112 protein-coding genes, 2 tRNA genes and 2 pseudogenes are annotated in these 107,924 nt (G+C 67.8%); 58 read left to right on the top strand and 58 right to left on the bottom strand.

Features of this window, described 5'->3' with window-relative positions; all coding sequences use genetic code 11:
- Nucleotides 1-48: 48 nt before the first annotated feature.
- Nucleotides 49-1,254: a L,D-transpeptidase gene (locus tag D0C15_RS17850; RefSeq protein WP_116046724.1), complete on the bottom strand. Its 1,206-nt coding sequence runs from the start codon at nucleotides 1,252-1,254 to the stop codon at nucleotides 49-51.
- A gap of 200 nt (nucleotides 1,255-1,454) precedes the next feature.
- Between D0C15_RS17850 and D0C15_RS17845 the strand changes: the two genes are divergently transcribed.
- Nucleotides 1,455-1,527, top strand: a tRNA-Lys gene (locus D0C15_RS17845).
- A gap of 80 nt (nucleotides 1,528-1,607) precedes the next feature.
- On the opposite strand, the gene D0C15_RS17840 is transcribed toward D0C15_RS17845, so the two are convergent.
- On the bottom strand, nucleotides 1,608-1,844 hold the full coding sequence (locus tag D0C15_RS17840) for a hypothetical protein (protein WP_116046722.1): 237 nt from the start codon (nucleotides 1,842-1,844) through the stop codon (nucleotides 1,608-1,610).
- 262 nt (nucleotides 1,845-2,106) lie between these two features.
- Nucleotides 2,107-2,955, bottom strand: a pseudogene (gene ku, locus D0C15_RS17835) (non-homologous end joining protein Ku); the annotation flags it as partial.
- A 357-nt stretch (nucleotides 2,956-3,312) separates the two neighbouring features.
- Between ku and D0C15_RS17830 the strand changes: the two are divergent.
- A complete protein-coding gene (locus D0C15_RS17830) occupies nucleotides 3,313-5,154 on the top strand; it encodes an AMP-dependent synthetase/ligase (protein WP_116046716.1) in 1,842 nt (613 codons plus the stop codon).
- 55 nt (nucleotides 5,155-5,209) lie between these two features.
- Here the strand turns inward: D0C15_RS17830 and D0C15_RS17825 are convergent, their stop codons facing one another.
- The gene (locus D0C15_RS17825; protein ID WP_116046714.1) at nucleotides 5,210-6,097 is read right to left on the bottom strand and encodes an SDR family NAD(P)-dependent oxidoreductase; all 888 of its coding nucleotides are present in this window, start codon (nucleotides 6,095-6,097) and stop codon (nucleotides 5,210-5,212) included.
- Nucleotides 6,098-6,631: 534 nt separating this feature from the next.
- Here D0C15_RS17825 and D0C15_RS17820 point away from each other — a divergent pair.
- From D0C15_RS17820 to D0C15_RS17800, 5 genes are all read left to right on the top strand, one after another.
- Nucleotides 6,632-7,819 (top strand): MFS transporter, encoded by a 1,188-nt coding sequence (locus tag D0C15_RS17820; RefSeq protein WP_116046786.1) that lies wholly within the window; start codon nucleotides 6,632-6,634, stop codon nucleotides 7,817-7,819.
- A 558-nt stretch (nucleotides 7,820-8,377) separates the two neighbouring features.
- A complete protein-coding gene (locus D0C15_RS17815) occupies nucleotides 8,378-9,793 on the top strand; it encodes a GGDEF domain-containing protein (RefSeq protein WP_245975919.1) in 1,416 nt (471 codons plus the stop codon).
- A 163-nt stretch (nucleotides 9,794-9,956) separates the two neighbouring features.
- Nucleotides 9,957-12,158, top strand: a complete 2,202-nt coding sequence (locus D0C15_RS17810) for a phospholipase (protein WP_245975918.1) — start codon at nucleotides 9,957-9,959, stop codon at nucleotides 12,156-12,158.
- Between the two features lie 132 nt (nucleotides 12,159-12,290).
- Nucleotides 12,291-14,078, top strand: coding sequence for an LCP family glycopolymer transferase (locus D0C15_RS17805; protein WP_116046712.1), 1,788 nt, complete (start codon nucleotides 12,291-12,293; stop codon nucleotides 14,076-14,078).
- Between the two features lie 208 nt (nucleotides 14,079-14,286).
- Nucleotides 14,287-14,769, top strand: coding sequence for a helix-turn-helix domain-containing protein (locus D0C15_RS17800; protein ID WP_116046710.1), 483 nt, complete (start codon nucleotides 14,287-14,289; stop codon nucleotides 14,767-14,769).
- A 121-nt stretch (nucleotides 14,770-14,890) separates the two neighbouring features.
- Here D0C15_RS17800 and D0C15_RS17795 read toward each other — a convergent pair whose 3' ends face one another.
- Nucleotides 14,891-16,417, bottom strand: coding sequence for a flavin-containing monooxygenase (locus tag D0C15_RS17795; protein ID WP_116046708.1), 1,527 nt, complete (start codon nucleotides 16,415-16,417; stop codon nucleotides 14,891-14,893).
- Nucleotides 16,418-16,549: 132 nt separating this feature from the next.
- Between D0C15_RS17795 and D0C15_RS17790 the strand changes: the two genes are divergently transcribed.
- Both D0C15_RS17790 and D0C15_RS17785 read left to right on the top strand, forming a co-directional pair.
- Nucleotides 16,550-17,131 (top strand): TetR/AcrR family transcriptional regulator, encoded by a 582-nt coding sequence (locus tag D0C15_RS17790; RefSeq protein WP_116046705.1) that lies wholly within the window; start codon nucleotides 16,550-16,552, stop codon nucleotides 17,129-17,131.
- Nucleotides 17,132-17,323: 192 nt separating this feature from the next.
- Entirely contained in the window at nucleotides 17,324-17,818 is a 495-nt protein-coding gene (locus tag D0C15_RS17785; protein ID WP_116046777.1) for a hypothetical protein, read from the top strand.
- Between the two features lie 18 nt (nucleotides 17,819-17,836).
- On the opposite strand, the gene D0C15_RS17780 is transcribed toward D0C15_RS17785, so the two are convergent.
- Nucleotides 17,837-18,058 carry a DUF3618 domain-containing protein gene (locus tag D0C15_RS17780; RefSeq protein WP_116046703.1) on the bottom strand — a complete coding sequence of 74 codons (222 nt, stop codon included), beginning with the start codon at nucleotides 18,056-18,058 and terminating at the stop codon, nucleotides 17,837-17,839.
- A gap of 137 nt (nucleotides 18,059-18,195) precedes the next feature.
- On the opposite strand from D0C15_RS17780, the gene D0C15_RS17775 reads away from it, so the two are divergent.
- The 7 genes from D0C15_RS17775 to D0C15_RS17750 all read left to right on the top strand — a co-directional run bounded on the left by D0C15_RS17775 (nucleotide 18,196) and on the right by D0C15_RS17750 (nucleotide 22,382).
- Nucleotides 18,196-18,269 (top strand) — tRNA-Leu (locus D0C15_RS17775).
- A gap of 130 nt (nucleotides 18,270-18,399) precedes the next feature.
- Nucleotides 18,400-19,026 (top strand): TetR/AcrR family transcriptional regulator, encoded by a 627-nt coding sequence (locus D0C15_RS17770; RefSeq protein WP_211323242.1) that lies wholly within the window; start codon nucleotides 18,400-18,402, stop codon nucleotides 19,024-19,026.
- 89 nt (nucleotides 19,027-19,115) lie between these two features.
- Entirely contained in the window at nucleotides 19,116-19,259 is a 144-nt protein-coding gene (locus D0C15_RS34160; protein WP_162830116.1) for a hypothetical protein, read from the top strand.
- An 8-nt stretch (nucleotides 19,260-19,267) separates the two neighbouring features.
- A complete protein-coding gene (locus D0C15_RS17765) occupies nucleotides 19,268-20,863 on the top strand; it encodes an FAD-binding oxidoreductase (RefSeq protein WP_116046773.1) in 1,596 nt (531 codons plus the stop codon).
- A gap of 88 nt (nucleotides 20,864-20,951) precedes the next feature.
- Nucleotides 20,952-21,323, top strand: coding sequence for an ArsR/SmtB family transcription factor (locus D0C15_RS17760; RefSeq protein WP_116046701.1), 372 nt, complete (start codon nucleotides 20,952-20,954; stop codon nucleotides 21,321-21,323).
- Nucleotides 21,320-21,808 carry an SRPBCC family protein gene (locus D0C15_RS17755; RefSeq protein ID WP_116046698.1) on the top strand — a complete coding sequence of 163 codons (489 nt, stop codon included), beginning with the start codon at nucleotides 21,320-21,322 and terminating at the stop codon, nucleotides 21,806-21,808. Before D0C15_RS17760 ends, D0C15_RS17755 begins: the two co-directional genes overlap by 4 nt.
- A 10-nt stretch (nucleotides 21,809-21,818) precedes the next feature.
- Nucleotides 21,819-22,382, top strand: a complete 564-nt coding sequence (locus D0C15_RS17750; protein WP_116046770.1) for a maleylpyruvate isomerase family mycothiol-dependent enzyme — start codon at nucleotides 21,819-21,821, stop codon at nucleotides 22,380-22,382.
- A gap of 96 nt (nucleotides 22,383-22,478) precedes the next feature.
- Here D0C15_RS17750 and D0C15_RS17745 read toward each other — a convergent pair whose 3' ends face one another.
- Nucleotides 22,479-23,078 (bottom strand): dihydrofolate reductase family protein, encoded by a 600-nt coding sequence (locus tag D0C15_RS17745; protein ID WP_116046695.1) that lies wholly within the window; start codon nucleotides 23,076-23,078, stop codon nucleotides 22,479-22,481.
- Nucleotides 23,075-23,914: a metalloregulator ArsR/SmtB family transcription factor gene (locus tag D0C15_RS17740; protein ID WP_116046693.1), complete on the bottom strand. Its 840-nt coding sequence runs from the start codon at nucleotides 23,912-23,914 to the stop codon at nucleotides 23,075-23,077. Before D0C15_RS17740 ends, D0C15_RS17745 begins: the two co-directional genes overlap by 4 nt.
- Nucleotides 23,915-24,130: 216 nt before the next feature.
- Between D0C15_RS17740 and D0C15_RS17735 the strand changes: the two genes are divergently transcribed.
- Both D0C15_RS17735 and D0C15_RS17730 read left to right on the top strand, forming a co-directional pair.
- The gene (locus D0C15_RS17735) at nucleotides 24,131-25,408 is read left to right on the top strand and encodes a choice-of-anchor B family protein (protein ID WP_116046691.1); all 1,278 of its coding nucleotides are present in this window, start codon (nucleotides 24,131-24,133) and stop codon (nucleotides 25,406-25,408) included.
- A gap of 388 nt (nucleotides 25,409-25,796) precedes the next feature.
- Nucleotides 25,797-26,108: a hypothetical protein gene (locus D0C15_RS17730; RefSeq protein WP_245975917.1), complete on the top strand. Its 312-nt coding sequence runs from the start codon at nucleotides 25,797-25,799 to the stop codon at nucleotides 26,106-26,108.
- A gap of 10 nt (nucleotides 26,109-26,118) precedes the next feature.
- On the opposite strand, the gene D0C15_RS17725 is transcribed toward D0C15_RS17730, so the two are convergent.
- Nucleotides 26,119-26,598: a pyridoxamine 5'-phosphate oxidase family protein gene (locus tag D0C15_RS17725; protein WP_245975915.1), complete on the bottom strand. Its 480-nt coding sequence runs from the start codon at nucleotides 26,596-26,598 to the stop codon at nucleotides 26,119-26,121.
- A gap of 155 nt (nucleotides 26,599-26,753) precedes the next feature.
- Between D0C15_RS17725 and D0C15_RS17720 the strand changes: the two genes are divergently transcribed.
- The 3 genes from D0C15_RS17720 (at nucleotide 26,754) to bcp (ending at nucleotide 28,298) form a co-directional block, all read left to right on the top strand.
- Nucleotides 26,754-26,936 (top strand): hypothetical protein, encoded by a 183-nt coding sequence (locus tag D0C15_RS17720; protein WP_116046689.1) that lies wholly within the window; start codon nucleotides 26,754-26,756, stop codon nucleotides 26,934-26,936.
- A gap of 215 nt (nucleotides 26,937-27,151) precedes the next feature.
- Nucleotides 27,152-27,691, top strand: coding sequence for a hypothetical protein (locus tag D0C15_RS17715; RefSeq protein WP_116046687.1), 540 nt, complete (start codon nucleotides 27,152-27,154; stop codon nucleotides 27,689-27,691).
- 127 nt (nucleotides 27,692-27,818) lie between these two features.
- Nucleotides 27,819-28,298 (top strand): thioredoxin-dependent thiol peroxidase, encoded by a 480-nt coding sequence (gene bcp, locus D0C15_RS17710; protein WP_116046684.1) that lies wholly within the window; start codon nucleotides 27,819-27,821, stop codon nucleotides 28,296-28,298.
- A gap of 90 nt (nucleotides 28,299-28,388) precedes the next feature.
- Here the strand turns inward: bcp and rdgB are convergent, their stop codons facing one another.
- The gene (gene rdgB / locus D0C15_RS17705) at nucleotides 28,389-28,991 is read right to left on the bottom strand and encodes an RdgB/HAM1 family non-canonical purine NTP pyrophosphatase (RefSeq protein WP_116046681.1); all 603 of its coding nucleotides are present in this window, start codon (nucleotides 28,989-28,991) and stop codon (nucleotides 28,389-28,391) included.
- Nucleotides 28,988-29,773 carry a ribonuclease PH gene (gene rph / locus D0C15_RS17700; protein ID WP_116046678.1) on the bottom strand — a complete coding sequence of 262 codons (786 nt, stop codon included), beginning with the start codon at nucleotides 29,771-29,773 and terminating at the stop codon, nucleotides 28,988-28,990. The genes rdgB and rph overlap by 4 nt, the downstream gene beginning before the upstream one ends.
- Nucleotides 29,774-29,890: 117 nt before the next feature.
- On the opposite strand from rph, the gene D0C15_RS17695 reads away from it, so the two are divergent.
- Nucleotides 29,891-30,727, top strand: a complete 837-nt coding sequence (locus D0C15_RS17695; RefSeq protein WP_245975914.1) for a hypothetical protein — start codon at nucleotides 29,891-29,893, stop codon at nucleotides 30,725-30,727.
- 101 nt (nucleotides 30,728-30,828) lie between these two features.
- Nucleotides 30,829-31,809: pseudogene (locus D0C15_RS17690) on the top strand (lysylphosphatidylglycerol synthase transmembrane domain-containing protein); the annotation flags it as partial.
- 30 nt (nucleotides 31,810-31,839) lie between these two features.
- On the opposite strand, the gene D0C15_RS17685 reads toward D0C15_RS17690, so the two are convergent.
- The 10 genes from D0C15_RS17685 to clpS all read right to left on the bottom strand — a co-directional run bounded on the left by D0C15_RS17685 (nucleotide 31,840) and on the right by clpS (nucleotide 38,730).
- Nucleotides 31,840-32,607, bottom strand: coding sequence for an MBL fold metallo-hydrolase (locus D0C15_RS17685; RefSeq protein ID WP_162830115.1), 768 nt, complete (start codon nucleotides 32,605-32,607; stop codon nucleotides 31,840-31,842).
- 114 nt (nucleotides 32,608-32,721) lie between these two features.
- Nucleotides 32,722-33,204 carry a ribonuclease HI gene (gene rnhA, locus D0C15_RS17680; protein ID WP_211323241.1) on the bottom strand — a complete coding sequence of 161 codons (483 nt, stop codon included), beginning with the start codon at nucleotides 33,202-33,204 and terminating at the stop codon, nucleotides 32,722-32,724.
- A 10-nt stretch (nucleotides 33,205-33,214) separates the two neighbouring features.
- Nucleotides 33,215-34,033, bottom strand: a complete 819-nt coding sequence (gene murI / locus D0C15_RS17675; protein ID WP_116046670.1) for a glutamate racemase — start codon at nucleotides 34,031-34,033, stop codon at nucleotides 33,215-33,217.
- Nucleotides 34,030-34,680 carry a rhomboid family intramembrane serine protease gene (locus D0C15_RS17670; protein WP_116046760.1) on the bottom strand — a complete coding sequence of 217 codons (651 nt, stop codon included), beginning with the start codon at nucleotides 34,678-34,680 and terminating at the stop codon, nucleotides 34,030-34,032. The genes murI and D0C15_RS17670 overlap by 4 nt, the downstream gene beginning before the upstream one ends.
- A 63-nt stretch (nucleotides 34,681-34,743) precedes the next feature.
- Nucleotides 34,744-35,694 (bottom strand): PLP-dependent cysteine synthase family protein, encoded by a 951-nt coding sequence (locus tag D0C15_RS17665; protein ID WP_116046667.1) that lies wholly within the window; start codon nucleotides 35,692-35,694, stop codon nucleotides 34,744-34,746.
- Nucleotides 35,695-35,696: 2 nt separating this feature from the next.
- Nucleotides 35,697-35,975: a MoaD/ThiS family protein gene (locus tag D0C15_RS17660; RefSeq protein ID WP_116046665.1), complete on the bottom strand. Its 279-nt coding sequence runs from the start codon at nucleotides 35,973-35,975 to the stop codon at nucleotides 35,697-35,699.
- A 77-nt stretch (nucleotides 35,976-36,052) separates the two neighbouring features.
- The gene (locus D0C15_RS17655) at nucleotides 36,053-36,511 is read right to left on the bottom strand and encodes a M67 family metallopeptidase (protein ID WP_116046662.1); all 459 of its coding nucleotides are present in this window, start codon (nucleotides 36,509-36,511) and stop codon (nucleotides 36,053-36,055) included.
- A gap of 210 nt (nucleotides 36,512-36,721) precedes the next feature.
- Nucleotides 36,722-37,735, bottom strand: coding sequence for a P1 family peptidase (locus D0C15_RS17650; protein WP_211323240.1), 1,014 nt, complete (start codon nucleotides 37,733-37,735; stop codon nucleotides 36,722-36,724).
- A 4-nt stretch (nucleotides 37,736-37,739) separates the two neighbouring features.
- On the bottom strand, nucleotides 37,740-38,297 hold the full coding sequence (locus D0C15_RS17645) for a DUF2017 domain-containing protein (RefSeq protein ID WP_116046660.1): 558 nt from the start codon (nucleotides 38,295-38,297) through the stop codon (nucleotides 37,740-37,742).
- Between the two features lie 148 nt (nucleotides 38,298-38,445).
- Nucleotides 38,446-38,730, bottom strand: coding sequence for an ATP-dependent Clp protease adapter ClpS (gene clpS / locus D0C15_RS17640; RefSeq protein WP_116046658.1), 285 nt, complete (start codon nucleotides 38,728-38,730; stop codon nucleotides 38,446-38,448).
- A 72-nt stretch (nucleotides 38,731-38,802) separates the two neighbouring features.
- On the opposite strand from clpS, the gene D0C15_RS17635 reads away from it, so the two are divergent.
- A complete protein-coding gene (locus D0C15_RS17635; RefSeq protein ID WP_116046656.1) occupies nucleotides 38,803-40,116 on the top strand; it encodes a nicotinate phosphoribosyltransferase in 1,314 nt (437 codons plus the stop codon).
- A gap of 14 nt (nucleotides 40,117-40,130) precedes the next feature.
- Nucleotides 40,131-40,703 (top strand): isochorismatase family protein, encoded by a 573-nt coding sequence (locus D0C15_RS17630; protein ID WP_116046654.1) that lies wholly within the window; start codon nucleotides 40,131-40,133, stop codon nucleotides 40,701-40,703.
- Nucleotides 40,704-40,841: 138 nt separating this feature from the next.
- Here D0C15_RS17630 and D0C15_RS17625 read toward each other — a convergent pair whose 3' ends face one another.
- A complete protein-coding gene (locus D0C15_RS17625) occupies nucleotides 40,842-41,507 on the bottom strand; it encodes a hypothetical protein (RefSeq protein ID WP_116046651.1) in 666 nt (221 codons plus the stop codon).
- 194 nt (nucleotides 41,508-41,701) lie between these two features.
- Here D0C15_RS17625 and D0C15_RS17620 point away from each other — a divergent pair, with 194 nt between their 5' ends.
- The 3 genes from D0C15_RS17620 (at nucleotide 41,702) to D0C15_RS17610 (ending at nucleotide 44,993) form a co-directional block, all read left to right on the top strand.
- Complete coding sequence (locus D0C15_RS17620) at nucleotides 41,702-42,292, top strand: biotin transporter BioY (protein WP_116046648.1); 591 nt, start codon at nucleotides 41,702-41,704, stop codon at nucleotides 42,290-42,292.
- A 56-nt stretch (nucleotides 42,293-42,348) separates the two neighbouring features.
- Nucleotides 42,349-44,433 carry an ATP-dependent DNA helicase gene (locus tag D0C15_RS17615; RefSeq protein ID WP_116046645.1) on the top strand — a complete coding sequence of 695 codons (2,085 nt, stop codon included), beginning with the start codon at nucleotides 42,349-42,351 and terminating at the stop codon, nucleotides 44,431-44,433.
- A 221-nt stretch (nucleotides 44,434-44,654) separates the two neighbouring features.
- Nucleotides 44,655-44,993, top strand: a complete 339-nt coding sequence (locus tag D0C15_RS17610; RefSeq protein ID WP_116046643.1) for a hypothetical protein — start codon at nucleotides 44,655-44,657, stop codon at nucleotides 44,991-44,993.
- A 127-nt stretch (nucleotides 44,994-45,120) separates the two neighbouring features.
- Here the strand turns inward: D0C15_RS17610 and D0C15_RS17605 are convergent, their stop codons facing one another.
- The 4 genes from D0C15_RS17605 to D0C15_RS17590 all read right to left on the bottom strand — a co-directional run bounded on the left by D0C15_RS17605 (nucleotide 45,121) and on the right by D0C15_RS17590 (nucleotide 50,085).
- Nucleotides 45,121-45,876: a peptidyl-tRNA hydrolase gene (locus D0C15_RS17605; RefSeq protein WP_211323239.1), complete on the bottom strand. Its 756-nt coding sequence runs from the start codon at nucleotides 45,874-45,876 to the stop codon at nucleotides 45,121-45,123.
- Complete coding sequence (gene serB / locus D0C15_RS17600; RefSeq protein WP_116046641.1) at nucleotides 45,873-47,102, bottom strand: phosphoserine phosphatase SerB; 1,230 nt, start codon at nucleotides 47,100-47,102, stop codon at nucleotides 45,873-45,875. The genes D0C15_RS17605 and serB overlap by 4 nt, the downstream gene beginning before the upstream one ends.
- A complete protein-coding gene (gene ctaD, locus D0C15_RS17595; protein WP_116046638.1) occupies nucleotides 47,099-48,898 on the bottom strand; it encodes an aa3-type cytochrome oxidase subunit I in 1,800 nt (599 codons plus the stop codon). Before ctaD ends, serB begins: the two co-directional genes overlap by 4 nt.
- A gap of 368 nt (nucleotides 48,899-49,266) precedes the next feature.
- Entirely contained in the window at nucleotides 49,267-50,085 is an 819-nt protein-coding gene (locus D0C15_RS17590; RefSeq protein ID WP_116046636.1) for an SDR family NAD(P)-dependent oxidoreductase, read from the bottom strand.
- 70 nt (nucleotides 50,086-50,155) lie between these two features.
- On the opposite strand from D0C15_RS17590, the gene D0C15_RS17585 reads away from it, so the two are divergent.
- The 3 genes from D0C15_RS17585 to D0C15_RS17575 all read left to right on the top strand — a co-directional run bounded on the left by D0C15_RS17585 (nucleotide 50,156) and on the right by D0C15_RS17575 (nucleotide 52,053).
- Nucleotides 50,156-50,851, top strand: a complete 696-nt coding sequence (locus tag D0C15_RS17585) for a TetR/AcrR family transcriptional regulator (RefSeq protein WP_162830114.1) — start codon at nucleotides 50,156-50,158, stop codon at nucleotides 50,849-50,851.
- 84 nt (nucleotides 50,852-50,935) lie between these two features.
- A complete protein-coding gene (locus D0C15_RS17580) occupies nucleotides 50,936-51,535 on the top strand; it encodes a TetR/AcrR family transcriptional regulator (protein ID WP_116046633.1) in 600 nt (199 codons plus the stop codon).
- Nucleotides 51,536-51,567: 32 nt separating this feature from the next.
- Nucleotides 51,568-52,053, top strand: a complete 486-nt coding sequence (locus D0C15_RS17575; RefSeq protein WP_211323238.1) for a GNAT family N-acetyltransferase — start codon at nucleotides 51,568-51,570, stop codon at nucleotides 52,051-52,053.
- 6 nt (nucleotides 52,054-52,059) lie between these two features.
- On the opposite strand, the gene D0C15_RS17570 is transcribed toward D0C15_RS17575, so the two are convergent.
- Nucleotides 52,060-52,563: a metallophosphoesterase family protein gene (locus tag D0C15_RS17570; protein WP_116046630.1), complete on the bottom strand. Its 504-nt coding sequence runs from the start codon at nucleotides 52,561-52,563 to the stop codon at nucleotides 52,060-52,062.
- 214 nt (nucleotides 52,564-52,777) lie between these two features.
- On the opposite strand from D0C15_RS17570, the gene D0C15_RS17565 reads away from it, so the two are divergent.
- Nucleotides 52,778-54,607 (top strand): VanW family protein, encoded by a 1,830-nt coding sequence (locus tag D0C15_RS17565; RefSeq protein ID WP_116046627.1) that lies wholly within the window; start codon nucleotides 52,778-52,780, stop codon nucleotides 54,605-54,607.
- 107 nt (nucleotides 54,608-54,714) lie between these two features.
- Entirely contained in the window at nucleotides 54,715-54,903 is a 189-nt protein-coding gene (locus D0C15_RS17560) for a DUF5302 domain-containing protein (protein WP_116046625.1), read from the top strand.
- 115 nt (nucleotides 54,904-55,018) lie between these two features.
- Here D0C15_RS17560 and D0C15_RS17555 read toward each other — a convergent pair whose 3' ends face one another.
- The 3 genes from D0C15_RS17555 to D0C15_RS17545 all read right to left on the bottom strand — a co-directional run bounded on the left by D0C15_RS17555 (nucleotide 55,019) and on the right by D0C15_RS17545 (nucleotide 57,659).
- Complete coding sequence (locus D0C15_RS17555; RefSeq protein ID WP_342768581.1) at nucleotides 55,019-55,732, bottom strand: hypothetical protein; 714 nt, start codon at nucleotides 55,730-55,732, stop codon at nucleotides 55,019-55,021.
- 516 nt (nucleotides 55,733-56,248) lie between these two features.
- Nucleotides 56,249-57,325 carry a Glu/Leu/Phe/Val family dehydrogenase gene (locus D0C15_RS17550; RefSeq protein WP_116046622.1) on the bottom strand — a complete coding sequence of 359 codons (1,077 nt, stop codon included), beginning with the start codon at nucleotides 57,323-57,325 and terminating at the stop codon, nucleotides 56,249-56,251.
- A 142-nt stretch (nucleotides 57,326-57,467) separates the two neighbouring features.
- Nucleotides 57,468-57,659: a hypothetical protein gene (locus tag D0C15_RS17545; RefSeq protein WP_116046619.1), complete on the bottom strand. Its 192-nt coding sequence runs from the start codon at nucleotides 57,657-57,659 to the stop codon at nucleotides 57,468-57,470.
- A 97-nt stretch (nucleotides 57,660-57,756) separates the two neighbouring features.
- Here D0C15_RS17545 and D0C15_RS17540 point away from each other — a divergent pair, with 97 nt between their 5' ends.
- On the top strand, nucleotides 57,757-58,737 hold the full coding sequence (locus tag D0C15_RS17540) for a LysR family transcriptional regulator (RefSeq protein ID WP_162830113.1): 981 nt from the start codon (nucleotides 57,757-57,759) through the stop codon (nucleotides 58,735-58,737).
- A 139-nt stretch (nucleotides 58,738-58,876) separates the two neighbouring features.
- Nucleotides 58,877-59,155 (top strand): hypothetical protein, encoded by a 279-nt coding sequence (locus tag D0C15_RS17535; RefSeq protein WP_245975913.1) that lies wholly within the window; start codon nucleotides 58,877-58,879, stop codon nucleotides 59,153-59,155.
- An 82-nt stretch (nucleotides 59,156-59,237) separates the two neighbouring features.
- Here the strand turns inward: D0C15_RS17535 and D0C15_RS17530 are convergent, their stop codons facing one another.
- Genes D0C15_RS17530 through D0C15_RS17520 form a run of 3 tightly spaced genes read right to left on the bottom strand, consistent with a single transcriptional unit; the run spans nucleotide 59,238 to nucleotide 62,034 of the window.
- Nucleotides 59,238-60,440 carry a kynureninase/PvdN C-terminal domain-containing protein gene (locus D0C15_RS17530; protein WP_245975912.1) on the bottom strand — a complete coding sequence of 401 codons (1,203 nt, stop codon included), beginning with the start codon at nucleotides 60,438-60,440 and terminating at the stop codon, nucleotides 59,238-59,240.
- Complete coding sequence (locus tag D0C15_RS17525) at nucleotides 60,437-61,219, bottom strand: tryptophan 2,3-dioxygenase (RefSeq protein WP_116046615.1); 783 nt, start codon at nucleotides 61,217-61,219, stop codon at nucleotides 60,437-60,439. Before D0C15_RS17525 ends, D0C15_RS17530 begins: the two co-directional genes overlap by 4 nt.
- Nucleotides 61,216-62,034 carry a PaaX family transcriptional regulator gene (locus tag D0C15_RS17520; RefSeq protein ID WP_116046740.1) on the bottom strand — a complete coding sequence of 273 codons (819 nt, stop codon included), beginning with the start codon at nucleotides 62,032-62,034 and terminating at the stop codon, nucleotides 61,216-61,218. The genes D0C15_RS17525 and D0C15_RS17520 overlap by 4 nt, the downstream gene beginning before the upstream one ends.
- A gap of 138 nt (nucleotides 62,035-62,172) precedes the next feature.
- Between D0C15_RS17520 and D0C15_RS17515 the strand changes: the two genes are divergently transcribed.
- Genes D0C15_RS17515 through D0C15_RS17480 form a run of 8 tightly spaced genes read left to right on the top strand, consistent with a single transcriptional unit; the run spans nucleotide 62,173 to nucleotide 70,402 of the window.
- Entirely contained in the window at nucleotides 62,173-62,973 is an 801-nt protein-coding gene (locus D0C15_RS17515; protein ID WP_116046613.1) for an LLM class flavin-dependent oxidoreductase, read from the top strand.
- Complete coding sequence (locus tag D0C15_RS17510) at nucleotides 62,970-65,060, top strand: oxidoreductase (RefSeq protein ID WP_116046611.1); 2,091 nt, start codon at nucleotides 62,970-62,972, stop codon at nucleotides 65,058-65,060. The genes D0C15_RS17515 and D0C15_RS17510 overlap by 4 nt, the downstream gene beginning before the upstream one ends.
- Complete coding sequence (locus D0C15_RS17505) at nucleotides 65,057-65,827, top strand: creatininase family protein (protein WP_116046608.1); 771 nt, start codon at nucleotides 65,057-65,059, stop codon at nucleotides 65,825-65,827. Before D0C15_RS17510 ends, D0C15_RS17505 begins: the two co-directional genes overlap by 4 nt.
- Nucleotides 65,824-67,359, top strand: a complete 1,536-nt coding sequence (locus tag D0C15_RS17500; protein ID WP_116046606.1) for a benzoate-CoA ligase family protein — start codon at nucleotides 65,824-65,826, stop codon at nucleotides 67,357-67,359. Before D0C15_RS17505 ends, D0C15_RS17500 begins: the two co-directional genes overlap by 4 nt.
- Nucleotides 67,356-68,051: an SDR family NAD(P)-dependent oxidoreductase gene (locus D0C15_RS17495; RefSeq protein ID WP_116046604.1), complete on the top strand. Its 696-nt coding sequence runs from the start codon at nucleotides 67,356-67,358 to the stop codon at nucleotides 68,049-68,051. The genes D0C15_RS17500 and D0C15_RS17495 overlap by 4 nt, the downstream gene beginning before the upstream one ends.
- Nucleotides 68,052-68,076: 25 nt before the next feature.
- Nucleotides 68,077-68,904: an enoyl-CoA hydratase family protein gene (locus D0C15_RS17490; protein ID WP_116046602.1), complete on the top strand. Its 828-nt coding sequence runs from the start codon at nucleotides 68,077-68,079 to the stop codon at nucleotides 68,902-68,904.
- On the top strand, nucleotides 68,889-69,299 hold the full coding sequence (locus D0C15_RS17485; protein WP_116046600.1) for a RidA family protein: 411 nt from the start codon (nucleotides 68,889-68,891) through the stop codon (nucleotides 69,297-69,299). Before D0C15_RS17490 ends, D0C15_RS17485 begins: the two co-directional genes overlap by 16 nt.
- Complete coding sequence (locus D0C15_RS17480; RefSeq protein ID WP_116046597.1) at nucleotides 69,296-70,402, top strand: acyl-CoA dehydrogenase family protein; 1,107 nt, start codon at nucleotides 69,296-69,298, stop codon at nucleotides 70,400-70,402. The genes D0C15_RS17485 and D0C15_RS17480 overlap by 4 nt, the downstream gene beginning before the upstream one ends.
- Here D0C15_RS17480 and D0C15_RS17475 read toward each other — a convergent pair.
- The 3 genes from D0C15_RS17475 to D0C15_RS17465 all read right to left on the bottom strand — a co-directional run bounded on the left by D0C15_RS17475 (nucleotide 70,371) and on the right by D0C15_RS17465 (nucleotide 72,948).
- Nucleotides 70,371-71,381, bottom strand: a complete 1,011-nt coding sequence (locus D0C15_RS17475; protein WP_116046738.1) for a lysophospholipid acyltransferase family protein — start codon at nucleotides 71,379-71,381, stop codon at nucleotides 70,371-70,373. The two genes, D0C15_RS17480 and D0C15_RS17475, sit on opposite strands and share 32 nt — an antisense overlap.
- Before the next feature lie 50 nt (nucleotides 71,382-71,431).
- Complete coding sequence (locus tag D0C15_RS17470; RefSeq protein WP_116046594.1) at nucleotides 71,432-72,214, bottom strand: GNAT family N-acetyltransferase; 783 nt, start codon at nucleotides 72,212-72,214, stop codon at nucleotides 71,432-71,434.
- Between the two features lie 122 nt (nucleotides 72,215-72,336).
- Nucleotides 72,337-72,948, bottom strand: coding sequence for a TetR/AcrR family transcriptional regulator (locus D0C15_RS17465; protein WP_116046592.1), 612 nt, complete (start codon nucleotides 72,946-72,948; stop codon nucleotides 72,337-72,339).
- Nucleotides 72,949-73,005: 57 nt separating this feature from the next.
- On the opposite strand from D0C15_RS17465, the gene D0C15_RS17460 reads away from it, so the two are divergent.
- Nucleotides 73,006-73,416, top strand: coding sequence for a hypothetical protein (locus D0C15_RS17460; protein WP_116046589.1), 411 nt, complete (start codon nucleotides 73,006-73,008; stop codon nucleotides 73,414-73,416).
- Nucleotides 73,417-73,428: 12 nt separating this feature from the next.
- Nucleotides 73,429-74,664, top strand: coding sequence for a cytochrome P450 (locus D0C15_RS17455; protein ID WP_116046587.1), 1,236 nt, complete (start codon nucleotides 73,429-73,431; stop codon nucleotides 74,662-74,664).
- Nucleotides 74,665-74,716: 52 nt separating this feature from the next.
- Here the strand turns inward: D0C15_RS17455 and D0C15_RS17450 are convergent, their stop codons facing one another.
- The 5 genes from D0C15_RS17450 to D0C15_RS17430 form a co-directional block, all read right to left on the bottom strand.
- Entirely contained in the window at nucleotides 74,717-77,881 is a 3,165-nt protein-coding gene (locus D0C15_RS17450) for a M36 family metallopeptidase (protein ID WP_116046585.1), read from the bottom strand.
- A gap of 167 nt (nucleotides 77,882-78,048) precedes the next feature.
- Nucleotides 78,049-78,894, bottom strand: a complete 846-nt coding sequence (locus D0C15_RS17445; protein ID WP_116046583.1) for a hypothetical protein — start codon at nucleotides 78,892-78,894, stop codon at nucleotides 78,049-78,051.
- Nucleotides 78,891-79,469 carry an RNA polymerase sigma factor ShbA gene (gene shbA / locus D0C15_RS17440; RefSeq protein ID WP_116046581.1) on the bottom strand — a complete coding sequence of 193 codons (579 nt, stop codon included), beginning with the start codon at nucleotides 79,467-79,469 and terminating at the stop codon, nucleotides 78,891-78,893. Before shbA ends, D0C15_RS17445 begins: the two co-directional genes overlap by 4 nt.
- Before the next feature lie 109 nt (nucleotides 79,470-79,578).
- Nucleotides 79,579-80,538: an electron transfer flavoprotein subunit alpha/FixB family protein gene (locus tag D0C15_RS17435; protein WP_116046578.1), complete on the bottom strand. Its 960-nt coding sequence runs from the start codon at nucleotides 80,536-80,538 to the stop codon at nucleotides 79,579-79,581.
- Between the two features lie 30 nt (nucleotides 80,539-80,568).
- Nucleotides 80,569-81,354 (bottom strand): electron transfer flavoprotein subunit beta/FixA family protein, encoded by a 786-nt coding sequence (locus D0C15_RS17430; RefSeq protein ID WP_116046576.1) that lies wholly within the window; start codon nucleotides 81,352-81,354, stop codon nucleotides 80,569-80,571.
- A 264-nt stretch (nucleotides 81,355-81,618) separates the two neighbouring features.
- Between D0C15_RS17430 and D0C15_RS17425 the strand changes: the two genes are divergently transcribed.
- The 4 genes from D0C15_RS17425 (at nucleotide 81,619) to D0C15_RS17410 (ending at nucleotide 85,041) form a co-directional block, all read left to right on the top strand.
- A complete protein-coding gene (locus D0C15_RS17425; protein WP_116046573.1) occupies nucleotides 81,619-82,455 on the top strand; it encodes a DegV family protein in 837 nt (278 codons plus the stop codon).
- A 75-nt stretch (nucleotides 82,456-82,530) separates the two neighbouring features.
- On the top strand, nucleotides 82,531-82,719 hold the full coding sequence (locus tag D0C15_RS17420) for a hypothetical protein (RefSeq protein WP_116046571.1): 189 nt from the start codon (nucleotides 82,531-82,533) through the stop codon (nucleotides 82,717-82,719).
- Between the two features lie 49 nt (nucleotides 82,720-82,768).
- Complete coding sequence (locus D0C15_RS17415; protein ID WP_116046568.1) at nucleotides 82,769-83,554, top strand: class I SAM-dependent methyltransferase; 786 nt, start codon at nucleotides 82,769-82,771, stop codon at nucleotides 83,552-83,554.
- Nucleotides 83,551-85,041 (top strand): 1,4-alpha-glucan branching protein domain-containing protein, encoded by a 1,491-nt coding sequence (locus D0C15_RS17410; protein ID WP_116046565.1) that lies wholly within the window; start codon nucleotides 83,551-83,553, stop codon nucleotides 85,039-85,041. Before D0C15_RS17415 ends, D0C15_RS17410 begins: the two co-directional genes overlap by 4 nt.
- A gap of 147 nt (nucleotides 85,042-85,188) precedes the next feature.
- Here D0C15_RS17410 and D0C15_RS17405 read toward each other — a convergent pair whose 3' ends face one another.
- Genes D0C15_RS17405 through D0C15_RS17395 form a run of 3 tightly spaced genes read right to left on the bottom strand, consistent with a single transcriptional unit; the run spans nucleotide 85,189 to nucleotide 86,481 of the window.
- On the bottom strand, nucleotides 85,189-85,392 hold the full coding sequence (locus tag D0C15_RS17405) for a cytochrome c-type biogenesis protein (protein ID WP_116046563.1): 204 nt from the start codon (nucleotides 85,390-85,392) through the stop codon (nucleotides 85,189-85,191).
- A gap of 32 nt (nucleotides 85,393-85,424) precedes the next feature.
- A complete protein-coding gene (locus tag D0C15_RS17400; protein WP_116046560.1) occupies nucleotides 85,425-85,622 on the bottom strand; it encodes a DUF397 domain-containing protein in 198 nt (65 codons plus the stop codon).
- Nucleotides 85,555-86,481 carry a helix-turn-helix domain-containing protein gene (locus D0C15_RS17395; protein WP_116046557.1) on the bottom strand — a complete coding sequence of 309 codons (927 nt, stop codon included), beginning with the start codon at nucleotides 86,479-86,481 and terminating at the stop codon, nucleotides 85,555-85,557. The genes D0C15_RS17400 and D0C15_RS17395 overlap by 68 nt, the downstream gene beginning before the upstream one ends.
- A gap of 319 nt (nucleotides 86,482-86,800) precedes the next feature.
- Here D0C15_RS17395 and D0C15_RS17390 point away from each other — a divergent pair, with 319 nt between their 5' ends.
- Nucleotides 86,801-88,054, top strand: coding sequence for a glycosyltransferase family 4 protein (locus D0C15_RS17390; protein WP_116046555.1), 1,254 nt, complete (start codon nucleotides 86,801-86,803; stop codon nucleotides 88,052-88,054).
- 7 nt (nucleotides 88,055-88,061) lie between these two features.
- Here the strand turns inward: D0C15_RS17390 and D0C15_RS34155 are convergent, their stop codons facing one another.
- The 3 genes from D0C15_RS34155 to aceA form a co-directional block, all read right to left on the bottom strand.
- On the bottom strand, nucleotides 88,062-88,208 hold the full coding sequence (locus D0C15_RS34155) for a hypothetical protein (RefSeq protein ID WP_162830112.1): 147 nt from the start codon (nucleotides 88,206-88,208) through the stop codon (nucleotides 88,062-88,064).
- A 471-nt stretch (nucleotides 88,209-88,679) separates the two neighbouring features.
- Nucleotides 88,680-90,320: a malate synthase A gene (aceB, locus tag D0C15_RS17385; RefSeq protein ID WP_116046553.1), complete on the bottom strand. Its 1,641-nt coding sequence runs from the start codon at nucleotides 90,318-90,320 to the stop codon at nucleotides 88,680-88,682.
- Between the two features lie 117 nt (nucleotides 90,321-90,437).
- Entirely contained in the window at nucleotides 90,438-91,730 is a 1,293-nt protein-coding gene (gene aceA, locus D0C15_RS17380; protein WP_116046550.1) for an isocitrate lyase, read from the bottom strand.
- Nucleotides 91,731-91,944: 214 nt separating this feature from the next.
- Between aceA and D0C15_RS17375 the strand changes: the two genes are divergently transcribed.
- A complete protein-coding gene (locus tag D0C15_RS17375; protein WP_116046548.1) occupies nucleotides 91,945-93,372 on the top strand; it encodes a short-chain fatty acyl-CoA regulator family protein in 1,428 nt (475 codons plus the stop codon).
- 210 nt (nucleotides 93,373-93,582) lie between these two features.
- Here the strand turns inward: D0C15_RS17375 and D0C15_RS17370 are convergent, their stop codons facing one another.
- Nucleotides 93,583-94,875 (bottom strand): M14 family zinc carboxypeptidase, encoded by a 1,293-nt coding sequence (locus D0C15_RS17370; RefSeq protein WP_116046736.1) that lies wholly within the window; start codon nucleotides 94,873-94,875, stop codon nucleotides 93,583-93,585.
- Nucleotides 94,876-95,060: 185 nt separating this feature from the next.
- Nucleotides 95,061-95,819 carry an acyltransferase gene (locus tag D0C15_RS17365; RefSeq protein WP_116046545.1) on the bottom strand — a complete coding sequence of 253 codons (759 nt, stop codon included), beginning with the start codon at nucleotides 95,817-95,819 and terminating at the stop codon, nucleotides 95,061-95,063.
- 50 nt (nucleotides 95,820-95,869) lie between these two features.
- Here D0C15_RS17365 and D0C15_RS17360 point away from each other — a divergent pair, with 50 nt between their 5' ends.
- Together D0C15_RS17360 and D0C15_RS17355 are read left to right on the top strand one after the other, a co-directional pair.
- Nucleotides 95,870-96,859, top strand: coding sequence for a nucleoside hydrolase (locus D0C15_RS17360; RefSeq protein ID WP_116046543.1), 990 nt, complete (start codon nucleotides 95,870-95,872; stop codon nucleotides 96,857-96,859).
- 33 nt (nucleotides 96,860-96,892) lie between these two features.
- Nucleotides 96,893-98,083 carry a C40 family peptidase gene (locus D0C15_RS17355; RefSeq protein WP_245975910.1) on the top strand — a complete coding sequence of 397 codons (1,191 nt, stop codon included), beginning with the start codon at nucleotides 96,893-96,895 and terminating at the stop codon, nucleotides 98,081-98,083.
- 68 nt (nucleotides 98,084-98,151) lie between these two features.
- On the opposite strand, the gene D0C15_RS17350 is transcribed toward D0C15_RS17355, so the two are convergent.
- Complete coding sequence (locus D0C15_RS17350) at nucleotides 98,152-98,835, bottom strand: flavin reductase family protein (protein WP_116046541.1); 684 nt, start codon at nucleotides 98,833-98,835, stop codon at nucleotides 98,152-98,154.
- A gap of 140 nt (nucleotides 98,836-98,975) precedes the next feature.
- Between D0C15_RS17350 and D0C15_RS17345 the strand changes: the two genes are divergently transcribed.
- The gene (locus D0C15_RS17345; RefSeq protein WP_116046538.1) at nucleotides 98,976-99,467 is read left to right on the top strand and encodes a pyridoxamine 5'-phosphate oxidase family protein; all 492 of its coding nucleotides are present in this window, start codon (nucleotides 98,976-98,978) and stop codon (nucleotides 99,465-99,467) included.
- A 30-nt stretch (nucleotides 99,468-99,497) separates the two neighbouring features.
- Here the strand turns inward: D0C15_RS17345 and D0C15_RS17340 are convergent, their stop codons facing one another.
- The 4 genes from D0C15_RS17340 to D0C15_RS34150 all read right to left on the bottom strand — a co-directional run bounded on the left by D0C15_RS17340 (nucleotide 99,498) and on the right by D0C15_RS34150 (nucleotide 102,512).
- The gene (locus D0C15_RS17340; protein WP_116046536.1) at nucleotides 99,498-100,121 is read right to left on the bottom strand and encodes a GyrI-like domain-containing protein; all 624 of its coding nucleotides are present in this window, start codon (nucleotides 100,119-100,121) and stop codon (nucleotides 99,498-99,500) included.
- Between the two features lie 134 nt (nucleotides 100,122-100,255).
- Complete coding sequence (gene thrS, locus D0C15_RS17335) at nucleotides 100,256-101,521, bottom strand: threonine--tRNA ligase (protein ID WP_116046534.1); 1,266 nt, start codon at nucleotides 101,519-101,521, stop codon at nucleotides 100,256-100,258.
- 151 nt (nucleotides 101,522-101,672) lie between these two features.
- Nucleotides 101,673-102,311: a maleylpyruvate isomerase N-terminal domain-containing protein gene (locus tag D0C15_RS17330; protein WP_116046532.1), complete on the bottom strand. Its 639-nt coding sequence runs from the start codon at nucleotides 102,309-102,311 to the stop codon at nucleotides 101,673-101,675.
- Between the two features lie 33 nt (nucleotides 102,312-102,344).
- Nucleotides 102,345-102,512 carry a hypothetical protein gene (locus D0C15_RS34150; RefSeq protein ID WP_162830111.1) on the bottom strand — a complete coding sequence of 56 codons (168 nt, stop codon included), beginning with the start codon at nucleotides 102,510-102,512 and terminating at the stop codon, nucleotides 102,345-102,347.
- A 41-nt stretch (nucleotides 102,513-102,553) separates the two neighbouring features.
- On the opposite strand from D0C15_RS34150, the gene D0C15_RS17325 reads away from it, so the two are divergent.
- Both D0C15_RS17325 and D0C15_RS17320 read left to right on the top strand, forming a co-directional pair.
- Nucleotides 102,554-103,300: a class I SAM-dependent methyltransferase gene (locus D0C15_RS17325; RefSeq protein ID WP_245975909.1), complete on the top strand. Its 747-nt coding sequence runs from the start codon at nucleotides 102,554-102,556 to the stop codon at nucleotides 103,298-103,300.
- A 72-nt stretch (nucleotides 103,301-103,372) separates the two neighbouring features.
- A complete protein-coding gene (locus tag D0C15_RS17320; RefSeq protein WP_116046528.1) occupies nucleotides 103,373-103,882 on the top strand; it encodes a DnaJ family domain-containing protein in 510 nt (169 codons plus the stop codon).
- Between the two features lie 4 nt (nucleotides 103,883-103,886).
- On the opposite strand, the gene D0C15_RS17315 is transcribed toward D0C15_RS17320, so the two are convergent.
- Genes D0C15_RS17315 through D0C15_RS17305 form a run of 3 tightly spaced genes read right to left on the bottom strand, consistent with a single transcriptional unit; the run spans nucleotide 103,887 to nucleotide 105,496 of the window.
- Nucleotides 103,887-104,297: a YkvA family protein gene (locus D0C15_RS17315; protein ID WP_116046526.1), complete on the bottom strand. Its 411-nt coding sequence runs from the start codon at nucleotides 104,295-104,297 to the stop codon at nucleotides 103,887-103,889.
- A 55-nt stretch (nucleotides 104,298-104,352) separates the two neighbouring features.
- Nucleotides 104,353-105,012, bottom strand: a complete 660-nt coding sequence (locus tag D0C15_RS17310) for an MOSC domain-containing protein (RefSeq protein WP_211323236.1) — start codon at nucleotides 105,010-105,012, stop codon at nucleotides 104,353-104,355.
- A 28-nt stretch (nucleotides 105,013-105,040) separates the two neighbouring features.
- Nucleotides 105,041-105,496 (bottom strand): nuclear transport factor 2 family protein, encoded by a 456-nt coding sequence (locus D0C15_RS17305; protein ID WP_116046524.1) that lies wholly within the window; start codon nucleotides 105,494-105,496, stop codon nucleotides 105,041-105,043.
- A 99-nt stretch (nucleotides 105,497-105,595) separates the two neighbouring features.
- On the opposite strand from D0C15_RS17305, the gene D0C15_RS17300 reads away from it, so the two are divergent.
- Both D0C15_RS17300 and D0C15_RS17295 read left to right on the top strand, forming a co-directional pair.
- Nucleotides 105,596-106,228 (top strand): CGNR zinc finger domain-containing protein, encoded by a 633-nt coding sequence (locus D0C15_RS17300; protein WP_116046728.1) that lies wholly within the window; start codon nucleotides 105,596-105,598, stop codon nucleotides 106,226-106,228.
- Nucleotides 106,229-106,334: 106 nt separating this feature from the next.
- Nucleotides 106,335-106,787, top strand: a complete 453-nt coding sequence (locus D0C15_RS17295; protein ID WP_116046521.1) for a MarR family winged helix-turn-helix transcriptional regulator — start codon at nucleotides 106,335-106,337, stop codon at nucleotides 106,785-106,787.
- 30 nt (nucleotides 106,788-106,817) lie between these two features.
- On the opposite strand, the gene D0C15_RS17290 is transcribed toward D0C15_RS17295, so the two are convergent.
- A complete protein-coding gene (locus D0C15_RS17290; protein ID WP_116046726.1) occupies nucleotides 106,818-107,579 on the bottom strand; it encodes an alpha/beta fold hydrolase in 762 nt (253 codons plus the stop codon).
- Nucleotides 107,580-107,924: the final 345 nt, after the last annotated feature.

Below are 107,924 nucleotides of genomic sequence, written 5' to 3'. Positions count from 1 at the left end.
GGGAACGTCTCGGGTGGTGCGGGGGCGGCGTGCCGGACGGCTTTGGGACTAGTTGGACTGGGTGGGGGTCTTCCAGGCTTTCCAGGGCATCTGCCAGACGCTCCAGCCGTCCGTTGGCTCCAGGTCCGGGCCGCCGCTGTTCTTCACCGTGATGATGTCGCCAGGCCGCGAGGTCTCCATCAGCCAGGCCGCGTTCTCGGTCGAGAGGTTGATGCAGCCATGACTGACGTTGCTGTTGCCCTGCTGGCCGAGGGACCAGGGTGCCGAGTGGTAGAAGATGCCACTGTTCGACATCCGCACCGCGTACTCCGTGTAGGTCCGGTAACCCGCGTCGGAGTCGGCCGGCACCCCGTACGTACTGGAGTCCATTGTGTAGCCCCGGTGCTCGCTCATCACCGTGTACGTACCCGAGGGCGTCGGACTGGACGGCTTGCCCATGGAAAGCGGCATCGTCTTAACCACCTTGTCGTTCACCGACACGGTCATCTCGTGACTGCCCCCATCGGCGACCACCACCACCTTGTCGCCGACCGTGAATTTCGCCGACCTGTCCTCCATGCCGAACGTGCCGTCACCGAGGTCGACGCCGTAGATCCCGGCATCCACCGTCACCTTGGTGCCCGGCTTCCAGTAGTCCTTGGGCCGCCAGGTCACCGACTGATCGCCGAACCAGTGGAACGCGCCCTCGGTCTTCGGCTCGGCAACGACACGTAATGCGTCCTCGGCCGCCGCCCTATCCGTGATCGAACCCGTGAACGTGAAGATCAACGGCATTCCGACGCCGACCTTCTGGTCATCGCCAACGTTCAGCGACACGTTCACCCGCCGGTTGGGCGTGGCGGTGGTGAAGGTCGAACTGGCCGTAACCGGCTTACCGTCGGCATTCACCGCCTCGGCCGTCAACGTGTACGTCTTGCCATAGCCCAGCTTCTCCGAAGTGGACCAGCCCGAGCCGTCCTCTTCCTTCGCACCCTTCACCACCGTGTCGTCCGCCCCGATCAAGCTCACCTCGGTGAGTTCACCGTCGTCGACGGACACCGTCACGGGCCGTCCAGGGGCGAAGTCGTCGACCGAATCCTTCGGGCTCAACTCCAGCGACGCGGGCTTCGCCGCAGGCGTGGTCGAGACCTCAGCCACTTTCGAGGGAACGTCCGCCCCGCTGGCCGTGCAACCCCCCACCAGCAGCCCGCCTGCTACCAGCAACAATGCCCATCGAGTCCCCAGCCACGGCTTCCGCCGGCCCCGACACGCCATGAATAGAACCACCGTTTCGTGTGAAATTCCCCGAATGCGGTCCAGTGTGCCCGAACCGAGGGACCCGGTGGGCAGGTATGCCAACTCGTTGTATGCGCGTAGCCGGGGGTGCTCGCGAAGCCCCGCAGACCCCTGTGTTAATGTTTTCCTCGTCGCCGAGCGAGCCACGGACCAGCGCGGTAATCACGGCAGACATCTTCGCGCCATTAGCTCAATTGGCAGAGCAGCTGGCTCTTAACCAGCGGGTTCGGGGTTCGAGTCCCTGATGGCGCACCGAAAAACCGCAGGCGGACCTTCCGGTCCGCCTGCGGTTTTGTTTTGTCCGGAACCGTGCCGTGCGGCGGGTTTCGCGGTCAGGAAGCCAGAGAGAAACCGTCCTGCTGCTCCGACCGCACACACTCGCAGTCCGGGGTCTCGTCCGCACAGTTCAGCCGAAGCGAGTGACGGGCCGGATCCCAATCGGAGCAGTCCTGCTTCGTGCAGTCCGCGGCACCGTCCTCGTGCACGATCAGCGTGCCGTGGCAGTGCTCGAGCTCTGCTGTGCAGTCCGCGCACGCCACCTCGACGATGACAGATCCAGTGAAGGCCATGTGGCCCGTGATATCACGGGCGGCCGACGTTCCCCGTTCATGGAAGCGGCGTGTCGCCGAATCGCCGGAAATCCGCCCGCTACGCGCTCTTCGGCCTGCGAGCCGGCGTCTTGCGCGTGGTGGGCTTCTGCGCCGCCGACTTGGCCGAATCGGTGCTCCTGCCGCGACCGCCCTGCCCGGAACGGGCGGTGGACTTGGCCTGCGCGTCACTCGCGTCCACCTTGCGCGGCTTCGCCGTCTTCGCGTCCTCCGCCGGCTTGCGAGCGGTCTTCCGACCTCCCGAAGCAGCGGAACCCGAGGTACTTCCCGATCGCGCAGGAGACTTGGTGGCACGAGGCTTCCTGGTCGCGCTGATACTTGCCTGCAGCGCCGACATGAGATCCACCACCTGCGCCTCCCCCTTGCGGTCCGGCCCCGGCTTCGTGGTGTCCTTCCCGGCGACCTTGGCATCGATGAGTTCCCGCAGCGCCTGCTGATAGCTGTCCTGGTACTGGTCCGGCTCGAAGACGTCCTCGGTCATCGAATCGATCAGTGACCCGGCCATCGCCAGCTCCTGGTCGCGAACCTGCGGCGGGTCGTCGAGGAATCCGAAGTCCGGGGTCCGCACCTCCTCGGGCCACAACAAGGTGGAGAGCACCAGCACGTCGGCATAGACACGCAGCAGCGCCAGCGACTCCCGCTGCCGCAGGGTCACCTTGACCAAGGCCACTCGCCCGGACTTCCCGAGCGCATCGCGCAACAGGACGTAGGGCTTGATCGCCGCCTTCTGCGGTTCGATGAAGTAACTACGGTCGTAGGAGATCGGGTCGATCGCCTCCAACGGAAGAAACTCGAGCACGTCGATCGACTTCGACGAAGAAACAGGTACGTCGGCGAGGTCTTCGTCGGTGAGCACGACCATCGACCCGTCATCGAGTTCGTAGCCCTTCGCGACCTCGGCGTAGGGCACCTCCTGCCCGTCGATCGAGCAGACACGCTTGTACTGCACCCGGCCGCCGTCCTCGGCGTGCACCTGCCGGAAGCTGATCGACTTGCCCTCAGTGGCCGCGTACAGGTGGATCGGGATCGACACCAACCCGAACGAGACCGTGCCCTTCCACATCGACCGCATCAGCCCCGCACCTCCGTGCGTCGACGACCGCAAGTGTGATCGAGACTACCTGCCGATCCGGCAACGGGAAAGCCTGCCGATTGCGGTACCGAGGGCGTCTGCCCAGCTCAGCCGGGGTGCCCGCACAACGAGCGACGCGGCCATCGGTCAGCTCGGCCTACCGGCCGCGCTTCGGCCCCTGCTTCGATAAGTTAACGACGAGTCGCATGGTGACAGCCACACCCTTCACGGAAGGGCTCACCGAATTGGCAGCTCAACCCGTTGGTCCTTGGCCGACGCTGACCAGATCGAACACTCCCTTCCGCATTTGTTAACTAGGATTTACTGTATCGGCGTGCCGATCCGAGGAGGCCAGCGTTGACCACCCAGCAATCCGTCCTGAGCGAGACCGAAGGCAAGACCATCCCCTCCCTCTTGCACCGCAACGCCACCGAGTTCGCCGACCTGCCTGCCCTCACTTCGTTGGACGCGCCAGGAGAACCCACCCTGACCTGGGCCGAACTCCGGTCCGAGATCGCGGCGGTGGCCAGGGGCCTCGCCGATCTCGGCCTGAGCGCGGGCCAACGGATGCTGATCATGGCCTCGAGCCGGCCCGAGCATTTCGTCGCCGACCTGGCCGCCACCCATCTCTCGGTGATCTCCTGCACCGCGTACTCGACCCTGAGTAGCTCGCAGATCTCGTTCGTGGCACGGCACAGCTCCGCGCCGGTCGCGGTACTGGAAGGTGCGGCCGAACTGGAGCGCTGGCTCCCGGTGCTGGACGAACTGCCGGACCTGCGCCACGTGGTGGTGCTGAACGCCGAGGACGTCCCAGAGGGCGACGATCGGTTCGTGAGCATCGCCGACGTACGGGCACGGGGCGCCGAACTGCACGCGGCCGACCCGGAGGTGTTCGAGTCCGCGGCCGCGAGCATCAAGCCGGACGACCCGCTGTCGATGATCTACACCTCCGGCACCACAGGCGACCCAAAGGGGGTCGTGTTGTCGCACCGCAACGCCATCCACGAGGGCCTCGCGGTACACCGGCTGCACGGCACGCCCCTGCATATGACCAACATCGCCTACCTCCCGCTCGCCCATATCGCCGAGCGGGAGCTGTCGATCTACATCCCGATCATCTTCGCCGGTCACGTGCACACCCTGGCGGACCCGAAGAACGCGGTCAGCGCGCTCGGCAGGGTCCGGCCGCAGAGCTTCTTCGGCGTCCCACGGGTGTGGGAGAAGATGACGGCAGGGCTGAAGAACATGCTCGCCGGGGCACCGGAGGACCGTCGGACCGCGCTCACCGAGGCGAACCAGTTGCTCCAGGAGGGCTACAAACTGCGCAGTGCGGGCAAGGAAGTGCCCGCCGATCTCGCCGAGCGGATCGAGCAGGCGGACCGTGAGGTACTCGCCCCGGTCAGGCAACTTCTCGGCCTGGACAACCTGCTGCTCGCCGCGAGCGGAGCGGCAGCGCTTCCGGTGGAGGTGCTGTACTTCATCGCCGGGCTGGGTGTCGAGATCGAAGAGGTGTGGGGGCTCTCGGAGACCACGGGCGCCGCGACCTCCAACACGGCGAGCGCGTTCAAGGCCGGAACGGTCGGCAGACCGCTGGCCGATATCGAGGTCTCCCTCGCCGAGGACGGGGAACTGCTGGTCAGGGGGCCGATCGTGTTCCTCGGCTATCTGCAGGCGGACGGCACGATCGAACCCGCCACCGACGCCGACGGCTGGTTCGCGACCGGCGACATCGGCACGATCGACGACGACGGATACGTGACGATCACCGACCGCAAGAAGGAACTGATCATCACCTCCGGAGGCAAGAACATCGCGCCCACCCGGATCGAGGGGCTACTGAAGGAACATCCCCTCGTCGGCCAAGCAGTGGCGATCGGCGACGACCGTCCCTACATCACCGCGCTCATCGTGCTGGACGACGAGATCGCCCCCGGCTGGGCAGCCGCAAAGGGCATCGAGGAATCCGACGTCGGCGAACTCGCCGAGCATCCCGAGGTGCGAGCCGAGATCGACAGGGCCGTCGAGGCGGCGAACTCCCGGCTGGCCCGAGTGGAGCAGATCAAGCGTTATCACCTGCTGCCGCGGGCATGGACCCCGGAGACCGGCGAGGTGACGCCGACACTCAAGCTCAAGCGCAGGGTGATCAACGACCGCTACGGGCCCGACATCAGGGCACTGTACGACGCCGCACGCGAGTGACCTCAGCCCTGACCCGGGGTGTGCCCGCACCGATGCCGGTGCGGGCACACCCCGGTCAGGCGGCGCCTTCCGTCCACTTGCGCAACCGGGGCGGTACCCGTTTCTCCAGGCCGTACGGCTCGAGATGGGCACTGAACACCTCGTCGAAGGCCCGCTGGATGTCGGCGGTGTCCCACACCTGCCGTTCCAGGATGGGCGCCTTCAAATACGGGTGACCCACGATGTGCAACTGTGGGCCCGTACACCGGATCAACTGGCCCGTGATGCCCTGCGCGTCCGGGCCGAGCAGGTACATCACCAGTGGCGCGACACGCGACGGCGTGCGGTCCGGCGGGCAGTTGCGCAATGAGCGCTCCGACTTCCAGACCATCCGGGTGTGCGCGAGCGGGCATACGGCATTGACCCGGATACCCGCCTCCTCCATGTCCAGCGCCCAGGAGTAGGTCAGTGACGCCACCGCGCCCTTGGTCGCCGAGTAGGTGCCGAGCTTGCGCTGACCGAGCGATGCGCCGGAGGAGATGTTCACTATGGAGCCGCCCCGCCCGAATGCGACCATGGCGCGCGCGGCAGCCATACCCGTGTAGATGACACCCAGAAGGTTCACCTCCACGATTTCCCTGACCTGTTCGGGTGTCTCCTCCCAGGGGAACGCCTCGTAGTTCAGTCCGGCATTGTTGACCAGCCCGTCGATCCCGCCGAACTCGGCTACACACAGATCGACGATCGCCTGTGCCTGCTCCGGCTCGGTCACCGTGTGCCCGCTGGCCACCGCGCGCCCGCCGTGCTCGCGGATGTTGGCGGCCGTCCGCTCCGCGAGATCCGCGTCTATGTCGTTGACGACCACGGCGGCACCAGCCTGCGCGGCGTGCGTGGCGAACGCCTCGCCCAGGCCGCGGCCCGCGCCGGTCACTACCACCGCTTTGCGTTCTAGCAGCATGTCCATCGTCCCTACTCCCAACGCCAGCCCCGACTCAGCTCCCGTAGCTCACTGCCGCTGGCCCTGCAGCCAGTGTTGGGTACCCACGTGTTCCCCCGAACAGACCCGCGCCGAACGGTCCATCCACTGCGCCGAACGAGGGACGGCTGATCGGTCCGGGAAACCGCGCGACAGGTCGGACCGCGTACCGTGCGCACCGGTCGCCGCACCGGGAACGGCCCGTCACCGACTTTCTACGGGGTGCGGGCGGCGCAGTCCCGGCACCCGTTGGTCGGATTCGGGCCAGGTTCCCTGTTCGTCTCCGCGTAGCCGGCGGCATACTTTACGTTGTCATTGTCGTCGCAACCGGTGACGATGACGCTTGCCGTTTCAGCACGAGCAGCGGCAGTGAACAGTGACAGGGCGTCTGAGAACAGCGGATTGCGAGGTCATGGTGATCCGTGTGGCTCGGCCGTTGAAGTCCCGCTATCGAGGAGCAATGACACCATCGGCCGACGGGGGACAGGTGGCGAGACGGTGACGACCAGGACCGCGCCCCGGGTGACCGCGCCACTCGGGAACCGCGAGTTCCGAGCGCTGTGGGCCGCCGAGGCGCAGTCCGTGGTGGGAGACCAGCTCACCACCGTCGCACTGGCCATCATGGTCTTCGACCGCACCGGCTCCGCACTGTGGGCCGCGCTCGTCTATGCCCTGACGTTCCTGCCCGCGCTGGCGGGCGGGCTGGGACTCGCGCAGCTCGCCGACCGCTATCCCCGGCGAACCATCCTGTGGGTCACCGCCGCGATGCAGGCGGTGCTGGTGGGGCTGATGGCGATCCCCGGTTCACCGATCGCGCTGCTGTGCGTGCTGATCGTGTTCGCCCGGCTGGCCGGGGCACCTTCCAACGCCGCACAGAACGCACTCACCCGGGAGGTGTTCACCGACGACGAGATGTATCTGCGCAGCCAGGACCTGCGCGGAATCACCACCAATACGGCGATGCTCGTCGGTCTCGGCGGCGGCGGCCTGCTCGTCTCGCTGGTCGGACCGTCCTACGCGCTGGCCGCCGACGCGATGACCTTCGCCGTCGCGGCCGTGCTTATTCGCTTGTGCGTGCGGTGGCGTCCGGCCGCGGGCAACGGTGGGGACGCATGGTTCGGCGCACTCCGGTGGGTCTTCGGCCAGCGCAGGCTCCGCGTCCTGCTCGCACTGTCCTGGCTGGTCGGTCTCGCGGTGATACCCGAGGGCCTCGCGGCGCCACTGGCCCATGAGATGGGCGCCCCCAGTCAGGCTGTGGGCTGGCTACTGGCCGCTGATCCCCTCGGCTTCATCGCCGGGGTCTTTCTCCTGTCCAGGTACGCATCGGCGGAGGATCGCCGCAGGCTCATGGGCGTACTGGCCATCTGCTCGGTCGCCGCCCTCATCGGCTTCGCGATGCAGCCCACGCTTCCGTTCGCGCTCCTCATCCTCGCGCTCGCGGGTGCCGCGGGCGCCTACATCATCACTGTTGGAGCCACCTTCATCACCTGGGTCCCGAACGAACTCCGTGGCGGGGCGGGTGGCCTCTATCGCACGGGTCTACGGGTGGCACAGGGAGTCGGCGTCGCACTCGGCGGTGTGGTCGCACATCTGATCGGCTCGGCGTCCACAGCGGTCGCCTTCGCCGGCGTCGCGGGTGTCGTCCTCGCCATACCCGTCGCACTCTCGTGGACGCGGGTACGGACAGCGGGCCCGACGGTACCGGGTTGATGATGAACGCGGCGACCGGAACTCCGGCACCACAACGACCTTCCGAGCTTGTCCGCAAAGGTCACCAGTCACGGCTCGACATGGTCCGCCCTCCTTCCGAATCGGAATCCAATCAGTACTGCGTCTTCGGATGTCACCAGTCGCGACTCGACATGTCATGCCTCCTTCCGTTGCCTGTGAAATTCAGAAGTCCACCACTGTTTCAAGATCACCAGTCACGGCTCGACATCGCTTGCCTCCTTACCCAACTCGAAAACGAACTACGTCCACCCAGGAGTCACCAGTCACGGCTCGACATGATCCGCCCTCCTTCCACCGGAGCAAAACCCAACAGAATCCGATCCACACGAAGATCACCAGTCACGGCTCGACACGAGGAACACCTCCGATCGGCACTAGTACATACGCACGAACGATACGGACAGTACAGCCGAGGTCTCGACTACACGACACATCTGATGGAGTGAGATGATACCGGGCGAAGAAAACGAATGGCACTTCAGCGGGTAGCGGAGAGATTACTGATCCCGGCGACGGACCGGTCAAGGAGGTGAAGCGGTGCCGCCCCAACCTCCGGATCGATCACGAACACCGGCAGGGCACGCCGCTTCGCGCCCCGCGCCGCCGGAAGGCAACGGGGTGGCGCCACCGCAGCCAGGCAAGATCAACCAGCGGGACACCCAGCAGGCAGCCACACAGAGTCACCATCCATTCCATCCACGGGAGTGGGCACTGTGGCAACGACCGAAGCGTGTCGTCGTCGCGCTGCTTGCCATGGAAATTCTCGCCGTCGCGGTCTTCGCCATCGCAGTCGCGTACTCGGAAATACCAACCGGAGGCGACTGGATACGATTTGCGATCCTCGCCGCGGGCGCGACGGTCCACATCCAATTGACCCAGCGGCAAGAAGAGCGCCGGCGAAATCGGACCAGAACGGTACTGATCGACCTGACAGCCGTCTGGACTTTTCCCGCAGCGGTAATTTTCCCGGTTCCGCTCACGCTTCTGCTCGTCGCATTGATTCGACTTCAACATTGGTTCATCGCCCGTCGGCCCGCGCACAACTTCGTCTTTTCCTCGGTGGCCCACGGCCTGTCCGGAACATTGGCGCAGCTGACGTTCGTCTCGCTGGCTCCACACAATTGGGGATCGCTCGGCGGACTGGATTCCTTAAGCGAATTCGGCGGACTGGTGCTCGCCGGCCTCGTGTTCGAGGCAGTCCAGATCCTCTACGTCGGCAGCATCCTCGCGTTGAGTTCCTCGACGCGGCCCACGGTGGGCAAGGTGCTGGGCAACAAGGCCGACAACCTGCTCGAGGCCATCACGATCGGCCTCGGTGCGGTCACCGCCGTTCTGCTGGTCATCATGCCTCCGGCCGTGGCGATCATGGCGGTGGTGACCGTGGTGTTCAACCGCCTCGCCGAACTCGACCAGTTGCAGGACGACGTCCGCACCGACTCCAAGACCGGCGCACTCAACATGCGGGGCTGGAACGAACTGGCCGAACGAGGACTCGAACGAGCCCGCAAGTCCGAGGACAATATCGCCCTGCTGATGATCGATCTCGATCACTTCAAGTGGATCAATGACTCGTTCGGGCATCCAGCCGGAGACGATGTGCTACAGGCCGTCGCCGAAGCGCTGCGAGAAGTGACCCGGCCGAGTGACGTTGTCGGCCGGTTCGGCGGCGAAGAATTCCTCATCCTGCTTCCCGACACAGACGAACGGGCGGCCAAACAGGCCGCGGAGCGTGTCCGCAGGGCAATCGCCGATCTGCGGATCGTCACGACCGACAAGCGTGGTAGCCAGACCACGATCAACCGGCGTACCACATCTGTGGGCGTGGCAATTTTTCCGCAGCACGCGGACACCCTGGAAGGGCTCATGCACGCCGCGGACGCCGCCGTTTACGAGGCCAAGGAAGCGGGCCGGAACCAGGTGCAGATGGCCAGCCGGAATGAACACGACAGGTAGCGACTGCCGGTTCTGCCGAGTCACCGGCTTCCCCTGATCTCGCACCACGTTGGTCACGCTCCGCAACCACCTGGGATGCTTGAGCCTGAGCACTCCTTAGAAATCACTGAATCGGGGGTAACCCGGATGCCTATAGTCCCATCGTGCTGAGACCCTGTTGCCTGTGATCACTCCGACACCGCCGGCGTCCGCATCTGTCAGGCGCCCGCTGTGGACTTCGGCCTGGGTTCTCGTCCTGGTCCTCGTCGTCGTCGGTTTCGGATTCGTCGCCTCCCGGTCCGATCCGCCGGAAGCCACCGGGGCTCTGCGGCCCGATGTCGCCCAAGCCCAGCAGGCCATCGGCACACTGCTCTCCCCCGGCGCGACCAGCACGACGCTCGAACTGCTTCCAGCGGACTTCACCCAGGTCACCGGGGTGCAGGCAGGAGAAGCGGTCGCACCGGACCACACCGTCCGCGCGGTGCACGTCGACGGGGGCTGCTCGACCCCGTGGGGGGACGACGGCACCCGCTGGAGCTACGGCACGGCCTGCAAGTCACATGATCTCGGTTACGACCTGCTCCGCTACTCGGCGGCGAAGGGGCAACCACTGGGACCGGAGCTGCGCCAGGCAGTCGACGATCGGCTCTCCGCCGACATGCACGCGATGTGCCGGATCAACCCACAGGGCTCCGCGACCCTCTGCGGCGCGGTCGCCTCGGTCTTCTCGGCCGGTCTCGTCATCAACTCCTGGCATCAACGATGGGGTCCGCCGGTCGGCGAACCGGTGGGGCCGATGCTCGCGGGCGTCGCGATGATCGGCTTCCTGCTGATCTTCCGGTTGCGGGGCTGGTTGCACGTGCGCAAGGTGGCCCCGGCGCGCGGGGCAAGCACTCCCGCCATCGCACGCTCCAGTCCTCAGGGAAGCTGGACCCCGCTCGCCGTGGCCGCCGTCGCCTTGCTGGTACTCGGCGAATCAGCGGTGGCGCTGGCCCGCTGGACCGGCGTGGACGACGCCTGGCTTTGGCCGCTCACCTGGCTCACCCAGCTGGCCTTCCTGTTCTTCTTCGCGGGTGGTCGCGCCAACGCGGCGGGGTGGCGCGACATCGTCGGGGCAGGTGGCGGCTACCGGGAGTACCTCGGTCATCGGGCGGGCTGGCTGCTGCGCCCCGCCCTGGTCTTCGCGGTCGTCGCCTTCGCGGTACCCATGGCCCTCGAGCTGCTCGGGATCCCGCCGAACACGACGGGCACGGTGATGCGCATCGCACTGCATCCGCTGTGGCTGCTCGGCGTCTACCTGCTGACGGTGGTTGTGACACCGATCATGCTGGCGCTGCATCGTCGCGCGCCAGTGCCCCTGTTGGCACTCACGACCGGATCGGTCCTGGCACTCGGGATCGGTGCGGGGACCACGGATTCCGTGCTGCCCAGCTATGCGGGCGCGATCGGACTCGCACTCCTGGCCCAGCAACTCGGCTTCGCCCATTCCGACGGCCTCCTGTCCAGGCGTGTGCTGACCGGCGTCGGCGTGGCCGCGGGCAGCGGACTGGTCGTGCTGACCGCGGCCGGGGCACTTCCCCTCCTGCTACTCGGGACGCCGGGCACCGCGCCTCCGTTGGCCGGACCGACGCTGGCCGTGCTGCTACTCGGTCTGGCTCACCTCGGCCTGCTGACCGTGCTGACACGACCACTGCGGGCGCTGGGAGCGCGTGCCCCGCTCGTCAGGGCGACCGATTTCGCACTGCGTGCCCCCATGAGCCTCTACCTCTGCTTCCTGACCGCCATGCTGCTGCTGATCGCCGTCGTCTACCTTCCCGAGCAACTTGGCAACGGCGTCGGGTGGGTGCTGCGTCCGCGGTCGCTGATGGCGCTGGCGATGCTGGCGGGGCCCGGTGCTGTCGTGTTCTGGTGGTTCGAGCGGCACGCGCAGCCGCACGGTATGCCCCGGCTCGTGCCCGGCCCGGCCAACCGGCTCGACATCCTGCTCGGCAGGGCTGCCGCCTGGCTGGGGTTCGGCTACGCGATCGTCGGCGTGTTCGGTTTCGCGCTCTCCAGCTTCGGTGGCTCGGGGGACGCGACGCTGCTCGGCCTGGGACTCGATCCCATCCAGAGTGTGCTGCACCTGCTGCTCGGCGTATCGCTGCTGCACACCGTGCGTACCGGTGCCAGTGCCATGCCGGCGACCTGGGTACTGAGCACGCTGGCCTGCGTGCCCCCGCTACTGGCCGCCACCTCGGGCCCGAACACCGACACCCTCGGACTCCTGGTGCACGGCTCGACCGGGGTTTTCGCCACCGCCGCGGTGATCGCTACGGTGGTGAGTACGTGGCGACCGAGCCGCGCGCCCGTGGCCAGTACCGGAGGTAACAACAGCGCCCATCGGTAAGTGGGGTGGACCACAACCCCAGGGCCGTATGCCAGGCTACGGCAACCTCCGGCAACGGTCGGACGTCCAATCCAGAGGCCAGGCGTGAACTGTGTCCGCGGCAACGGGCACCTGACGAAGGGAGCTGCCGGCGTGGAGTACCCGCCGCGCGACGGTTCCGGGGACCGGCGTCCCCGGAGGCCGTGGCAGGAGGGCGCGACCGGCAGCCGCGCCACCCCGCCGCCGGCGGGCGGCAGGCCCCAGCGCCCCCAGCCGCCGCAGGGACGCGGCCGTGCCGCGGACGGCCCGGCAGACAGGCCTTCGCGCCAGGGTGCGGCGGCAAGCCCGCGCACACCTGCCCAGCGACCGCCCCAGTCCCGTCCGGCCGGTCGTCCGCGCCCAGTCCCCCCGCCGCCGCGCAGGAGGGGGCCCGGCAGGGGCGCGAAAATCGCGGTAGCGGTCGTGTCCTTACTGGTCATGAGCCTCACGGGCTACGGATGGGCCGCCATGCAGGGGCTCGTCAGCGGCCTCACGATGACCGACGTGATCGCGGAGGGCGCAGGCGGGGAAAAGCCGGCCGACGGGGCACGGGACATCCTGCTGGTCGGAATGGACAGCCGCACGGACGCACAGGGCAATCCACTGTCCGAGGAACTGCTCGCGCAACTGCGCGCCGGTGTCGCCGACGGGGAACTGAACACCGACTCGCTGATCTTCGTACACATCCCGAACGACGGCAGCAAGGCAGTGGCCGTATCGCTGCCTCGCGACTCCTATGTGGATATACCGGGGTACGGCAAGCACAAGATCAATTCGGCGTACGCGCGCGCGAAGATCGAGGAACGCTCCCGGCTCGAGGCCGAGGGTGTGACCGACCCGAAGGAACTCGAGGTCCGGAGCAACCAGGCAGGCGCGAAAACCCTGGTGTCCACGGTGGAACAGCTGACCGGTTCCACAATCGACAACTACGCCTCCATCAATCTTCTCGGGTTTTTCGAGATCACGAAGGCGATCGGCGGAGTCGAGGTCTGCCTCAACCAGGCCACGAAGGACCGGTACTCCGGCGCCGATTTCGAGGCAGGCAGGCAGACCATCTCCGGCTTCGACGCACTGGCCTTCGTCCGGCAGCGGCATGGGTTGCTCCGTGGGGATCTGGACCGTGTCGTGCGGCAGCAGGTCTTCATGGCGGGGCTGGCGAAGAAGGTGCTCTCCGCGGGCACACTCGCTGATCCCGGCAAGCTGAACGAACTGGTCGGCGCCATCAAGAAGTCGGTCGTGCTGAACCAGGGCTGGGACATTCTCGGCTTCGCGCAGCAGATGAAGGGCCTCACCGGAGGGCAGATCGAGTTCCGCACGATCCCAACGGTCAACATCGAGTACCAGACCCCCAATGACGGCACCGCCATCCAGGTCGACCCGGCTCAGGTGGAGGACTTCATCCAGGGGCTCGCCGGCCCGCAGGAGCAGCCCGGTGCCGGCGCGCCGGAGAAGCAGCAGGACCTGCCTGCCAAGTCCACCATCACGGTCGACGTGCAGAACGGGACGAACCAGACCGGCCTGGCCGCGAGCGTCTCGCAGTCACTGACCGAGCAGGGCTTCGCCGAGGGCGAGACCGGCAACGCGGCGACGCCACAGGAGACCTCGGTCGTGCGGGTGCCGCCGGGTGCGCAGGGCGTCGGCCAGCAGGTCGCCGACTCACTCGGCGACGGTGTCGCCGTCGAGGAGGACAGTTCCGTACCCGCCGGTCACGCCACGGTGGTGCTCGGCGCCGATTACTCGGGCTCCTCGAGCGGGCAGTCCACCGGATCCGGCTCCGGCAACACGGGCGGCGCAGGCGCGGCTGGCGGACCCGCGGCCGCCCAGGCCGACGGAACCGGCTCGCCGAACCCCGAGGACGAGAAGCCGCCGATCACGGCCGACGGCGTTCCCTGCGTCAACTGACCCGTCCGGGCGCTCGGGCAGCACCCCTTCGGCCCCCTCGCGTTACTCCATTCGGGGGCACTGTGGGCACAGCCGACAAACAGTCGGGCGAAACCGCGTAATGAGCGGCCTGCCAGCGGCTTTCATCCACGTGAAGGAGACTCGCATTCACCCGGCCGGGCGACGGCAGGAGTGCGATACGACGCGTGGTGCAGGCAGGGGACGACGAGTGCGTATTGATGCGGAGGCATACCAGCGTGCGCTCGGCGAGGAGTTGCGCAAGGTCCGCAAGCGGCGGGGGTGGACGCGAAAGGAGCTGAACGAGCGGTTGCAGAGCGAGATCTCCCTGCAGACGCTAGCCACCTACGAGCTGGGGACGCGGCAGTGCTCCGTCGTCCGGCTGGTGGAGCTGTGCATCGCGATGGAGGAGACACCGCAGGATCTACTGGAACGTGTGCATCGCCGGGTCTTCACCGACGAACCCGGTCGGGTCCGAGTGGCCCTCGCCGCGGTGATCGGGGATGACCAGCCGGAGTTGCAGCCCCTCCGCCGCTGGTGTCAGGACCGGCTGCGCCAAGCGGGGGGCGCACAGGCGGATGTTCAGCTGGACCGGCAAGCGATCGAGTGGCTGGCCGAACTGTGTGGCATGCCCGTCGCGGAGCTGATCTCTCGCCTCGATGGCCTAGCCAGCGGCACGAACCAGCCCACCTGACCCCGCCGACACCCCCAACCTCGCACTTTCCCGGGAAAGCGCGAGTCATTGGCGTCGGCGCCGCAGGTCGGCGGCGCCCGGTGCCGCGCTTTCCCGGGAAAGTGCGAATCTGGGGTGGACGTCAGGTCGTGGGGACGCTGGGGCGCTCGCTGTCCTGCGCGACATCTCCGGAGGTCGCCGTGCCGATCAGCGAGTACTCACTGGTGTCGACCTTGCGCGTCTCCAGCCAGTAGCGCCAGGTGAAGCCCGGCCAAACCGTGCGGTTGACCCCCTTGGCGTCCAGATACCAGCTCTTGCAGCCGCCCTGGGTCCAGATGCCCTTGGCCAGCTTGCGCTGGATGTCGGAGTTGAACTGCGCCTGTGAGTCGGGGCGCGCCTCGATCCCGCCTGCCCCGGCCGACTCCACCAGCCGCATCGCCTCGCCGACGTAGCGAATCTGCGACTCGATCATGAACACGACCGAGTTGTGCCCCAGACCGGTGTTCGGGCCGAGCAGGAAGAACAGGTTGGGGAATCCGGCGACGGTGATCCCCTTGTGGGTCTGCATGCCCTCGGTGGCCCACTCCTTGCCGAGGTTGCGGCCGTCCCTGCCGACGACCTCGAGGTTGTCGAAGGCGTCGGTCACGTGGAACCCGGTGCCGAAGATGATCGCGTCGACCTCCCGCTCGACCCCCGCCGAGTCGACGATGCTGTGCTCCCTGACCTCGGCGACGCCATCGGTCACCACATCGACGTTCTCCCGATTGAGCGCAGGATAGAAGTCGTTGGAGATGAGCACGCGCTTACAGCCCATCGTGTAGTCGGGCGTCAGCTTGGCCCGCAACTGCGGGTCCTTGATGTTCTTGTCGATGTTCCACTTGGCGATCTTCTGCCCGAGCTTCATCACGCCGGGGTGACCGTTGAAACCGATCGCCCGAACCTCAAGCATCCAGTACAGGGCGTTGCGGTACATCCGCTGGGCACCCGGCAGCCTGTTGAACAGCTTCTTCGTCCACTCGGGCATCTCGTGGTCCGGCTTCGGCATGATCCACGGCGGGGTTCGCTGGAACAGCGTCAGCTCTCGCACGTCCTTCGCGATCTGCGGGACGAACTGAATCGCGCTGGCGCCGGTACCCACCACGGCGACCTTCTTGTCGCGCAGGTCGTAGTCGTGCTCCCACTCCGCGGAGTGGAACTTGCGCCCCTGGAACCGCTCGAGTCCTGGCAGTTGCGGGATCTGCGGGATGTGCAGCGCACCCATGCCGGAGACGAGGAACCGTCCGACGAACTCGTCACCTGAGGCGGTCGCGACGTGCCAGCGACCCTCGTCCTCGTCCCAGCGCGCACCGGTCATCTCCTGGCCGAAACGGACGTACCGGTAGAGGTCGTACTTCTTCGCGACCCCACGCATGTAGTCCCAGATCTCCGGTTGCGGGGAGAACGACCGCGACCAGTTCGGGTTCTGCTCGAAGGAGAACGAGTACATATGCGACTGGATGTCGCAGGCGCAGCCGGGGTAGGTGTTGTCCCGCCAGGTACCGCCGACGTCCTGGGCCTTCTCGAGGATCACGAAGTCCTCGCGACCCTCCTTGCGGAGCTGGATCGCCATGCCGAGCCCGGAGAACCCGGTCCCGACGATGATCACACCAGCTTCGGTGCGCTTGCCCATCTACTCGTCCTCCAAGTCCAGCCTACTGTTACCCGAAGTCCATCTTACTCGGAGTAGGTTACTTCCGGTAGACTCAATTTTGTGACAACTTCCTCGAGTTCCAGCGCGACGACCGCAACCCGGCGCAAGCGCATGCCCAGGGCCGAACGTGAGAAGCAGATGATCGAGATCGCCGAGGCGGTGTTCTCCGAGCGTGGGTATGCGGCGGCGTCGATGGACGAGATCGCCGAGCGTGTGGGCGTGTCGAAGCCGATGCTCTACGAGTACTTCAACTCGAAAGAGGGACTGCTACTCGCCTGCATCCGCGAGTCCAGGGCGGCGTTGCGGAGTGTGACCGAACAGGCAGTTGCCGGGGCTGAATCCGCCGAACAGGCGATGCACAAGGGTCTACATGCGTTCTTCGTCTTCATCCGGGAGCGCCGGCAGGCCTGGTCGCTGCTACGCCACGAGATGGTGCTGATCGGCACGCCCGCCGCCGAAGAGATCGAGGCCACGAGGCAGCAGCAAACGGATCTGATCGGCGCCCTGATGAGCGGGTATTTCGAGACCTCGGCTCCGTTGCAGGTAGAGGCCGCGGCGGAGTTCGTCGTCGGCGCCTGTGAACGCCTGGCCATCTGGTGCGAGCGACATGAGGACGTTTCGCCCGACGTCGTCACCGGCTACGCGATGGACATCCTCTGGGATGGGCTGCGTGCTCGCGCGAAGGCCTGGTAGACGGAAAGTAATCGTCTACTCTCCGTAATCTCTGACACATTGTCGTATTGCCGCACTCCCCCAGTCCGATACAGAATTCAACGAGAAGACTCAATGGGTGCACACGATCGTGTGGTGCCCGTGATCGGCGTCATGACACTGCGGTGGCTCGGTCTCACCTGTGGATGGCGTTGTGAATGGAGGGCTGGACCGATGGCACAAGCGATCACGGCGATGTACGCGCAGGACAACGACGACTGGTCGATCACGGTGGCCGGACTCGGCGAGGAGCTGACCGCGAGGGCACCGGGGATCATCGCCGCACGGGACCGCGTCGACCAGCTGGTGGAGCAGCTGGTCAACGAGGACAAGGGCGCCACGGTCGTGCACCTGTTGAACGGCAGCGCACTCGAGTTCACCTCGGCATACATGACCGCACGCCTCACGCGGTCCACGACCGAGCCCGGCACGGCGCAGGAGGCGAAGCCGGAATCCGATTCCGAAGCCGCGGAGGTCCCGGCGCAGGACAGGACCGAAAGCGACGCCCGGGACACGGAAGCATCCTCGAAATCCCGCAAGCCGTCCGTACCGACGAAGGAGCTGGCCAAGAGCCCCGACGAGGACAAGGTGCCCTCGGGCAAGAACGCGAAGTCTGGCGCCAAGGGCGGAAACGCTCAGCGGAACAGCCGCCGCAAGGTCACTCGCTGACGCCGACGGAGCCTGGTATCAGCGCAGGAGCTTGCGCACCAGCAGCAGCCCGACCAGTACACCCGCACCGATCAGCGGGTACTTGACCTTCGGCTGTTCGAGGGTGCTCTGCAGGCTGAACTTCGCACTGTCCGCCAGCCGCTTGGGGCTCGCCTTCGTGCCGAGTTCGTCCAGCGTGGACGCCAGCGCGTCCCTGGCCTTCTCGATCTCGCGCTCGATGGTGTCCGGATCGCGGGCCACGTGTCCTCCTCGCCAAGCATGCCCTCGCAGGCTGCGCGGTTGCGGCTTCAGGGAGCCAACCGTAGATGACGCGAGCTCGCCGGGTCGCGTGGGCACGCCGAAGCGCGTCCAACCCGTGGCGCTAAGCTCTGGATGCCGGGCCCGTAGCCCAATTGGCAGAGGCACATGGTTTAGGTCCATGCCAGTGAGGGTTCGAGTCCCTCCGGGCCCACAAGTACCGTCTCAACAGCAGCGGAGCTGATTCACGCCAGCGCCTGTGGCGTACCTCCGTTCGCAGCGTCCACAGCTCGTCGTGCACACCGCCCTAATTAACTGCCTGGTAAATTGCAGTTGCGTCAAGGATGTCGAAGCGCCAGGGAAGCGAGGGCTGGGGCGTGGTGAGCACTGCTGGCACCAAAGGCGTTCCCCGCGCGGAGCGGGAGGCGCAGATCCTCGATGTCGCCGCCAAGGAGATCGGCCGGGTGGGCTTTGCGGGACTGTCGCTCGGCGTGGTGGCTGCCCGCTCGGGCGTGTCCAAGCCGCTGGTGTATGCCTACTTCGAGTCCAAGGACGGCTTGTACGTGGCGTGCGTGCGGCGCGCGGCGCGCGTGCTGGGCGATGCGATCGAGGAAGCGATCAGCGGGCCGGCGACGCTCGCGATGGCCGAGCGCACGCTGCAGGCCATCTTCACGGCACTCGAGTCGCGTCCGCATGACTGGAACGTCGTACACGACCGCTCGCATCCCAGTGACGGTCCGGCGGCCGCCGCGGCACATTCCGCGCGGGAGCGCATCGCCGAGCAGGGCGAGCGCGGGGTCGGCACGTTTCTCGCCGGGCAGGGCCTGACCGATCCGGACGATCAATCCGCCCTCACCGCCGCCTGGACCGGCGCCGTGACGGCCCTGGTCGACTGGTGGATGCACCACCCGGCCGAAACCGCCGCCGCGATGACGGCACGCTGCAAGCGCCTCGTCGCCGCACTCGCCTGACCGCGTCCAATAGCGAAACCGGTAAGGCCTCACTTGACCGCTTAATTGACGTCGAAGTAACTTACGGCATGGTCAATTAGGGAGGCTTGATGCTGCCGGAGATCTGGCACCAGATCAACATCCCCTTGCTTGTGGCCGTACTCGCGGCCACCGCGATCACCATGGGGCTCGGCCTCGGCAGCTGGTCGCTGGATCACGCTCTCGGGTTGGACCTGCGGGGGATGAGGGAGTGATGGCGTCGATGACGAACGGTAGGTCATGGTGGGGATGGGGCTCGGACACCGACGCGCTGACCGCGGCGGAGTCCGACGCGCTCGTCACTCGGGTTGCCGGGTTGCTGCCGGAGCACGACTTCACCGACCACGAGCCCCCGGATCCGCGGTCGCTGGGGCTGGCGGACTCCCGGCTGACTCCACCCGGCCCGCTGACGCGGCTGTGTTCGGCCGATCCGGTGGATCGTCTCGGACACGCCCGTGGCAAGGCTTTCCGTGATGTGGTGCGCAACCTGCACGGCAACATCGACCACGTTCCGGACCTGGTGGCGCGGCCGCGCACCGAGCAGGACGTGGTGGATCTGCTCGACTGGTGCGGCGCGGAGTCCGTCCCGCTGATCCCCTACGGCGGGGGAAGCTCGGTCGTCGGCGGGGTGGAGCCGCGATTCGACCGGGCCGCGGTCACGCTCGACCTGCGACACCTCGATCAGGTCGTCGAGATCGACCGGACGAGCCGCGCCGCTCGGATTCAGGCCGGGGTGTACGGGCCGCACCTGGAAGATCAGTTGCGCCCGCACGGGCTAACCCTGCGCCACTTCCCGCAGTCCTTCGCCTACTCCACCCTCGGTGGCTGGCTGGCCACCAGGGCGGGCGGGCACTTCGCCACGTTGTACACCCACATCGACGACCTCACCCAGTCGATGCGCGTCGTCACGCCCGGCGGGATCAGCCAGTCGCGGCGGTTGCCCGGTTCCGGCGCCGGACCATCGCCGGACCGGCTGTTCCTCGGTTCAGAGGGCATCCTCGGGATCATCACCGAAGCCTGGATGCGGCTGCAGGAACGGCCGCGCTGGCAGATCACCGCCTCGGTCGGGTTCGCCAACTACGGCAACGCGGTCACCGCGGTACGCGCGATCGCGCAGTCGGGGCTCTACCCGGCCAACTGCCGCCTGCTCGACGCCTCGGAGGCGTTCGTCAACGCAGGCACCGCCGTCCAGGGCGGGCTGCTGGTGCTCGCGTTCGAGTCCGCCGACCACCCGGTGCAACCCTGGCTGGACCGGGCCCTGGAGATCACCGCCGAGTTCGGCGGTACGACCCTCAGCACCAGCCGCCGGGACCAGCCGAGCGGCAGCGCTTCCCGTGGCGCGGCCGGGGCCTGGCGCTCCTCCTTCCTCCGGATGCCCTACCAGCGTGATGCACTGGCGCGGCGTTCCATGGTCGTCGAGACCTTCGAGACCGCCTGCACCTGGGACCGATTCGACTCCTTCCACGCCGCCGTCACCTCCGCCGCACAGCAGGCCGTCACGGCGATCTGCGGCGCGGGGGTAGTGACCTGCCGGTTCACCCACGTCTACCCCGACGGCCCGGCCCCGTACTACAGCGTGTACGGCCCGGGCCGGTGGGGCAGCACCGTGGCCCAGTGGGACGAGATCAAGGCAGCGGTCGCCAACGCCATCCTCGCGGCCGGCGGCACCATCACCCATCACCACGCCGTCGGCCGGGACCACCGGCCCTGGTACGACAGGCAGCGCCCGGACGTCTTCGCCGCCGCGCTCGCCGGGGCCAAGAAGAACCTGGACCCTTACCGCATCCTCAACCCCGGAGTGCTGCTGCCGGAGATGTAGTGGCGTCGACGGTCTTTCTCAACCAACTGGTTGACAACGCCGGAACAACAGCCTAACTTCTTACTCAACCAAGGAGTTGAGGACGAAAGTGGACGAGAGTACGGAGCAGCAGCTCAATCTGGTGTTCGCGGCACTGGCCGACCCGACGCGGCGCGATCTCGTGGCCCGGCTGGCCGGCGCCGACGCGACCGTGGGCGAACTGGCGGGGCCGTACGACATGAGCCTCCAGGCGGTCTCCAAGCACGTGAAAGTGCTCGAGGAGGCCGGGCTGGTGACTCGCAGCAGGGACGCCCAGCGCCGACCGGTGCATCTGGACGCGGAGGTGTTCGACCTGATGACGAAGTGGATCGAGCGCTACCGCAGAGAGGCCGAGCAGCGCTACCGCCGCCTCGACGCGCTGCTGGGCCGCATGACCGACGACAACGACCAGAAGCACACTCACAGGAGGGACGCATCATGAACACGACCAAGCACGAGACCGAGATCCTGGCGGACGAGAAGATCCCGACCATCGAGATCATCCGCGAGTTCGACGCGGCTCCCGAGCAACTCTTCCGCGCCCACGTCGACCCCGAGCTCTACGCGCAGTGGGTCGGCCCGCGCTCGTTGACCACGAGGGTCACCAAATGGGACGCCCGCACGGGCGGCGCCTGGGCCTTCGCCAACGATCGGGACGGCGAGGAGATCGCCTCCTTCTACGGCAGCTTCCACGAGGTGCGGACGAACGAGCGGATCGTATGGACCTTTACCTACGAGGGCATGCCCGACGGTGTCGCGCTGGAGACGCTGACCTTCGAGGAACTCGAGGGCGGGCGAACGAGGTTGCGGGTGTTGAGCGTGGTGCAGGATTTCGAGTCCCGCGCCGCCATGCTGTCCAGTGGCATGGATGTCGGGGTCACCGAGGGGTTCGAGAAGCTGGACGAGTTGCTCGCCAAGGGCGTCTGAGATGACGTCCATGCCCAGGAGCCCTGCCGAGCAGCATGCGTACGACGCGGCCCGGTTCACCGGGCTCGTCGAGTCCGCCGCGGCCGGCGACTGGGCCCGACCCAGCCCGGTCGCGGAGTGGAGGGCCCTCGACATCGTTCGGCATCTGATCGAATGGTCCCGCGGCTTCCTGCGTGGTGCGGGGATAGAGCTTTCGGCCCTGGACGTCGACGCTGATCCGGCCGCCGCCTGGAAACAGCACGTCGCCGACATCCAGGCCATCCTCGACGAGCCCGCTGGGCGCGTGCTCAGCAACCCACACACCGGCGACAAGCCCGTGGACGAGGCGATCGACCAGTTCTACACCGCCGACATCTGGATGCACTCCTGGGATCTCGCCAAGGCGCTCGGCCGCGAGCCCGACCTTGGCCCCCAGCGCTGCCGCGCCGCACTGGCGGCCATGGAGCCGGTCGAGCAGATGCTGCGCGACAGCGGGCAGTTCGGAACCGCTGTACCGGTCGCCGGCGATGCTTCCGCGCAGGACAAGTTGATGGCCTTCATCGGTCGCGACCCAGCCTGGCAACCCCAGCGCTGAGCAATCGGTAGCCCCGGCGAAGACGTTGCCCCGCAGGGGTCGCGCCTCGAAGGGGCTACCGATCGGGCTCGGTGTCCACAAGCGACACCGAGCCCGTCAGCGTGCGCGGTCGTAGACCATGGCCATCTCGCCCAGCTCACCGGTCTCCTGGAGTGCGAGCGTCCACTTCGACGCGGGCAGGCCGTCCTCGAACAGGCGCTGCCCACCTCCGGCGATCTCGGGGTTGATCATGAGGTACAGCCGGTCGAGCAGGTCCACCGAGAGGAGTGCCTTGATGACGCTCGCGCTGTTGTTGACCAGAATGTCGCCCTCGCCGGTGTTCTTGAGACCGGTGACGACGTCCGCCACGGGGCCCTTCACCACTCGGGTGCGTTCCCACGGTGGCTCGGTGAGGGTGGTCGAGAGGACCACCTTTTCCGTGCCCACCAACCACTTCGCGTAGCCGCGATCACGTGGATCGGCGTTCTCGTCCTCGGCGACCGACGGCCAGAACCCCATGAACCCCTCGGCATTGAGCCTGCCGAGCAACGCTGTCGTCGCCGACTGCCAGATGCGGTCCAGGTGGCGTCGCGCGACCTCGGTGGTCGCATACGGGATGATCGCGCTCAGATCGCCGGGCCCGCCGGAGCCGTTGTAACGCCCGTCGAGGGTTAGGTTGATGTTCGCGGTCACTCTGCGGGCGGTCGAGTTGTTCATGACGGTGATTCCTTTCCCTTGGCCACTGCCGCCGTATTGCTTCGGGATGCGCCGACGGCGCGGGCGAGGTTGCCGAGCACCTGTCCCCAGCCGGTTTCGATCCCGGCGATGCAGGGGACGGCCTCGACCGTCGTTTCGGTGATGCGTAGGTCGAGCCGCAGCCGGGTGCCGTTCGGAGTCGCGGTGAGTCTCAGGTCGTAGTGACCGCTGAACGAGACCGTCCCCGCCGCGTCCAGCACCGAAAGGTCGAACACGAGGCGCTCGGGTTCCTTCGCGGCGTGGACCTTTCCTTCGGAGCGGTACCGTCCTTCCGCGTCGCGGTACTCGAGAACGGCGCGCCCGTCCGCCCGCGGTTCGAGAGCGCAGTCGGTGACCGTCATCGACGGCGGTGCCCACCAGGACGCCAGCAGGTCCGGGTCGACCCAATGCCGCCAGACCACGTCCCGGGGAGCCGCCAGCAGGCGCTCGAACGAGAACGTGCGCCCGTCTGCCCACCGCTCGCGGTCCGCGACCGCGGATTCCGCTTCGATGGCAGCGCGGTAACGCGCGATGACGTCCCGCTCGCCCGCGTGCGCCTCGGCGGTCTCGACCAGTTCCCGCAGCCTGCGCGCGAGAGCAGCCAGTGGTCCCGTCTCGACCGCGTAGACACGACGTTGTCCGAGCGGGAAGACGGTGACGAGACCGGCGCGAGCGAGGGTCTGGAGGTGTTTTGTCGTCTGCGGCTGCCGTAACCCGGTCAACTCGGCCAGCTCACCCACGGACCGGGGACGCTCGGCGAGCAGTTCCACGATGCGCCACCGCGCGGCGTCCCCCAGCACTGATGCGATCCGCTCCATCCGCCAAGCATTCACCTCAAAGAATATTCTTGTCAAGGAATACTTTGGTGCTCGGCGACAGCAGCGAGTCCCGGACGGTCAAGCGCTGGACACCTTCCCGTTGCGCGGTAGTAACCGCGTGTCCCCCAGATAGCCGCTTGTGATGTGTCCGTTCACCGTATTGGGTGACGGGGCACAAACTGGACAACCCCGAAATTCCGGAACACCGGAGGGCAGATGAAAGCGAAACTCGCTACCGCGACGATTGCGCTGATGACGGCGGGGATCTTCGGCGCGCCACTGGCCTGGGCACACGAACAGGCCTACGACCAGGTCTCACCGCCGACCATGGAGGAACGGCAGTCGGAACTCACAGCGGCACCGGAGGGCCAGGCGAAATGTGTGGACGGCCTCGCGGCTGACACCTACGCCTGTGACGGCATCGACATGCTCGACCACTTGTGGCTCGAAGACCTCGGACTGAGCTTCGCCAACGACATGTGGGGCTGGACCGACCCGGCGACCGACAAGGACTACGCCATCATCGGCGGCACCGAGGGCACGGTGTTCGTGGACATCAGCACTCCGACGGACGCCACCGTGGTCGGCATACTGCCTGCGCACGTGCTGGATCCGCAGCGGCCGTTCTGGCGTGACATCAAGGTGTACGACAACCACGCGTTCGTTGTGTCCGAACAGAACCCGCACGGCATGCAGGTCTTCGACCTGACCCGGCTGCGCGACGAGACCGGTACGTTCACAGAGGACGCGCACTATCCCGGGTTCGGCAATGCGCACAACATCAACATCAACGAGGACAGCGGTTTCGCCTACGTGATCGGCACCAACACGTGCGCGGGCGGTCTGCACATGATCGACATCTCGACCCCGGCCGCCCCGGCCTTCGCAGGCTGTTTCGCCACCCACGGCTACATTCACGACACGCAGTGCGTTACCTACGCCGGTCCGGACCCGGACTACGCGGGCCGGGAGATCTGCGTCAACTCCAACGCCGCGAGGGACGGGCACTTCGTGTCCATTGTGGATGTCACGAACAAGCTGCTGCCCACGCCGGTCGCCCGCATGTCCTACCCGGACAGCGGGTACAGCCACCAGGGTTGGTTCACCCCGGATCAGCGGTACTTCCTGCACGGTGACGAACTCGACGAGCAGGCCCACGGGATCAACACCAGAACCCGGATCTGGGACATGACCGATCTCGACAACCCGCAGCACATCGGCTCGTTCGACAACGACACCACCTCGATCGACCACAACATCTACACCGAGCGCAGGCTCGCCTACATGTCGAACTACACGTCCGGCCTTCGCGTTTACCACACAGGCAAGGTCCACGAGGGCGAACTCAAGGAGGTCGCCTACTTCGACATGTACCCGGAGAACGACAACGCGACGTTCGAGGGCGGCACCTGGAGCAACTACCCGTACTTCAAACGGGACGTCGTCGGTGTCAGCACCATGGACAGGGGGCTGTTCATCCTGAAACTCAAGTAACCGGCATCTGCATGACCCAAGGCGCTTCACCGCCGGATCGACTCACCGGCGGTGAAGCGCCTGCCGTTTGGGTGACCACGCAACCGGCCTCGCGGACCGCCACCGGCTGTACGCCGTGGCGCACTCGGACCTGAACGCAGCGTCCGAGCGGTCCAGCACGAGGGGCCGGCCTGTGCTCCCACTGCCGGTACCCGGCGACCGCGCACCAGGCGATGATGGGCAGTACCCGGGGCGTTCGCCCGCAGGAGCGGGCGCGCGTCATCCGTTACGACACCGCCACCCGGCTGGACTTCCCCTCATGCGACCGAAGGTGTGACGATGAGCTACGAGATGGTCGAGTGCCCCCTGTGTCACGGATCCGGGTTGGCACCCAACCGGAAGGACGCCTGTGGCAACTGCGGAGGGCTCGGACAGGTACCCGGGCGCCGAGTGTGAGCTGTGCCAGGGCACCGGCACGATGTCCTGGCAGCAACCGACACCTTCCGGTGTACTGCGAACGATCGAGATGCCTTGCCCGAACGGTTGCGGCGGGCACTGGAAGCATCCGAACGCCGAGCGCGGCAGGGCCGTCGACCAGGCCGACGACCGCCCCGCACGGGTGCGGGGTCAGGCCGACGAAGCCAATCGGATCGGCGCCGAGTTCATCGCGGGCGCACTGCGCAAGTGGGGCGCTCAGCATCCGGAAACGCGCGAGGGATAGCCGCGGCTGCTCAGCCCTGTTCCAGCATCTTGTGGAAACTCCAGCTCGCGATCTTTCCAGGCGTGATTCGCAGCCACGCGTGCCGCTCGTCGTACGGCAGCTGATCGGCGTCGAAGTACTTGCGGGCGAACAGCCGCTCGGGCTCCTCCAGCTCCGGGCACGGCGCTCCGACGCGGGGCACCTCCCCGACCACCTCCGCCGTGCCGGTGATCTCGATACCGCGCAGTTCGAAGTAGTCGTGGCCGGAATCCATCAGCACCGCGACCCGGGGGTCGCGGGAGAGGTCCACCCAGCGCTGGCTGCCGGTGATCGAGTAGAGCCAGACCGCCTGCTCGTGCCAGACGAACCAGAGTGCGGTCAGGTGCGGGCCCTGGTCGTTGGTGGTCGCCACGCGGCACATCCGCTCCTCCGCGAGGTAGGCGTCCACCTCCTCCGGCGTCATGGCGACCCTGCGGCTGCGGCGTTGTGGCCTCAACTGCTGCTCTGTCACGGTCCGGCTCGCTTCCTGCGCGTACGCGGGTGGCACATTTACCTGCGTCAGTGAACGTAAGTTGTACCACGGGATTTCGTCCCGGACGACCGCCGCAACGCCCCGGTCGTCATGCCCGGCGATATGCTCGACGCGAGACCTCGGAGGTGCCCGCGATGCCGAACCGCATCCCCCTGCGCTGGCTCGCGCAGTGGGCCGACTGGTTCGAAATGCGCGGCGTCTACGTCCCCGGCGAGGACAACCGGACGGTCGACCCGTGGCGGGACTTCGGCTGGCTCATCGTCGCCTGGCTCACCGCACTCGGCACCTTCATCCTGTTCTTCGCCCTCGCCACCTGAACGTAGCCCGGCTACAGCGCCGCGCGCCGGCACGATGGTGACTGCTGTCACCCGCCGTGCTTCGACGATCACGGATGGGACACGGGCGTACACCAGCTCCGCTTCAACCCCCCGATGCTCCTCGCGTCCGCGCGCGATGGAGGCCAGAGTGGAGCGGGCACGGCGATTACCGCCACCGAATGGACGAAATGACCTACAGCAGATGGAGTAGTCGAGTGGCTCCTGCGCGGACGCGGGGCTTTGCGCTGGCGGTGTGCGTGCTGTTCACGCTCACCGCTTGCGGAACAACCACCGGCGCCTCCAGCACAACCACGACCGCCAACGAGTCGGTGGTGGCCGAAGAGCGGTCGATCAAATCCGAACAAGCACTCCCGTTCGGCGACGACTTCCAGTTCCAGTCGGGGATCACCGTCGCGGTGACCGCACCGAAGACCTTCACACCGAGCGAGACGGCCTATCCACAGTCACCCCGCGCGGTCGCGTTCGACATATCCATCTTCAACGGCAGCAACCGGCCCTACCGGCTGTCCGATCTCGGCGTGACCGCGACCGTCGCGAGCAGCCCCGCCAAGCAGGTCATGGACGCCACCCAGGGATTCAACGGCATCGTCAACGCCGACCGGGACGTCCCGCCACGGGGCAACGTCCGCCTCACACTGGCCTTCGCCATCCCAGCCAAACCGGCCCCCCTCAGCCTCGAACTACGCCCAGACCGCGCCATAGACGCCACCGCCGTCTACACAGGCTCCGTCTGAGTTCGCAGTTCCCGGGGCCCGAGTTTGCAGATCCGGGGCCCGAGTTGGCAGATCCCGGGACAGAGTCGGCAGATCCCGGGACAGAGTCGGCACTTCGTGCGGCGTAACCGATCGCTAGGCTGGCCGCATGACCGAGCAGAAGCGACTTTCCCCCGGCGACAAGGCTCCCGACTTCACCCTGACCGACAGCACGGGCGCGACCGTCTCCCTGTCCGACTACCGGGGTAAGTCCGTCGTCGTCTACTTCTACCCGGCCGCGGGCACCCCTGGCTGCACGAAGCAGGCGTGCGACTTCCGGGACAACCTGGGCGAGCTGGACGGCGCCGGATACCAGGTGCTTGGCATCTCCCCGGACAAGCCCGAGAAGCTGGCGAAGTTCGTCGAGGCCGAACAGCTGACGTTCCCGCTACTGGCGGATCCGGACAAGACCGTTCTCACCGAGTGGGGCGCGTTCGGCGAGAAAAAGAACTACGGACGCGTCGTGCAGGGCGTCATCCGGTCGACGTTCGTGGTGGACCCCGAGGGCAAGATCACCGAGGCCCGATACAACGTGAAGGCCACCGGTCACGTCGCGAAGCTGCTGCGCGAGCTCGACATCGCGGCCTGAGCGGCCCTGCCGGAGCGGCTGTTGGTAGCGGTTTGCGCGGTCGTTGATCTTGCTTGGTGGTACTTGCAGACGCTCCAAGTGCCCGCTGGGTCAGGAGGCGAGGGCTCGCAGGTGCGGGAGGATCGCTCGGAGGGCTCGGCCTCGGTGGGAGGCCGCGTCCTTTTCCGCCGGGTCCAGCTCGGCTGAGGTTCGGGACTCGCCCTCGGGGACGAAAATCGGGTCGTAACCGAAGCCGTGCACGCCCTTGCGCTGCCGGATCAGCGTGCCGCGCCACTCGCCGCGCACCACCGTCTCCGCGCCGCCTGGCACCACGAGCGCCGCCGCGCAGACGAAACCCGCGCCCCTGCGCTCGTCCGGGGTGTCGGCCAGCTGCCCGAGCACCAGATCCAGATTCGCCTCGTCGTCGCCGTGCCTTCCGGCCCAGCGTGCGGAGAGCACACCGGGCATCCCGTTCAGGGCGTCCACGGCGAGACCGGAGTCGTCGGCCACGGCAGGCAGTCCTGTCGCGGCAGCGGCGTCCCGCGCCTTGGCCAGTGCGTTCTCCTCGAAGGTCGCGCCGGTTTCCGGAGCCTCAGGGAACTCTTCGACATCGGCGAGGCCGAGCACCTCGACACCAGCCACTCCCTCGGCGGCGAGGATTCGGCGGAGTTCGCCGAGCTTCTTCGCGTTGCGCGTGGCCAGCAGCAGCTTCACTTGGCGCCCTTCGACTTCTTCTCCTTGCCCGGCTTCGGCTCGGGCAGCTCACCGGGGTACGGCAGCGCCAGTGCCTCGGCCTGCTTGCGAGACAGCTCCGCGCAGCCTGCCAGCGCCACGTCCAACATCTTGTCCAAAGTGGACCTCGTGAACGTCGCGCCCTCACCGGTGCCCTGCACCTCGATGAGCGTCCCGACGTCGGTGGCGACCACGTTCGTGTCGACCTCCGCGCGCGAATCCTCCTCGAAGGGCAGGTCCAGCCGCACCCGGCCGTCCACGACACCCACGCTGATCGCCGAAACGGCGGCGGACAACGGCTGCGGATCCGCGAGCCTGCCCGCGGCACCCAGCCAGGTGATGGCGTCGGCCAGTGCGACATAGCCGCCGGTGATCGCCGCGGTGCGCGTGCCGCCGTCCGCCTGGATGACGTCGCAGTCGATGACGATCGTGTTCTCACCAAGGGCGGCAAGGTCGATGCACGCACGCAGGGAACGGCCGATCAGCCTGCTGATCTCGTGGGTACGGCCGCCGATCTTCCCCTTGACCGACTCGCGACTGCTCCGCGTGTTGGTGGCCGAGGGCAGCATCGCGTATTCGGCCGTGACCCAGCCCAGTCCGGAGCCGGCACGCCAGCGCGGGACCCCCTCGGTCACACTCGCCGCACACAACACCCTGGTGTCACCGAACTCGATGAGCACCGAGCCCGCGGGCCAGCGCTGGAATCCCCGAGTGATCTTGACTTCGCGGAGCTGGTCGTCGGTCCTGCCGTCTTTTCTCACCACGGGTGCACTCTAGATCCCCGCCGTCCTGCCCCGCCGCCCCGGTTCGGGCCTCGCACTTTCCCGGGAAAGTGCGAGGCCCGATAGGATCCGCGCGATCACCGTCACTGGGGAGTCTCGATGCACCGGATCCGTGCCGCCGTCGCCGCGCTGCTGACCACCGCGCTCTGCCTCACGCTGAGCCCCGCCGTCGTACTGGCGCAGGAACACCGGGGGCCTGCGGACTGCGCTGCCGCACTGGATTGCACGGCAGCCGACATCGACCTGATGTCGATGGACGAACGGCTCGCCTTCGTCCGCGCGATGTCCAGCGGCCCGGCCGCCGAGATCGTCCCCGGCTACCTGCCCCGCTGGCGCAACATCGAAGGCATCATCACGTTCTTCCGTGATCGGGAGATGGGTGCGCCGGGCACGTGGGTCTCGCATGTGGACGCCGGCATCGTCGAGGGCATCGAACGCGGCATCGCCCTGGCCCTCGGACGTGCAGGCGGCACCTTCGGCAATCCGGGGTCGCAGCTGTGGGCCGACTACCTGACGGCACTGCGTGACGGCGACCTGCGCGCCCGCTCCACCCACGACAGGGCCTGGAGCGTCGCCGAGCAGGCTTCCACCGAGCACGGCGTGCTGCTGGCCGAGCGGGTCCACGGCGTCTCGCCGACCGGGGTAGAGCAACGGTTCTTCGCCTACTCCGAGTTCTACCGCTGGATGCTGCGCAACCGGCCCGCACCGCTGGACCTCGTCGCACCCCCGGTCGGACCCGGCGAGCAGCCCCAGATCGCCTTCCACGACTGGTTCACCGACGTCACCAACGCCACCCCCAGTTACCGCGGCGCCGTGCTGGCCTATGACCTCGCCGAGTTCGACGCACCCGGCGGCGCGTTGAGCCTGGTCGCGCTGATGCACGCCTACGCCCGAGAACTGGCCGACGACCATCTGACCTACCTCGCCGCGAGCTGACGTCCACGCCCTGACGTCCACGCCACATTTTTTCAACGCTCGTTGACTAAATCCCCCTGCGGCTCGCATAACTCATCGTGAGATGAATTGGGGGTACGTCGATGACCACCGTGCTCACCCGACGCAGAGTCGTTCAACTGGTCGGCACCCTCGCCGTGCTCGCCCTCGTGGTGCTGACCCTGCGCGACCGGTTTCCCTCCCCCTCGGACGTCGGCCGGGCCCTCACCTCGGCGGACCACCGCTGGCTGCTCGCCGCCGGTATCGCCGAGTTCGTCTCCATGGCGATGTTCGCCCGTCAGCAGCGCAGGCTGCTGACGGCGTTCGGCGTCACCATTCCCCGGCACAGGGCGCTGGCGCTGGCCTACAGCCGCTCGGCGATCTCCATCAGCCTGCCCGCGGGCTCCGCGGTGTCCGCGGCGTACGCCTTCCGGGAGTTCCGGGCAGGCGGCGCCGACCGCGCGGCAGCCACAGCCGTGATGGTGCTCTCCGGCGTGCTGTCGCTGCTCGGTCTCGCACTGCTGTACGGCACCGGGGCCCTGACGGCCGCACTGCTCCGGCTGTCCGCCGCGTGGAACGCCCATCCCGCGCTCACGATCGCGTCGGCGGCGCTGCTCACCGCAATCACCGTCTTCGCGGTCAGGCGGCTGGCCGCCACTCGCCGCAGGCACCCCGTCGCCGGACCCGCGACCGTCCGGCTACCCCGGATGTGGCCGTGGCTGGCGGTGGTGGTCCGGCCCGCGGTCGAGGCGGCCGTCAACTCCCGTGCCGTCGCCCCCCGGCACTGGCTGCTCGCACTCGCGGCGGCGATCGGGAACTGGCTGACCGAACTGGCCTGCCTGTACGCGGCGGTCAGGGCGTTCGGAATCGAGATCGGCCCGCTCGAACTCGCGACCATCTACCTGACCGTGCAGATCGTGCGACAGATTCCGCTGACACCAGGGGGAATCGGCGTGATCGAGATCAGTCTGCTCGCTGGTCTGGCCGCAGCGGGGGCCACCGGGTCACCTGCCGCGGCAGCGGTACTGACCTACCGGCTGCTGTCGTGCTGGCTGATCATCCCGGTGGGCCTGCTCGCCTGGCTGGTGCTGCGCCGGACCGGACGGAGCCGCCGCTCAGATCTCGTAGACCGCGCCCTGCCGGACGAGTTCGGCGTCGGGGAAGACTTCCCTGGCCTCGGCGAGCACGGCGTCGTGATCGGTCCAGGGGGCCACGTGGGTGAGCAGCAGCCTGCCCGCACCCGCCCGGACGGCGAGCTCCCCCGCCTGCCTGCCTGACAGGTGCACGCCGGGAGGCCGATCCGGCGCGTCGGTCCACGACGCCTCGGACAGCAACACATCGACACCGGTGGTCAAATCGTCCAACGCGGCACACGGGCCGGTGTCCCCCGTGTAAGCGATGGTCGCGGTGGGCGAACTGATCCGCATCCCCCACGCCTCGGTCGGATGGTCCATCGGGAACGAGGTGACCTCGAACGGTCCGATCGGCACCATTCCGGCTTTCAGCGTGTGGAATTCGTAGACGTCGGCGAGATCGGTCCGCACCCGTTCGCTCTCGTGCGGGGCGTAGGCGTTGGCCAGGCGAGCCGGTGTCTCCGCCGGGCCGTAGAGCGGCAGCCTGCGCGGGCGCACCGCGTACGGCGGGTCGGGGTGGTAGCGGCGGAAGACGGTCAGCGCGCTGACATCGGCACAGTGATCGGGATGCAGGTGCGACAGGACGAGAGCGTCCAGGTCGAACGGGCTGCGCAGGCCCTGCAACTCGGCCAGTGTGCCGTTTCCGAGTTCGAGCCCGAGCACGAAGCCGTCGGCTTCGATCACGTAGCCCGACGCCGCCGTGTTCGGGCCGGGGAAGCTGCCCGCGCAGCCGAGAATCGTCAGTCGCACGCTCGACACCCTATGCAAGAAATCCCCGTCGCACCCCACGACGGGAGCGAGGCCACGAAACTCGGCCCTGGCGCGGCCTTGCCCCAAGATCATTCCGCACCAGCCTCCGGTGGCTCACCGAGAAGGTTGAATCACGACCCTTCCGGTGATCTCCTCCAGTCCCCTGACGGCCAGCCGGTCCGCCCGCTCGTTCTCCGGGTGCCCCGCGTGGCCCTTGACCCATAGCCACTCCACCTGGTGCCGTGCGGCAGCCGCCTCGAGGCGCTGCCACAGGTCGGCGTTCTTGACCGGGGTCCTGCCCGCGGTCTGCCAGCCGTTCTTCTTCCAGTTGGCCACCCACTTGGTGATGCCATTGCGCACGTAGGTGCTGTCGGTGTAAAGCCGCACGACCACCGGGCGCTTCAGGCTTTCCAGTGCCTGGATCGGCGCACTCAACTCCATACGGTTGTTGGTCGTCTCGCCGGCTTCCCCGCCGTAGATCTCCTTCTCGTGCGTGCCGTAACGCAGCACCGCTCCCCAGCCGCCGGGGCCCGGATTGGGACTGCACGCGCCATCGGTGTAGATCTGCACGATCTGCCCCGGCTCCTGTTCTGTCACGCCGGACACCTTAGAGCGTCGAGGCCGCCGCGCCGGTGACCAGTAGCGCTCCCGGTGCGAACCCCATGAACCGATGTGCGAGCCGGGTGAACGGTTCGGGCGAACCGGTGGCCACGAACTCGTGTCGGGGCGCGGAGCCGGGCTCGGCGAGCAGGTCGAGTTCGGTGAGCACCCGGACCAGGTCCTTCGCCGTCTCCTCCGCGCTGGACACCAGCGTCACCTCCTGGCCCATGACGATCTGCAGGACCCCGGTGAGCAGCGGGTAGTGCGTACAGCCGAGCACCAGCGTGTCCACCTCGGCACGCAACAGCGGCTCCAGGTAGCCCTGCGCCAGTCCGAGCACCTGCCTGCCCGAGGTGCTGCCGCGCTCCACGAAGTCCACGAATCTCGGACAGGCCACGCTGCTCAGTTGTACGTCGGGGGCGGCGGCAACGGCGTCGTCGTAGGCACGGGAACGCACGGTGCCCTCGGTGCCGATCAGGCCGATACGACCCGAACGAGTGGCTGACACCGCCCTGCGCGCGGCGGGCAGCACCACCTCGACCACCGGCACGTCGTAGCGTTCGCGCGCGTCGCGAAGGCAGGCCGCGGACGCCGTGTTGCAAGCGATGACCAGTGCTTTGACTCCGCCGTCGACCAGCTCGTCCAGTGCGGCGAGCGCCAGCTCACGTGCCCTGGCGATGGGCAGCGGGCCGTAGGGGTTGTTGGCGGTGTCGCCGACGTAGCGCAGTCGCTCGGCGGGGAGCTGGTCGACGATCGCGCGGGCGACCGTCAGGCCGCCGACGCCGGAGTCGAACACGCCGATCGGTGCGTCCGAAGCTGCAGTCACATCCCGAGGTTATCCGGATGCGCGGCTCCGCCTGGTGGCGACGCCTTCTTCCGGCGCCCCGCCCGCCCGACGACCCAGGCGGCAAGGATGCCCGCGAGTGCCCCGAAGAGGTGGCCCTGCCAGGAGATGCTCGGGTTACTGGGCAGCACACCCCAGAGCATGCCGCCCCAGATGAACAGCAGCATGCCGGCCAGCAGCAGTTGGCTACCACTGCGGTTGAAGATGCCCCGGACCAGCAGGAACGCGAGCCAGCCGAACGCGAGCCCGGACGCGCCGACCGTATAGGTGCTCGGCTCGGCCACCAGCCATACGCCAGCTCCGCCGAGGATCCAGATCGTGGCCGTGACGACGATCCACTGACCGAGACCGCCCGCCATGGTGAGGAACGCGAACACCAGAACGGGGATGGTGTTGCTCAGCAGGTGACCCCAGCTCCCGTGCAGCACGGGAGCCCAGAGAATCCCGTCCAACCCGTCCACCGACCGCGGCGCGATGCCCCCGCGGTCGAGCTCGGCAGGCAGAACGGTGTCGACCAGCTCCACCAGGTACAGCAGCAAGGTGAAGGCGATCGCGACCGCGCCGGCCGACTTGGGGTCGGCGGGAAGGATTCGCTTGGCCGACGCGGGATGGGCTGGCTGTCCAGACATCATGCTCACGTCCTCCAGGCTACGGCCGCCCCGGCGTCGGCACCTCGGGCATTCTCCCTGAGATCAGGCCCAGAGCTGGCCGTCGAGGCGCTCGGCGGCCTCGTCGAGCGAGCCGCTGTAGGCACCGGTGGAAAGGTACTTCCAGCCCGCGTCGGCGACGACGAACGCGACGTCGGCCTGCTCGCCCCTGGCCGCGGCCTTCTCCGCCACCGCGAGTGCCGCGTGCAGCACCGCACCGGTGGAGATGCCCGCGAAGATACCCTCGTTCTCCAGCAGCTCCCTGGTCCGGCGCAGTGCGTCGTAGGCGCCGACCGAGTAGCGGCCGTTGAGCACGTCCGGGTCGTACAACTCCGGCACGAACCCCTCGTCGAGGTTGCGCAGTCCGTAGACCAGCTCGCCGTAGCGCGGTTCGGCCGCGATGATCTGCACGTCCGGCTTCTGCTCGTGCAGGTAGCGGCCCACGCCGACCAGCGTGCCGGTGGTACCGAGCCCGCCGACGAAATGCGTCACCGTCGGCAGGTCCTTCAGCAGCTCGGGTCCGGTGCCGGAGTAGTGCGCCTCGGCGTTGGCCGGGTTCCCGTACTGGTAGAGCATCACCCAGTCCGGGTTCGCCTCGGCCAGCTCCTTGGCGCGGCGCACGGCCTCGTTCGACCCGCCCGCGGCGGGCGAGTAGACGATCCGGGCGCCGTAGGCCTGCAGCAGCTGCTTGCGCTCGGCCGAGGTGTTCTCCGGCATCACGCAGACCAGCCCGTAGCCCTTGAGCTTCGCGGCCATGGCCAGCGAGATCCCGGTGTTGCCGGAGGTCGGCTCCAGGATCGTGGACCCCTTGTTGAGCCTGCCCTCGGACTCGGCGGCCTCGATCATCGCCAGCGCGGGCCGGTCCTTGATCGACCCCGTGGGATTGCGGTCCTCGAGCTTCGCCCACAGGCGCACATCCGGCGAGGGGGACAACCGCGGCAGACCCACCAGCGGGGTGCCGCCGAGTGTGTCGAGGAGCGACTCGTAGCGGGCCACGGTTAGCGTGCGCCGCCTGCGACCGCGGGCAGGATGGTCAGCGAGTCGCCGTCCTTGACCTCGGCCTCGAGTCCGCCGGCGAAGCGCACATCCTCGTCGTTGACGTAGATGTTGACGAAGCGGTGCAGCTTCTCGTCCTTGACCAGGCGGTCCTTGAGTCCACCGTGCTTCGCCTCGATGTCGTCGATCACCTCGAGGACGGTCTTGCCGGCCGCCTCGACGGACTTCTCGCCGCCGGTGTGCGTACGCAGGATGGTGGGGATGGAAACGGTGACGGCCATGGATAACCTCCGCTGGTTCGGGCCTGGTTCTGCTCAGGGCTGACGTTCGGGCGCACGGGAGTATTCCCGGACGTGACTCACCGATCAGGTGCGTCGTCGTTGCCGGTGTTGGCGAACATGTACGACTCGACGACCTCGACGGGCTCCTCGGTGACCACTCCGTCCACGATCCGGTAGGAGCGGAACTCGTGCTCCTCGGGCTCACGGGTGGAGACGAGCACGTAGTGCGCGAACGGTTCGGAGGCGTAGGAGATGTCGGTGCGCGACGGGTAGGCCTCGGTCGCGGTATGCGAGTGGTAGATCACCACCGGGACCTCGTCGTTGGCGTCCATCTCCCGGTAGAGCCGGAGCAGGTCCCCGGAGTCGAACTCGTAGAACGTCGGCGAGCGCGCCGCGTTCAGCATCGGGATGAACCGCTCCGGCCGGTCGCTGCCGTCGGGACCGGCGATCACCCCGCACGCCTCATCGGGATGGTCCCGGCGGGCGTGGGCGACGATCTCGTCGACAAGGTCACGGCGGATACGAAGCACGCCCATATCCTACTTGGTGGAAACCGATGGTCCACAGGGTGAGAACCACCACTCAGCCTGTCTGAGAACTCGGGTCCGCGATCGAGTCGCCAGGGCTCTGACTCCCAGCAGCTCTCCGGTTCTGCTGCTCGACGCCCTGCCGCCTCGATAGCGGGACTTCGTCAGCCGAGTTCCACAAATCACCATGACCTCGCAATCCGCCGTTCTCAGATGTCCTCAGCCTGACACGAAAGCCTCCGGCCACAGATCGCGATAAGCCGGGAGGCCCGCGACGGCCGTCGCGGTCAGCAGACCCCGCACCATCGACCGCGCGAACACCCGCGCGGCGGCCGAGCACAGCGCGTCCAACGCACCTGCCCTGGACATCTCGCCGATCGGCCCGCTCGCCTCCGGTAGCTCCCGCGCCCCTGTGGCCAGCGCGAACACGGTGTCCCCGTCGAACATGGTGTGCGCGGGACGCACCGAGCGGGCGAGGCCGTCCTGCGCGGCGACCGCAAGCCGCCTGCACTCGGCCTTGGACAGCGCGGCATCGACAGCGACGACGCCGATCGTGGTGTTCAGGTCGGTAGCCAGGGTTTTCGGCCGCTCGGCAGGCCGGTTCGGCCACCGCACCCCGAACTCGCCGTCCACCTCGTGATCCGCCGCGAACGGCAGACCGGTGTCGTAGCTGACGGCTTCACCGGAGGCGTTCACAGCGGCCAGCGCGCCCACGGTGAACCCGTCGACGACCTCACTCGCGGTCCCGATCCCGCCCTTGAGCGAGCCGACCTGCGCCCCGGCGCCCGCCCCGACCGTTCCCTCCACCACGGGCCCGCTTCCGGCAGCGGCGCAGGCCGCGTAACCGAAACTCGGGTCGGGCCGGTTGCCCCAGTCGCTGCGCGGGAGGTCGAACAGCACCGCTGCGGGCACGATCGGCACCACCTCGTGCGGCTGTGCGCCCACCCGGAAACCCAGGTCACGTTCGCCGAGCCAGCGCATGACCCCGTCGGCGGCGGCGAGACCGTAGGCACTGCCACCGGACAGGCAGACGGCGTTGACCCGCTGCACCAGGTTCTCCGGCTCCAGCAGGTTGGTCTCTCGGGTCCCCGGAGCGCCCCCACGCTGGTCGACGGCACCGGTCGCGGTGTCCGGCACCAGGACCACGGTGGTGCCGGTCGCCCAGCCGTCCCCGACGCGCTCGTACGTGCCGACGAGCACACCAGGTACGTCCGTGATCGCGTTGTGGACCACGTAACTACTCCGCCAGCGCCTGCACCAGCGTCTCCTGCACCCAGGTGAGCCAGTGGTAGACACCGAGATGCGGGGCGCGCGGATCGTCCTCGGGCAGTTCGTCCGGCATGTCCTCGCTGACGTCGAGCGCGGTACCCAGCGCCAGCCGGACGTCGTTGATCGCCGACAGCCAGGCGTCGGCCTGCTCCAGGGTCAGCTTCACGTCACCGCCGTCGGGCGGGAGGGACCCCAGCACCACCGTGGCGACACCGACCTTCGCCTCGAGCACCTCCGGCTCGTGCAACGAGCGCAACGCCGCGGCGGAGTCGAGGTCCTCCTTGCTCGGGTTGTCGGGGTCCAGCCTGTGGAAGTCCGGCAGCAGCCGGGACAGCACGGGGTCGTTGGGCGACTCAGACGGTCCGGTGCGGATGCCGGTCAGCTCGGCCAGCTCGTCCTGCGGTGCTTCGTCGGACCGAGCGCGCAACATGTCCTCGAGCTGGCTCACCAGCCCACGGATCACCGCGGCTTCCTGCTGCTCGAACCCGGCGACCACCTTGGCACCCTTGCGGCGCCAGCCCTTCATATCGCCGCCTCCGCTGAGACAAGTACGTCGGCGGTCATATCGCCGCCTCCGCTGAGGTAAACACGTCGGCGGTCATATCGCCGCCTCCGCTGAGATAAACACGTCGGCGGTCATATCGCCGCCTCCGCTGAGACAAATACGTCGGCGGTCATGGTTGCTCCATGGTGGCCCAGAGCCCCGCCGCATGCAGCCTCGCCACATCACCCTCCACTTTTTCCTTGCTGCCGGAGGACACCGTGGCCTTACCCTTGTGATGCACGTCGAGCATCAGCTTCGTGGCGTGATCGCGGCTGTAGCCGAAGAGCTTCTGAAAGACGTACGTCACGTACGACATCAGGTTCACCGGATCGTTCCAGACGATGGTCTGCCACGGTCTGTCCTCGGCACCTTGTTCGGCGCCGATTGTTTGTCCGGCCTCGACAGGCGTGGTCATGTCCCCATGGTGTCACGGCCCGCATCCGGTGTGGGCGAGTAGGGCGGCCGTGTGGGTGAATAGGGTGGCGGTATGGCATCCGAGACTGGTGCGGGACCGAGTACGGCGCTGCTCACCGATCACTACGAGCTGACCATGCTGGGCAGTGCCCTGGCCGACGGCACAGGCAATCGGCGGTGTGTCTTCGAGGTCTTCGCGCGGCGCCTTCCCGGCGGCCGCCGATACGGCGTGGTGGCGGGCACCGCGCGGGTACTTGAAGCGATCGCGGACTTCCGGTTCACCGAGGCCGAACTCGCCCAACTGGAGTCCACCGCCGTGGTGGACGACGCGACCCTCTCGTGGCTGGCCGATTACACCTTCTCGGGCGACATCGAGGGCTATCCGGAAGGGGAGCTCTACTTCCCCGGCTCCCCGATCCTGACTGTCCGGGGGACGTTCGCGGAAGCCGTCATCCTGGAGACGCTGGTGCTCTCGATCCTCAACCACGACAGCGCCATCGCCTCGGCCGCGGCGCGGATGAGCGGAGCCGCCAACGGCAGGCCGATCATCGAGATGGGCGGCAGGCGCACCCACGAGTACGCGGCCGTCGCCGCCGCACGCGCCGCCTACCTGGCCGGCTTCGCGACCACGTCGAACCTGGAGGCGGGCAGGCGGTACGGCATCACCACCCGTGGCACCGTCGCGCACGCCTTCATGCTGCTGCACGACAACGAGGAACAAGCTTTCCGCGCACAGATCGCCAAGATGGGGACGGATACCACCCTGTTGGTCGACACCTACGACATCACCGCGGGCATCGAGACCGCGGTGCGTGTCGCCGGGCCGGAACTCGGCGCGATTCGCATCGACTCCGGGGATGTGGGGCCACTGGCCCGCAGGGCCCGCGAGCAGCTCGACCGTCTCGGCGCGAAAGACACCCGGATCGTGGTGTCCGGTGACCTGGACGAGCACGCGATCGCCGCGCTGCGCGCCGAGCCGGTGGACGCGTACGGGGTGGGCACGTCGGTGGTCACCGGTTCCGGTGCGCCGACCGCGGGCATGGTCTACAAGCTGGTCGAGGTCGAGGGGCGGCCGGTGGAGAAGCGCAGTACCCACAAGGAGTCGCGGGGCGGGCGCAAGTCGGCCGTGCGGCGGCACCGCGAGACGGGCACCGCGCTGGAGGAGGTCATCTACCAGGCCGACACCGTCCCGGAACTGGGCGAGCACGATCGTGTTCTGCAGATTCCGCTCGTGCGGGGTGGACAGGTGACCGGCGAACTGCCCACCCTGGAAGACAGCAGGCAACTGCTGCGCCGGGGACTGGTCAGTCTTCCGTGGGAGGGATTGAAGCTCTCCCACGGCGAGCCGGCCATCCCGACGATGTTCGTCTCCGGCGAGAAGGCCTGACCCAGGAGGTTGTCATGGGCAACGCACTGATCGTGGTGGACGTGCAGAACGATTTCTGCGAGGGCGGCGCATTGGCCGTCGCCGGTGGAGCAGCGGTGGCGACGGCCATTTCCGAATACCTGGCGGGCAGCAATCACGACCACGTGTTGGCCACCCGCGACTACCACATCGATCCGGGCGCCCATTTCAGTGACAACCCGGATTTCGTCCGGTCCTGGCCGAGGCACTGCGTCGCGGGAACGGCGGGCGCATCGTTTCATCCCGAACTCGACGTCGGCCCGGTGTCGAGGGTGTTCTCCAAGGGCCAGTACAGCGACGGCTACTCCGGATTCGAGGGCAGTACCGGATCCGGCGAACAGCTCGCCGACTGGCTGCGCGAGCATGGGGTGGACCGGGTGGATGTCGTCGGAATCGCCACGGACCACTGCGTCCGGGCGACCGCACTGGACGCGGCACGCGCCGGATTCGACGTCCGCGTCCTGCTCGACCTCACCGCGGGCGTCTCCCGCTCCACAGTGGACCCCGCACTCGACGAACTCCGAGCCGCGGGAGTCGAACTCGAAGGTGCACCCGCCGTAGCTGGTTAGGAGCGTCTGCAAGTACGCCCAAGCAAGATCAAGAGCGTCGCTAACCGCTACCAAGTCCCCGGCGACTTGGTAGCGGTTAGCGCATAAACGATCTTGCTTGGGCGTACTTGCAGGCGCACCAAGGGCCGGGGACGGGCGTCAGGCGCCGTACGGGTCACAACTGGCGCTGCCGACGACGATGTCGCCGCTGGCGGGGCCGCCTTCCGGGAACAGCGTGATGCGCAGGGCGTTCGTCGTGAGACTGCCGTCCGCAGGCGTCGGCACGTCCAGTTCGTTGAGCACGAGCCGAGCCATCGGCGGATCGCCCTGTGCCCGGCCGGGGATCAGGATCGTGTGGTTCGACTGGATCTCCCTCGGCACGGAGAACCCGGAAGCACCGCTCAACTCGATGTACCCGCTGCTGCCGTTGGCCGTCGTGTTGCATCGGGCGGAGAACGTCCGCACCCGCAGCGTGGGCCCGCCGAACTGGCGCAGCACACTGGTCTCGAACCGCTGTCCGGACGCACTCGCGGACGCCCTGCCGTCGGCGTCGCGCGCACATTCGGTCGTCCCCCTGCCGAACTTGGTCTTCGTACCCGCATACCCGCCCGTCGTGCTGTTGGACTGCTTGCCGTCCACCTCGCAGACGGCGATGGGCGCGGCGTGCGCGGGCTGCCCGGACACGACGATGTCGGCACTGCCCACCGACGCCGACGCCACGGCGACAACCGGTGCGGCCTCGGCGGGAACCGCCGTCGCGAGCAGTCCGCCCGCCAGTGCGACCGTGACCGCACTCCGGTTGATCTTCGACCTGACGTTCGACATCGTCTCTCCTTGCCCGCTGCTGGTGCTTCTGCCCCTTCGACATCGGCGGATGAAGTCCTTGGCGTGACCGGCAGCGGCCCCTGCCACCCGGTCGTGTGGATTCACGGGCGTGAGAAACCTGACTCGAGCGGGGTGCGAAAGCCGATCACGCGCTACTTTGCGGACAGTTTGCGCGCACCAATCAGGAGGTCTTCGTGTCTTCGCTGTCCATCGCCAGCCGCAAACCGGTACTGGCGGATCTCGTTCCCGGCGCACTCGTGCGTGACCTCACGCTGGTTGTGGGCGGCGCCGCCTTCACCGGGCTCGCCGCGCAGGTCGTGTTCCCCATCCCGGGCAGCCCCGTGCCGATGACCGGGCAGACTTTCGCCGCCCTGCTGGTGGGCACCGCACTCGGCTGGCAGCGCGGCGGTGCGGCCTTGCTGCTGTACCTGCTCGCGGGCGCGGCCGGTGTCCCCTGGTTCAACAACGGCACCTCGGGTCTGTTCGGCGCGAGCGCCGGCTACATCGTCGGGTTCGTCCTCGCCGCCACCCTCGTGGGCGCGCTGGCAGCCAGGGGCGGAGACCGCACGCCGGTACGGATGGCGGGCACGATGCTCCTCGGCAACCTGGCGATCTACGCGGTCGGGCTGCCATGGCTGATGGCCTCGGCCGGCTTCGATCTGAGTACCGGACTGGCGAAGGGGGTCGTGCCCTTCCTGCTCGGCGACGCCATGAAGATCGCACTCGCGGCGGGCCTGCTGCCCGCGGCGTGGGCGCTGGTCAGGCGGATCCGCAAGGAATCCTGACCGGCGCGGGCAGCCTGGCCCGTTCCTGACGGTGGTGCGCGGTAACGTCTCTCCCCGTGCCCGAGCTACCCAGAACCCGTCTTCCCGGTGTCGGGGAATTGCTGACGCACGCGGTCGAGGCCGTGGGCGGCACCGAACGGACGGGCCAGGTCGAGATGGCGGAGGCCGTTGGCAAGGCGATCCGCACCGGTGAGCACCTCGCTGTACAGGCAGGTACCGGTACCGGGAAGTCACTGGCCTACCTCGTACCCGCGATCCGGCACGCGGTGGAGCGGGAGGCCACGGTCGTGGTCTCCACGGCGACGATCGCGCTGCAGCGCCAACTCGTCGATCGGGACCTGCCCCGGCTCGCCAAGGCGCTGAAGAAGCCACTGGGGCGCGAACCGACGTTCGCGATCCTCAAAGGCAGGCGGAACTACCTTTGCCTGCACCGGCTTGACAGCGGCGCGCCCGAAGAACCCGAGGACGCCGCGCTGTTCGACCCGTTCGCGGTGTCGCGTATGGGCAAAGAGGTCAAGCGCCTGCACGAATGGTCCTCGGACACCGAGACCGGCGATCGTGACGAGCTGGTGCCCGGGGTGTCGGATCAGGCCTGGCGTCAGGTCTCGGTGACGGCCAAGGAGTGTCTCGGCGCCGCCCGCTGCCCGATCGGCACCGACTGTTTCGCCGAGCAGGCAAGGGCGGAGGCCGGGCGGGCGGACGTCGTGGTCACCAACCACGCATTGCTGGCAATCGACGCGCTGCAGGGCTACCAGGTGCTGCCCGAGCACGATCTGGTGATCATCGACGAGGCACACGAACTCGTGGACCGGGTCACCTCCGTCGCCACAGCCGAACTCACCAGCGCGATGATCACGGCGGCCACCCGCCGCTGCGGCAAGCTGATCGACGCCGACGTCGCCGACCGGCTGCTGGAGGCCGGTGACGGTCTCGCCCTGGTGCTGGACGATCTTCGTCCCGGACGGATGGACGCCCTGCCCCAGCCGTTGCAGGGCGCACTCCCCGCAGTTCGCGATGCGGCGCACGGCTGCCTAAGCATGCTGGGCTCGGAGCGCAAGGAGGAACTCGAGGAGGCCACGGCCCGGAAGCTGGCCCGAACCCTGCTCGAGGAGGTGCACGACACCGCCGTCCGCCTGCTGGAGGCGTTCGAGCCGGACCAGGCGCACCAGCGGGACGTGGTCTGGCTCAGCGGTGACCAGTTCTCGGCGAACCCGCGCCCGCCCGCGCTGCACGTGGCTCCGCTGGCCGTGGCCGGATTGCTGCGCGAGCGCGTATTCGCCCTGAACACCACGGTTCTCACCTCGGCCACCCTGACGTTGGGGGGCACATTCGACACGCTCGCGCGGCAGTGGGGGCTACCGCCGCTGGCCTCGGTCAAGGAGAGTTCACCCGGCACCGCGGCCACAGCGAAGAAACCGTCGGGAACCGCGACCGAGAAGGCCCCACCCGCGGACGATGACGAGCTGCGGTGGACCGGGATCGACGTCGGCTCACCGTTCGACCACAAGCGCAATGGGATCCTGTACGTCGCAAGGCACCTGCCGCCTCCTGGGCGCGACGGCCTCGGCGGGGCCACCCTCGACGAGATCGCCGAGCTGATCGAGGCGGCCGGTGGCCGAACCCTCGGATTGTTCTCCTCGATGCGCGCGGCGAAGCAGGCCACAGAGGAACTTCGGGACCGAGTGGAACACCCGATTCTGTGCCAGGGCGAGGACTCGACCTCGCTGCTGGTGCGTAAGTTCGCCGAAGACGTACGTACCTGTCTGTTCGGCACGCTGTCGCTCTGGCAGGGCGTGGACGTACCTGGGCCGTCGCTCCAGCTCGTGCTGGTCGACCGGCTGCCGTTCCCCCGGCCCGACGACCCGGTTTCCTCGGCGCGACAGCGCGCGGTGGAAGCCAGGGGTGGCAACGGTTTCCTCACGGTGTCGGCCACCCACGCCGCACTCCTGCTGGCCCAGGGCACCGGCCGCCTGCACCGCTCCGTCGACGACAAGGGCGTGGTCGCGGTACTGGACTCCCGCCTGGCCACCGCACGCTACGGCGGTTTTCTGCGCGCCTCGCTGCCCCCGTTCTGGCCCACGTCGGATCCCCAGGTCGCCAGGGACGCACTACGCAGACTCGATGCCGCGGCCCCAGCCTGAACTTGCTCGGCAGACCGGACTACCGTGGACAAAACGCAAGGAGAGTGATGTCGAGCCCGCGAACGTCCCCCTGCCGCTATCGCCCCCCGATCGCGGCGCGCGTCCCGGCCCTGTACTGACCGTCGCACGAGCGCGACGCCATTTTTCCCTGCACAAGCGCGCACCCCGTCGACGCGATAGCGGGTGTGTGAATCTCGATCCGAACACCGAGGGAGAACCTGTTGTCCCAGGACCCAGCCAACGCACACTCCCGGGCCGTCCGCGTCGACGACACCGGGGTCCGCCGCAAGTTGGCCGACGGGAGCGAGGAGTCCGTCACCTGGTCGGAGCTGTCCGCGGTGGTGATCAGAGTGATCCCTGAGGGACCGTGGAAAGAGGATGTGTTCTTCATGCTGGCCGGTTCCGGCGGCGCGGGCACGGCAGTCCCGAGCGGCGATCCCGCCGCCGACGCCCTGCTGGAGCGGCTCCAGGGCCTGCCCGGCTTCGACCACGAGAAGTTCGTCGAGGCGATGACCACCGACGCCGACGAGGCCTACGTAGTCTGGACCGCCGCTTCCTGAGCCGCCCGCCACCCGCCCCACGACGAGCCTGCGGTAGTTCCCCAATGTGGCATTCGGGAACTTCAACGTCCCCAATGTGGCATTCGGGAACTACTCGGGTGCGTGCGACGCGGGGCGTGTTGTCCGGTCAGCGCCAGTGGGCCAGCACGGTGACGGTGCCCGGGTCCACCTCGGTGAAGCCGGCGTCCCGTACGGCGATCACCTGACGCTCGCGCCAGGCGTGCTCGGGGTCTTCCCCCGGGTGCAGGTCACGCCATTCGGCGGAGGTCGCCGTGCGCACCGCGCAGCGGTACCCCTGCGCCTCCCAGCCTGCCAGCTGCCCCGGGTCGAGCAATGCGGCCAGAATCATCGTCGCGTGTCCCACCTGGGCGGCGGCCTTGCCGACGGTCATCGTCACCGCCGGATTCAGCAGCAGCAACGGCACGGCCTCCGGCGGCGGACCAGGCTCGTCCGCGGGCAGCTCGCTGCCGGAGATCTGCAGCCTGGCGATCTCCTTCGGCGTCTCCGACACCAGCCCGGGCAGCAACGCCCGCGCCTGTGCCCCGTCCACCGTGATCGTCACACCAGGCAGGTCCTGTACGGCCTTCCAGTGGGCACCCCGGGCGCGGCGAGCGACCTTGCGGATCCGGCCGTCGATCCAGGCACTGACCGGCTCGTGCCACTCACCCTCCGGCTCGGATCGCGGGTCGAGGCATACCGCGAGCGCCGCAGCGGCCGCCGCCTCCAGCAACGGGGTACGGCCGGGCGGATCCCCGCGTTCGATCCGCAGGACCACGGGCATCGCCCGGACCTGACCTGGATCCTCGTCAGAGGTGTCGGCGGTGTCCTCCGCGGACAGGCCGAGCCAGGACGCGTAGCGGGCGGCCAGCGGTTGCAGGCTCACGGCCGTTGCAGCTCGAGACCGTCGGCCGCATCGGCGGCCTCGACCTCGGCACGAGTGACTCCCAGCACGAACAGCACCGCATCGAGATAGGGGTGCGACAACGCGGTGTCGGCAACCTCGCGCAACGCGGGTTTGGCATTGAAGGCGACGCCCATGCCTGCGGCGGCGAGCATGTCGATGTCGTTGGCGCCATCGCCCACGGCGACGCACTGCGCGAGCGGGATGCCGAAGTCGGCCGCGAACCGGCGCAGAGCAACGGCCTTGCCCGCCCGATCGACGACTTCACCGACCACGCGCCCGGTGAGTTTGCCGTCCACCACTTCCAGATCGTTGGCCGCGGCGAAGTCCAGCCCCAGATCGTCGACCAGACGATTGATGATCCTGGTGAAGCCACCGGAGACCACACCGCAACGGAATCCCAGGCGCTTCAGCGTTCGCACCGTGGTTCGGGCGCCTGGTGTGAGCTCCAGCGAATCGGCGACCTCGTCGAGCATCGCCTCCGGCAGCCCTTCGAGCAGCGCCACCCGTTGTTCCAGCGATTCGGTGAAGTTCAGCTCGCCGCGCATCGCGGCCTCGGTGATCTTCCGGATCTCCGGCTCCACACCCGCGTGCCCGCCGAGCATCTCGATGACCTCGCCCTGCACCAGGGTCGAGTCCACGTCGAAGACCACCAGCCGCTTCGCCCGGCGTGCCAGTCCTGCCCGCTCGACGGCCACGTCCAGACCGACTTTCGACGCCGCGTCCGCGATCACGGCGCGCAGCTCCTCGTCGGCGGTGTCGGTGTCCTTCGCGACCGAGACGTAGATCTCCAGGCCGGTGACCGGGTAGTCCGCGACGCTGCGGATCGAGTCGATGTTCGCGTCGACCCCGGCGAGCCTGCGTGCCACCTCGGTGAACGCACGCGCGGTGAGCGGGCGACCGAGCACCACCAGTACGTGGCTGGAACCCTGTTTCCCCGGCGCGAACGGATCGTCGCCGATGGCCGACCCGATACGCACGTCGACGTGCATACCGACGGTGGCCATCGCCTGCTCGACGGCCTCCTGCAGCGCCTCGGGATCATGCTCGACGGCGACGAGCACACCCAGCACCAGCTGTCCCCTGATAACCACCTGCTCGACGTCGAGGACATCGACGCCGTGCCGGGTCAGCGCGGCGAACAGCACCGAGGAGACCCCGGGCTTGTCCGGGCCGGTCGTGGAGATGAGGACGGGCGTCGTGCTCACTTCTGGTCCGAGCCGCCCTCGCTGGCGTTGTCGTGGTCGTGGTCGCCGGGAATGACGGCTTCCGTCAACTGCTCCGAAGGAGCTCGTCGCGCCTCCGTGTGGGTGAGCGGCTTACCCGTGAAGCTGATGTGCCCCTCGGATCCGAGGCGCTCCACCATGTGCGGGTAGTGCAGCTCGAAGGCGGGCCGCTCGGACCGGATCCGGGGCAGCTCGGTGAAGTTGTGCCGCGGCGGCGGGCAGGAGGTCGCCCACTCGAGCGAGTTGCCGTAACCCCACGGGTCGTCCACCGTGACTACCTCGCCGTAGCGGTAGCTCTTGAAGATGTTCCAGATGAACGGCAGCGTCGACGCGCCGAGAATGTAGGCGCCGATCGTGGAGATCGTGTTAAGTGTCGTGAAGCCGTCGCTGGCCAGGTAGTCGGCGTACCGCCGCGGCATGCCCTCGTTGCCCAGCCAGTGCTGCACGAGGAAGGTGCCGTGGAAGCCGATGAACGTGGTCCAGAAGTGCAGCTTGCCCAGTGGCTCGTCCAGCATCCGCCCGGTGATCTTCGGGAACCAGAAGTAGATCCCGGCGAAGGTCGCGAACACGATCGTGCCGTAGAGCACGTAGTGGAAGTGCGCCACCACGAAGTAGCTGTCGGACACGTGGAAGTCGATGGCGGGCGCGGCGAGCAGGATGCCGGTGAGGCCACCGAAGAGGAAGGTGACGAGGAAGCCGATCGAGAAGATCATCGGCGTCTCGAAGCTGAGCTGCCCCTTCCACATCGTGCCGATCCAGTTGAAGAACTTCACGCCGGTCGGCACCGCGATCAGGAAGGTCATGAAGGCGAAGAACGGCAGCAGCACGGCGCCGGTCGCATACATGTGGTGCGCCCAGACCGCGACCGACAGCGCCGCGATGGCGAGGGTCGCCCAGACCAGGCCCTTGTAACCGAAGATCGGCTTGCGGCTGAACACCGGGAAGATCTCCGACACGATGCCGAAGAACGGCAGCGCCACGATGTAGACCTCGGGGTGGCCGAAGAACCAGAACAGGTGCTGCCACAGGATCACCCCACCGTTGGCAGGGTCGAACACGTGGGCACCGAGGTGCCGGTCCGCGAGCAGGCCGAGCAGGGCCGCGGTGAGGATGGGGAACGCCAGCAGCACCAGAAGGCTGGTCACCAGGATGTTCCAGGTGAAGATCGGCATCCGGTACATCGTCATTCCGGGAGCGCGGAGGCAGACCACCGTGGTGATCATGTTGACCGCACCGAGAATGGTGCCGAGACCGGACACCGCGAGTCCGGTGATCCACAGGTCCGCACCGACACCCGGCGAGTGGATCGCGTCGGACAGTGGGGTGTAGGCGAACCAGCCGAAGTCGGCCGCACCACCGGGGGTGAGGAAGCCGGAGACGACGATCAGCCCACCGAAGAGGTACAGCCAGTAGGAGAACGCGTTCAGCCTCGGGAACGCGACGTCCGGCGACCCGATCTGCAGCGGCAGGATGAAGTTCGCGAAGCCGAACAAGATCGGCGTCGCGTACAGCAGCAGCATGATCGTGCCGTGCATGGTGAAGAGCTGGTTGTACTGCTCCGCCGAAAGGAACTGCTGTCCCGGACGGGCCAACTCGGTGCGAATCAGCATCGCCATCGCGCCGCCCACCATGAAGAAGGCGAACGACGTGACGAGATACATGATGCCGATTTGCTTGTGGTCCGTCGTGCGGAACAGCCGCAGCAGGTACGAACCCTTGACCGGATCGTGCGCCGGATACGGACGCGTGGCGATCGGCTTGGGGGCTACGGCCGTCACTCCTGCCTCCTGCAGTCAACCTTGTGGTGGTCACCGTTCGTGCCGCCGGGAACATGGCCTGATCCGGCGACTAGGGGGATCGTAGCCCTCGACCATTCGCGTCGTTCGCACCGCCTGGCACGACCACCCCGCAACGGATGGTTTCTCCACGTCGGCGGTGCCGGCGGCCGCACGCGAAGGGACGGGGCCGGGGTTACCGGCGAGTCACCCCAGCGTGCGGGAGAACCGGTCGAACATGCTGGTAGGGCTGGAATCCGTGGTCGGAACGTGGCCCAGGCCACCTCCGCGCGTGACCGGGCACAGGCGGCACGCGTGATCGGGAAAGTGGCGCTCGCCTCATTTCTGACGATGCGGGCTCGTCCCCCGGATCAGGGCAGGATGCGCTTGCCCGCGAGAGCGACCATGCGTTGGTAACCGGCGCCGAACAACCGCGGAAGGGCGTCGATGACGTAGGCGTCCGGTCCGATCAGGATCCGGGGCCGCTCGCGCTCGACACCGCGCAGAATCGTCCTGGCCGCGGCCTCGGGGCTGGTGCGGGCGATCCGTTCGAAGAGGCGGGCGGCTCGATCCGCGTCGGCCCCTTCGAGACCACGGGCGTCCCTGGCGATGTTGGTCCTGATCCCACCGGGATGCACACAGCTGACCCGTACAGGGCGACACTCCATCAGCATCTCCTGCCGCAACGCCTCGGTGAAGCCGCGCACCGCGAACTTGGCGGCGTTGTAGGCGCTCTGAGTGGGCACCCCGATGAAGCCGAACACGCTGGAGACGTTGACCAGATGGCCGTCCCCGGACGCGATCAGGTGCGGCAGGAAGGCCTTGGTCCCGTGCACGACTCCACCCAGATTGATCCCCATCAACCAGTCGAACTCCGCCCAGTCCATCTCCTCGACCGTGGCCGTGAGGGCGACTCCCGCGTTGTTCACGACCAGGTTCACCTGGCCGAAATCACCTGCGACCTGCTCGGCGTGCGCGAGCACAGCGGTCCGATCTGCGACATCCAACACATACGACCGCGTCTCGGCTCCGGCCTTCTCGCACAATGCCGCGGTATCGGCGACGCGCGCCGAGTCGACGTCGGAAACGGCGAGGCGAGCGCCACGACCCGCGAGATCGAGCGCGAGGGCCCTGCCGATTCCCGAACCGGCGCCCGTGATCACCGCGACCTTGCCACCGAAGTCCTTCATTCGACTGCCTCACTTCCACACCGGATATGGCGTACCGCCAGTATCTGTTACTTCGAGTACTATCCAGTTCGTGGATGAGGGTGTCAACCATCGGGACGGCCGGACCGAACGCTGGCGACAGCACCGGCTCACGCGGCGCAAGGAGTTCGTGGACGCCGCATTCCGTGCACTGGACCGCCATGGCCCCGAAGTCGCCATGGCGGACATCGCTCGCGAGGCCGGAGTGGCGAAACCACGGCTGTACCGGCATTTCACCGACAAGGCCGACCTGTTCGTCGCCGTCGCCGAACATGCGTCGGAACTGGTGTGGGAGCGACTCAGGCCAGCGTTGAGCGAGCCCGCGCCGGTACGCGACCGGGTTCGCCAGTGTGTCCAGGCCTACTTCGCCGCGGTCGCCGAGCATCCGAACGTGTTCCGGATGGTCGGCGACCGGCGGTTCCTGGCGGCCAACCGGCCGGACCCCGTCGCGGTCGGCAACACGGCGATGGCTGGTCTGATCGCCGCGGTCTTCGACCAGTACCTGCGCGCCCACGATGCGCGCTCCACCGGAACGCTTCCCTGGGCACACGGGCTCGTGGGCTCGGTCGAGGCAGCCACTCGCTGGTGGCTTGTGGACGGCACCCTCGATCGGGAGACGATCGTCGAGCACGTGAGCGTGCTGGTCTGGGGCGCGATGGAGGCCGTGCTGAGTTCGGCGGGAGTGCTGGTTGATCCGGAGCAGCCACTCGATCTCGACCTAGACCTCGACGCGCTGCCACGACTCTGACCTGATGCGGCGCGAACGGCGGATCGCGTCGAACAACGGCCAAACCGCCGGTATCCGGATACCGGCGCCGCTTACAGTACGTCCATGGCACGTCTCACCCGCGCGGAAAGCCAGGCCCGCACCAGACAACAGCTGGTCGACACCGCACGGGAACTCTTCCTGCGCGACGGCTATTCAGCGACTTCTCTGGAGAAGGTGGCAGACGTCGCCGGGTACTCCAAGGGAGCCGTGTACTCGAACTTCAAGAACAAGGACGAGTTGTGCCTCGCGGTGCTCGACACCATTCACGAGCAGCAGGCGGCCTCCATGGCCGAATCGCTCGTGGCGGCCGATTCGATGGAGGGCATGCTCGCCGCGTTCCAGGAGTGGGCCGAGCGCAGTATCGGCGACGAGGCGTGGACGGCGCTCGAGGTGGAGTTCGCCACCAATGCTCGTCGCGATCAGCACATCCGCGCGGAACTCGCCAAGCGGGACAGAACCATCCGCGATCTGATCTCCGGGCTGCTGACGGCGCATGCCGAGCGCTTCGACATCCCGTTGCCGATGCCTGCGGACGACTGCGCCACCGCCCTACTCAGCCTGGGCATCGGGCTCGGCGTGCAGCGGGCCATCGACCCGGACATCCCGGTGCGCGTGCTGCCCGAGGTCATCCGGCTGTTCGCGGGCTCGTCGCAGGTGAGGTGAAACTCGTTCGACAGCGTCGCGAGGATCAGGCCGTGAACGATGAGTGGAAGATCACCCCGGCCGACCCGGGCTCCGCGGACGCTCTGGCCGTACTGCGACGCTACTTCACCGACATCGCGGGCCGTTACTACGGCAGGCAGGCCACGGCGGCCGAGATCGACGCCGCGATCACCGACGAGCCGAGCGGAAACCTGGTGCCGCCGACGGGCAGGTTCCTGCTCGGACACCTCGGGGGCGTCGCACTCGGATGCGTCGGGGTTCGCGTTCTCTCCCCGGACATCACCGAACTGACGCGGATGTTCGTGAATCCAGCCGCTCGAGGGCACAGCGGAGGAAACATCCTGCTCGCCGCGGCGGAGGACGCCGCGCGCTCACTGGGAGCGCGCACGATGCGGCTGGACACCAGGAGCGACCTGGTCGAGGCACGCGGCCTCTACGCCAAGCACGGGTACGTGGAGATCCCGGCCTATTCGGCAGGTCCCTACGCCCAGCACTGGTTCGAGAAGCACCTGCGCTGAGTGGGATCAACCGCGACGCGGAAGCCGATGGAACTCGACATCGGTCAGTTCTCCCGCACTCGCTCGCGCTGTCACGTACGTGCAGTAGGGCTGCCGCCTGCGATCGGTCGGCGAGCCGGGATTGAGCAGCCGCATCCCGCCTTCGGTCATCGAGTCCCACGGAATGTGGCTGTGCCCGAACACCAGCACGTCTACATCCGGGAAGTCCCGAGCACACCGTTGTTCCCTGCCACGGGCCTGCCCGGTCTCATGCACCACGGCGAGCCGGAGTCCTTCGAGGTCCGCGCGGGCGACCTCGGGCAACCGCGCGCGAAGGTCCGGCCCGTCGTTGTTGCCGAACACCCCGATCACCCGCTGGGACCTGGCGGTCAGTTCGTCGAGCAGGGCAACTTCCATCCAGTCCCCGGCGTGAACCACCACATCAGCGGTCTCGGCCGCCGTCCACACCGGTGCGGGCAGATCACGTGCCCGCACCGGGATATGCGTGTCCGCAATGATCAGTAAGTCCATTTCACCTCGTCTCGAACCTGTAGTTGAGACCTAATTGGAACATTCTGCCCTACGTGGGACACTTCGTTGATCACCCTGGGTTACGGAAAGAAATAGCTGGTCAGGGCCCCTGACTATCCCCCGTAAGGGCGAATCGAACCACCAGGTGCTGCGACCCGTATCTTGGCATTCGGAGTCTCTGGACTCGCCGCCAGAAGACGTGGAGGGTTTTGTCTTGCCACAGGATCATCAGTGGCCCGAGTCGCACGCCGACCAGACGGATGTGCTGCCGGCCCTACCCGGTTCTCCCGACGGTCCCACCGATCAGCATCCGCTTCCCAATCAGTCCGGGGAGCCCTCGGGGGAATCGCCGAGCACGACGAACCGGTGGCGCAGGCCTGCGCTCATCGGCGGCGCCATCGTCGGCGTGCTGGCCCTGCTCTACGGCATCGACCTGTTGATCAGCCAGGGCAGCGTGCCCAGGGGCGTCACTGTGGCCGGAGTCGAAGTCGGCGGGATGAGTCAGTCCGATGCCGAGCAGACACTGCGCGAACAGATCGAGCCGCGCCTCGAGCAGCCCGTGCAGATCACGGCGGGCGACGTGCAGGAGACCGTCGACCCCCTCGAGGCCGGACTCGCGATGGACTGGCGTTCCACGCTGGACCAGGCCGGGGACCAACCGCTGAACCCGATCACCCGCCTCACCTCGTTCTTCACCTCCACCGAGGTAGGCGTCGTCACCCAGTCCGAGCCGAACCAGCTGCAGACCGCGATGAACGCCCTGCAGAAGAAGGTCGACCGCGAGCCGGTCGAGGGGTCTGTGAAGTTCGAGGGGGCGAAGCCGGTCGCGGTGGAGCCCAAGCAGGGCCAGCAGCTCGACGTCGATGCCGCCACCCAGATCATGCTCGGACAGTGGGCTTCCGGTCAGCCACTGGAGCTTCCCGTGTCGGTGACACCCGTGACCATCACGGAGGATGCCGTCCAGGTCGCCATGGAACAGGTGGCTGAACCCGCCGTTTCCGCACCGGTCGTGGTACACGGCGAAGGCAAGGACGCCACTTTGGCGCCCGAGGAGATCGCGCAGGGCCTGACGTTCGAACCCGGCGACGGCGGCTCGCTCGCGCCCAAGATCGACCAGAAGAAGATGATCGAGGGGCTCGCCGAGGAGCTGAAGTCCACCGAGACCGTAGGCAAGGACGCCACGATCGTGTTCGAGGGAGGCAAGCCCACCGTGCACCCCTCCGTGGAGGGCAACTCGATCAAGTGGGACAAGACCCTGAAGCCCCTTCTCGACGTACTCAAGCGCGAGGACGAGCGCGAGCTCACCGCGGAGTACGAGAAGAAGCCCGCCGAGGTGACCACAGAGGAAGCGGAGAAGCTGGGCATCAAGGAGGTCATCGGCGAGTTCACCACCGGTGACTTCGCCCCGGACTCCGGGGTGAACATCCGGAAGGTCGCCGAAGAGGTCGACGGTGCGATCGTGAAACCGGGCGACACATTCAGCCTCAACGGGCACACGGGCCCGCGCGGCACGGCGCAGGGCTACGTGCCCGCGGGCATCATCAAGGACGGCGCGCCGGGCAAGGCGGTCGGCGGTGGGATCTCACAGTTCGCCACCACGCTGTACAACGCGTCGTACTTCGCGGGTATGAAGGACGCGGGGCACAAGGAGCACAGTTACTACATCAGCCGTTATCCGGCCGCACGTGAGGCCACGGTCTTCCAGAGCCCCAACGGCGCCAGCATCATCGACCTGAAGTTCACCAACGACGCCGAGACCGGTGTCGCGATCCAGACGGTCTGGACCCCCTCATCGATCACCGTCCGGTTGTGGGGCACAAAGCGGTACGAGGTGGAGTCCGTGCCCGGGGAGCGGACGGACTTCGTCGACCCGCCGACCGAGGAAGGGCCGGACGAGAACTGCAAGCCGAGTAACGGTGCGCCCGGTTTCACCACGTCCGACACCAGGGTCCTCAAGGACGCGTCTTCGGGAGCCGTGGTGCGGCGCGAGCCACACACGGTCAAGTACAACCCGCAGCCGAAGATCACCTGCGGCTCGGACTAGGGCTTCCTTCCGCGTCCCGATCGTGGTGGTCACCGCAAATCAGTGGCCACCACCGGTGTCACCTGGCAGGCTGCGAGGAGATACTCACCGGGACCTCGGAGGTTCGCATGACAGATTCAGCCCCCGCACAGGACGCCGGTACCGACGACGACGTCAAGCAGAAGTTCCGCGAGGCACTCGAGCGCAAGCAGGCGCACGCCAAGGCAGGCGCGGCACACGAGAACCTCGGCCCGAAGGTCACGCAGGCACACGGGCCAGCCGCCAGCAAGCGCAACTTCCGCCGCAAGAGCGGCTGACAGGCCCGCGCCCCGGGGCACCCGGGAGTTCCCCAATGTGGCATTCGGGAACTTGAGGTTCCCCAATGTGGCATTCGGGACGTCTAACGTCCCCAATGCCACATTGGGGAACCACTCAGCCGAGGCGCAGGGGCGGGCGAGGGCGACGCTGGGCCGCCGCGTAGGCAGCACGTAGCTCGTTGATGACGGCATCCGGCTCGGTCCGCAACCGTATGGGCAGTGTCTGCAGAACCACGACTCCGGCTGCGGAATAGCGGGCATTGCGCGCCAGCGTGCGCGCGTAACCGGCGATCTCGAAATGGAACTCTCTGGAGTCGATCTCCCAGGCGAATGCCACGGAATCGAGCCAGGCATCCGGCGTTCCGACGTACACGCCGTATTCGTCATAGACCGGTTTGTTCCATTCGGCTTCGGGCAGACCCGCGCGTTTCCAGATATGCAGTGCATCGCCCTCGGCGACGGACCGCGCACCAGCCAGCAGCTCGATGATGGCCCGGCGGGGCAAGGCCGAGCCGCGCTGACTGCCCAGTTGCAGTTCCCGGGCCAGTACCTCGGGTCGACAGCGTCCGCGCTGGACCGCCTCGGCGAGCATCGCGCGGATATCGTCGAAGTCACGCATTCTCCGGGCCGCGTCGAGCACGGCCCGTTCGGCAGGTGCGATCGGAATGCCGTGCAGCTGGACAGGTGGGGGTAGCCGTATCGTGCGCTCGACCAGGGCGAACCCGACGCTGGTGACCTCTCGTTCCGCAGGCACCAGCAGATGTACTTCGGCCGGCTCCGGTGTGCGGCGAAGGCCGTAGGAACGAGCGGCCCACAACCCCGTCACCATCGCATCGCTTCCCCCACGGAGCAGTGCGGCGTCGATTCGTTGTCGATCGCTCGGCACTCCTGAGTTCAGCAGAATGACGCCGGGTAGCAGTCGGCGCCAGGGACCTCCGGGAAGACACCGTTGATAGATTGTCCGCCGCGCGAGCCCGATCTCTTCGAGTTCGGAAGTTCGGACGACGGTTGGACAGTTCTTCTGGCCACGTACCAAAGGATGGCTGGCCCATTCGCCACGTCTCACGAATCAACCATGCTCACAACCGAGCAGCGAAAACCAGAAGCTGTCGACACGAACGGACCGCTCGCTCCCTTTTCCGCGATTTAACACCCGAACGGGACCGCGGCAGCACGCCAGCCCACAGCAAAATAGCTCCCCGATCGAGTTAGCGAGCGAGTAGTGCGTAGTTCCCCAATGTGGCATTCGGGAACTTGAGCGTCCCCAATGTGGCATTGGGGACGTCTAACGTCCCGAATGCCACATTGGGGAACTACTCATCCCTGGTGGCGTTGGCGGTACGGGTCAGGGTGATGTGAGGATCGAGCGGAGGCGGGGGATTTCCGCCATGCGGCGTTCGGCGAGACGGTCGGCGGCCGTCACCGGCGGCACTCCCTCGGCTGCCGCCAGCTCGAACACCGACTTCGTGGTGTCGTAGAGCGCGGTGACCTTGCGCTTCGCGCGCTCGAAGTCGAAGCCGTGCAACTCGTCGCTGACCTGAACCACTCCCCCGGAGTTGACCAGGTAGTCCGGCGCGAACAGGATCTTGCGGTCGTCCAGCCGCTTTTCGATACCAGGATGGGCCAGCTGGTTGTTCGCCGCGCCGCAGACCACCTTGGCCCGCAGTACGTCAACCGTCTCGTCGTCGAGCGCACCCCCGAGCGCACAGGGTGCGTAGACGTCGAGGTCGGCGCGGATCAGCTCGTCGTTGCCGCCGACCACGTCAACGCCGGGATACACCGCACGTGTGCGATCGAGCGCCTGTTCCGCGACGTCGGTGATGACGACCTGCGCCCCCGCCTCAACCAGATGCCCGACCAGGATGTGCCCCACCTTGCCGACCCCGGAGACGCCGACCCTTCTGCCGGTCAGCTCGGGGCTGCCCCAGATGTGCTCCGCCGAGGCCCGCATGCCCTGGAACACCCCGTACGCGGTGAGCACGGAGGAGTCGCCGGCTCCGCCGAGGTCCGGTGAGCGGCCCGTGACGAAGGCGGATTCCTTGGCCACGACGTCCATGTCCCGGACGAATGTGCCGACGTCGCAGGCGGTGATGTAGCGGCCGCCGAGCGACTGCACGAACCGGCCGTACGCACGCAGCAGCGCTTCGGACTTGTCGGTATTCGGATCGCCGATGATGACGGCCTTGCCGCCACCGAGGTCGAGCCCGGCCAGCGCATTCTTGTACGCCATGCCCTTGGACAGGGCCAGCACGTCGTCGAGCGCGTCGCTCTCCGAGGTGTAGGGATAGAAGCGGGTGCCGCCGAGTGCGGGCCCGAGTGCGGTGGAGTACACCGCGATGATCGCCTTCAGCCCACTGCGGGGATCCTGGCAGAACACAACTTGCTCATGGCCGCTGTCGCGGCCGAATACACCTTCGGTCACGGTAGGTGACTCCTTTGTCAGCCCCGGCTCGCGGCTTGTGGCGCGCGGCCGGCCGGTGGTTTTCCTGCCGGGCGAGACGCGGGGAAGGTCATTCCCCCGAGTTCGCCCTGCACAGAACCTATGCTGACAGAAGTGTCCCGCGCTACGGGATCGGCAGGCGGAGCGCACCTCGCGGATCACGATTTCGTGTCCTGCCATTGTCCAGCAGCCAGCGGTCCAGGCCGGCGCCGTCGCCGAAGTAGGTGCCTTCGCCGCCACGGGGGTCGACCTCCGGGTACCGGAACTCGTCGTGACGACGGCCACCTTCGGCTGTACCAGTGATGCGAGTCCCCACTCTGTGACCTCCTCCGAGCAGCACCTTCCGCCCCCTGTCGAACCATGCGGCATGTGCCGTGCTCGCGGTCATCGCAAGTGGCCATAGGATGAACACTATGGAACTGGAGATTCGGCATCTCAAGGTTCTGACGACCATCGCAGAGCAGGGGAGCATCACCAGAGCCGCACCGATTCTGGGCGTGTCCCAGCCCTCCCTCACCGCACAGCTACGCCGGATCGAACAGGCGATGGGTTCGCCGCTGTTCGAACGCTCTCGCGACGGCGTCCAGGCGACGGCCTTCGGTCGCACGGTCCTGGCGAAGGCGAGAGCCGTACTCACCGAGATGGCCGATCTGCGGATCCAGCAACCACCGGACGTCGACTCCGGCAGACCCACAGAACTGCGCCTCGGCAGCCTTCCCGGCCCGCTGTTGCCCGCCGTGCTCCCCCGGATCGTCGAGCTGTACGACCGGGGCAGGAACCCGGCTAGGCCGCAGCTGGAGATCCACGCCCACACCGACGCCTCGATGGCCGCACTGCTCGCGCTGGTGCACGCGGGCAGGCTGGACGTCGCCGTGATCGCCCAGACCATCGGGTTCGAAACCGCCGTGCCAGAGGGGGTCCGCACCTCGGTCATCGTCCCGGTGGAGCCCGTGTTCGTCGCCTTCGCCGAAGACCATCCGCTCGCGGCGAAGGATGTGGTGGAACTCGCCGAACTCGCCGGGGAGCGCTGGCTCGTCGACCCGCAGGAGGATCTCGGCGGTGCCGCGTACCTGCGCGCGGCAGGCCGCAGGGCCGGCTTCGAGCCGATGATCGCGCACGAGGTGAGCGACGTCAGCACCGCACGCGGGTTCCTCACCAGCGGGCAATGCATCAGCCTCGCGCAGGCGACCTCACAGGAAGGGCGCGGAATCGTGGTGCGGCCATTGGCGGGCGATCCGCTGGCACTACGCGTCGACCTGGCCTGGGCCGAGTCGTGCCCGGTCGATCCCGCGCTGATCCGCCGCGCCGCCGCCGACGCCTATCCCAAGCTGGTTGATCGCAACCCCAGCTTCGAGCGGTGGTGGGCGGAAAACGGGCCGAACGGGTCCCGGTGAACTCGTCCGACCTAGTGCCGATGTTATGGCCGATTGGGATGACCATCACATCAGCGCGTGCGGCAAGGTCTGGACCTACACAGTGAATTCCACTCCGGCCGCGACCAAGGGCCGGGGAACCGCACAAGGAAACACGAGTATGTCCACACCAGTGACAACGGTTCCTGGCCGCGCGCCGACCGGACGGAGCCTAGCGATCCTTCGCGCCGTCGCGGCCGGCCGCGCACAACTCACGCTCAGTCGTGAACCCGATCTGCTGGTGGACGGCATCGCCTGTTGCGACCAGTTCGCGGCACACATGCTCGTTCAGGACGGTCTGATCACCTCCACCGGCCCCCACGGCCCCGCGAAGCTCGCTCCGGCGACGCTGACGCGGGCCGGAACAGCCCTCCTGGCCTCCGCGCATCCTGCGGCGTGACGCCTGGCGCGAGGAGGGCGCCCGCTGTCGATGCGGCCGACTCTGCACCGGCCGCATCGACAGCGGCGCGGGGGACACCCGGTCAACCCCGGATGACCTCGCCGAGCGCGTCCATCGCCGACTCCAGCTGACTGTCGGAGTGGTAAGGCGCGGGCCCGAGCCGCAGATATTCGCCCCTGCTGTCACTGCGCACCCCACGCTCCGCCAGTGCGCGGCATACCCCCGCCGCGTCCCGGCAGCGCAGGGCGAGGAAGCCGCCGATCTCCGCCAGTGGCGTCTCCCGATCCATCGCGATCTCGTCCTCCGGCAGGTCCAGCCGGTCGAAGCGGTCCGCGAGCAGTCCTATCTGATGGCGTGAGATCTCCCGCAACAGCGCGTCGTCCAGTCCGTGCTCGGCGAAGAACCGGAACACCGTGGCGCCTCGGTAGTGACTGACGGGATCGTAGGTGGCTCCGGCGAACCGCTCGGCCCCCGACGCATAGCCCACCCTGCCGGTGGCACGCTCCTGGTCGAGGTCGCCGAACTCGGCGAACCAGCCGGTGACGGCTGGCCGCAAGCGGGCCGCGTGCGCGGGCAGGCGCAGCACGCAGTTGCCCTCACCGAGCTGCAGGTACTTGTAGCCGCCACCGAGTATCCACGCGTCGCCGAGGCCGAGGTCGTGAATCGGCGTTGGCACCACACCCAGCGCGTGGTAGGCGTCGACGACCAGCTCCACCTCGCTGCGCCGGCAGGCGGCGGCCAGCTCACCCAGGCCCGGGACTATCCTGGCGGTCTCGAACAGCACCCGCGAGACCAGTACCGCGGCCGTGTTCGTATTCGTTTCGGCAGCCAGCCGCTCGGCGAGTGTGCGCATCGGCGCCGTGGGGACCCGCACGATCTCCAGGCCTGCCTCCCCGAGCCGGGTCAGCTGCCTGCGTACCGTGTGGAACTCACCGTCAGTGGTGACGAGTCGCGGCCTCGCACGCAGGTCGAGTGCGGACAGCAGCCGGATCAGCAGTTCGTGGGTGTTGGCTCCCAGTGCGAGCTCACCGCCGGGGTCGCCGAGCAGCGTCCGGTAGCCGTCGCGTACTTCCTCGGCCTTCGCGAACGCCCGCTCCCATTTGCCGTCCAGTTCCGTCGCGGCGTCGTCGAAGGCGTCCGACATGGCCTGCCGGGCCGCGTCCGGCCAGGCCTGGTGTGAGTGGCCGGTGAGCGAGAGCCGTTCGGCGACGCGGAACCGGGAGTAGTGCGGGGCGAGCGCGTTAGGTGTGCCGCGCACCCCGGCCAGCGTGACCGGCCCGCTCACAACCTGCTCCGCACGGCCCACAGGTCGGGGAACATCGGCGTGAACAAGGTCGTCCGCAGATACGCCGCACCGGAGGATCCGCCGGTGCCCGAGCGATCCCCGATCGTGCGCTCGACCATCTTCACGTGCCGGTAACGCCATTCCTGCATGCCCTCGTCGAGGTCCACCAGGTGCTCGCATACCGATGCGGGTCCCCCGTCGTCCGCGTACACCCGCAGCAACATCTCCTGGACCTCGGCCGAGGGCTCGAGCGGTGTGGTGAGGTCGCGGCCGGTCGGCACCGGGTAGCCGTGCACGCCGAGGTAGGCGAGGAACGAGTCGAACACCGAGGGGCGCTCCATCGCCGCCGCGATCCGCTCGCGAGCCGCACTTCCCTCGGGGTAGTTCCTGAGCACGCGCTCGTCCCGCCTGCCGAGCACCACCTCCAGCTCGCGGAACTGCGCGGACTGGAAGCCGCTCGCCGCGTCGAGCCGTTCCCGGAAGCAGGTGAACTGGCTCGGCGTCATCGTCTCCAGGACATCGATCTGGGCGACCGCGACCTTGAGCACCGTCAACACCCGGCGCAGTGTCCGCAACGCGTGCGCGGTATCGCCCTCGGCCAGACGCTGCTGCGCGTAGGCCAACTCGTGCAACAACTGCTTGAACCAGAGCTCGTACACCTGGTGAATCACGATGAAGAGCAGCTCGTCGTGCTCGTCGGAGCGCGGGCGCTGTGCGGCGAGGACCTCGTCCAGTGCGAGGTAGGAGGTGTAGGTGAGCGCGGGATTCGGTTCGGTCATGGCTTGGTCACCTCGTCGAAGTGGCGCTGGGCGGGTTCGGCCAGCGTCGCGTAGAGATCGTCGAACAGTCGTACGGCTTCGTCGCGATTACGTGGCGGGGCGACGAGATCGTGGGGTAGTTCCGGGTCGAGCATGGGGAACTGCCGGAACAGATGCACGAGTGTCGTCCGGATACCGAACGCGGCCGGTTCCTCGAGCGCTCCTGCGTCCCGTCCGGTGGCGGCTCCGCGGAACCGCCGCACGAACTCGGTATAGCGCCTGCCGAGCTCATCCAGATTCCAGGCCCGATGAATCACGGTGGCGGGGTCGAGCGAGCCGGTGAGACGGCCCCTGAGCAGTCCGGCGTGTCCGTCGATGCCGAGTTCCTCGAGCAGGGCCACGACTTCGGCCTCTCGGTCGTGCGGTGTGAGCCAGGTGCCGTCCCCGAGGGTCCCGAAGCCGAGAAAGCGCAGGCGCCGGACCAGCCGCTCGCGCTCGCGACGCCGATCCTCCGGCACGTTGTGCCAGAGCAGGGTCCACTCCCCCGGCTCGGTCCGCTGCCTGCCGAGGGTGAATATTCGCCGGTCCCCGTCGTCGAGCAGGGCGATGGCACGGTCGGTGAGGGTGTAGTGCACCCTGCGACCGTCCTTGCGCCGGTGCAGCAGCTCGCGGTGGACGAGGCGAGCCAGTGCGATCCGGGCCGCCCCTTCGGAGTAGCCGAGTTCACCGAGCAGCGCCACGAGTCCACCCGCCCAAACCGACCGCTCCGCCCTCGGCCGGACGTAGCTGCCGAGCATCGTCACGATCAGTTCCTGTGGTGCGCGGGCGTCAGTCATGCCGGTATGGCGGCCGAACTTCTCCGAAGTACCGACCTTCGGCCGGAGCGCGTTCACCCATTCAACTCCCATCATCACGAATAGATCAGCCAGTTTGACTGTATACACCTCACCGCGCTCGGGTGTAATTTGTCTGGGATGAGAGTCGGGATCGGGCTGCCGAACACGACACCGGGGGCAGGCGGAGCACTGTTGACAGAGTGGGCACGCCGAGCCGAAGCCGGGCCGTTCTCCACGCTCGCGGTGCTCGACCGGCTGGTCTACGAGAGCATCGAGCCGTTCACCGCGCTCGCCGCGGCAGCCGCTGTCACCGAAAGAATCCGGCTCGCCACGATGATCGCGATCGGGCCGCTGCGTTCGACCGCGATGCTCGCCAAACAAGTGGACTCCGTGCAGGCCATCTCCGGCAACCGGCTCACCCTCGGCCTGGCCATCGGGGCTCGAGAGGACGACTACACGGCAGCGCAAACGGATCCGTCGACAAGGGGCAGGCGCCTCTCCGAACAACTGGCGCACCTGCGGGGCCGGGACTCCGGACAGCGACTGCTGGTCGGCGGTGCGGGCGGACCGGCACTCGAGCGAATGGCGCGCTACTCCGACGGTTACGCCCACGGTGGTGGTCCGCCACGGGCGTTCGCCTCGGCCGCGACCAGAGCCCAGGCCGCCTGGCGGGATCTTGGCAGGCCCGGCAGGCCGCTGCTGTGGGGACAGGCCTACTTCGCCCTCGGCGAGCCCGAACGGGGAACGGACTACCTGCGGGACTACTACGCCTTCACCGGTCCGTTCGCCGAGCGGATCGCCGCGGCCAACCTCACCACTGCGAGCGCCGTCGCTGATCTCGTGCGGGGTTACCGTGACGCGGGCTGTGACGAACTGATCCTGTTGCCCACCGTGTCCGATGTGGACGAGGTGGACCGGCTGCGCGAGGTCCTCGGATGAGGATCCGCATCATCGGCGCGGGACCGTCTGGGCTGTATCTGGCGATACTGCTCAAGAAGGCCAACGCGGACCACGACATCACCGTACTGGAGCGGAATCCACCGAATGCGACGTTCGGGTGGGGGGTGGTGTTCTCCGAGGAGACACTCGGCGCGCTGCGCGAGGCCGACCACCCGAGCTACCTCGACATCACCGCGACATTCGCCCACTGGGACGCCATCGACATCTCCTATCGTGCGACCCTGCAACGCTGCCGTGGGCACGCCTTCTCCGCCATCTCGCGTAAACGCCTGCTCGGCATCCTGCAGCGACGCTGCGCCGGACTCGGAGTCGAACTGCGTTTCGGCGTCGAGATCGACGACCCGGACACGGCGGGCGCGGACGCCGACCTGCTGGTCGGTGCGGACGGGGCGAACAGCGTCGTACGACGCGGGTCGGAGGCGGCGTTCGGCACCACCCTGACGCCGCAGGGCTGCCGCTACATCTGGTACGGCACCGATCTGGTACTCGACGCGTTCCGGTTCATCTTCGCCGACACCGAGCACGGCATGGTCCAGGTGCACGCGTACCCGTACGACGAGCACACCAGCACCTTCATCGTGGAATGCCCGGAAGCCATCTGGCGCGCGACGGGACTGGACCTGATGGGCGAGCAGGAGAGCATCGACTTCTGCGCGACCCTGTTCGCCGCGGACCTCGAAGGGCATCGCCTGATGTCCAACAAGTCGTCCTGGCTGACGTTTCCCCGGATACGCAACCGCAACTGGCACAGCGGGAACACCGTGCTCATCGGCGACGCGGCGCATACGGCCCATTTCACCATCGGCTCCGGCACCAAACTCGCGATGGAGGATGCGATCTCACTCGCGCAGTCCATCGCCCATCGTGGCGACGATGCCGCCGCGCTTCGTGCTGCCCTGACCGACTACGAGAACGACCGGCAGCCGGTCGTCGAGCGGTTCCAGCGGGCCGCGGGCGAGAGTGCGGACTACTTCGCTCGTGTGCACCTGCACGATCGCCTCGCGCCGCGTCAGTTCGCGATGAACCTGCTCACCCGCAGCGGGCGGATCGGGCACGCGAATCTCACCGTGCGCGACCCGGACTTCGTGCGCACGGCGGATACGGAGTTCGCAGGTGGCAAGGAAAAGCTGTTCGGCCCGCCACCCGCGCTGGCACCGCTGCACCTGCGCGGGACCACGGTGCCCAACCGGATCGTGCTGCTCGCGGCCGACCACATCGGACTCGCCGAATCGGCCCGGCGCGGAGCAGGGCTGGTTCTCGCGGGGCCCGCCGCGGTCAGCGAGGAGGGCAGGGTCAGCCCGGACACGGCGACCATGGAAGCGCCGTGGGCCGAGGCGGTGGCCCGCGTACACGTCGAGGGCGCGCTGGCCGGAATCCGCCTCGCCCATGCCGGCAGGCGCGGGGCGACCCGCCCAGCGCATTCCGGTGTGGACATCGCGCTACCGAAAGCGCGGTCCTGGCCGTTGCTGGCGGCATCCGCGCTGCCCTACGGTCCCGGTTGCCAGGTGCCGAAGGCGATGACGCAGGGGGACATCGACCGAGTCCGCGCGGCGTTCGCCACCGCGGCGAGCCACGCCGACGTGGCCGGGTTCGACGTCCTCGAACTCGACTGCGCGCACGGCGGGCTGCTGGCCGGGTTCCTTTCCCCGTTGTCGAACCTGCGCGAAGACGACTACGGGGGCGACCCCGCGCGCCGCCTGCGCTACCCCCTGGACGTACTCGCCGCGGTTCGCGCGGCCGCGCCCGAACGGGTGCTGGCCGTCCGGTTGAGTGTCACCGACTGGGCCGCCCGGGGAAACGACACGGAAGCGGGTATCGAGATCGCCGCCGCGATGGTGGCGAACGGCGCCGATCTGGTGCACGTCGAGGCGGGTCAGACCGCGGCAGGCGCGCATCCGGTCTACCGTCGGGGATTCCTCACCACACTCAGCGACCGGGTCCGCAGTGAGGCCGCGGTACCCACGCTGGTCGGGGGCTACCTCACCACGCTCGACGAGGTGAACACCGCACTGTCGGCAGGCAGGGCCGACCTGTGCATCGTGGACTTTCCTGGGGAGGCAACATGACCTACTTCGCCAATCTGACCTCACCGCAGGTGGCCGCACTGCGGACCGGTGACCGGGTACCGGTGCTGCTGCTGCCGATCGGTGCCGTGGAAGCACACGGACCACACGCCCCACTTGGCACCGACGGCCTGATCTCCTCGGCGGTATGCGAACGCGCCGTGGCCCACTTCGCCGGCGACGAGCAGGTGCGGTTGCTGATCCTGCCCGCACTGCCCTACGGCGTCACCAGGTACGCGGCCTCGTTCCCAGGGGCGGTGCACGTCAGCGAGGACACCCTGCACGCCCTCGTGGTGGAGGTGTGCACCGCACTGCTGCGGCAGGGACTTCCCCGCGTCGTGCTGGTGAACAACCACTTCGAGCCGGAGCATGTCGAGACCCTTCGCCGCGCGGTGCGAACCATGGAAACCCGCCACGGGGTCCACATCGGACATCTCGACCTGGTGCGCAGGCGGCAGGCCGAGCGGCTCACGGCGGAGTTCCGTGCCGGGGAGTGCCATGCGGGTCGCTACGAGACTTCCCTCGTACTGGCGGAACGCCCCGAACTGATCGACACCGCCGCGATGCGGACTCTGCCCAGGGTCAGGGTGAACATGCCAGCAGCCATGGCAGACGGCAAATCGACGTTCGAGGCGATGGGAATGCGCGACGCGTACTGCGGAGCGCCCGCCGAAGCCAGTGGGGCGGAGGGTTCCACCACCTACGAAACACTGATCTCGATGCTCGCCGACGCGGTGCGGGAACTGGCGAAGGAGGTGTACGGGCAGTGAACCTCGCGGCGCGCTTCCTCGACCACAACCTGACCGAAGGCCGCTCGGATGCCAGTGCCCTGATCTGCGGCGAGGTCCACTGCTCCTACGGGCGGCTGAAGGACCTCGCCGACCGAACGGCGGGTGCGCTGCGGTGCCTCGGTGTCGTCAGGGGGGACCGGGTGCTGCTGGCCTGCGCCGACAGCGTGGAGTTCGTCGCGACCTGGTTCGGCGCACAGCGTATTGGCGCGATCACCGCCGAGGTCTACACGTTTCTCGATCCCGAGGCCTACGCGTACTTCCTGCGCTACACCGAGCCTTCGGTCGTAGTTGTGGACGCGCAGACCCTCGGCCCGATACGGCAGGCGCTGAGCACGCTCACGGGCGAGCACCTGCCAACGGTCATGACGACGGGTGTCGCGCCGGAACTGCTGAACGCAGGCGAGCGTCCACTCGAGACACTGCTGGAGCAGACGGAGCCGGTGCGCGACGCGGTCGACATGTCGGCCGGCGACGTCGCCATCTGGAAGTTCACCACCGGCAGCACGGGATCACCGAAAGCGTGTGTTCATCCCGTTCGCAGCGCACTGCGCAGCTTCGAGTGCTACGCCCGTGACGTACTGGAACTGAACTCCGGTGACCTGGTGCTGGCGGTCCCCAAGCTGTTCTTCGGTTACGCACGTGACCTCGTCGCCCTCTTCCCGTTCGCGGTAGGCGCGACGGGGATCGTTTTTCCCGAGCGCAGCACACCCGAACTGATCTTCGAGCTGATCGAGCGGCATCGGCCGAGCATCCTGGTCAACGTGCCGACGATGATGAGTGCCATGGCCGCCCACCCCCGCGCGGCCGACGCCGACCTGAGCTCGCTGCGCCTGTGCACCTCGGCCGGTGAGGCTCTGCCCGCCGAACTGCTTCGCCGCTGGGACCACGCCTTCGGTGTGCCGGTACTGGACGGCATCGGATCGTCGGAGGCCTACCACATCTACATTTCCAACCGGCCCGGCGCGGCCAGGCCGGGCACCGTCGGCACCCCGGTTCCGGGCTATACGGCCCGTGTCGTCGACGAGCGGGGGCAGCGCCTTCCCGACGGTGAGATCGGCACTCTCGAGGTCACCGGGCCGACCATCGCGCTGGAGTACCGCGGCGCCCCGGAGAAGTCGGCGGAGACGTTCCACGGTGACACCCTCCGTACCGGCGATCTCTTCAGCCGCGACGGTGACGGCTACTTCACCCACCATGGACGCGCCGACGAACTGCTCAAGGTCGGCGGCATTTTCGTCGCGCCGAGCGAGATCGAGCACCGGCTCATCGGTCATCCGGATGTCGTGGACTGTGCCGTGATCGGGCACTCCGACGGCGGACTCGTGCGGCCCTGGGCCTTCGTCGTGCTACGCGAGGGAGCGACTACCGACGGCGCCGGGCTGCGCGAGTTCCTCAGGACAAGGTTGCCCGGCTACAAGTGCCCGAAGACGTTTCACTTCATCGACGAGCTTCCCCGTACGGCCAACGGCAAACTCGACCGCAGGGCACTGCGGGAGAGGACAAGGCCATGACCGGGCGGCGGGTCGTGGTGACCGGCGGGACACGCGGCATCGGCGCGGCCGTCGCCGCCCGCTTCCGCGCGAAGGGCGACGAAGTGCTCGCCCCCGGCACCGCCGAGTGCGATGTCACCGACGAGGCCGCGGTGGCCGAGTACTTCACAGCAGCCGGCCCGGTGGACGTGCTGGTCAACAACGCCGGTGTGGCCACCAGCGCACCACTGGCCAAGACCACTGTGGACGACTGGCAGCGGCAGTTCGATGTCAACGCCACTGGTGCGTTCCTGTGCACTCGGGCGGTTCTGCCGGGGATGCGGGAACGGGACAGCGGCCGCATCATCACGATCGCCTCGACGGCCGGTCACGTCGGCTACCGCTACACCAGTGGCTATACGGCGTCCAAGCACGCAGCGGTGGGTCTGACGCGGGCGGTGGCCGCGGAGGTCGCCGGTTCGGGGGTGACCGCCAACGCCGTGTGCCCGGCCTTCGTCCGCACCGACATGACCACCGAGACGGTGGCCCGGATCATGTCCTCCACCGGGCGGGACGAGGCGGCGGCCGAATCCGCCCTTGCCTCTGGAGTGCGGTTGGGACGGTTGCTGGAACCGGCGGAGGTCGTCCACGCGGTGGAGTTCTTCGCCGCACCGGAGGCGGCCGCGATCAACGGACAGACCCTCGTCCTCGACGGTGGCGGAATCCAGCGATGAACAACAACGACCAGGGAGCGCAGCGATGAGTCCGTTCCGGGCCTCACCGGGATTCACCGGCGAATGGCGGCATTTCGACCTCGACGTCACCGATGGGGTCGCCACGGTGACCCTCTCCCGGCCGGACAGGCTGAACGCGCTGACCTTCGACACCTACGCCGACCTGCGTGACCTGCTGGCCGAACTCCCGCACCGCGGCGACGCGCGGGTGGTGGTGCTCGCTGGACGCGGGCGCGGGTTCTGCTCCGGTGGCGATGTCGAGGAGATCATCGGTGAGCTGCAGTCGATGAGTTCCGCACAGCTGCTGGAGTTCACTCGTATGACGGGTGCGGTGGTGAAGGCGCTCCGCGAGTGCCCATTGCCGGTGATCGCGTCGGTCAACGGGATCGCGGCGGGGGCAGGGTCGGTACTGGCGCTGGCCGCGGACTTCCGGTTGCTCGCCCGCAGCGCCAAGTTCGCTTTCCTGTTCACCAAGGTGGGACTCGCGGGGGCGGATATGGGTTCGGCGTACCTCCTGCCCCGGTTGGTCGGGCTCGGCAGGGCGACGGAACTGCTGATGCTGGGTGACTCGATCGGCGCCGAGCAGGCCGAGCGCATCGGCTTGGCCAGCCGGGTACTCGACGAAGACGAGCTGGCCGGGGAGACCGCGGCGCTGGCGGCCCGCCTGGCCGGAGGGCCCGCGCTCGCGTACTCCACCACCAAGGTGCTGCTCACCAGGGAACTGGACATGGACCTGGGTGGCGCCATCGAGTTCGAGGCGATGACGCAGGCCCTGCTGATGACCAGTGCGGACCATCGCGAGTTCTACCGCGCGTGGTCCGCGGGAAGGAGTCCGGAGTGGACGGGAAAGTGACCCATGAGGTCGTCGTAGCTCCCGAACTGGCCGAGCCGGTGGGTTTCGCCCACGCCGTCGTGGCCGCACCCGGCCGGACTGTCTACCTCGGCGGGCAGACCGCGCAGGGACCCGGCGGATCGATCCTCGGCGAGAGCGTTACCGAACAGTTCGATGTGGCGGCAGGCAACGTCGTGACGGCCCTGCGTGCCGCGGGCGGCAGTCCATCGCACCTCGTCTCACTGATCATCTATGTCACCGACGTCCCGGCCTACCGCGCCGCGTTGCGGGAACTCGGGCCGCTGTACCGCAAGCACTTCGGCCGCCACTACCCGGCGGTGGCGCTGCTCGGTGTCGCCGAACTCTTCGACCCGGCGGCGAAACTCGAACTGGTGGCGACGGCGGTGGTCCCGTGACCCTGTCCGAGACACACGCACGCCTGCTGGCGGATGCCGAGCGGGCCGGGCGTGAGCTGATCGCCGTCGCGGACCGCGGCGAGCCCGGCGCGGTGAACCGGGAGCTGGTGGCGGCGCTCGCTCAACACGGACTTCTCGACCCGGTGTTCGGCCGGCGTGACGCGATGGCGCTGTGCCTGCTGCGGGAAGGGCTGGCGCGGTACTGCACCGAGGCGGAAACAGCACTGGCGCTGCAGGGGCTCGGCGGCCATCCGATCCTCAGCGAGGGCCGTCCCGAGCTGGTGGAGACCTGGGTCCCGCGGCTCGCGGCGGGCACGGCGGTCGCCGGGTTCGCCCTCACCGAACCCGATGCGGGATCGGACGTCGCCGCGCTGAGCCTCGCGGCCGTCCGGGACGGCGACGGCTTCCGGCTCACCGGCGAAAAGGTCTACATCTCCAACGCCCCCGACGCCGACGTCTACTCCGTTTTCGCCAGGACCACGCCAGGAGCAGGAGCACGTGGCATAACCGCGTTCGCGGTGCCCGCAGCTTCGGCTGGTCTTTCCGGGCAACGTATCCCGATGCTCGCACCGCATCCGATCGGCAGGCTGACCTTCACCGACGTGCAAGTGCCTGGCACGCACGTGCTCGGCGAGGTGGACCGGGGCATGAAGGTCGCCATGTCGACCCTGAACCTGTTCCGCCCGAGCGTGGGCGCCTTCGCCGTCGGTATGGGGCAGGCGGCGCTGGACGCGGCCGTCGCCCATGCCGGGCAACGGCGGGCGTTCGGCCGGTCATTGCACGAGTTCCAGGCGGTCTCGCACCAGCTCGCCGAGGTGGCGACGCGCCTGCAGGCCGCACGGCTGCTGGTCCGTGCCGCCGCTCAGGCGCATGATGCAGGCGCGCAGGAGGTCGCCTCCGCCGCCGCGATGGCGAAGCTGTTCGCCACCGAGACCGCCCAGTTCGCCGTGGACGTCGCGATCCAGGTGCACGGCGCGAAAGCCCTGGAACAGGGCCACCCGCTGGAACACCTCTACCGCGAGGTCCGCGCCCCCCGAATCTACGAGGGCGCCTCGGAGATCCAGCGCGAGATCATCGCGCGCGCACTCTTCCCCCCGACCTGACACTTCCAGCCCCCGACTTGGCAGTTCCCGAGCCCGAGTTGGCAGATCCAGGGCCCGAGTTGGCAGTTCCGGAGCCCGACTTGGCAGATCCAGGGCCCGAGTTGGCAGTTCGGGCTGGCTGGGCTACCAATCCGGAGCCCGGAACGGCCATCTCCAGCGCGGGGAACGCGAGCACGCGGTGGCGTCCGAGGGCCGCGTCGACCGCCGACTGGGCGAGCGCGGCCAGTTCACGACGATCGGCTGCGCGACCGGGAGCGATCTCCGGGCAGACGAAGACCTCCAGGACCAGACCCCGCAGTCGCGCGACCCGGCGCACCGAGTCGATCAGTGACTCCGGCCCGATGAAGGCGGGCTCGGGGGTCTCCCGGCCGTCGGCGAGCCGGTAGCGCAACGCGACGGGACGCACCGGCACCCCACCGTCGATGGCCGCCTGGAAGGCCGCTGTGGTGAACCGGCCAGAACCGAGTCCGCACCACGTCGTGCCCTCCGGAGTGACGTTCACCAGCGAACCGCCGCGCAGCGCCGCGGCGAGTTCGGCCATGGTCGCGGGCAGGGTGGACAGTCGTTCCCTGTCGAGGAAGATGCTGCCGGCCCTGGACACGAGACCGCCGAGCACCGGCCAGTTCGCGATCTCCTTCTTCGCCAGCGCACGCATCGGCCGGACGGCGTTGACCGCGACGATGTCGAGCCAGGAGATGTGGTTGTTGACCACGAGAGCGCCACGACCGGCAGGCGACCTACGCAGGTCCGCACCGCCGTGAACGACCAGGCGCACCCCGAACGCTCGCAGCACACCGGCGAATACGGCACGCACCATCCGGTCTCGCACTCGCCGTCCGAACACGAACAGCAGCGGGGCGAGCAGGAGCGCCCCGAGTACGACCGTGATCGCCGCACAGAGCCGCAGCACCCGGCGCATGAGCGCGACGGCGGGCGCAGGCTCGGTCAGGCACGACGCGCCACACGGCGAGACGGGCATCCACGAGTGCCGGGTCGCGCCCCCCGCCCCGACAGCCGGGGCCGCAGCGGTCACGATCCGATCCCCAGGAAGAACTTCAGGTACCGCTCGTCGATGCGCTGCAGATCGAGCAGGACGAAGAAGTCGGCGACACCGAAATCCGGATCGTGTGCCGGCGGACCGCAAACCTGCGCGCCGAGCCGGACATAGCCCTTCAGCAGCGGCGGCAACACGGAACGGTTCGGCCGGGCCACTCCCGTGTCGTCCCACGGCCGCAGCGGCAGGACCCGCTGAGTGTCCGGGGAGTAGTGCCGAGTGCGGACCACGTCCCACACACCAGCCGCGTAACTACCCCCGTCGGAGAGCGGAACCGACGCACAGCCGACGAGGTAGCGGTGCCCGGCGAGCAGCATGTACCGGGCGATCCCGGCCCACACCAGACTCACCACGCCACCACCACGGTGCTCCGGGTCCACACAGGAACGTCCAGCCTCCACAAGGGAGGAACGCAGGCCCGCGAGCGCGGAGAGGTCGAACTCGGTGTCGGAGTAGAGCCTGCCCGCCGCTGCCGCCCGGTCGGGCGGCAGCATCCGGTAGGTTCCGACGATCTCGCCGCTGGTGTCGTCCCGGACCACCAGGTGGTCGCAGAATGCGTCGAACTCGTCGATGTCGAGGCCGGGCTGTGGGGAGCGGATCGTCGCCCCCATCTCCTCGGCGAACACTCGGTAGCGAAGCCGTTGTGCGGCAAGGACTTCTTCGTTGTCGTTGGCGACGAGCAGCGAGTAGCTCGGAGTACCCGGCGGGAGCTCGGCACCCGTCTGATCAGTGCTGACGAGTAGCTGGGACCGCGTCATGCCCTAGGTCTACCGGCCGGATTGGGGCCACGGAGAGTGCCATCCGGTGACCCTTCGATGCACACTCCGTTAACGCGAGGTTCTCAGGTTCCTCTCAGCCTTACCGGCCGCCCGCCGGCGCCTCATCGATCGGCAGGACGCAGTCCGCTGAGTAGCCGCGTCATCACCTGCGCGCATTCCTCCCGCACCCGCGCCTTGTCCGCCTCCTCGGCGTCCGCGAGCAGCATTCCGGCCGCGCCGAGCAGGGAGAACGTGAATCGTGCCGTCGTGTCCATGGGGGTGGGATCGATGTCTCCGTTGTCGACGAGAGCGCGCAGCATCTGCTCGACGAGGCCGTAGGCGAACTTCTCCTCACACTGCTTCCAGGCGTGCCAGCCGAGCGCGACCGGCCCCTCGTGCCAGACGAGTTTTCCGTAGAGCGGATCGCAGCAACGGTCGAGGAACTCGTTCAACGCGACCATCGCCGACTCCCAGGGATCGGCGACCCCTGCCGCCGCTTCGGCCACCCGTCGCATCGCATCGGACTCCATGACCTCGAACACGGCCTCGAACAGCGCTTTTTTGCTGGAGAAGTGGTGATAGACGGCACCACGGGTGACCTGGGTGGCCGCGGCGACGTCATCGAGAGCGGTCCCGGCGAACCCCCGCTCGGCGAACATCCGCGTCGCCGTTTCCAGTAGGGCCGCGCGCGTGGCCTCCGAGTACTGCTCCCGCCGACTCTTGACAGATGACATACGGGCAGCATAGAAACATACACAGAGTATGTCACCAACACTGAGCAGGTGAGTCGCATGAGCGATGCATGGGAACGCACACGCAGACGCCGCCTACTGGTCCACGCCGTACTTCGCAGCCTCGGCGATCGGCGTGATCCGGTACTCACCCACAACCAGCGCGTCGAGATCGACGCGGAGTACGGCGACCTCGACGGCTTTCTCGGCGAGGTCCAGGCGTACTGGTACCGGGCGTTCGACGCGCGACTGGATCAACTGCTGGCCGGCGACGACAACGAACTGGGCGCGGGGATCAGCTCGCTCTGGCGGGAACTTTCCCTGGAACAGCCCGCAGCGCGACGCCTGCTCGACGCGTACGCGGATCGGCCGATTCTCCTCGCGGGCGAAGAACACCACCGCCTGCGACTGCTGGCGGCAACCGGAGTCGACCATCGCCCAACCCACAACCAGCGACCGGCCATGGCCTGAAGGAGCATTCGAATGACGGAGAACGTGGTGACCGAGAACGACGACGTGCTGTTCGATCCGTTCGCGCCCGGATTCACCGACGATCCGTATCCGCAGTACCGGCAAATGCGCGAAGCCGGGCCGGTATACCAGCATCCGCTGGGGTTCTGGCTGCTCACTCAGCATGCCGAAGTATCGGACCTGCTGCGGTCAGGGCTTTCCGTCGAGGACCGCAACCTCGGCCCGAGCCCGATGCGGGACCTGCGCGAGCAGGCGGGCATCGACGTGGACCCGCGCGCAGGCGGACTGTCCATGCTGGACCGTGATCCGCCCGACCACACCCGGCTGCGGTCGCTGGTGTCGAAGGTGTTCACCCCGCGCTCGATCGCGGCACTGGAACCCGAGGTGACTGCCCTGGTCGACGAGGCACTGAACCGAATCGCGGAGGTCGGCAGCGTCGACCTCGTCGAGGAGCTCGCGTTCCCGCTGCCGTTCGCGGTCATCTCGCGGATGCTGGGGATGCCATCGATCGACCACGTCCGCCTGCGCGAGCTGACCGCCCAACTGGTCCGTTCTCTCGAACCGGTGAACGACCCCGCGACGCTCACCGGCATCGCCGCCGCCGACGCCGAACTGTCCGCCGTCATCGGCGAGGTGATCGCGTGGAAGCGGGACAGGCCCGGGGACGATCTGCTCACCGCGCTGATCGCGGCGGAACACGACGGGGACGTGCTCAGCGACGAGGAGTTGGTGGCACAGGTCGTGCTGCTCTACGTCGCGGGACACGAAACGACCGTGAACCTGATCGCGGGCGGCGTGCTCGCACTGCTGCGCCAGCCCGACCAGCTGGCGCTGCTGCGTGCGCGGCCGGAGCTCGCGGGCGCGGCGACCGAGGAGTTGTTGCGCTACGACAGCCCGGTCCAGCTCAGCAGAAGGATCACCCTCGAACCGCACATCATTCACGGACAGGTCATCCCGGCCGGGTCGTTCGTCATCGCGAGTCTCGCCTCGGCGAACCGGGACGAACGGTTCTGGGGTGCCGACGCCGACAGGGTGATCCTCGAGCGCCCGGACGCGCGCAAGCATGTGTCCTTCGGCGGCGGCCCGCACCACTGCCTCGGTGCGGCACTGGCCAGGCTGGAGGCGAGGATCGCTTTCGGCAGGCTGGTCGAACGCTTCGACACGCTCGCACTCGACGGTGAGGTCGAGTGGAACGGCCGCATCAATCTTCGCGGCCCCGCCCGGTTGCCGGTGAGCGTGAGCGGCTGACACAGTCCGGACCACCCCGGCCGTGGCCAGGGTGGTCCGGAGTGCTTCTGCCTTACTGTGTGTCGGTTGCGGTGAGGGTGATCGGAACTCCCGCGCCGAGCCAAAGCTGACTCAGCACGAACCGGGTGCCACTGGGCAGGGTCGCGGACTCGTCCGCGGCCGCGGAGGCGGCCGAGCCGGTCAATGTGCAGGATGCGTCATAGAAGTACAGATCCAGGTCGTACGGGGCGGTGGTGTCCCCGGCGAGCAACACCTTGTGCGCACCGTCGCCGAAGCTCTCGGGGAGTTCGGTGACCCAGCCGTCGGCGCCCTGGGCGGGCGGCGGCGGCACAGCGCAGTTCGAGGTCAGGGCCGCCGCGGTGACGCCGGTCGGCGTCGATCCGGTGGACGGGTTACCTGCCGCGATCGTGCCGTTGTCGACCACCGGCTCGTCCGGCGGTGTCGGCGGCAACGGCTCGACACCCTTGACCTTGCCGGAGAACACCTGCAGCTCCGCCGCCTGCACCCGGGTCTTGGTCTCGCCAAGCGCCGAGTCGGTCCAGAACCGCACGTAACGCGCGTCCACCGGACTGTCCAATGTGAATGTCCGGTAATGCAGGTCCGGTGCGGTCGGGCGAGGGGTCTCGTAACCGAAGGCGTCGGTCTCCGCTCGTACCGTCTGCCAGTTGACGCCGTCCGTGGACGTCTGCAGCGCGAACCCGCGCAGGCCCTCGAAACGGGACGTGGTGTACGCACTCACCTGCACTGCGGAGATCGGTGCTGACTTGGCGAGTTCGATCGTGGCGTTGCCGGTTCCCGGCGCAGCAGCCCAGCTGCTGGCCTCGGTGTCGTCGAGCAGTTTGTCCGCTCCTGGCGAGGTCGAGGAGACGACCTTGGCACCGTTGGCCGTCGAGGCCAGGTTGGGCTGCAACGAGAACCGCTTGGCGGTCGTCTTTCCCGCGCGGACCGAGACGTCGGTGAAGGTGTGTGCGCCGAACCCGGGGGCGGAGATCGTCACCGGGTAGCTGCCCGCACTGACCGGGGCGGAGAATGCGCCGGTGGCGGAGGTCTTGCGCAACGGGGTCACCCTTGCCTCGAAGACGCCGAGCATGACCTTGGCGTCTGCGATGGGCTCACCGGTCGACGCGTTCACCACCGTGCCGGTGAACGTGCCGTTGTGCGCCGGGTTCACGTGCGCGAACGAGGGCACGGGATCGGTGTCCTCGCCCCCTTCGGTGCTCGCGGCCACACCGAGCCCGCGCTCGGCGAACTCACCGAAGACGAGATCGACGATCGTCGCGTAGTCCGCACGAGAGTGGTAACGGTTGTCGAGCGCGCTACGGATCGCATCGCGCATGTCGACAAAGGACGGATCGGGTGGCGATAACGGCATCGCATCGGTGACGATGCGAGCACTGATCTCTCCGCCCTCGCTCTCACCGAAGTGGTCGACGAGCGCCTTGCGCACGTTCCACAACGTCGCAGCCCAAATCTCCCCGTCCGCGTGCACCTGGGGACCGCCCAGGTCGTAGCCGATGTCGCCGAAGGTGGTGGGGTTGTCGTCGTAGCTCCAGTTGCGGATGCCCCGCTCGGCGTTGCCGGTGACGTACTCACCGACGACAGGACGGTCGGCAAGGCCGTTGCCGTACAGGTAGTTCAGCGCGTACCAGTCACTCCAGCCCTCACCCATGGCCCCGGACTGATGGGTGCCGAGGGCGTTGTCCTCGCCACTGACGTAGCGGTTGGTCAGACCGTGCGCGTATTCGTGCTCGATCACCGACGCGTCGAAGTTGCCGTCGCTGTAAGGACCCTCGAACGCGTCGTTGATCGGCTCCCAGAGGAACATCCCGCTCCACGGCGGCAGACCGTCGGGCAACGTGAGCATGTACGCGTTGTCCCTGCCGGTGTAGGTCGGTTCCCCACCGCTGGCGGCACCGGCGTGCACGAGACCGAGGATGGGATCCCCGCCCTGGCCACCGTTCCCGCTGTTGTTGATCTGGAAGTTGCCCGCCGACTCGGTGAAGCCTAGTTCGTAGAACTCGTCGTGGATACGGTTGTGATGCCAGAACAGGTTGGTGCTGGCCGGATCGACGTCGAGTGCGTAGCTCGGCGGGACCGTCTGCCCCTCGCTGCGCGCCCAGTTGCTCGCATAGGAGTAGTTGAACTGGGAGGTCGCGCTCACCGGTCGCGGACCCTGGTCGGCGGGAACGAGGAAGTTCGAGTAGTTGGCGTAGGTGTCGGCGTTGTTGCCCGCGGTAGTGGGGCCGGGCAGGCCGGCGATTCCACTGGGGTCGACGTAGCCGGAGGGGGACTGCTCGGTCGGCCCGAAGGGCTTGATGACCGGCGCTCCTCCGCGTTCGGCACCGGGGTGGTTCTCATACACGGTGCCCTCGGAATCGTGGTCGACGAGGCTCGCCCGGTAGAGCACCACGCCACTCACGGCGTCGATGACGGTGTCCCAGGCCTGATCGAGCGCCTTGACGAACAGCACGTGGTAGGCGGGCCGAGCTCCGTCCGCCGTGGGGAAGGCAGCGCGACGCACGTAGGACTCGGCACCGAAGGGGCCCTTGGCGAACACCTGGAAACCGGCCCGCTCACCTGCCGCCTCTGGGGTGAAGTCGACATCCGGCGCCAACTCTGCCGCCGCGACCCCAAGCGCCGCGGCGGGGGTCAGCTGGTGCTCCTCCAGCAAACTGCCGCTGCGCACCGGGTCGCCCGCGTAGGAAAGCACGCGGCCGTCCTCGGTCACGGCGATGGTGAGGTGCCCGCCACGGACCGCTCGGACGCCGCCGAACGTCTGCACGAGGGTCACGACCGTCGTGCCGGTTCCGTTCAGCTCGTGCTCGCCGACGACGTCCAGCGCGGCGACATCCTGCTCGGTGAGGCCGAACAGCGCCTTGTTATCGCCTACAAAGGACCGAGCGACGGTCACCGGGTCACCGGATCGCGGTTCGGTCAGCCAACCGCCGTCCTGCCGGATGGTGCGGGGGGTGCCGAATCGAGGATCCCAGGTGACCCTGGTGCCAGCGCCCGCCTGGCTCACCAACGGCGAGACGGCGGCGATCTGTTCGGCAGTGGGTCGCACCTCTCCGGCGCGGCGCACGTCGATGACTGCGTCGGTATCGGTCTGGCGTACGGCTAACTCCGCCGGATCAACGGCGGCCGAAACAGCAGCGGGAGCCATCGCCATGGTGATGACGAAGGCCAACGCTGCCGCGACTAGCGGGCGGACACGCATGAACTGCTCCTCGGTGTCTTATTCATGAGTCGCTTGGCTCTGAACTACGGGTAAGCGATCGTTCATAGATCGAGACGGCAGCCAGGGCGCAACGCAAAGAGGACACATCGGACGGAAATGCGACCGAACGGTCCTGGGCCGATACGGCATTCGGCGCAGTGGCGGTCTCAGCCGGGTAACGGCGGAACGTTCAGCGTGGGAGCGGGAACGTCGGGTTCGACCGGCACCGCGGTGAGCGCGGGGGGAGCCACCTCGCCGGTGTCCGGCGCGGGCACGACGTTGCGCTCCGGCGGGACCGTCGCGCGCGCCGGGCTACGGGCGGGTGCGGCGGTCGACGGCACCGCCTCGGTCGGAACGGCGGGTGCAGACCGCTCGCCGCCCGGCGGTACCTCAACACGCGTTTGCGGAGCGGGGCGGTCGACCTCGATGGCGACGATCAGTACGCGCAACTGCTCGACCTCGGTACGCAAACGTTGTGCCACAGCGGGTTCGCGGACCTCGGTGAGCAGAGCGCTCGCCTCGTCGAGCAGGCGGTCCGCCTCCGCACCGCGTCCTTGGTCCAACGCGGCCCTGGCCGCACCGAGCGCCTGAACGACCGCGTCGGCAGCCGTTCTCGACTCGGCACGGTCCGGGTACAGGACGCGGGTGATCGGCCACAGCGGACTGTCCGATCCCGCGTTCGCCGCCGCGAGACTCGCACCGCCGAAGGCGACGACCGTGGCAGTGGCACCGGCCAGCACCGCGCGAGCCGCATGGCCACCGAACCGGCGGGGCGGCACTTCGGGTGCGGGCAGCGCGGGCAGTGCGGACAGGGGCTCTCGGACATCGGCTTCCGTACCGTCAGGCAGAGCACGACGCCACTGTGCGAGCAGGTCCGCCACCGCGCCGGAGTCGGTATCGGCCTGCTGCTCACCCCGACTCAGTCGGTCCAGCAGCAGGTCATCGGCGGCCATGGTGGCCTCGTCCACCTCGTCCATGTCCCGGTGTGGGCCGGTCGAACCGAATGTGGTCACAGCGCCAGCACCTCCCCCGCCGCGTCCCGGGTCCACTCCCGCAGGCGGGCAAGCGCCCTCGACTGGGCCATCCGCACGGCCGAAGGGGTCATGCCGAGCACCGCGCCCACCTCGTCCGCGGAGAGACCAGCGGCGACCCGGAGCGCGATGATCTCGCGCTGTGTCTCGGGCAGGTGTTGCAGCAGTCCGGTGACGCGGCGGAACATGTCCGCCGCGACGGCGTGCCGCTCCGGGCCGGGGGCCTCGTCAGCGGGCTCGGCGACGGTGTCGACCGGCCGCACGAGCGCGAATCTGGCAGCGGCACGGTGGGCATCGGCGACCTTGTTGGCCGCGATGCCGTACACGAACGCGGCGAAGGGCAGGCCCCGGTCCTGATACCGGCGCAACGCCTGGAAGACGGCGAGGCACACCTCCTGCGCGACATCGTCGGGGGCGACATGGGTCGTGCCGGGCGGCCCGAGCCGGGCCCAGCAGTAGCGCAGCACTCCCGGCCGAATCGCCGTCAGCAACTCCGCGGCGGCGTCGCGCTCACCACGAGTTGCCCGCCGCACGACGTCATCGTCGAGCTCCGCCATCGTGTCAGCCTCCGGCCAAGCTCGGCAAAAAACAAGACACGAAAACGGTCAGGGCCACCCCGTGTCATCGCGGGTGGCCCTGACCGTGCTTGCGTTTACCGGCGCGCGATCAGCCCTTGCGCGCGGCGATCGCCTCGGCGAGCTGCGGTGCGACGTTGAACAGGTCGCCGACGACACCGAAGTCCGCGATCTCGAAGATCGGCGCCTCCGGGTCCTTGTTCACGGCGACGATCGTCTTCGACGTCTGCATACCGGCCCTGTGCTGGATCGCACCGGAGATGCCGAGCGCGACGTACAGCTGCGGCGAGACGGTCTTTCCGGTCTGGCCCACCTGGAACTGGGCCGGGTAGTAACCGGAGTCGACTGCCGCACGCGAGGCGCCGACGGCGGCACCGAGCGAGTCCGCCAGCTTCTCGATGACCTCGAACTTCTCGGCCGAGCCGACACCGCGACCGCCGGAGACGACGATCGAGGCCTCGGTCAGCTCGGGACGGTCGCCACCGACGACCGGCTCGATGCCGGTGATCTTGGCGGACTTGGCGGCGTCCACAGCGGGAAGCTCGACGGTCTCCTCCGCGGCGGCACCGTCGGCCTGCGTGGCCTCGACGCTACCGGGGCGCACCGAGATGACCGGGGTGCCCTTGGCGGCCTTGGACTTCACCGAGAACGCGCCACCGAAGATGGACTGCTCGGTCGTGGCGTCGGAGTTGACGTCGACGACGTCGTAGAGCAGACCGGAGCCGATCCGGATGGCGAGCCGCCCGGACACCTCCTTGCCCTCGGCGGACGCGGCGACGACGATCGCGGCAGGCGAGGCCTGCTCCACGAGCGCGGCGAGCGCGTCGACCTTCGGAGTCACCAGGTAGCTACCGGCGTCGTCGGACTCGGCGACGTAGACCTTCGCCGCGCCGTAGGACGCGAGCGACTCCTTCACCTTGCCTGCGGTGCCGGGCGCGCCGACCACGACGGCCGAGGGCTCGCCGAGCTCGCGGGCCGCGGTCAGCAGCTCGTAGGTGACCTTCTTGACCTCACCGTCGACATGGTCGACGAGGACGAGTACTTCAGCCATTCTTTACTCCTCGAGGAATGTCGAACCGGATCAGACGAGTTTCTGGGACACGAGGTACTCGACGACCTTGGTGCCGCCGTCGCCCTCGTCCTCGACCCGCTGACCCGCCTCGCGCGGCGGCTTCGGGGAGGCCTCGAGCACGCTGGACCAAGCGTTGTCCAGGCCCACCTCACCCGCGTCGACGCCGAGGTCGGCGACGGTGAGCTTCTCCACCGGCTTCTTCTTGGCGGCCATGATGCCCTTGAACGACGGGTAGCGCGGCTCGTTGATCTTCTCGCCGACACTGACCACCGCGGGCAGGTTCGCCTCGAGGTGGGTGATGCCGTCGTCGGTCTCCCGGTCGACCTTCACCGTGGAGCCCTCGACGCTGACCGTGCGGGCGTGGGTCAGCTGCGGCAGGCCGAGCACCTCGGCGAGCATGGCGGGAACGGCGCCGCCGCGGCCGTCGGAGGCCTCGTTGCCGGCGATGACGAGGTCGAAGCCCTCGACCTTGCCGATCGCGGCGGCCAGCACCTTGACGGTGGCGACGATGTCGGAGCCGTGCAGCCCCTCATCGGAGACGTGGATGGCCTTGTCGGCACCCATCGACAGCGCCTTGCGGATCGCGTCGGTCGCACGGTCGGGGCCCATCGAGATCACGGTGACCTCGCCCTCGCCTGCTTCCTTGATCTTCAGGGCCTCTTCGACGGCCTTCTCGTTGATCTCGTCGAGAACGGCGTCGGCGGATTCGCGGTCAAGCGTGTGGTCACCACTCGTGAGCTTGCGCTCCGAGTAGGTGTCCGGCACCTGCTTGACCAGAACGACGATGTTGGTCATGGGTCTACTTCGACCTCCCGTAACTGGAGCGCTCATGCACCCGGACAGGGCTCTACTGGCCGGTAGATTATGGGGTTTCCCCGCCGTTGGCCCGGCGAGGTGACCGCATTCACCTGGAATCACGATTTATTGGGACGATGGTCCCGGTAATTCTACGCCCAACACCCCTTTCGTTCGCGATGATCGTTACTTCTCGTGGTCCAGGGAGCCCGTTCGGGTGCGTGGCACTACTTCGACCGGGTGCATAAGAGTTAACCTCCGGTCGTGCCCGTAGCAGTTATCACCGACTCGACCGCCTGTTTGCCGGACCAGTTGGCCGCCCAATGGGGCATCAGCGTCGTACAGGTCCAGATCCACGTGAACGAGCGCACGGACGACGAGAACCGCTTCGACCGCGGCGAACTCATCGACCTCTTGCGCGGCGGCGCGGAGGTGTCGACGTCGCCACCCGACCAGGGGGCCTTCTTCTGGACCTACCAGCAGGCCGTCAGCCAGGGCGCCGACGCCATCGTCAGCCTGCACATCTCCGGCAAGCTCTCGGCGACCGTCGAGGCCGCTCGGGCCGCGGCTCAGCAGGTTCGCGTCCCCGTGCACGTGCTGGACAGCAGCACGACCGGGATGAGTCTCGGCTTCGCGGCACTGTCCGCCGCGCGGGCCGCCGCGGCGGGCGGGCACCCGAGACGGGTGATCGAGGCCGCCGAACGCAGGCTCTACGGCAGCGCCGAACTCATCTACGTCGACACACTCGAGTTCCTGCGCAGGGGTGGGCGGATCGGCACTGCCGCCGCGATGCTCGGTACGGCGCTGTCACTGAAACCACTGATCACCATCCGCGACGGGGAGGTCGCGCCCCTGTCCCGGGTCCCAGGCACGAAGCGGGCACTGACCAAGCTGGCGGACCTCGCGATCGAGTTCGCCGGCTCGCGCCCCGTGGACATCGCCATCGCCAGCGCGACGCCGTCCCAGCGGGAGATGGCGATGGTCCAGGTGTTCCGTGAACGAATTGTCGACCTCAGGGAAATCGTCCTCGTGCAGGGCAGTGCGGTGATCGGGGTGCACACCGGCCCCGGCGCACTGGGGATCACCATCTCGCCCGCCTGACGGGGCGGAACTGACAACCTCATCCCGACGTTGGAGAATGGTCAAGACCGAATCACTGGCGCCGGAAGGATCGACATGGCATCGCTTTTCAGCAAGGTGGCCCGCTTGGCCAGCAGCCCGCAGGGGCGCAGGGCCATCGCGCAGGCGAAGGAGTTCGCCAGCGACCCGCGCAGGCGCCAGCAGGCGAAGGACGCACTCAACAAGCTTCGCGACCGTGGCAAGGGCGGCAGCTCCGGCGGTGGCACCCCACCTCCGGCACGCTGACTGGCGGCACGGCGGGCGCGACCGCACCCTGCGGTTAGGGTTCCTACCTGTGAGTACCCCAGCCGCCGAGGCGTCCGCCCGCGCCGACGCCCTGCATCTGACCGGTGAGCGCACGGTTCCGGGCATCCCGGAGGAGAACTACTGGTTCCGCAGGCACGAGGCCGCTTATCTCGCGCTGCTGCCCTACTGCGCGGACGCGGTCGTGCTGGAGGCGGGCTGCGGGGAGGGCTACGGCGCAGGGCTCATCGCCAAGCACGCACAACGGGTGCTCGCACTCGACTACGACCAGCCGACCACCGTGCACGTGGCTCGGCGCTACTCCGGTATCGGCGTGGCCAGGGGAAACCTGGCGTTCCTTCCGGTGGCCACCGGAAGTATCGACGTCGTCGCGAACTTCCAGGTGATCGAGCACCTGTGGGACCAGGGCGGATTCCTCGCCGAATGCCACAGGGTGCTGAAGCCGGGCGGACGGCTCATCGTCACCACGCCCAACAGGCTCACCTTCACCCCGGACAGCGATACTCCGCTCAATCCCTACCACACACGAGAACTCGCACCGTCCGAACTGGACACTCTGTTGCGCGAGGCAGACTTCGACGTGGAACTGTTGCACGGCCTGCATCACGGCCCTGGGGTGCGGGCGCTGGACGAGCGGTACGGCGGGTCGATCATCGATGCCCAGCTTGAGGTCGTCATGGGGCAACTGCCCGGACAGGCCGTCTGGCCGGAGGCGTTGCTCGGCGACATCGCCGCCATCCGCGCGGAGGACTTCGCTGTGCACGGCGAGGACCTCGACGCGAGCCTGGACCTTGTCGCTGTGGCAGTGGCGCGATGAGCGGCTCGGAGGGCACGTTCTGCCTGGTGCTGCACAGTCACCTGCCGTGGCTGGCACACCACGGGTCCTGGCCCGTCGGCGAGGAGTGGCTGTACCAGTCGTGGGCGCATTCCTACCTGCCGGTGCTGGATCTGCTGCGGCGCTTCGCCGAAGAGGGCCGCAGGGACGTGCTCACCCTCGGGGTGACGCCGGTGCTGGCCGCACAGCTGGACGATCCGTACAGCTTGCGGGCGTTCCACGAGTGGCTCGGTACCTGGCGGCTGCGCACCGAGCACGCCGCAGGCCTCTGGCGCGGGCAGGACGCGCTGAGCGCACTCGCGGCCGACGAGCACCGAACCGCGACACGTGCCCTGGAGGACTTCGAAGCCCATTGGCGGCACGGGTTCTCCCCGATGCTGCGCTCCCTTGTGGACTCCGATGTGGTCGAACTGCTCGGCGGGCCGCTGGCACACCCCTTCCAGCCGTTGCTGGACCCACGGGTGCGCGACTTCGCCCTGCGCGGCGGGCTCGACGACACCCGCCTGCGGATCGGGCGCAGGCCCGAGGGCATCTGGGCGCCGGAGTGCGGCTACGCGCCGGGAATGGAGAACGGCTACAGCGCGGCCGGGGTGCGGCGGTTCCTGGTTGACGGCCCCTCGCTGCGCGGGGACACCTCGGCAGCGCGCACGGTCGGCTCCTCCGACGTCGTGTGCTTCGGGCGGGACCTGGAAGTGACCTACCGTGTCTGGTCACCCAAGGCCGGATACCCGGGACACGCGAACTACCGCGACTTCCACACCTGGGCGCACGAGGTCGGCCTCAAGCCGTCCCGGGTGACCGGCAAGACGGTGGAACCCGCCGACAAGGCACCGTACGAACCGGCGCTGGCGGCGGAAACCCTTGAGACGCATGTGAAGGACTTCGTGGACACGGTCGTCACCCGGCTGCGGTCCCTGCGTCAGCAGCACGGACGCGAGTCGCTGGTGGTCGCCGCGTACGACACCGAGTTGTTCGGGCACTGGTGGCACGAGGGACCAGCTTGGCTGGAGGGCATCCTGCGAGCACTGCCCGAGGCGGGGGTGCGGGTCACGACGCTGCGCGGCGCGCTGGAGGCCGGGCATCTCGGCGGCCCGGTGGACCTGCCCGCGTCCTCGTGGGGCTCTGGCAAGGACTGGCGGGTGTGGGACGGCGAGCAGGTCGCCGACATGGTGGCGGACAACACGGCGCTGCAGCAGAGGCTGCTGGCGGCACACGAGCGCACCGAACTGCGCGACCCGGTGCGCGATCAGGCGCTGCGCGAGGCGATGCTGGCGCTGTCGAGCGACTGGGCGTTCATGGTCACCAAGGACTCCGCTGCCGACTACGCCCGCCGCCGCGCCCAGGTCCACACGTCAAGATTCGACGAGCTGACGGCCCTCCAGCAGACCGACCCTCGCCGCGCCCTCTCCCGAGCGACCGCCCTCCGAGCCGAATCCCCCTTCGGCCACCTAGACGCCCGCACCCTCTAACCCGACTTTGCAGTTCCCGGGCCCGAGTTGGCAGTTCCCGGGCCCGAGTTGGCAGATCCCGGGGCCGAGTTGGCAGATCCGGGGTCAGAGTTGGCAGATCCCGGGGCCGAGTTGGCAGATCCGGGGTCAGAGTTGGCAGATCCGGGGTCAGAACGGTCCACCGAGGAACGGCCCCTGTTGGTTACCCGGGTTCCGACTCATCGTGTCCGGGTCAGTCTTGTAGACGTTCTCGGTGCGGCCACTGCGCGGGTCACCACCCAGCCGCGTCCCGCGCCTGCGCACGAGCACTTCGAGCACCCCGATGGCCACCAGCAGGAGCACCCCGGCGGTTATCCACAGCCAGATGGGCATAACTACCTCCCCGATAGTCGAAGCCCAAAACGCTACGGACGAACGGCGAGACCCGCCAGGAAAACGCCCCACCCGTGTCGATCGACCGTCAGCGCTCCGGCCGCGCGATCCTTCGTGTCTCGCACCCGCACCCCGGCCGGATCACACGCGACCTCGACACAGTCACCATTGCCCCCGGAGTAACTGCTCTTGCGCCAGGCCAGGCCGCCCGGCTCGTGCGCTGTCGTCATGGTTGTCTCGATCCCCGTAGAGTTCGACCGCCACGGCGGCGATCAATTCCCGGGATTGTCCCTCATCCAGCGCGGTTTCCGCGAGAGCGCGCAACACCTGGCGGTATGCGGCGACCTCCGCAGGTTCCTCGAGGAACAGCGTGGACGTCTCACTTTCCAGATACACGACCGGCGGAAACGCGGTGAACTCCATCAGCTTGAAATGCCCGGCCACTCCGGCATGGGCCCCGATGCTGCTCGGGACGACGCGCAGGGAGATCGCCGGACGCACGGACATCCGCAGCAGGTGATGCAACTGTTCGGACATCACCGCCGGGCCGCCGACCGGCAGCCGCAGCACGAACTCGTGCACGAAGAAGTTGAAGCGCGCAGGACGCGGCCGGACGAGCACGTTCCTGCGGCGCAACCGCGCGGCGACCCGGCTCTGTACCTCCGACCTCGGCACGTTCGCGGTCGCCGAGATCAGGGCCCGCGCGTAGTCGGCCGTCTGCAGCAGTCCGGGGACCATCGTCAGCTGGAAGTCCCGGATGCACACCGCCTTGTCCTCGTGGTCGATGAGCGTGCTCAGCTGCGTCGGCAACCGGGAGCCGAACTGCTGCAACCATCCCGGGGTGTCGAGATCGCCGCACAACCGGAGCAGCCGGTCGCGAGCCTCGCCGGTGACCCGGCACACCGCGAGGAACGAGGCGACGTCCAGCTGGGCTCCGCCACGTTTTCCGCTCAGCAGCCGGGAAATCCGGCTTTCCGACCAGCCCAGTGCACGCGCTGCGTCCGTACCGGTCAGCCCTGCCTTCTGCATCGCCGCACGCAGTCCCTCGCCGAGTTCCCTGCTGCGCACGGTCGTCTCGCGATCGCCCATGGGGCGAAACTAGAGGGAGCGCGGTGGTTGCCGGGCGGCCAAGCCGATTGTCCACCGGAACGGTGCACATCGTGTCCGGGGCGCAACTCCGGCCTGCTGTCCCCCGACCAGTGGCGGGAACTGCAAACTCGGCCACCGGAACTGCAAACTCGCGCCCGGGAACTGCAAACTCGGGTCAGGGGGTGCCGGCCAGATGCGTCCATGGCGTGCTCTGCAACTCAACGTTACTCGACATAAATCAACATTAGCGATCATCGGCGCCGAACGTGAGGGATGCCATGGCAGCAGTTGGACCGGCAGGTGCGAGGATCGACAGACCATGCGCGTATTGATGCTGTCCTGGGAGTACCCGCCAGTAGTGGTCGGCGGCCTGTCCCGGCACGTCCACGCGCTGGCCCGCCATCTCGTGCGCGACGGCCACGAAGTCGTCGTGTTGTGCCGGCATGTCGCGGGCACCGACGCCGAGACACACCCGACGACCGATCGGGTCGTGGAGGGTGTCCGAATCATCCGGGTCGCCGAGGACCCGATGCACGTCACCTTCGAACGCGATCTCGTCGCCTGGACCCTCGCGATGGGGCATGCGATGGTCCGCGCGGGAGCCGAACTGCTCCGAGGCTGGCGGCCTGAGGTCGTACACGCGCACGACTGGTTGGTCACCCATCCTGCGATCGCCCTCGCCGACGCCGCACAGGTGCCGCTGATCGGCACGATCCACGCGACCGAGGCAGGCAGGCATTCCGGCTGGCTCTCCCATCCGCTGAACCAGCAGGTTCATTCGGTGGAATGGTGGCTGGCCAATCGGGTCGATGCGCTCATCACCTGCTCACAGGCAATGCGGGTCGAGGTCGCGCACCTCTTCGAGGTCGATCCCGAAGAGATCACCGTCATCCACAACGGCATCGAGGAACGGGGCTGGCGGGTCACCGAGTCCGAGATCGCCGGTGCCCGCGAGGCACACAGTCCCGCAGGCGCTCCCCTGCTGCTCTACTTCGGCAGGCTGGAGTGGGAGAAGGGCGTGCAGGACCTGCTGGCCGCCATGCCCGGGATCCGCCGCGAGCACCCCGGAACCCGGCTTGTCGTCGCGGGCAAGGGCCGGCATCTGGAGGAACTGGTCGAGCAGTCGAAGAAGCTGCGGCTGCGCAGGGCGGTGGACTTCGTGGGGCACCTGTCCGACCGGGACCTGCGAGCCGTCCTCGCGGCGGCGGACGCCGTCGTACTGCCGAGCAGGTACGAACCGTTCGGGATCGTGGCACTCGAAGCAGCGGCAGCCAAGGCTCCGCTGATCGCGTCGACCGCGGGCGGGCTGGGAGAAGTGGTGATCGACGGCGAGACAGGCCTCGCCTTTTCGCCAGGAGACGTGCAGGCGATCGCGACGGCGGTCAACCAGGTGCTCGTCGACCCGGACGCCGCCGGAAGGCGGGCGCATACCGCGCAGTCCCGCCTTGCCGCCGACTTCGACTGGGGACAGATCGCCGCGGAAACCGCCGCGGTCTACCGCCGCACCCGAATCGGCGAGCCGGCGACCCTGGGACGTCCCAAGATCGCCACCGGCAACGCCTTCGAGCCCTAGGGCCGCATCAGAGCGGGCACCTGAGGCACTGCGCCACGGATACCGAGCTGGACAGATCGGCCTTGTCAGGACCGGCCGCGGCCAGCGCGGGAGTTGCTGCGCCGAACGTCAGCGCAAGGGCGGCGAGCATGGACAGAACAAATCGTGTCTTCATAGCCAGACTCCTCGAGAGGCAGGGAGAGGATCCGTAAGCGGAAGCATCGTTCGTCCGGCGCCGAGAAACAACCAGGGTTTCAGTAGGTATACGTACCGTATTCCGAAGTTGCTCCTTCTGAACTGATTCAGCCCCCCAGCCGGAGCAGTGGAGGCACCGCCACCCAGCGGTGTCCCTGCCGGAAATCGCACCTTTCCGCCCTCCATGCCCTGATTCGCCCCGGTCTCCCCCTCGCACTTTCCCGGGAAAGTGCGAGTCCTTCCTGGCGCGGGACCCCTCCGGGCCGCGCTTTCCCGGGAAAGTGCGATGCGATACGCACAACTAGTTGCGGGCGCACGTATCGCACTTTCCCGGGAAAGTGCGAGGAGCGAAGCGGGGCCGGACGGGTGGTCCCGTCCGGCCCCGAAGGCACGCTGTCCGACCAGCGTGACCGGTCTCCCTGTCAGGAGGGAGGGAGACCGGAGTCTCGGCTCAGCTCGCGGCGCCGGCGGGCTCGGTGAGGTATCGCGCGTAGGCACCAGTGGTGAAGAAGCTCGGCAGCTTCTCCCCGAGCGCGGTCTCAGCGAAGATCTCCCTGGCGTCGGCGAGCCGGTTGTCCGAGCCGAGATCGGCGCGCACTGCCGCGAACTCCTCCGCCAGCAACTGGTTCGCCAGTTCCAAGGTCACCGCTGTGCCATCGGTGAGCTTGGTGCCGTTGCGGATCCACTGCCAAACCTGGCACCTGGCGATCTCCGCGGTGGCAGCGTCCTCCATCAGCCCGGAGATCGCCGCCGCGCCCGTGCCGCGCAGCCAGGCGTCGATGTAGCGGAGCCCGACGTTGATATTGGCCCGCAGCCCCTGCTCGGTCACCTCGCCGCCACTGCTTGCGACGTTGAGCAGGTCCTCCGCGGTGACCACGACGTCGTCACGCAGCTTGCCCACCTGGTTCGGCCGGTCGCCGAGAACACCGTCGAACACCTCGCGGCACGTTCCGACCAGGCCTGGGTGCGCCACCCACGAGCCGTCGAAGCCGTCACCGGCCTCGCGCTCCTTGTCCTGGCGCACCTTGTTCAGTGCCGTGGCGTTCGCCTCGGGGTCCTTGCTCGGGATGAAGGCCGCCATCCCGCCGATCGCGTGCGCACCCCTGCGGTGGCAGGTGCTCACCAGCAGCTCGGTGTAGGCCCGCATGAACGGCACGGTCATCGTGACCTGTGCCCGGTCGGGCAGCACGAAGTCGGCCCCGTGCTCACCGAAGTTCTTGATGACGCTGAAGATGTAGTCCCAGCGGCCAGCGTTCAGGCCCGCGGCGTGCTCACGCAGCTCGTAGAGGATCTCGTCCATCTCGAAGGCCGCGGTGATCGTCTCGATCAGCACGGTCGCGCGGATGGTCCCCTGCGGGATACCGAGCTCCTGCTGGGCGAGACGGAACACGTCGTTCCACAGCCGCGCCTCGAGGTGGCTCTCCAGCTTCGGCAGGTAGAAGTACGGTCCGCTGCCCCTGGCGAGCAGCTGTCGCGCGTTGTGGAAGAAGTACAGTCCGAAGTCGACCAGGCTGGCCGAGACCGGGCGCCCGTCGATCCGGATGTGCTTCTCCACCAGGTGCCAGCCACGGGGACGGGCGACGATGGTGGCCGGGGTGTCCCCGACGCGGTACTGCTTGCCCGACTCCGTGGTGAAGTCGATGTTGCGGCGGATCGCGTCGTACAGGTTGATCTGACCGCCGACGACGTTCTGCCAGGTCGGCGCGGTGGCGTCCTCGAAGTCCGCCAGCCACACCTTCGCGCCGGAGTTGAGGGCGTTGACCGTCATCTTGCGGTCGGTGGGCCCGGTGATCTCGACCCTGCGGTCCTCCAGGCCTGGCGCGGCCCCGGTCACCTGCCAGTCGTCGTCCTCGCGGACGGATCGGGTCTCGGCAAGGAAACCGAGCGTCTCCTCCCCGGAGGCGAGCCGCTCGCGGCGCAGCCTGCGCGCATCGAGGAGCTCGCGACGACGACCGGCGAACTCGTTGTCCAGCCGAGCTACGAAGTCCAGCGCAGCCGGGGTCAGGATCTCGTCGAAGCGCTCCTGCGAGCGGTCGCCGGTGACCTGGATTCGTCCGGCCTTGTTGAAAAAGCCGTTGAGCTTGTCAGCCATGTCGTCCTCCGGGTGATCACTATCGAGGGGAGGGCGGGGAATTCGTCGACGGCTTCCTGGCGTCACGACGGGCCAGATGCGGGCGAGCCGGCGACGAATTCCCCGCTCAGGGGAGGGTCAGAACTGGGCTTCCTCGGTGGAGCCCTTGAGCGCGGTGGTCGAGCTCTCCGGGTTCAGCGCGGTGCTGACCTGGTCGAACCAGCCGGTGCCGACCTCACGCTGGTGCTTCGTGGCGGTGTAGCCGCGGTCCTCGGCAGCGAACTCGCGCTCCTGCAGGTCGACGTAGGCGGTCATGCCCTCACGGGCGTAGCCGTGCGCCAGGTCGAACATCGAGTAGTTGAGCGAGTGGAAGCCGGCGAGGGTGATGAACTGGAACTTGTAGCCCATGTGGCCGAGCTCGCGCTGGAACTTCGCGATCGTCGCGTCGTCCAGGTGCTTACGCCAGTTGAACGAGGGCGAGCAGTTGTAGGCCAGCATCTGGTTCGGGTACTTCGCCTTGATGGCCTCGGCGAACTTCCTGGCCACCTCGAGGTCGGGCTCGGAGGTCTCCATCCAGAGCAGGTCGGCGTACTCGGCATAGGCGAGACCGCGCTCGATGCACGGCTCGATGCCGTTGCGCACCTCGTAGAAGCCTTCGGCAGTGCGGCCGCCGGTGAGGAACTTCTGGTCGCGCTCGTCGACGTCACTGGTGAGCAGCGTCGCGGCCTGTGCGTCGGTGCGGGCGATGATCAGCGAAGGGACACCGGCGACGTCGGCCGCGAGACGGGCCGCGTTCAGGGTGCGCTCGTGCTGCTTGGTCGGGATCAGCACCTTGCCACCGAGGTGGCCACACTTCTTCTCGGACGCGAGCTGGTCCTCCCAGTGCACACCCGCCGCACCGGCGGCGATCATGCCCTTCATCAGCTCGAACGCGTTGAGCGGACCACCGAAGCCAGCCTCGGCGTCGGCGACGATCGGGGCGTACCAGTCGATGTCGGTGTTGCCCTCGGCCCAGTTGATCTGGTCCGCACGGCCGAGCGCGTTGTTGATGCGACGCACGACCGCGGGAACCGAGTTGGCCGGGTAGAGGCTCTGGTCCGGGTAGGTCTGACCGGAGAGGTTGGCGTCGGCCGCGACCTGCCAGCCGGACAGGTAGATCGCCTTCAGGCCGGCGCGCACCTGCTGCACGGCCTGGTTACCGGTGAGCGCGCCGAGGGAGTTGACGTAGTCCTCGGTGTGCAGCAGGTTCCACAGCTTCTCGGCGCCGCGACGGGCCAGGGTGTTCTCCTCGACCACGCTGCCACGCAGCTTGACCACGTCGGCCGCCGAGTAGGACCGCTTGACGCCCTCCCAGCGGGGGTCGGTCTCCCACTGCTTGGCAAGCTCTGCTGCCGCTTGCTCCAGGTTGGCCTTCGGGGTTGACGCTGCCATTGGTTCTCCAAGATTGCGAACTTTGCGATCACTCGCCTTCTGGTGACAACCATTGCATGCGCTGGGAAAACATAGCCAGAGAGCCAATTTGCCAATTTATGCGAAGATTCCGTAACATCCTGCAAAGTTTGCGAATCAGGATGTTCGCAGAACCGGTCAAACTGCGGAGCTTGATCGGTACGGACAGGAAAAGTTCCGGAAACAGGCGGTCACAATGGACAAGACGTTCGCCGGCGCGCGGCTTCGGCACCTACGCGAGAACCGGTCGATGAGCCAGGCAGACCTGGCTCGTGTGCTCGAGATCTCACCCAGTTACCTCAATCAGATCGAGCACAACTCCCGTCCCCTGACCGTCCCGGTGCTGCTGCGAATCACCGAGGCGTTCGGGGTGGACACCGAGTTCTTCGCCAACAACGACACCGCGCGCCTCGTCGCCGACGTCCGCGAGGCGCTGCTCGACGAGTCGGTCGGGGTCGACGTCTCCACCAGCGAGATCAACGATCTGGCCACCAACCTGCCGACGATGGCGCAGGCCCTGGTCACGCTGCATCGGCGTTATCGCAGCGCGGTGGAGAGCACGGCCGCGCTGGTCACCGAGAACGGCACCGGTCTGCACGGCAGCGCCGCCGCTCCCCTGCCGCACGAGGAGGTCCGGGACTTCTTCTACGAGCGGGAGAACTATGTCGCCGAACTCGATGAGCGGGCCGAGCGCATGGCGGCCACCCTGGACCTGCGCCGCGGCGAGGTACGTCGGCGACTGCGGGAGAAGCTCGAGGAGACCTACGGCGTCACCGTCACCAGCGGCGGCATCGACGAGGCGGCGGGCCAGCAGCACCGGTACGAGCCGGGGGCCAGGGTGCTGCGACTGGCGCCGAGTCTGCGGATCGGGCAGCAGGCGTTCCGGATGGCCTCGCAGATCGCGCTGCTGGAGTACGACGACCTGATCACCGAACTCGCCGACTCCTGGGCATTCTCCGGCCCCGCCGCACGCTCACTGGCCAGGGTGGGGCTGGCCAACTACTTCGCGGGCGCGCTGATTCTGCCCTACGGCACCTTCCACGCCCGTGCCGAGGAGTTCCGCTACGACATCGAGCGGCTGTGCGACCACTTCGGCGTGGGGTTCGAAACGGTGTGCCACCGACTGTCGACCCTGCAACGCCCGAAGCTGCGCGGCGTGCCGTTCTCCTTCGTCCGGGTGGACCGGGCGGGCAACATGTCGAAGCGACAGTCTGCGGCCGGTTTCCACTTCTCCAGGGTCGGCGGCTCCTGTCCGCTGTGGAACATCTACGAGGCCTTCACGTCGCCGGGCAAGATCCTCACCCAGGTGGCGAGCATGCCCGACGGCAAGAGCTACTTCTGGATCGCGCGAACCGTCTCGCGCAACATCGGCGGCTACGGCAGTCCTGGCAAGATGTTCACCGTCGGCCTCGGTTGCGAGCTGCGGCACGCGCGCAGGCTGGTGTACTCGACCGGGCTCGATCTCGACGACACCGACGCAGCCACTCCGATCGGGATGGGGTGCAAGGTGTGCGATCGGCCCGCCTGTTCGCAGCGCGCGTTCCCGACCATCGGCAAGCAGCTCACCGTGGACGAGAACACCAGTACCTTCGTCCCCTACCCCGCCGTGCCCAAGAGTTCCTGAACCCGGCAGGAGGAGGAGCAGCCGGCATCCGCTGAGCCTCACCCCCGCCCCGTCCCCGTCCTCGCACTTTCCCGGGAAAGTGCGAGGACGGAAACTCTCGTCCCAGGTCACGGGCTTGCCCTCGCGCACTTTCCCGGGAAAGTGCGATTCGGGGGCAGGGGCCGGCCGACCGGCGCTACCACCGGCAGCAGCCCGGACGAGGGTCGCCGTTCAGTCCTCCAGTACCTGAACGCGCTCTTCGGACCTGGACCGCGCGTCGGCGCTGCCGATGTTCGGCCCGCGTGGCGGGATGGCGTCGTAGGCAGCGGGGTCGAGTTGCTCGACCCGGCCACTGGCCACCGCGGACAGCATGCCGTCCAGTCCGATGTAGACCGAGCGGGTCAGTACGGCACGGTACTTCTGGCCGAGTGTCTGGGTCTGCCCGCGCACCTCGAACAGCACGGTCCCGCTGCCGTTCAACGCGAACGAGCCGAGCCCAGTGCCGGGCAGGTTGATGTCCTGCGGGTACAGGGTCACATTGCCGAACAGCGGCCGGTTGTTCGCCGCACCCTGCAGTGCGTTGTAGACCGCGACGTTGAGCCGCTTCGAGTAGTCCAGGTCGTAGTCGTCGGCGTACTTCTCGTACCCGGGCGTGCCCGCGGGGTCGTCGACGAACTTGCCGGAGATCGAAAGTGTCACGAACTCCTCCGGATCGTCCGGCATCACGTAGCAGGCGCCCTGGTGGTGCAGATCGACATAGGTGTCCACCTCGCCGAACTCGGTGGCCAGCCCGCGGTACACATCGCGCACGACCTTCGACTCCGGCGTGATGTACCAGCCCGTTTCGGCGGAGCTGCCGGGGAAGTCCTCGGCCTTCGGGACGTAGGACAGGTCGGGGTTGTAGTCGCGGTTGGTGTCGAAGCCGGGGCGCTGCGAGTAGTCGTCCCCCTGCAGAGACCGGGTGTAGTAGTTCCAGGCGGGCTCACTGCCGCGCAGTTGCGGGTAGCGGGCGACGACCTCCTGCCAGGACATGTCGTTGCCCCTGCGATCGAGTTCGGCGCCGTCCGGGTTCATCTTCGGGATCGCGACGATCGTCAGATTCTCCCGCCACCGCTTGGCCTTCGGCGACTCACTCGTCCCGACCCAGTGCAGCAGGTCCAGGATCGCGTCGGTGCCGGTCTTCTCGTTGCCGTGGATCTCGCTGGTCAGCAGCACGGCCTTGGGACCGGTGCCGACCCGTGCGGACCAGATCTCGCGGCCACGGTTGCTACGCCCAGCCTGCTCCACGTCCACGCGACCGTCACTGATCCGCTCGATCCGGTCGAGCTCGATACCGAGTTCACCGTGGTCGGTGAACTGGTGGATCGGCAGGTCACGCGGTGCCTCGCTGCACTGCTGCCCGGCGGAGACGAACGCTTCGTCCTGGGGCTGGGCCCGGTCGAGCCGGCTGGAATAGGCGGGGGCGTCCGTGAGTCCGGACGGTGTTTCGCCCGCGGCGGGCGTGCCGGTGACGAGCAGGGCCATGGCGGCCGCACCGGCGACTCCGGCGAGCAATGGACGTCTGTGGTTGAACACCAGCGATTCCTCCAACGCAGGGAGAACCCCAGCCCCCAGGGCCCGGGGTTGCGGACGGAAGCGACGAGAACACCGGTGTGAAAGTTAGTTATACCAACGAACGGCTATCCGCGAAAAGCCCCATACGGAGGTACTCAGTCGCGCTCGCCGAGCGTCTTCTGGAGGGCCTTGTTCGCCTTGCGGGCCATGTCCTTGACGGCCTCACGGCGTTCGGCATCCGCGTCGTAGTCGGCCTTGCGGTCCCGCACCACCCGGGCCGGTGAGCCCACGGCGATCGCGTAGTCCGGGATGTCGCCGCGCACCACGGCGTGCGCGCCCAGCACGCAGCCACGACCCACCCGGGTGCCACGCAGCACGGATACCTTCGTGCCGATCCAGGTGTCCGGTCCGATCCGCACCGGTGACTTCACGATTCCCTGGTCCTTGATCGGCAGGTTGATATCGGCGATGACATGGTCGAAGTCGCAGACATACACCCAGTCCGCGACGAGGGTCGCGGCGCCGAGTTCGATGTCCAGGTAGCCGTTGATCACGTTCTGCCTGCCGAAGACCGCCTTGTCCCCGATGCGCAGCGAACCCTCGTGGCAGCGGATGGCGTTGCCGTCGCCGATGTGCACCCACCTGCCGATCTCCATGCGCCCGTACCCCGGCCTGCAGTGGATCTCCACGTCCTTGCCGAGGAAGACCATCCCCCGCAGGATGACGTGTGGGTTCGCGACGCGGAACTTCAGCAGCCGGTAGTACCGGACCAGGTACCAGGGCGTGAAGGCCCGGTTTCGCAACACCCAGCGCAGCGAGTCGAAGGTGAGGAACCGCGCCTGTTGCGGATCGCGGCGAGCCCGGCGCCAGCCCTGGACCCGGGACAGTACGGGTGAACCCCACATGGACGTCATGCCCGTGACCGTAACCTGTGCTGGCAGCGGTCACGAGACGAGGGAGCGGCATGGGGACCAGGCTCATCATCGACACCGACCCGGGCGTGGACGACGCATTCGCGATCGCGCTCGCCGCACTCAGTGAGGACGTGGAGCTGCTCGGAGTCACCACCGTCTTCGGCAACGTCCCACTCTCGGCGACGACCCGCAACGCCCGGCGGTTGCTGTCACTGTGCGGCCGCTCCGACGTACCGGTGGCGGCCGGGGCGCAGCGCCCGCTCGTGTACCCCCAGCCGCACCGCGCGCACTACGCACACGGCGTGGACGGTCTGTCCGGCCGGTCTCACGTGCTGCCGGAACCGGAGCGGGAACTCGAGCAGGCGGGAGCGGTGGAGCTGCTGGTCTCGTTGCTCGACGCGGCGGACGGGCCGGTGACGATCGCACCGATCGGCCCACTCACCAATATCGCCGCGCTGCTCGCCGCACACCCCGGCGTGCGGGAGAAGATCGACCGAGTGGTGATCATGGGTGGTGCGCTGGGCCACGGGAACACAACCGCGGCGGCCGAGTTCAACATCTGGAGCGACCCGGAGGCAGCGCGCCGCGTGCTGACCGGAGGCGAGGTTCCGTGTGTCCTCGTGCCGATGGACCTCACTTACCGCTGCGCCGTGGACGCCGAATGGCTGGCCAAACTGAACGGCTCAGGGCAGATCGGGGCGGCCTTGCACGCGCTGACCCCGGACTACCGGGAGCACTACAACCGGGCCCTCGGCTGGGACGGCATCGTCATGCACGACGCCGTCGCCGTCGCGGAGGCGATCAAACCGGGCATCCTGCACACCGAGACCTTCCCGATCGACGTCGACTGCACGCTGGGTCCATCCCGAGGGGCCACCGTGGTGGACCGGCGCCGTGCGGAACTTCGCGATGACACCGACGACACCGATGTGCATTCCGATACGGGCGAGCTCGGGCGGGTCCGGGTCGCCACCGACACGGACCTCGACGGACTGCGCGGATTCGTCCTCGACCGGCTCGCCACAGTGACCGGCCGGTGATGCGGTGTGAGCTCTTCGCCATATCCTGATTCCGTGCCTTCTGACGAAACGCCCGACACCGGCGATGGCGGTCAGCCCCAGCCCCCGGCCCCCGGTGGGTCCCGTAAGCGCAGGCTGATCATCGCGCTGGGCGCGGTCGTTCTCGTCCTCGCCGCGTTCGTCGTAACCCAGCGCCTCACGCCGGACGCAGAGGCACCCGCACCCGCCGCGGCCACAGCGCCGATCCCGTCGAGCACCACCGCGCCCCCGTCCGCACCGGTGGCCGTCACTCCGAAGACGCAGGCGAAGGAGCCCGCGGACAGCGGGCCCCGGTTCCAGGAATGGGTGGACGAGGTGGCCGAATGGCTCGACATCCCGCAACAGGCGATGCACGCCTACGCGGGTGCGACGGTCGCGCTCGCGGAGGAACAGCCCGAGTGTCACCTGTCCTGGGTGACACTCGCCGGGATCGGCAAGATCACCACCGATCACGGCAGGGTCGACGGTGGTTCGGTCGCGAAGGACGGCACGATGAGCGCACCGATCGGCACCGTCGCGGTGCAGGACTTCTCCGACGCCACGATTTCCAATCCCGGCGCGGCGGGACCGCTGCAACTGTCCCCCTCGGTGTGGCAGCGGTGGAAGCACAGCGCCACCAAGGGCGCCGAGCCGAACCTGCAGGACATCGACGACGCCGCGCTGACGGCGGGGCACGCACTCTGCGCCGATGGTCGCGATCTGGAGGACGGCGACAGCTGGCTCGCGGCCGTGTCCTCGCTGCAGGACGCGCCGCTGTTCCTGCACCGCGTGCTGGCAACCGCCAATGTGTACGGAACGGTGGGCCAGAATCCTGCCCCGCCGAACCCGGCCGCGTTGAAGGCCGTGAGCTTCTCGATCGAGAAGATCGGGCTGCCCTACATCTGGGGCGGGAACGGCAAGGAGCAGGGCGACCTCGGCTTCGACTGCTCCGGGCTCACCACCGCGGCCTATGCCAGCGCCGGAATCGAACTGCTGCGCACGGCGCACTGGCAGTACGGCAGCGTGCCGCTTATCCCGGCAGAGGCCGAGCCACAACTCGGGGATCTGATCTTCTACGGCGATCCGAACACGAAGATCCACCATGTCGGCATCTACATCGGTAACCAGCAGATGGTCGACGCACCGACCTTCGGCCAGGCCGTGCAGGTGCACTCCTACCGCAAGCCCGGCGACGACTACGCGGGCGCCGGCAGGCCGACGGCCTAGTGCGCGTCCCGTCGAAGCCACTGTGTGGCGGGCGTGTGCCCCTCGCACTTTCCCGGGAAAGTGCGAGTTCAGGCGCAGCGTGAGCGTTCGATGTCGGGGCCGCGATAGAGGTGTTCGGGGATTCGCGCGAGGGTGGACGGATGCACCTGGGGTCCGAGTCCGTAGAACTGCTGGAAGCTCATGATCAGCGGCCGCCACGCGTCCGGGTCGATGCGGTCACTCGTTCCCGGCAGCCGGATCTGTTCGTGCACGTGCACCCGTTGGATCCGGACTTCGAACGCCACGACGCCGCCTCGCTGCGCCTCGTCGTTCTCCGCCACCAGATGCTCTGCCTCGACGACGGCTTCCATGACCACCGGGCACTCGGCGACTCGGGGCGGCGCCACAGTTTCGGACGGGGCCGGGGTGAGCCCGGCCAGGTCGAACTTGTCCGGCTCGAACCGGTAGCCACGGTCGATCTTGCGGGGCGGAACGGGATTCTCACCTGTGGTCAGCGCCAGCCGATCAACGGCGGGAGCGAGTGAGTCCGACGGCAGGTTCAGGACACACTCACCTGTCCGCCGCATGTTCTTCGCCGTCTTGGAACGGGTGCTCAGGCCGAGCATGGCGCGCCAGCCGAGCCAGAAGGCCGAGGACATCGGCGCAAGGTTGACCGAGCCGTCCTCGTTCTCGGTGGAGATCAGCACGACCGGCGTCCCGAAGTACAGGATGCCGGGTTCGATCCGGGTATGCGTCGAAGTCGTTGCCGTCATGCGGCCAGTCTGGCCGCGCGATGTGCCGGCGGGCTGGCGGCAATCGGACCTCTCGTTCGTGTACTGACAGGTGCGGCACGGCTCGAAGTTCCGCGAAACGATGACAGCGGCTGGCAGGGTATTGCCGCATTATCGTCTCCATGACCACTTGGAAAGAGTTCATCGAAGGCGCGCCACGGATAGCCGAGATCTTCACCCGCCGCCACGCCGCCGCGGGCAACCTGTGTCTACTGGCGACACTGCGATCGGACGGGGCCCCGAGGATCAGCCCGGTCGAACCGAGGGTCTTCGAGGATCGGTTGTGGATCGTTGGTATGCCGAACACCACGAAGTTCCGGGATCTCGCGAGGGACCCGCGTTTCTGCCTGCACACGGCGACCATCGACCCCGAGGTCAAGGACGGCGACGCGAAACTCTGGGGAGTGGTCCACGACGTGCGCGACACTGCGCTGCATCAGCGTTTCGCCACGGCACTGTTCGAAGAGACCGGCTTCGACCTGCGCGGCCAGGAGTTCGACACCTTCTACGAGGCGGACCTGTCCAGCGCCTCGGCCGTGCAGGTCGGCGGGGGGCAGATGGACGTCACGATCTGGAAACCGGGAGAAGGGGAGCGAGTCGTCCGCAAGCACTGATCTTCGAAAAGAACGTGGCAGCTGCACTTATCAGCTCTCGGCCGGTTGCACAGGCTGGCGAAGGACCGTTCTGAGCCGGTCAGGAGCCGTTCTGCGCGGATCGCTGAGGTAGACCTCGTGGTGCAGCCCGACCGGCTCGAGCCCGTTGGCGTCCAGATACTCGTTGTGGAGTTCGGCCAGCACGGGACCCTCGTCATCGTAGGAACCGACGTGCAACACCTGCGCGCAACAGCCTTCGCTCAGTACGAAACGCCGGACGTCGGCGAGGGCGGGAAGTTTCTTCTTCTGCTGCGCGGCCACTTTCGCCTCCTCGATCATGTTCGTGCTCACCCAGTGGGGCTGGCTTATCAGCATCGTCCAGTTCCAGGAATCCTTCTCGCGCGTTATGAACACCTCTGGGTTCTCCGCCCACCACAGCCCTTCCAGTGGACCGACGACGAAGTCCGCGCCCTCAGCGCGCTTACTGGTGAACTTGATGGAGTAGGCGACCGTGTAAAGGGCTTCGACGGCACTCGCGTAGTCAGCGGAGGTGTTGGGATCGCCGCTGCCCTCGATCGCGATGAACTGTTGCTCCGGCACGTCGACGAGCGCCCAGCCGGTGTTCTTCGGCGCGTAGAGATCCTTGAGCTCGCGCTTGATGTCGTAGGTCGTCATGGTGCTGCTTCCCCAGTGCTGGTGTTGCGGAATGAGGCGTGAAGTCTCGCTGGCCAGTCCTGTTCGGCGACGAGCAGAGGGCGTGGTCGAAGATCGCCCGGACGAAGCCCGGCGCGTCCGCAGGCCCACAGGCACTAGGGTAAATCGGGCCGCCATAGTTCGGCACTTCCAGCGGCGACCATCCCGCCAATCCGGCCCACGGCCTCCTCGACCGAAAGGCCCGCCAGGCGGCGCCCGTCCCGCAGGCGCAGGGCGACGCGCTCGTCTGCGGCTTCCCTGCCGCCGATGATCGCCTGGTACGGAACGAGCCTGACGTTCCTGATGCGAGTGCCGAGGGTGCCTTGTTCCGGTCCGGCGATCTTCGCGCGTAGCCCGCCATCGATACAGCGGTTCAGTAGTCCCCTTGCCGAGGGCAGTTCGGCGCCGGAGACGGGAAGTACCGCGACCTGAGTGGGCGCGAGCCAGGGAGGGAAAGCGCCGGCATGCTGCTCGACGAGATGCGCGAGCACCCTCTCGACACTGCCGATGACGCTGCGGTGGACCATGACCGGCCGGTGCTTCGCGCCGTCAGGTCCAATGTAGTGCAGACCGAACTGCTCGGGCAGGTGGAAGTCGACCTGAACGGTGGACAGAGTGGACTCCCTGCCCGCGCTGTCGGCGATCTGAACGTCGATCTTGGGACCGTAGAAGGCGGCCTCCCCTGCCACGGCTTCGTACGGCACACCGGAGCCTTCGAGAACGCCGGTCAACAGGGCCGCGGCCCGCTGCCACATCCCTCGGCCGGCGACGTACTTGCCGCCCGCACCCGGCAGCGAGAGCCGGTAGCGGACGGGGCGAATACCGAGCGCGTCGTATGCCTGGCTGATCAGGTCCAGCGCCGCCGCTGCCTCGTCGGCGGCCTGCTCGGGAGTGCAGAAGATGTGGGCGTCGTTGAGCTGGATCGCCCGCACCCGGGAGAGCCCACCGAGCACTCCGGAGAGTTCGGCGCGGTGCATACCGCCCAACTCCGCCATACGTAAGGGAAGTTCGCGGTAGCTGTGAGCCTGGGCGCGGTAGATCACCGCGTGGTGGGGGCACAGGCTCGGGCGGAGCACGTACTGCTCTCCCCCGAGCTCCATCGGAGGAAACATGCCCTCGCGGTAGTGAGACCAGTGCCCCGATATCTCGTACAGTTCCCGTTTGCCCAGCACCGGCGAGTACACGTGCTGGTATCCCGCGCGCCGTTCGACGCCCCGGATGTACTCCTCCAGGGTGTGCCGGACGATGGCACCGTCGGGTAGCCAGTACGGCAGTCCCGCTCCGATCAGCGGGTCGGTGCCGAACAGGCCCAGTTCGCGACCGAGCTTGCGATGATCGTGCATCGTGGTCTCCTCACGAGAATCAACGGCGAGTGACCACACGACTAAGCCCCGGGGCACTCGCCCCGGGGCTTTGGACTCAAGACAGCTGTCAGCGCGCCGGGACACTCTCCGGCGTCGTCGTCATTCCTGCGCGCTGCATACCGATCACATTAGCAGCTCGGCGCGGCAACTGACCTCGAATTCTCTCGGCTCAGAACGCCGTGATGGTGTCCGGGGCCCGCTCGGCGCGGCTGAGTCCACGCAGGACCGCGGTCTGCCCGTGCCTGCGGCTCGCCAGCCGGGACAGCAGGTCGACCACGGTCTCCACCGCATTCCGCGGAAGTACGGGTGTCTCGAGGCCGACACTGACCGCCAGGTCGTCGGAGTGCACCGCGAGTTCCATCATCCGCGTGATCAGCAGGTCGTCGAGCATCAGCGACCACGGTCCCCAGAACGGCAGGCGCACGGCCCTGTCCGGCTGCCTGGTCAACTTATCCGCCAACTCCTCGATCGCGGAATCGACTCGCAGCACCAACTTCGAATGGCCCTCGGTCGCAACCTGCTCGCCACCGTCGCGGATGCGCACGTTGACCTCGTCGTCCACTCCCGCATCGATCCATCGCACGTGTGCGTAGTGCTCCAGCAGGGGAACGGTCCGCTCCTGTGGCAGCGGCGCGTCCAGGATCCGCGGAACAGCCAGAATCTGGTAAGCCAGATGCCCTGCTAGGCCGCCGACGCTGAACTCCCGCAGGGCGCTCGGCTCACCCCAGGCCGCGGCGACCGCGGGTTCGCGCAACAGATCCGCGGCCGAGCGGGCGGTGTGCAGGAAGTCGTCTCTGGTACCGGTCATTCCAGCACCCTACCCGCGCTCGGCGATTCGTCGTCAGTCTCGATCCATTGTGGAATCGAGCCGGGCGGCCAGTTTCTCCATCAGTTCGAGCTGGTCGCGCAGCGCGGGAAACGTGCATTCGGCCGCCTCCGCCAGTACAGCGAGGATGCCGAGGCCGCTGGATGTGGGACGTCCGTGCGCAGAGTTGGTCGAGCCGGCCAAACTCGGCTGAGATCGCCAGCGGTCCCTGCCACACTGCCCCGGTGGGAACTCTCGCGTACTCCGATGAGCGTCTTGCCGAGTTGTACGACCTACTCAACCGCTGGGGGCCGAGTGACGACTTCTACCTCGACCTGGTGATGTCCGCCGGTTCCGTACTGGACGTCGGCTGCGGAACGGGCGTGTTGCTGCACAGGGCAAGGACCAGCCATCACACCGGTCGGCTGTCCGGATTGGACCCGGCAGCGGCCATGCTGGCCCAGGCACACAGGTATCCGGATATCGAATGGGCGCTCGGCGATCTCACCAACACCGCGTGGCGGCAGGAGTTCGACCTTGTCATCATGACCGGCCACGCGTTCCAGGAACTCCGCTCCGAAGAGCAGATCCGCACGTCGCTGGCCACTGTCCGGGAAGCCCTCACCGACGGCGGACGCTTCGCGTTCGAGACCCGAAATCCCGCGGCCCGCGCTTGGGAGCAATGGACCCCGGACAACGCGGTCGAGGTGATCGACGCGGCCGGCGACGTCGTGCGCGTGGAACACCGCGTGGAGACGCCGGTCGACGAGGACGTCGTCCATTTCACCGAGACGTTCACGAGCACGAGCTGGCACCGGCCCAAGGTGAGCCACAGCAGCCTGCGGTTCCTCGATCCGGGTTCGCTCTCGAACTACCTGGCCGATGCCGGACTTGTCGTCGAGGAGCAGTTCGGCGACTGGGCGCGCGATCCGTTGAGCGCTGCGAGCGCGGAGATCATCACCATCGCTCGACGTAGCCCAAAAGCCGGCTGAGTTCCGCGGACCCCGTATTGATACTGATGTATCATAAAGGCGGATCGCCGCTGCCGTACTCGGGGGAACGCCATGACCGAACGCAAGCCACCCGGTGTCGACTTCGAATCGTGGGTGGACAAGCAGATTCGCGAAGCCGGTGAGCGCGGCGAACTGGACAACCTTCCCGGCGCAGGCAAACCCCTGCCCGGATTGGACAAACCCACCGACGAACACTGGTGGATCAGGCAGAAGATGGAACGCGAGGGACTGTCGGCTGAAGCGCTGCTACCGACCCCGCTGCGACTGCGCAGGGAAGTCGAACGGTTACCCGAGGCGGTTCGCGGCCTGCCCACCGAGCAAGCCGTGCGCGCCGCCGCGGCCGAGCTCAACGATCAGATAGTGCGGTGGCTGCGAGCACCGTCGGGGCCACAGGTTCCGCTTGGTCCGGTCGACGTGGACGACGTGGTGCGGCAGTGGCGGGCGGACCGGGCCGAAACCATGGAGCAAGCGATCGGCACCGAGCGGGCCACGACGGACCAGTCGAGGCCGCGAACGTCGTGGTGGAACAGATTCTCCCGCCGCCACAAGAAATCCGGCTGAAGGCTCAATCGAGTCCGGTCAGCCTGCACAACGCGCTGAACCCGTCCTCGGTCCCAGGCCAGTGCGCACGCACCGCTTGGAGCCCAGCTTTGCGCACCACGCCGCGCAACACGGCGGTGACGACTATCGCGTCGTCGGCGTACCCGAGCAGGGGGATGAAATCGGGTACCAGGTCGATCGGCAGCGCGAGGTAGGTGAGCAGCAACCCCAGCCGCATCCGGACCCCGCGCGGCAGCGACCGATCCGACCACAGTGCGTGGATCAGCCGCACGACATCAGGCAACAGGCGCAATGCCTCCCGCAACAGACCGCCACGAGGCCGCATGATGACGAGCACCACGACCAGCGCGAGCCAGGCGAGCAGCAACGAGGCCAGGATCCCGATCAGCAGGCTCCACCACCACGAATCCGTCACCCGCTCGCACCGCCCTCCAAGACGTTTCCCCCATGACGCTACGTCTACTGATCGCTCAAGCGCTCCTTGGCTCTGCCTCCGTCGGAACGAGTGTCACCGGATCGTCCGGACGAATGATGCCAGGTTCGATGATCCAGCAGTTGAGGCAGAGTTCGTTGCCGAACAGGGCGCGAATGCGCCGGGACACCTCGAGGTCCTGTTCGCCGGAGTCGGGATCGATGGACGTGACAATGCACCGCTGCCGGACGGAGTGGATGCCGATGACCACGTCACCGACGGCCAGTGCCTGCCCCGGCCAGTCCCTTTCCGCTTCCGGCGGTACTCCCCCGACCAGGATGTTCGGCCGCAGTCGCCGGATGTCGCCACCGAAGCGGCGCACCGCGCCATCCGTGGCGACCAGCAGGTTGAGCACGTCGAAGCGCTCCGGCCCCGCATGCGCGACGAGATGTGCGTCATCTCCGGCTCGCGCACGCACGGTCGCCGCGGCGGCCGGGGTGTCCCATGGGTGACCATCCACCCATGGGACACCCTCCGGGCCGGTGCGAACAGGCACCGTGAGCAGGCCGCTGCGCGTGCGGCCGGTCAGCAACCCGCGTTTGCCACGGACGTGCACCACGCGGTCACCGGTGATGCCGTTGCGGGTGAGCTCGGCCTCCGCAAGCGGTTCGCCGCCCATCGACTTCACCGGATACCGCCACAGCCCCGAGATATGCATTTTTCTCCCTGGATCGTCAGTTGCCGGATCAGTGCAAGGGAATGACGTGCTCGCGTTCGTCATCGCCACGGGGCCCGAAGATGCGTCGCTGTTCGGCGGTGATCGGCACATCGTTGATACTGGCCTCGCGGCTGCGCATGTAGCCTTCGGCGTCGAACTCCCAGTTCTCATTGCCGTAGCTGCGCCACCACTGTCCCGTGTGGTCTCGCCACTCGTACTGGAACCGCACGGCGATGTGGTTCTCGGTGAAGGCCCACAGGCTCTTGCGCAGCGCATAGTCGAGCTCTCGCTGCCACTTCTTGGTCAGGAACGCCACGATCTCCTCGCGTCCGGTCACGAACTCCGACCGGTTTCGCCATTCGGAGTCGACCGTGTACGCCAGGGCCACACGCTGTGGGTCCCTGGAGTTCCAGGCGTCCTCGGCGGCCTGCACCTTCTGCCGTGCAGTGGTCTCGTCGAAGGGGGGAACGGGTGGGCGCGTCATCGGTACTCCTGCCGCACTTCTAACGGTTTACTCGGTTGAGTGACGTTAGAAGTCAAGCAGATACGTCTAACGGATGCAAGTGGCTGCTACCGTTAGATGATGAAGGATCGGCCGGCAACTCGTGACTCGGAAGCGCTGAGTGAACCGTTCGCGTTGCTGCTTCCGGAAGAGTCCGCTCCGGTGCGGCTGATGAGCACTATCTGGGCCGATCGCGGCGGCGTGCACGATTCACTGCGCACCGTCGGGGACCTGCGCGCCTGGCTGGCAGCCGTATGCGAACCGGACGCGGGCGACTCTGACAACTGGAGACTGGACCGTACGGACGTCGACCGGTTTCGGACCCTCCGGGACGCGTTGCGCCGCCTTGCCGCACTCCTGACCGAGGATTCCCGTTCCGGCGCGATATCCGCGACGACGGATCTCGAACGCGCGGTCGCCGACGTCAACCACATCGCCGCCGAGGCGGCCACGTGGCCGCAACTCTTCCTCGACGAAGGACAGCTGCGCCGTCGCCACACGAGTACGGCGGCCCCGGCCACGCGGCTGGCCGCCGCTGTCGCCGTCGAGGCTGTCGAACTCTTCACCGGCGAGGACCGCGTGCGGCTGCGTGCCTGCTACGCCCCTGGCTGCGTCCTGTACTTCGTCAAGGATCACCCGCGCAGAGAGTGGTGCTGCACAGCATGCGGCAACCGGGCCCGAGCTGCCCGGCACTACCAGCGCCATCGGGGCTGACCGGCGCGCCACTCGACGATTACTTGCAGACGCGCCCTAAACGCGTGAGCGTGTATAATGCGAGCGTGGCCATTGCGCAGTCCTGCGCCCACCCGAGGAGGTTCCGATGGGCATCGCCGATGACGCCGTGGAGATCCGGGCCCACGGCTGGCGAACCCTTGCCGCCCTTCACGGGCTCATCGAGACCACCCTCGAGCAGGCCCTGCGCGGGCACAAGCTGTCCGTCGTCGAGTTCACCGTGCTCGACGCACTGTCGCGGCAGGACGGGTGGCATATGCGGATGCAGCAGCTGGCCCGTGCCGCGGCATTGTCGGGTAGTGCGACCTCTCGGCTGGTGAATCGCCTCGAGGACCGCGACCTGCTGACCAGGGTGTTGTGCAAGGACGACCGGCGCGGGATCTACACCGAACTCACCGAACGCGGCTGGGCGTTGCTGCGCGAGGCTCGTCCCACCCATGACGTGGCGCTCGAAGGCGCCCTCGCCGAGGCGAAGCGGATCCCCGAACTGGCGTCGCTGGCCGAAACGCTGGACAGCGCGACGCCCACCGGCGGCGGCTGACAACGATCCCCTGCGGCCCGCGTCGCGTACTCACCGCTCGCGAAGGAACTCCATCAGCGCGGCAGTGAGTTCGGCAGGGGCGTCCTCCTGCACCAGATGTCCCGCACGGGGGATACGCCGCAGGCGGGCACCCGGGATCACGTCCGCGAGTTGCTCGCCCTTCGCGACGGGGATCCAGGTGTCGTCCTCGCCCCAGCACACGAGCACGGGAAGCGTGATGTCCGTGTACCGCGGTTCGACCTCGTCGGTGTATCGCTGGTCGGCCTGTGCGATCTGCCGATAGAACGCGGCCTGCCCCTCCCCTTCGAGCCAGGGAAGGACCAGCCGGTCGAGCGTGGCGGGGTGCAGTCCTGGCCCGCTGGCGGAACTCACGTACTCCCGGACCAGAGCGGCGTGCAGATGCTCGGGAAGCTGCCCGAACACCGCGGCGTTGTCCCGGACCAACCGGAAGAACGGCGATCCCCACGGGGCGAGCGCGACCGGGTCGACAAGGGCGAGCGCACGATAGGAAACCTGGTTGAGCAGATGAGTCCGCAACGCGACCGCCCCGCCGAAGTCGTGTGCGATGACGGTGGGTTCGACGAGCCCCCAATGTTCCAGCAGCGACGCGAAGATCCCCTGCTGGGCGGCGAGGGAGACATCCTGCCCCTCGCGCATCTCCGACTGACCGTAGCCGAGCATGTCCCAGACATGGACCTGGTGCGTATGCGCGAGCGCGGCGGCGATGTCCCGCCACACGACCGAGGAGAACGGCGTGCCGTGCAGCAGCACCACCGGATCACCCTCACCCATCCGCGCCCACCGGACGACACCGTCCGGCGTCTCGTACCGCTCGGGCAGTTCCCAGCTCCGCGAATCCCAGCTCAAGCTCACCGAGTCAAGTTACCACCAAACCCATCCAGCCGGTAACCCCCTTTGCGGCGACCACGCCCCACCGCCGTTGGCACCGTTTTGGAGCGTCTGCAAGTACCCCCAAGCAAGATCATCAGCGCAGTTTTCCGCCACCGAGCGCGACCTCCGCCACCCTCACTGGGACGGTTCCCCGCACGCAGGCGCGGACGCCGAGGGGGCACTTGGATACGGAAAACGGCGAAGTGGATCTTGCTTGGGCGTACTTGCAGACGTACCAAGCTGGGA

This window comes from Amycolatopsis palatopharyngis (assembly GCF_003385185.1).
GTDB classification, from domain to species: domain Bacteria; phylum Actinomycetota; class Actinomycetes; order Mycobacteriales; family Pseudonocardiaceae; genus Amycolatopsis; species Amycolatopsis palatopharyngis.
Note: the sequence above shows the minus strand (reverse complement) of the source record. Positions and strands in the feature narration are given on the sequence as shown.

Coding starts and splice junctions, on each gene's coding strand:
- bcp (WP_116046684.1), top strand. CDS start 27,819: ATGACCGAGCAGAAGCGACTTTCCCCCGGCGACAAGGCTCCCGACTTC.
- D0C15_RS17695 (WP_245975914.1), top strand. CDS start 29,891: ATGCACCGGATCCGTGCCGCCGTCGCCGCGCTGCTGACCACCGCGCTC.
- D0C15_RS17755 (WP_116046698.1), top strand. CDS start 21,320: ATGAACACGACCAAGCACGAGACCGAGATCCTGGCGGACGAGAAGATC.
- D0C15_RS17495 (WP_116046604.1), top strand. CDS start 67,356: ATGACCGGGCGGCGGGTCGTGGTGACCGGCGGGACACGCGGCATCGGC.
- D0C15_RS17555 (WP_342768581.1), bottom strand. CDS start 55,732: ATGGTGACGGGGTTGTGGGCCGCTCGTTCCTACGGCCTTCGCCGCACA.
- D0C15_RS17305 (WP_116046524.1), bottom strand. CDS start 105,496: ATGACGCGCCCACCCGTTCCCCCCTTCGACGAGACCACTGCACGGCAG.
- D0C15_RS17795 (WP_116046708.1), bottom strand. CDS start 16,417: ATGGGCAAGCGCACCGAAGCTGGTGTGATCATCGTCGGGACCGGGTTC.
- shbA (WP_116046581.1), bottom strand. CDS start 79,469: ATGGCGGAGCTCGACGATGACGTCGTGCGGCGGGCAACTCGTGGTGAG.
- D0C15_RS17505 (WP_116046608.1), top strand. CDS start 65,057: ATGACCTACTTCGCCAATCTGACCTCACCGCAGGTGGCCGCACTGCGG.
- D0C15_RS17390 (WP_116046555.1), top strand. CDS start 86,801: ATGCGCGTATTGATGCTGTCCTGGGAGTACCCGCCAGTAGTGGTCGGC.
- D0C15_RS17785 (WP_116046777.1), top strand. CDS start 17,324: ATGGCACAAGCGATCACGGCGATGTACGCGCAGGACAACGACGACTGG.
- D0C15_RS17290 (WP_116046726.1), bottom strand. CDS start 107,579: ATGGGTGAGGGTGATCCGGTGGTGCTGCTGCACGGCACGCCGTTCTCC.
- D0C15_RS17735 (WP_116046691.1), top strand. CDS start 24,131: ATGAAAGCGAAACTCGCTACCGCGACGATTGCGCTGATGACGGCGGGG.
- D0C15_RS17350 (WP_116046541.1), bottom strand. CDS start 98,835: ATGACGGCAACGACTTCGACGCATACCCGGATCGAACCCGGCATCCTG.
- D0C15_RS17580 (WP_116046633.1), top strand. CDS start 50,936: ATGGCACGTCTCACCCGCGCGGAAAGCCAGGCCCGCACCAGACAACAG.
- D0C15_RS17490 (WP_116046602.1), top strand. CDS start 68,077: ATGAGTCCGTTCCGGGCCTCACCGGGATTCACCGGCGAATGGCGGCAT.
- aceA (WP_116046550.1), bottom strand. CDS start 91,730: ATGGCAGCGTCAACCCCGAAGGCCAACCTGGAGCAAGCGGCAGCAGAG.
- D0C15_RS17560 (WP_116046625.1), top strand. CDS start 54,715: ATGACAGATTCAGCCCCCGCACAGGACGCCGGTACCGACGACGACGTC.
- D0C15_RS17450 (WP_116046585.1), bottom strand. CDS start 77,881: ATGCGTGTCCGCCCGCTAGTCGCGGCAGCGTTGGCCTTCGTCATCACC.
- D0C15_RS17670 (WP_116046760.1), bottom strand. CDS start 34,680: ATGTCTGGACAGCCAGCCCATCCCGCGTCGGCCAAGCGAATCCTTCCC.
- D0C15_RS17295 (WP_116046521.1), top strand. CDS start 106,335: ATGGGCATCGCCGATGACGCCGTGGAGATCCGGGCCCACGGCTGGCGA.
- D0C15_RS17300 (WP_116046728.1), top strand. CDS start 105,596: ATGAAGGATCGGCCGGCAACTCGTGACTCGGAAGCGCTGAGTGAACCG.
- D0C15_RS17405 (WP_116046563.1), bottom strand. CDS start 85,392: ATGCCCATCTGGCTGTGGATAACCGCCGGGGTGCTCCTGCTGGTGGCC.
- D0C15_RS17370 (WP_116046736.1), bottom strand. CDS start 94,875: ATGGCCCTGCTCGTCACCGGCACGCCCGCCGCGGGCGAAACACCGTCC.
- D0C15_RS17345 (WP_116046538.1), top strand. CDS start 98,976: ATGACCACTTGGAAAGAGTTCATCGAAGGCGCGCCACGGATAGCCGAG.
- D0C15_RS17395 (WP_116046557.1), bottom strand. CDS start 86,481: ATGGGCGATCGCGAGACGACCGTGCGCAGCAGGGAACTCGGCGAGGGA.
- D0C15_RS17515 (WP_116046613.1), top strand. CDS start 62,173: ATGAGAGTCGGGATCGGGCTGCCGAACACGACACCGGGGGCAGGCGGA.
- D0C15_RS17340 (WP_116046536.1), bottom strand. CDS start 100,121: ATGACGACCTACGACATCAAGCGCGAGCTCAAGGATCTCTACGCGCCG.
- D0C15_RS17720 (WP_116046689.1), top strand. CDS start 26,754: ATGCCGAACCGCATCCCCCTGCGCTGGCTCGCGCAGTGGGCCGACTGG.
- D0C15_RS17360 (WP_116046543.1), top strand. CDS start 95,870: ATGGGGACCAGGCTCATCATCGACACCGACCCGGGCGTGGACGACGCA.
- D0C15_RS17470 (WP_116046594.1), bottom strand. CDS start 72,214: ATGACGCGGTCCCAGCTACTCGTCAGCACTGATCAGACGGGTGCCGAG.
- D0C15_RS17310 (WP_211323236.1), bottom strand. CDS start 105,012: ATGCATATCTCGGGGCTGTGGCGGTATCCGGTGAAGTCGATGGGCGGC.
- D0C15_RS17745 (WP_116046695.1), bottom strand. CDS start 23,078: ATGAACAACTCGACCGCCCGCAGAGTGACCGCGAACATCAACCTAACC.
- clpS (WP_116046658.1), bottom strand. CDS start 38,730: ATGACCACGCCTGTCGAGGCCGGACAAACAATCGGCGCCGAACAAGGT.
- D0C15_RS17840 (WP_116046722.1), bottom strand. CDS start 1,844: ATGGCCTTCACTGGATCTGTCATCGTCGAGGTGGCGTGCGCGGACTGC.
- D0C15_RS17455 (WP_116046587.1), top strand. CDS start 73,429: ATGACGGAGAACGTGGTGACCGAGAACGACGACGTGCTGTTCGATCCG.
- D0C15_RS17540 (WP_162830113.1), top strand. CDS start 57,757: ATGGAACTGGAGATTCGGCATCTCAAGGTTCTGACGACCATCGCAGAG.
- D0C15_RS17525 (WP_116046615.1), bottom strand. CDS start 61,219: ATGACCGAACCGAATCCCGCGCTCACCTACACCTCCTACCTCGCACTG.
- D0C15_RS17535 (WP_245975913.1), top strand. CDS start 58,877: ATGTCCACACCAGTGACAACGGTTCCTGGCCGCGCGCCGACCGGACGG.
- D0C15_RS17740 (WP_116046693.1), bottom strand. CDS start 23,914: ATGGAGCGGATCGCATCAGTGCTGGGGGACGCCGCGCGGTGGCGCATC.
- D0C15_RS17400 (WP_116046560.1), bottom strand. CDS start 85,622: ATGACGACAGCGCACGAGCCGGGCGGCCTGGCCTGGCGCAAGAGCAGT.
- D0C15_RS17520 (WP_116046740.1), bottom strand. CDS start 62,034: ATGACTGACGCCCGCGCACCACAGGAACTGATCGTGACGATGCTCGGC.
- D0C15_RS17410 (WP_116046565.1), top strand. CDS start 83,551: ATGAGCGGCTCGGAGGGCACGTTCTGCCTGGTGCTGCACAGTCACCTG.
- D0C15_RS17320 (WP_116046528.1), top strand. CDS start 103,373: ATGACCGAACGCAAGCCACCCGGTGTCGACTTCGAATCGTGGGTGGAC.
- D0C15_RS17375 (WP_116046548.1), top strand. CDS start 91,945: ATGGACAAGACGTTCGCCGGCGCGCGGCTTCGGCACCTACGCGAGAAC.
- D0C15_RS17365 (WP_116046545.1), bottom strand. CDS start 95,819: ATGACGTCCATGTGGGGTTCACCCGTACTGTCCCGGGTCCAGGGCTGG.
- D0C15_RS17635 (WP_116046656.1), top strand. CDS start 38,803: ATGGCATCCGAGACTGGTGCGGGACCGAGTACGGCGCTGCTCACCGAT.
- D0C15_RS17850 (WP_116046724.1), bottom strand. CDS start 1,254: ATGGCGTGTCGGGGCCGGCGGAAGCCGTGGCTGGGGACTCGATGGGCA.
- D0C15_RS17790 (WP_116046705.1), top strand. CDS start 16,550: ATGCCCAGGGCCGAACGTGAGAAGCAGATGATCGAGATCGCCGAGGCG.
- D0C15_RS17430 (WP_116046576.1), bottom strand. CDS start 81,354: ATGACCAACATCGTCGTTCTGGTCAAGCAGGTGCCGGACACCTACTCG.
- D0C15_RS17465 (WP_116046592.1), bottom strand. CDS start 72,948: ATGTCATCTGTCAAGAGTCGGCGGGAGCAGTACTCGGAGGCCACGCGC.
- D0C15_RS17770 (WP_211323242.1), top strand. CDS start 18,400: ATGTCGAAGCGCCAGGGAAGCGAGGGCTGGGGCGTGGTGAGCACTGCT.
- D0C15_RS17825 (WP_116046714.1), bottom strand. CDS start 6,097: ATGGACATGCTGCTAGAACGCAAAGCGGTGGTAGTGACCGGCGCGGGC.
- D0C15_RS17630 (WP_116046654.1), top strand. CDS start 40,131: ATGGGCAACGCACTGATCGTGGTGGACGTGCAGAACGATTTCTGCGAG.
- D0C15_RS17660 (WP_116046665.1), bottom strand. CDS start 35,975: ATGGCCGTCACCGTTTCCATCCCCACCATCCTGCGTACGCACACCGGC.
- D0C15_RS17765 (WP_116046773.1), top strand. CDS start 19,268: ATGACGAACGGTAGGTCATGGTGGGGATGGGGCTCGGACACCGACGCG.
- D0C15_RS17750 (WP_116046770.1), top strand. CDS start 21,819: ATGCCCAGGAGCCCTGCCGAGCAGCATGCGTACGACGCGGCCCGGTTC.
- aceB (WP_116046553.1), bottom strand. CDS start 90,320: ATGGCTGACAAGCTCAACGGCTTTTTCAACAAGGCCGGACGAATCCAG.
- D0C15_RS17570 (WP_116046630.1), bottom strand. CDS start 52,563: ATGGACTTACTGATCATTGCGGACACGCATATCCCGGTGCGGGCACGT.
- D0C15_RS17655 (WP_116046662.1), bottom strand. CDS start 36,511: ATGGGCGTGCTTCGTATCCGCCGTGACCTTGTCGACGAGATCGTCGCC.
- D0C15_RS17510 (WP_116046611.1), top strand. CDS start 62,970: ATGAGGATCCGCATCATCGGCGCGGGACCGTCTGGGCTGTATCTGGCG.
- D0C15_RS17420 (WP_116046571.1), top strand. CDS start 82,531: ATGGCATCGCTTTTCAGCAAGGTGGCCCGCTTGGCCAGCAGCCCGCAG.
- D0C15_RS17625 (WP_116046651.1), bottom strand. CDS start 41,507: ATGTCGAACGTCAGGTCGAAGATCAACCGGAGTGCGGTCACGGTCGCA.
- D0C15_RS17590 (WP_116046636.1), bottom strand. CDS start 50,085: ATGAAGGACTTCGGTGGCAAGGTCGCGGTGATCACGGGCGCCGGTTCG.
- D0C15_RS34155 (WP_162830112.1), bottom strand. CDS start 88,208: ATGAAGACACGATTTGTTCTGTCCATGCTCGCCGCCCTTGCGCTGACG.
- D0C15_RS17435 (WP_116046578.1), bottom strand. CDS start 80,538: ATGGCTGAAGTACTCGTCCTCGTCGACCATGTCGACGGTGAGGTCAAG.
- D0C15_RS17645 (WP_116046660.1), bottom strand. CDS start 38,297: ATGAAGGGCTGGCGCCGCAAGGGTGCCAAGGTGGTCGCCGGGTTCGAG.
- D0C15_RS34160 (WP_162830116.1), top strand. CDS start 19,116: ATGCTGCCGGAGATCTGGCACCAGATCAACATCCCCTTGCTTGTGGCC.
- D0C15_RS17475 (WP_116046738.1), bottom strand. CDS start 71,381: ATGCCCGTCTCGCCGTGTGGCGCGTCGTGCCTGACCGAGCCTGCGCCC.
- D0C15_RS17330 (WP_116046532.1), bottom strand. CDS start 102,311: ATGACCGGTACCAGAGACGACTTCCTGCACACCGCCCGCTCGGCCGCG.
- D0C15_RS17460 (WP_116046589.1), top strand. CDS start 73,006: ATGAGCGATGCATGGGAACGCACACGCAGACGCCGCCTACTGGTCCAC.